Origin of the sequence: Demequina sp. TMPB413 (assembly GCF_020447105.2) — a bacterium.
Classification (GTDB): Bacteria; Actinomycetota; Actinomycetes; order Actinomycetales; family Demequinaceae; genus Demequina.
Window position 1 is genome coordinate 509,654 of the sequence record NZ_CP096184.1, and the last position, 112,082, is coordinate 621,735.

Here is a 112,082-nt window from a genome sequence, read left to right on the forward strand (position 1 = left end):
AGGTGTTCAGGTGGGATGCCAGTTCCCGAGTCGGTGACGGTGGTGACCACGTACGTGCCGGGGTCTACTTCGACATGGCCGGTCGAGTACGCCTCGTCCAACGTGACAACGTCGGTCTCGATGGTGAGTGATCCGCCGCGAGGCATCGCGTCTCGCGCATTGATCGCAAGGTTGAGGAGTGCGCTCTCGAATTGACCGGGGTCGGCCTCCGCAAAGCATGCGTCGTCGGAAGGCAGGACTTCCATCGAGATGTCTTCGCCAAGCGTGCGGTGGAGGAGGGGACCGAGCGCCTCGATCAGCTGGCTCAGATCAACCGAACGCGGCTCGAGCGGTTGGCGTCGCGCGAACGCCAGCAAGCGGTGTGTCAGTTCGGCTCCACGCTCGGCGGCCTTCGCGATCATCTCTGCCATCTCCCGCGCCTCGCCAGTCACGAGATCGTCCCCCGTCAGCGCGTCGGCGCCCCCAAGGACCACGGTGAGCAGGTTATTGAAGTCATGAGCGATGCCGCCGGTGAGCTGACCCACTGCCTCGAGCCGTTGTGCCTGGGCGAGCCGGTCACCCAGTTGGTGCACCTCAGTGATGTCGCGCAAGAACGCGGTGACGCCCTCTGTGTTGCGCGTGATCGACAGCTCCAGCCATTTGCCCAGGCTCGAACTGTGGAAACTGAGCTGCTGCGCCGTGCCCTCTTCCATCGCGAGGGTGAAGGCGCGATGCACGGGATCCTCCAACGACGTGGGGAAGACGTCCCACACCAGCGAGCCGACAAGTTCGTCGTAGCTTCTGCCGAGGATTCTCTCAGCGCTCCGGTTCACGTAGCGGACGCGCCAGTCCTCGTCGAGGGCGCACACCCCGTCCGTCATGCTGTCGAGAATCACTTTGCGCTCTGCCGCGAGTTCATCCGCATGCTGACGGAGTTGGCGAGTGGCGTCGACGTTGATCGAACTGCCCCACCAGCGCACGACTCGGCCTGCCGCATCCTTCTCTGGTTGGGCGGCCACGTGATGCCAGCGATAGCCGCCGTCAGCGCCTCGCACCCGGAACTCCACGTCGTACGGGTCTCCTGTGGCCACCGCGCGTGACCACTGAGCAGCGACATCGTCAAGGTCTGCCGGGTGGACAGCAGAAACCCACTGGTCGGCGAGGAGGTCCTCTTCTGAGGCGCCGGTGTATTCCAACAGCGCATCGTTGAAGTAGTCGATCCGGCCGTCGGCGTCGGCCGTCCACACGATGATGGGGAGCTTCGCGGTGAGTTGGGAGAAGCGGTGGCCCTGAGCGGACGCGGCGATCTCAGCGAGCTTCCACGGGGTGATGTCCTGAACCGTGCCGTGAACGCGGCGAACGGCGTCGTCGTCGCCGCGCAGCGTCTCGCCCATGGCCACGATCCATCGTTGAACGCCGTCCGGAAGCGTGATGAGCAACTCTTCCCTGAAGGGAGTGCCGTCCGCCCATGCCGCGTCGATTGCCTCGGCGAATCGCGCCGCGTCCTCGGGGCTGAGGTAGTCGAATAGCTCCTGCGACGTTGGCTGATATCCGGCGGGCCGACCATGCATCGCAGCGGCGGTGTCTGACCAGACCACCGAGTTGTCGCCGCGGTTGACCGACCAGGTGCCAATCGCTGCGACCGCGCTGGCGGCGGCCAGCATGCGTTGGTCGGCCTCCCGATCAGCCTCGGCCTGGAGCAGTTGGCTCCCCAAGCGCAGATTCTCACGGTCGCGCGCCAGCATGAGGGTCATGACGAGCGCCGACAGCGCAATCAGGACGGTTGCCACACCACGCTCAATCAGCGTCTCCGCTTGATGATGATCGTCGGTGGCGGACCAGGTAAGGAGCAAGCCGGCCCACGTGAGTGCCGTGGTGCCGATCGCAGCCCACCACACCGAGCGCGTGCGGTGCCCCAGCCCTGCGACAGCGATCACGGTCACCGCGTACAGAGTGGCCACGTTGTAGCTGGATGGGAGGCTCACATCGAGAGCGAAGTTGGCCAGGGTCGCCGCCAGGACCAGGGCGCACAGTCCAAGTCTGGCGGGGCTACGGAAACCATCTTGGGGCACTATTGACCGCCCCTCTGGTCTTCCGGCGCGAGGGGGACACCTCGGCCACGACGTGACGTCGCGGCGGCGCTGCGCGCGGTCATATCACCATCGTAGGGGCGCGCTACTTCGTGAACCTACTAAGAAGTGTGGAGAGGCCACCAAATCCCGCCTGAAAGATGGCGGATTTCACAGTGGGCGCGGCAGGCTCTGTCGTCGGACGGTTGCCTCGCAGGGTCCTTGTGCCACAATGAGGGCGATGTATACCGCAATCATCATTCCGTAGCGCGTCGGAACTCCCGACGCGCAGCCTCCCGATGCCTTTGGGGGGCTTTTTTGTTGGGATGATGGCAGCGCGGAGCACCTGTTGACCGAGGAGACGACCATGGCCGATCTCACTGTAGAGATCTACGACACGACGCTGCGCGACGGCGCCCAGCAAGAGGGCATGAACCTGTCTGTGGCGGACAAGATGGCCATCGCCGCCTTGCTCGATGAGCTCGGCGTCGGCGTCATCGAGGGCGGCTGGCCCGGTGCTGTTCCCAAGGACACCGAGTTCTTTGGCCTCGTCCACAAGGAGCTCTCCTTCACCCACGCGCAGTTTGCGGCCTTCGGCATGACGCGCCGCGGCGACGCGACGGCCAACAATGACCCACAAGTGCGCGCGTTGCTCGACTCCGAGGCGCCCATCATCACGCTGGTGGCCAAGTCGGACATCCGTCACGCCGAGCGGGCGCTGCGCGTCAGCGGCGACGAGAACCTGCGGATGATCGAGGAGACGGTCGCGTTCCTCGTGAGCGAAGGGCGCAGGGTCATTCTCGACGCCGAGCACTTCTTCGACGGCTACCGCTTCGACCCCGACTACGCCGTCAAGGCGCTCCTCGCCGGTCAGGCGGGGGGAGCGTCGGCGTTGGTGCTGTGTGACACCAACGGCGGGATGCTTCCCGACGACGTCGCAGGAATCGTGACCAGCGTGAAGTCTCACACGGAGGCCCCGCTCGGCATGCACGCGCACAACGACTCCGGCTGCGCGGTGGCCAATACGATGGCGGCGGTGGCCGCCGGCGCGACCCACGTACAGGGCTGTGTGAACGGCTACGGGGAGCGCACGGGCAATGCAGACCTCGTGGCGGTCGCAGCGAACCTCGAGATCAAGCGCGGCGCGATCGCGCTGAAGGGCGACGGCCTCGCCGAATCGACCCGTATCTCGCACGCCATCTCAGAGATCACCAACATCGCGCCGTACCCGCGTCAGCCGTACGTGGGAGCGTCTGCCTTCGCACACAAGGCGGGCCTGCACGCCTCTGCCATCAAGATCGACCCCGATCTTTACCAGCACACCGACCCCTCGCACGTGGGCAATGACATGCGGATGCTCGTCTCGGAGATGGCTGGCCGCGCGTCGATCGAACTCAAGGGCAAAGAGCTTGGCTTCGACCTGAGCGGTCAGTCTGAGTTGCTGGGGCGCGTGACCGACCGCGTGAAGGCGGCCGAGGCCGCGGGCTACACCTTCGACGCGGCCGACGCTTCCTTCGAGTTGTTGCTGCGCCACGAGTTGGGCGAGTCGCCCCGGTTCTGGGACGTGGAGACGTGGGCAGTTCACGTGGCATCCGCCCCTGGCGACCCGAGGGAGGCCGACGCGGAAGCCGTCGTCAAGCTGCGGGCGGGGGAGGGAAGGCGACTTCTCACCGTCGGCGAGGGAAACGGGCCTGTCAACGCGCTCGACCACGCGCTGAGGCAAGCGCTCGTGTCCGTGTACCCGGAGATTGCGCGCTTCGAACTGATCGACTTCAAGGTGCGCATCATGGACGCGTGTCACGGCACTGACGCCGTGACACGGGTGCTCATCACCACCGTCGACACCGACTCTGGTTACACGTGGCGCACCGTGGGCGTGGGGCCTAACGTCATCGAGGCGTCGTGGGAGGCGCTCACCGAGGCACTGTTCTACGGACTGCTCAAGGCGGGCGTCGCGCCCAACCCCTGAACTGCTTTGCCCGGACCCTGAGCAGTGCCGCGTGCTTCGGGGCTCCTGGGGGCGAGCACAATGGACGGTGTGCATGGTGAATACAAGATTCCTGGCGGCAAACTGGTGGTCGCCGATGTCGAGGTTGAGGGGTCCGGCGCAGACGCGGCGCTGAGTGAGGCCGTGATCTCGGGAGACTTCTTCCTGGAGCCTCCAGAGGCGTTACTGGCGATCAACGCCGCGCTCTTAGGGCTACCTACGTCCACGGCGGTGGCCCACATGGCGGCCGACGTTGCGAGGGCTGCCGGGCCCGATGCCCAGTTCATTGGCTTCAGTCCAGAGGCGGTCGCGATCGCGGTGCGCCGTGCGCTCGGTCATGCCACGAGCTGGCACGACCACACGTTTGAGGTCATCCACGACGTGCCGCGCGAACCGCATCTGCAGATGGCGCTCGACGATGTGATCGCTCAAGGCGTCGGCACTGGCGAGCGGGGGCCGGCACTGCGCATCTGGGAGTGGGAGCGCAATACCGTGGTGATCGGGTCGTTCCAATCGGTGCGCAATGAGATCGACGCCGACGGCGCCGCGGCTCACGACATCACCGTGACGCGCCGTGTCTCCGGTGGCGGCGCCATGTTCATCCAGCCAGGCAACACGATCACGTACTCGCTGTACGTGCCCACCTCGTTGGTGGAGGGGCTGAGCTTTGAGCAATCCTATGCCTTTCTTGATGACTGGGTGCTCGGCGCCCTGAGAGAGGTGGGGATTCAAGCGACGTATGTGCCGCTCAACGACATCGCCTCACCGGCTGGCAAGATCGCGGGTGCTGCTCAGAAGCGGTACACCTCCGGCGCCGTGCTTCACCACGTCACGATGGCCTACAACATCGACGCCGACGCGATGCTTCAGGTGCTCCGCATCGGCCGCGAGAAACTGTCGGACAAGGGCACCAAGAGCGCGAACAAGCGAGTGGACCCGCTGCGAAGCCAGACGGGCATGGCGCGCGAGGCGATCATCGAGGCGTTCCTGGTGCACTTCGCCTCGCGCTACGCCACCACGCCAGGCGCCGTCACCGAGGCCGAACTTGCGAAGGCTCAGGACCTCGTGAAAGCGAAGTTCTCCACGCCGGAGTGGATCAACGTCGTCCCCTAGATGTTGACGTTGCCGACGAGCAGGCCGATGCCGTACGTGATCGCCATGGCGGCGGCGCCACCTGTGATGTTGCGCAGCACGGCGCGAGTCGCTGGCGCGTAGCCGATGCGCGCCGACGCATAACCGGTGCCGGCGAGCGCGACCAGCACCGCCACAAAGGTCAGCGGGACTCGCAAGTGGTCCGGCAGCAGCAGGATGGTGAGCAGGGGAGCGATGCCGCCCACCGTGAAAGCGATCAGCGACGCGATCCCGGCCGCAAGCGGATTGGTCAACTCGTCGGGGTCGATGCCGAGGTGCATTTTGGCGTGAATCGTCAGCGGGTCGTGCTCATGCTGCTCCATGGCGGCTTGCCTGGCGGTCGCCTCTGACATGCCGGTCTCCATGTTGAGTCGCACCAACTGCTCGAGCTCCCACGCGGGACGCGCCTTCTGCCAAATCCGCTCTCGCGCCAACTGAGCGTCCTCCGCGTCGCGTTGGCTGGAGACGGACACGTACTCGCCCACTCCCATCGACAGGGCACCGGCGGCGATGCCAGCCATCGCGGCCGTGAAAATCACCTTCGCGTCGGTGGTTGCCGCCGCCACACCCACGAGCAGCGCGGCGATGGAGACGATGCCGTCGTTTGCTCCGAGAACTCCTGCTCGCAACCAGTTCAGGCGCGCGGAAATATCCGCCTCATCGGGGCCCCTGAAGAGGTCTGCTTTGTGCGTGGACTTGGCCATGGGGACAGGCTAGCGCCGCGCCGGTCGCGCTTCTAGGAAGGGGGACCTTGCTTGGGTTCGAGGTGCGGGCGCGGCCGACGCGTCGCCGCGCGGGCCCGCCCGGCCTCAGCGCGGGGGCCGGTCAGTCCCTGCGGACCGACACCGCGAACGCCACGGCAGCGGTGATGAGCCCTGTGAACATGATGATCGCGAGGCTTGCCTCCGGCTCGAGTCCAAAGAGCGTCGCCATCGCGCACAACACGGCCGCCGCATACATGGCAATCGCAGCGAGAGCCATGGCGTCGGTCGCAAGCCTGCGCTCGCGTTCGTCGGCGGCATCTGCCACGAGGCGTGCCTCGGCAGTCGCGAATCTGGTGCGAGCGAGCATGAGGAGAGCCACGACCGCAGCGATGCCGACCGTCCCTCCCCACACGATGCCCTTGGCGAAGGAGTCGTTTCCTGCCGCCCAAGCAATGGAAGCGAGGACGGCGGCGGCGACGGCGCCTGAGGCGGCGCCGACGGAGATGCGCAGGGCTGTGTGTTGCGCGATGGGGTTAGCTTGCTTGGTCATCGAAGACCTCCTCAATGGTGCGGTCGAAGTAGCGGGAGATGGCGAAGGCGAGCGGCAGCGACGGGTCGTACTTGCCTGTCTCGATCGAGTTGATGGTCTGGCGTGACACGCCGAGCGCGTCGCCAAGAGCGGCTTGAGATAGCCCCCTCAACTCGCGCAGGTCGCGGACGGAGTTGATCACCGATGCCTCCTTGTGGCGTCAAGGTCGCTTGACATGACAAGGATGCTTGACACCACTTGCGTTGTCAAGTCACCTTGACAACAGGCGCGGTGAGCCGGGGCCTACCTGGGCCGCTGACCCATGACTGCGGTACCCACGCGCACCATGGTCGCGCCCTCCGCGACAGCCCATTCGAGATCGCCGGACATGCCCATCGACAGTTCCCACGCCTCGCGCAACGGCAACTCCCCGCGCTCGGAGCGCACCAGGGCCTCGTCGCGCAGGGCCGTGAGCCGTGCGTAACAGGCGCGCACCTCGGCCTCTTTGCTCGAGTTGAGGCCGATCGTCATGAAGCCCGTCACCGTGAGCGCGGGCAAGCCCTGCACGGCCGACGCAAGTTCCAGGGCCTCTGCCGGGTCCACTCCGGCCTTGGTCGGCTCGCCGGAGACGTTGACTTGGATCATGACGTCCAGGTCGCGCCCCGCCTGGACGCACAGGCGAGAGAGGCGCTCTGCCAGCGCCAGGGAATCGACCGTTTGGACGCAGTCCGCCCACCGCACGGCAATGGCGGCCTTGTTGCGTTGAAGCTGGCCGATCACGTGAATCTTTGCTCCAGCGGCCTTGAGCGCCTCGCCCTTCGCATCGAGTTCCTGCATGCGTGACTCGCCCACGAGCCTTGCCCCGGCACGGACGGCGGCGGCGGCAGCGTCGGCGTCGGCCGTTTTGGTGGCCACGAGCACCCTGACACCTGAGCCAAGGCGGCCGCTCATGGCATCTGCCGCGTGAATGCGAGCCTTCACCTCGGCGAGGCGGGAGGCGTAGTCGATTGCGGCGTCGGCTGTCATTCAGGAGTCCTTGGCAATGGGGCCGATCACGGCGTGCGTGATCTGGGCGAGGTGCGCGGGGGCCAACTCGATGTCGAGACCGCGGCGGCCTCCAGAGACGTAGATGGTGTCGAACAGCTCGGCCGTCTCGTCAAGCGCGGTGGGCAGTGCCTTGCGCTGACCGATGGGGGAGATGCCTCCCACGACGTAGCCAGAGGAGCGCTCGGCGTCGGCGGGGGGAGCCATCTCTGCTCGCTTGCCGCCGAGCGAGTGCGCAAAGGCCTTGAGGTCGAGCATGGCGGTCACGGGCACGATGCCGACGCACAGGCGGCCGTCAACGTAGGCGCACAAGGTCTTGAAGACCTGGTCGGGGTCGACGCCGAGCGCGTCGGCTGCCTCGAGTCCGTAACCCACGTCGCTTGAGGGGTCGTGCTCATATGAGTGCAGCGTGTGCGGCACGTCGGCGGCGATGAGCGCCGCGACGGCGGGCGTCGCCGCATGTGCGTGCTTGGCCCCGCGATGTGACATGAGCCCATTGTGCCGCTCCCAGGCGGTCGCGTCCGTCGCCACGGGTCGATAGCCGGGGCCGGATTGATCGGCCCGTCTGCGGGTAAGGTGTCGGCGTGAACACGCAAAGCCTGCCAGCCGTCGACATGTGGACAGACGGGGCCTGCAAGGGCAATCCCGGCATCGGCGGCTGGGGAGCGTGGATGCGCTTCGGCGACCGCGAGAAGGAACTGTGCGGAGGTGCTGCCCACACCACCAACAACATCATGGAGCTCACTGCGGTCATCGAGGGCCTGAAGGCGCTCAAGGAGCCGTGCGCCGTCACCCTCCACGTGGATTCTCAGTATGTGATGAACGGCATCGGCAAGTGGATCATCGGCTGGAAGCGCAACGGTTGGCGCACCGCCGACAAGAAGCCGGTCAAGAACAAGGAGCTGTGGCAGGAACTCGACGCCCAGGTGGCGCGCCACCAGATCTCGTGGGTGTGGGTAAAGGGCCATGCGGGAGATCCCGGCAATGAGCGCGCCGACGCTCTTGCCAACAAGGGAGTCGAGCAGGCGCGCGCTCTCGCTTAGGTCGCGGGCGCGTCGGCACCCGCGGCTAGCCTGATGTCAACGCATGCCCGGATGAGTCGCTCCCGCAAGGGCGCGGCTCGGCGCGAGAACTCCGCCTGTCGCGTGGCGTAGTCGCGCTTGCCCTCAGGCGTCTCGATACGCACCGGCTCTAGCCCGAACTCGGAGACGTCGTACGGGGACGCCTGCATATCGAGATAGCGGACCTCTAGGGCCAGTTCGAAGGCATCGAGGGCCAGCTTGCTGGCCACCGCGGGCATGAGTTTTCCAGCCCACTTGTACAGGTCCATGTTCGCGTGCAGACACCCGGGCTGCTCGAAGCGTGGCTGGTCCGCGCGCGTCAGCTGCACGGCGTTGCGCGGGGAGGCCTCCGGGGTGAAAAACCGGAACGCATCCATGTGGGTGCACACGAGGTCGTGCGAATCGACCACGGCATCCGTCCCGTCCTGACCGAGCCGCAGCGGTAGCGAGTGCCGCCTGTCCTCGCCGGCCCTGTAGACCATCGCCCACTCGTGCAACCCAAAGCAGCCGCGCATGGCCGACCTGTCAGCGGTGGCTCGCAGCAGCGCCTCGACGTAGTCGACCGTCGAACCCTTGGCCTCCCAGAACGCCTCGGCATCCAGGGAGGTCGACCGGTCCCGGGTGTCGTAGAAGCGCCAGCCGGCGTGGTCCGGGGCGCCTTCAAGGCCGACGCCGACGCCGGGGTGCCAGCGCCGCAGATGGGAGGGTCTCATCGAGTAGTAGTCGAAAAGGAAATCCTCGATCGCGTGACGTTGACCGCGTCCAGCGCGCTCGCGATACCCGGCCGTGAGAGCGTCGGCCCGCGCCGCATGCGCCGCCGCGATCGGAGCCCATTCCTCCTGCGTCAAGGTGATGCGCATGGAGTCCATCTCGCCATTGTCCCAGCGCGTGCACATCCCATGCGTTCGTGCCGGTCGCCGCAGACACGAAGGCTCCCTCCCCAGGCATGTACACGCCGGGGAGGGAGCCTTCGCTACCTGCGTCTTAAGCGAGTTGCATCGTAGTGACGCACGTGGCGTCGTCGTCGTTGCTTGTCGACAAGTCCGACGTCGCCGACTTGCCGTCGTACTCGATCGTGATGCTCGCGTCGATGTCGCGCGGCAGCCACAGGCCCATGAAGCCGTTGTCGAACGTGGTCCGCGTCTCGTCGACCAGGATCTCTCCCGTTGCCTTGTCCGTCACAAGGACGTGAACGTCGACGTTCTGGAGTTCACCCTTGCACGTGGTGAGGCTGTGGAAGTAGCAGTCGTGCGTCTGGTTCACGTACGGGGCGAGCGAGACGTAGAACTCGTCGGCCGGCATGGCCAGCGCAGTCTCGCGAGCTTGGTCGTCGCTCAACAGCAACTCATTCGGTCGGATCGACGCCATGAGCGTGGTCGGACGCTGCGCCACCGGCAAGGCGTCGAGCGAGTCGATCACCTCACGGGCGTCGAGCCCGTCGAGGTCGTGCTCCGCGAGCAGCTGAGCGGCAGGGTCTGCCTGGGTCTGAGCCTGAGCGGTCGGGCTCGCCGACGGCCCGGCAGGCGTCGGCTCGTCTGAGGACGAGCACGCCGTGAGGATCAAGGCGGCCGCGGCGCCGAAGGCGACGGTGACGATCGTGCGCCCAGCGGCGCGGGCGGTGATGTGGTGAGACATGAGTAATCCTTCTGATCAATGACAGTGGGTTCGCACGGCGCTTGCGCCATGAGGCGGCGCGGCGCAAGGTCAGGCGCAACGACACGTGTCGTTGGCAGGGGCTCCGGAAGCCCGTGGAGGGACCGCGATGGCGCGGTCGCTGGGGGCGAACAGGCGCGCGCGGAGATCGAGACCGGGCGGTTTACGTCCGACTGATACAGAGAGTGTGGAGGCTAGGCGCTCGAGGCATGACCACGGCGGGCAGCAAGGGCGTTGCGGCCCAGTACCTGCGAAGCCAGGCTACGACGCGGGCGGTGCCGCGCGGCATGAGCCGCATGATGGCGATCACGAACAGGATGAGAGCGCATGCGAAGGCGGCGGGACCATCCTCGCCACCGCAGGTCGCGCACTCCGCGTCCACAGGCGCCGATGCAGGCGCAGCGTGGTCGAGGTGGCCGCCGACCATCACGTCCATCGCGGCGACAGAGTCCACCGTTCCAGCTGCCGCGAGTGACACCTGGTGAGGAGTGTGTACCAACGCGAGAGCGAGAATCACCGTCACCAGAATGGCGCCACCGAGCATGGCGAAACGCGCGCGAGCGAACCTGCGCGTGCCAATCACGGTGGGGGACATGCCGTTCATAGGGCGCCAGTGTAAGCACGTCGCGGAGCAGATAATTCGGACATAGGACCTACGGGCGGACTTCGGCGCGTGGCGCGTCCCTGTCCGCCAAGGCGCTGGCGGTCCGGGACGATGCGATCGTCATCACGCGCTCGAGCGGGCCGGGCCCCACGAGCGCTCTCCACACAGCTGCCGCCGCCATGAGCGACAGGGTCAGCACGGCGAAAGACACGTTGGACGGCTCCCAAACGATCTGGTCGCCGACGAGCGCGATCACCACCACGTGCGCGGTATAGACGGTGAGCGACATGGACCCGAACGCGAGGGCGGGGAAGAACGCGGCCGTGGGCCGAGCGAGCAACAAGCACAGACCAATCACCAACAGTGCCAGTCCAGTGTTGCCGACCATCTCAGTGGGAGAAGTGCTGTGCGGCTCGAGCGACGCCCACCACGGCCCAGCAGGTACTTTCCACGGCGGGGGCGAGCCAGCGAGCGAACCCAGCCCATAGCCGACGGCGGCGACGACCGTGCCGGCGAAAACGAGAGCGCGCGCCACATACGTGTCGCGCAAGGACAGACGCCCGACGCCCATGCCGACGAGCACGTAGCCAGCCCACGCGATCACGGGGTAGTACGCGTCGGTCACGGTGCGAATGACCGGGAGTCCATCGGCGGCCAAAGCGACGTAGTGATAGGCGAGAGTCCCGCCAATGAGCACCACGCCACCCGCAACGAAGAGGCTGCGGGCACTCCACTGCATCGCCGGAATCACCACCAGGAGCATCACTCCCAGGTGGGTGAGAATGACCGCGATGGGCGTGTCCAAGAGCCCCAGTGCGATCCCGGCACCGATCAGTATCACGCCGCGAGTGGCGACTCGGAGGGCCGCATGACTAGCGCCCACAGCGTCGGCGCGGGCAATGAGCGACACGGTGACTCCCGCCAGCACTGCGAAGAGCGCGGAAGGCCTCCCGTCCGCCACCCACAGCCAAGCCCAGCCATCGCTGTCCGACCCGCGGTGGCCGGAGTCGCCCACGTGCGCGGCGAGCATGCCGATGATCGCTGCGGCGCGTGCCAGATCGAGGCCGACGATGCGGCCGGGCCAGCGTCGCGCAGCGGAGGCGGATGCTCGGATCGTCCGTGGCGGTGGAGCGGGTGGTGTGGTCACGAATCGGCCTCGAGGCCGGCAGCCTCGAGAATCCCTACCGCCCACTCATAGTGGGCTCCAAGGCACTCGTGCGCGACGTCCCCGAGTGACTCGTCGCCAAGCCATTCTTGGGTTTCCGGCGTGGTCAACTCAATCTCGGGGATGGTGCGCACGATGTCGCACACCCTCGCATGAGACTCGACGAGGAGTTGGCGAGTGTTCTCGTGAGGACGCGCTCGGTGGAACGTATAGAGAGACTCATTGAGCGCATCGATGTCTCGCCACGAGTAGCCCTCGGCTGGGTACGCGACGCTCTCGCCTGCTCTCTCGGCCTCCACCCAGCCTTCGAACAGCAAGTGCCACGCGTGTAGGTGCGACAAGAGGTCGCTCGTGGTGCGGCCCAACCAGGCATCACCCAGCAAGGCGGCCGGATGCGCGTCGGTGATTGCCAAGACGCGCGCAAGCCCGGCGTCGGCCGCTTCAATGATGTGCTTGGGGCCCAAGGGTGTCATCGCTCCATGCTAAGCGCGGGGGAGGTTTTTAGCGGCGACTAGGCTAGAGACATGCGCATCGCCCGATTCACCACTGGAGATGAACCCAAGTACGCCGTCGTTGACGGAGAGCCAGGAAGCGAAGAACTGATTGTTCTTTCCGGTGATCCCATGTACATCGCGGGCAAGCCGACGGGGGAGCGGCTCGCACTTGACGCCGAGAACGTGCGGTTGCTGTCGCCAGTGATTCCCCGGTCAAAGGCCGTCTGCCTTGGCAAGAACTACGAGGCCCACGCGAAGGAGATCCCGCACAGGGGGCCCGCGCCTGACGTACCCATCTTGTTCCTGAAGCCCAACACCGCGGTCATCGGCCCTGACGACCCGATCGTGTTGCCGTCGTACTCGCAAGACGTCCAGGTCGAGGCCGAGCTCGCGATCGTGATCGGCAGGCTGTGCAAGGACGTGAGCCCTGAAAGCGCCGAGGACTACATCTACGGATACACGTGCGCCAACGACGTCACCGCTCGCGACCTTCAGCGCCGAGAAGACCAGTGGTTTCGGGCTAAAGGATTTGACACCTCGTTGCCGCTTGGCCCGTGGATTGAGACGGAGCTTGCACACGACGACGTTGCGGTGTCTTCGCGCATCAACGGCAAGCCCGTCCAGACGGGGCACACGTCCGACATGCTGGTCGACGTCATGAACGCCGTCGCGATGGTGTCCGAGATCGTCACGCTGCTACCAGGCGACGTCATCCTCACGGGAACGCCTTCCGGAGTGACCACTCTGCACCACGGCGATGTCGTGGAGATCGACATCGAGGGCATTGGCACGCTGCGCAACCCTGTGATTCGCCGCGACTAATCGCGAACGCCCGTAAGGAAAGAGACATCATGAGCAAGGTCCGTGTTCGATTCTGCCCATCGCCGACGGGCCTGCCGCACGTGGGCATGGTCCGCACAGCGTTGTTTAACTGGGCCTATGCGCGCCACACGGGCGGTGACCTGGTGTTCCGCATCGAGGACACCGATGCCGAGCGCGACTCTCAGGAAAGTTACGAGCAGTTGCTCGACGCCATGGCCTGGCTTGGTATCACGTACGACGAGGGTCCCGACATCGGGGGCCCCTACGGGCCCTACCGGCAGTCACAACGCCACGAGATGCACGCCGACGTGGTGCGTCAGTTGGTTGAGGGCGGATACGCCTACGAGTCCTTCTCTTCTCCAGAAGAGGTTGAGGCGAGGCATCGTGCCGCTGGTCGCGACCCCAAGCTTGGTTATGACGGATTTGATCGCGAACTGACCGATGCGGCCAAGGCGGCGTATCGCGCCGAGGGTCGCGAGCCCGTGATCCGCATGCGCATGCCGGACGAGGACATCACCGTCACCGACCTCATTCGCGGAGACGTGACGTTCCCGGCCGGCAGCGTGCCCGACTACGTCATCGTGCGAGCAAACGGCATCCCGTTGTACACGCTCGTCAACCCTGTGGACGACGCCCTCATGAAGATCACCCACGTGCTGCGTGGCGAGGACTTGCTGAGTTCCACGCCGCGCCAGGTCGTGTTGTGGCGCGCCATGGTGGACCTGGGTATCGCCGACGCCGTTCCCGAGTACGCGCACATGCCGATGGTGTTGGGTGAGGGGACAAAGAAGCTCTCCAAGCGGGACCCCGAGTCGAACCTGTTCCACCACAGGGACAGGGGCTTCTTGCCAGAGGGACTGCTGAACTACCTGGCCCTACTCGGTTGGGCAATCGGACCAGACCGCGACGTGTTCACCGTCAATGAACTGGTCGCGGCCTTCGACATCGCCGACTGCACGCCAAACCCCGCGCGGTTCGACCTCAAGAAGGCCGAGGCGATCAATGCTGAGCACATGAGAATGCTCCCGCTCGCGGACTTTGCCGCGCGCGTGGTGCCCTATCTGCACGCCGCAGGGCTGGTGTCTGGGCCGTCCGTGCGCGACCTGACGCCCCACGAGGAGGCGACGCTTGCTCTTGCGGTGCCCCTGGTCCAGACGCGGATGACGCTGCTGGGCGAGGCTCCTGGAATGCTCGGCTTCCTCTTTGTGAACGATGCCGGTTTTGAGTACGACGAGGTGGCCATCGAGAAGCTTCCCGACAACGCGAACGAGGTTCTTGATGCCGCGATCCGGGTGTTGGAAGCGCTCGAGGACTTCTCTGCCGCGGCCCAGCAGGCGGCCCTGACGGAGGTTCTGGTGGAGCAGATGGGCATCAAGCCGCGATTCGCTTTTGGTCCCTTGCGGGTAGCCGTGACCGGCAGGCTCGTGTCGCCTCCGCTGTTCGAGTCGATGGAGATCCTTGGACAGGATCACGCGCTCGCGCGCTTGCGCCGGCTGCGCGCGACTATCGGCGGATGACCGTGAAGGCCGTCGCCGGAGTCCTTCTCGACATCGACGACACTCTGGTCAACACGCGGGGTGCCTTCCGGGTTGCCCTCGCGGCCGTCGCGGACCGCTACTTGCCGCAGCCGCATGATCTTGAGGCCATGGGGATCCACTGGCGCGTCGATGCAGGCGGCTGGTACCGCGCGCATGCTCGCGGGGAGATGTCGCACCGCGAACAGCGCATGCGTCGCGCCAATGAGCTCCATGCGGCTTTTGGTGGGGCCCCTCTGGGTGAGCACGACTACGCGCAGTGGGACGAGATCTTCGAAGAGGCGTTTCGCGCTGGGTGGGCCGCTCACGACGACGCGCAGGCCTTGCTCGACACCCTCGACCGCTGCGGTATTGAGTACGGGGCCGTGTCCAATGCGGATCACGCGTACCAGGAGCGGAAGTTGGAACGCAGCGGCCTGGGGCGCGTGCCGATGCTCGTAGGCATCGACAGGTTCGGCGTAGGCAAGCCCGATCCCCGCGTGTTCCTTGAGGGTGCACGGATGCTCGGCCTCAGCCCCGGCTCTGTGGTGTACGTCGGAGACGAGAAGGACATTGACGCCGGTGCGGCTGCAGCGGCCGGACTGGCGCTGGGGATCTGGCTGGAGCGGCCCGGTATGCCGCCGCAGGTGGGGGAGATGGCCGACGGAACTGTGCGGGTGGAGTCGCTTGACGAGGTGCCTGGGGTGCTCCTTCTCAACTGCTGACGGCCTGTCGGTTTTGGACAGGGCGTTCGCTCGGGTAGAGTTGTCACTCGGTTCCGCGAGGGACCATTGGGGTATGGTGTAACTGGCAGCACGACTGATTCTGGTTCAGTTAGTTGAGGTTCGAATCCTTGTACCCCAGCTGTGACCAAAGGCCCGCGCAAGCGGGCCTTTGTCGTATCTACGGTGGATTCCTTGAGCCGAGGGAGCACCATGGGCGCGATCAACCGCGAGTGGCACGAGGCACACCGCATGCCTCAGAAGGCCACCGACGACCAGCGCGGCGAGTGGCATAGCCAGCACGTCGAGGAGTGCGGTTGCCGCACGCCAAGCGCCAAGGAGCGCGAACTCATCGAGCGCTGGCGCTCCGCCCATCGCGCCACCTCCGAGTAGTTCGCCGCACTCGGCCCCGCCCGCCCCGGACAGTACGAACCGATCTCGCGAGCGACACGCCGCGCCCCGACGTCTGGACGTGGCGGTCGCGGCGTGTCGCGACCAGAAACGGTTCGGAGTGTCCGGTGGGCGGTGCGCCCGGGGCGGTTCGGAGTGGGCGGTGCGCCCGGGGCGGCTCGGAGTGTCCGGTGGGCCCTGGGTGGTTCGGAGTGTCCGGTGGGCCCGGGCGGTTCGGAGTGTGCGGGTGTGTGGCCGCGGCGTCGTCCCTACGTGCGCTCGACCCTCAGCGCTCCGTCTTCCCAGCCGACGGTGACCGCGTCTCCCTCGCCCAAACGCCCGTCCACAATCTCCTTGGCAAGCTCGTTGAGCACCCGCGTCTGGATGAGTCGCTTGAGGGGTCGCGCCCCAAACTGAGGGTCAAAACCGTCCACCGCAAGCGACTGCCGCATGTCAGGCGTGACCGTCAGCGCGATGTGCTTGGCCTCCTCGATGCGAGCGATCGCCTTGGCGAGCTCGGTGTCGACGATGGCCTCCATCGCGGAAGGCTCGATGCGGTCGAACACTACGACCTCGTCCAGACGGTTGAGGAACTCGGGGCGGAAGGACCGCTTGAGCACCTCGATGAGGTCGGCCTCAAGTGCGTCCCTGTGAACGCCATCCCACGCGAGCATGACGTCTGACCCGAGGTTCGAAGTCATCACGATGATGGTGTTGGTGAAGTTGACCGTGCGGCCCTTGCCGTCCGTGAGACGGCCATCGTCGAGCACCTGGAGGAGCGCGTTCCAGACGTCGGGGTGGGCCTTCTCGACCTCGTCAAAGAGCACGATGCTGTACGGGCGCCGCCGCACCGCCTCGGTCAACTGGCCGCCCTGGTCATAACCCACGTAACCAGGGGGAGAGCCGATGAGTCGACTCACCGAGTGAGACTCCATGTACTCGGACATGTCGATGCGGATCATGGCGCGCTCGTCGTCAAAAAGCTGCTCCGCGAGGGCGCGCGCTAGTTCGGTCTTGCCGACGCCGGTTGGGCCGAGGAACAGGAACGAACCGATGGGCCGGTGGGCATCGGACAAGCCGGCACGAGCGCGGCGGATGGCGTCGGAGACGGCCCTGATCGCGCGATCTTGGCCGATGACGCGCTCGTGCAGCCGGTCTTCGAGGTGCCCGAGTTTCGCCGACTCCTCCGTCAGCAGTTTCTCCACGGGCACGCCGGTCCACTTCGCGACAACGCCAGCGATGTCTTCTCCCGTCACCTCTTCTCGCAGCATGCGCTCTGCCGCAGGGATGGCATCCAACTCGGCCCGAGCGTCGGCGATCTCCTTGTCCGCTGCAGGAATCTCGCCGTAGCGAATGCGCCCGGCCTTTTCGAGTTCCCCGAGGCGCTCGGCTCGCTCCAACTCGCCGCGCAGGGCCTCGAGGCGTTCGGTCGCACCGGAGACGCGCACAATCAAGTCCTTCTCCCGTGCCCACCGCATGTTGAGGGCCTCCGATTCGTGGCGCAAGTGCTCGATATCCGCGTCGATCTCTTCGCGGCGCTCTTTCGCGGCAGGAGACTTGTCCTTGGCCACCTGGGTGCGCTCGATCTCGAGCTGCATGATCTTGCGCCTAATGCGGTCCAGGTCAATCGGCATCGAGTCCAGCTGCATCTTGAGCGCACTGGTGGCCTCGTCGATCAGGTCGACAGCCTTGTCTGGCAAGAAGCGATCGGAGATGTAGCGATCCGACAGGGTTGCGGCCGAGACGATCGCCTCGTCCGTGATCTTGACGCCGTGATGTACCTCGTACTTCTCCTGAAGGCCGCGCAAGATGGCGACCGTGTCGTCGAGGGAAGGCTCGCCCACGTACACGGGCTGGAAGCGCCGCTCCAACGCCGAGTCGGTCTCGATGTGCTCCCTGTACTCGTTGAGAGTGGTGGCCCCGATCATGCGCAGCTTTCCGCGCGCGAGCATCGGCTTGAGGATGTTGCCAGCGTCGACAGAGCCGTCGGCCTTTCCGGCGCCGACGATGGTGTGGAGTTCGTCGACGAACAAGACGACGCGTCCCTCGGCTTGCTCGACCTCGGCGAGGATCGCCTTGAGTCGTTCCTCGAACTGGCCGCGGTAGGCCGCGCCGGCGACGACGGAACTCATGGCGATCTCCACGACTCGTCGATCCTTGAGCGAGGAGGGGACATCGCCAGCGACGATGCGTTGCGCGAGGCCCTCGACGATGGCGGTCTTGCCGACGCCTGGCTCGCCAATCAAGACGGCGTTGTTCTTGGTGCGGCGAGTGAGAACCTGCATGACCCGGCGGATCTCTTCGTCTCGACCGATGACGGGGTCGAGGAGGCCTGCCTCGGCCAACGCGGTGAAGTCTTGACCGAACTGCTCGAGAGCGGTCGCCTGCTCTTCCTGAGTGGCTGATGGGGGTGTGGTGGTCATGGTGGGCTCCTCGTTCTGGTGCCATCCGAAAACTTGAGTGACAGCGACTCAAGTTTACATAAGCGAGCCGATGCTTGGCAAGAGTGCCGCCGAAATTGGGTGCGCATGCGCGGATTGGCGTTTGGCCGCGCGCATCCGGTACTCTTGTCTCTCGCGCCCGCCGTCGGTGGAGCGCAGCTAGGGCCCCGTTGTGTAGCGGCCTAGCACGCCGCCCTCTCAAGGCGGTAGCGCGGGTTCGAATCCCGTCGGGGCTACAAGAAACCTCTGCCATCGGCAGAGGTTTTCTGCGTGCTGGCCCCAGAAGTGGTGATCACCGACGCGCTCGCGCCGATAGGCAGGGTAGAGGGGCTGTGCCGAGGAGGTGACGTGACACTCAAGGAGTACTTTGCGTCCACCCTTGCCGCGGCACGAACTGGCTCCGCCTGGGCGTGGGAGTCGATCTACCACGACCTTGCTGGCCCAGTAGCGGGCTATCTTCGCGGAGCCGGCGCGCCCGACGTCGAGGACCTCGTGTCAGAGACATTCCTCAGCGTCGCGAAGGACATCCATCGCTTCGAAGGGGATGAGGATTCTTTTCGCGCCTGGGTATTCACTATTGCGCATCGGCGCATGCAGGACGCATGGCGGTCAAGGGGTCGGCAGGTTCCCGTGGCAGACGGCGACGCCGCCCAGGAGCACGCCGAACGCCGCTGGCTTGGCAATGTCGAGCACGAGGCGATGACGTCGATGTCGATGGTGGAAGTACACGCGATCATCGACCACCTCACCCAGGCCCAACGGGACGTCCTCCTGCTGCGCGTCGTTGGCGACCTCTCTGTGGCTCAAGCGGCCGAGGTGCTCGACACCTCCGAAGGTGCCGTGCGAGCGCTCCAGAACCGCGCATTGCGCGACCTGAGGAAAGAGCTTTCGGACGATGCGTAACAAAAACGAGTCGCCCAGCGATGACATAGGTGACATGGACAACAACACTTCGTTCTCGGAACGCGACATCGACGCCCTGGTGGCCGGTCGCGTCCCCCGCGACCCCGCGCTTGCTCCGCTCCACGGAGTGCTGGGTTCCATGAAGGCCACACTGGTGCTGGAGCCCGATCCGGCGCACGTCTCCGCCTTTGCAGCGCAGCTCGCGTCCGTTGCCGTCGCCTCGGCGAGCGGTGCCGTCGCGCCCGAGGCGCGCTTCGCTCCACGCACGCACGCACGCGGAGCGTGGCGGAGAAGGCTCTCCGCTGCAATCGCGGTATCGGCAGTGTCAGGGCTTGGGCTAGCAGGTGCGGCCGCCGCCAACGAGGCAGCGCCAGGCGACTTGCTCTACGGCGTTGACCAGGCTCTTGAGAGCGTGGGCCTGCTCGACGGTGGCACCTCCGAGCGCCTTGACGAAGCGCAGGTCTTGCTCGACGAAGGTTCCGTTGACGAGGCTCTTGAGCACGTGGTCTCCGCGCTCGAAGACGCTGGCGACGACGATTCCGCCACCGCGCTCCACCGCGCGGCACTCTCGGTGGCCTCGCAATCCTCTGGCGATGACGTGCGCGCACAGGTGGCGACGATGCTCCAGTGGATGGCGGGGGAGGAAACGCGCGGCAAGGAGTTTGGCGCGGCCGTCAGCGAGTTCGCACGCACCATTGCGGGCAAGGCGCCTGAGGTGCCCGGCAACAACGGCACGGCGCCCGAGACGCCAGGCAACAACGGCACGGCGCCCGAGACGCCAGGCAACAACGGCACGGCGCCCGAGACGCCAGGCAACAACGGCGCGACGCCCGAGACGCCAGGCAACAACGGCGCGACGCCCGAGACGCCAGGCAACAACGGCAAGGCGCCCGAGACGCCAGGCAACAACGGCAAGGCGCCCGAGACGCCAGGCAACAACGGCAAGGCGCCCGCAACGCCGGGCGCCCAGGGCAAGGGCAAGCCCTAAGCGAGGTCCTCGAGCGTCGCGAGACGTGCCCGCCACGCGTGCACCAAGTCAGCGGGCGGCACGCCGCACGATGGGTCTTCGGCGTCCATGCGTGGTCGCCTGCTCGCGACAAAGCGATAGACCGCGTCCCGCCAGGGCGGGGGCACGATGCGCATCGCCGCGGCGGCCCTCCAGGGCCACGGCACACCGCGCGCGACGGCGATTACCGCGTCAGATTGCACGTGAGCGCGGCCATCCCACACCAGCAATGTCGACGCGGTGATCTCGGGGGCCAAGCCGGCCTTGGCGACCACGGCAGCGCCCACCTCGCCAGCCGAGCCCGCGAGGAGGAATCTTTCATGGGTGTCGTGACGCACCAACCACGCGACAAATCCGTTGCACAGCGCGCACTCGCCATCGAAGACAACGATGGCGCGGGTTGTGCTCACGCCGTCAGCGTACGGCGCCGCCAGGAAAGGCGAGTTCACGCAGGCCCTCGCCCCAGTGTTCTGCGCGTGTCAGCTCGCCCTCTTTGAGCATGCTGCCGGACGCGTGAAGCGCGCCGTAGTTGCCCACCAGGAAGCCCTCGCCGCGTGTGGCGAGTTGGCAGCCCTTCTCCACCAAGAGCCGCTCGATCGTGGTGGTGCCGCCGCGCCCCACGAATCCCGAGACGCGCGTGTCAAACGCAGCGGCCAGCAGCGTCGTCGCTGGCATAGCCGCAAGCCAGTCGCGTAGGAGGGGTTGGTCGAGGTCGGCCGGAATGTCTCCAGGGCCTAGCTGACGTCGCGCGACGCCCGTAAGGGACTGCTTCGTGGGTAGCGTCATGGCGTGCACGGGGGATCCCACCACCAGGAGGTCGAGTCCCACCACATCCTGAGGGGATGCCTCGCCGGTGTGAGCGACGCGTGTGGACGGCCCGATTCCTACGGCGATCGCGCGCGCTACCGCGGCCGTATTTCCCCACAGGGACTCGTAGAGCACCATTGCATCCACACCACAGGTCTATACCGGCGCGGGTATGTGGCGGCAGGACCATGGTCCGTTTGTGACAAGGTCGTCACGCGCCAGTCAGGCGCGGGAGGCGAGGAATCGACCCCAGTCCTTTGCGCGTTCGATCTCGCCCTCGCGCAGCATGCTGGCTGGCGCCTTCACGTTCTTCTGATTGACGATGTAGAAGCCCTGAGCCTTGTCGGCGATGCGATAGCCCCGTTGCGCGAGTGCCTTCTCGATACGGCTCGCGCCGCCATGACCGAGGGGTCCTCGCACGCGTGTGTCGAAGGCCGCGGCCACTGCCGAGCTGTGGGGGAGTCCTTCGAGCCAGGTCTTGAGAGGCGGTTGAGAGACATCGGGCGGGATGTCGCCCGGCGCGAGCGACTTTTCGGCGACTGACTTCTTGGTGGATTCGGTGGGCAGGCTGAAGGCGTGAACTGGGGCGCCAGCCACGAGCAGGGTGGCGGCGGCTGCCTCCGCCGGATCGACCTCGCCGGTGTGACGCACGAGTGTCCCCTCGCCGATGCCCTCGCCGATGGCGTGAGCGATGGCGGCGGTATTCCCCCAGAGCGATTCGTAGACAACCAGTGCAGACATATCTTCATCCCAGCGGCCAGCACAGGCGGGCACAAGGGACCAAAGCCTTCAGGCCAGCTGAATGTGCCTTAGCGCAGGCGCAGGGCCCGGGGCAGGGGAGCGTGGGACCCGAGCGGCGTGTGTTGCCCCACCGCGACCCGCACGCCACGGGCCCCGACGCCATGGCATCGGGGCCCGTGTGCCGTGCGACTACTCGCCCGCGGCCCGGCTACCCCACGGGGCAGCTCTGGCCGTTGAGCCAGAACTGTTCCGGGACTTCCTCCCTCAGCGCGCCGGGGTCACCTATGAATCCGAGCGTGGTGCGCTTACCCGGCTTGATGGTGGCGTTCCACGGATAGCTCTCCGCGGTGACGGTCGCGCCCTGTTGGTTCCACTGCGCGCTCCAGGCCTGGCTCGTCACCTCATCGTCGCCGGGATAGGCCCACGAGAGTTCCCAACCATTGATGGTGCTTTGGCCGGTGTTCTTGATCCAGATCTGCGTGTTGTAGCCCCCGGGCCAGGTGCCGTGGACGATGTAGTCCACCTCGCAGCGAGGCGCCGCGGCGGCGGCACCGGAGTCCTGATCCGCGAGGAACGACGCCGCCCATGACATCGCCGAGTTCCAGTTGACCGTGATCTCGTTGGTCGCCCACGACTGGATGTGATCGACGTAGCACAGCTGCGGTGCGCAGTCCGCGTCGGGGTAGAGATTGGCGAAAGTGGGATCCCAGGTGCCGACATCGGTGTTGGGTCCGCCTGCCACGGAACCGGCGGGCGGGTGCGGCAGGTCTGGGTTCAGCTGAGCCGCGAACCAGCGCGAGTGCTGGTTCTGGCTATACACATCTCCCCAGCCGGTGATGTAGGACCGTCCGAGCGCGTTGCGTCCGAGCAGGTAGTCCATCGACTCCACCGCTGCGTGGAGATACGTTGCTGCTCCCGTGAGGTCGTACGCGGTACCGAGGACCACGATGTTGTTCAGTACTTGCGAGTTCGAGCCCCACACGAAGGCATCGTCGGGAAGCGCGAGACCGAACTCCTGAGACTGCTGCACCGCCGCGATCGCGTCGGCGCCAGCGACCACCTGGTCGACAACGTCGTCCCTGCCAGAGAAGGCGTTGGGCACTGTCGCCAAGTTCATTTTGGCAATGGCGTCCATCGCGTCCCAGCTGAAAGCCGTCACCGGGAAGGAGTCCTGTTCCTGAACGGGGGACGCGAGCAGGAAGTCGGCATACTGCTGGTCACCCGTGGTGATGAACAGCTCCGCCGCCGCCCAATAGAACTCGTCGGAGACGTCGTCATCGTTGTAAGGGCCGCCGCCGTTGTTCCCGTCAGCTGCGGGTGCATACACCTCGGGATGAGCCAAGGCTGCGTTCCACGTCGACTTTGCCGCCGAAAGCAACTCGGCCGCGAATGCCGAGTCGTAGGGAGCAAACAACCGGGCGCCCTGCGCAGCGGTGGCCGCCAGGTTCAGCGTGGCCGCGGTGGATGGGCGGTGCAGGTAGCGCGTCTGCGCGTCGTTGACCGGCAACAGTGGCAGGCCGGTCCATCCGTAATCGTGGATCTTGTGGTGGACCATTCCGGCGTACTGCTCGCCCTGTGGTACCTGCATCGACAGCATGAACTCAAGCTCCCACCGCGCCTCGTCCAACACGTCGGGTACACCGTTGTCGTGCTCAGGCAGGTTCAGGGTGTTGTCGCCCAAGGCTCCGGCGTCCGTGCTTGCGGCGGTCTTGGTGCGCTCAAAGGTGCCCAGCAACTGTGCCGTCGCGATTCCTCCGTTCACCACGTACTTGCCGTGGTCGCCAGCGTCGTACCAGCCGCCGACAACGTCGAGCGTGTAGTCGCAGGTCCACGGCACTCCGTAGACGGCCTCAGATTCCGCGGCGGGCTGGCAGGGCACATCGAGGTCGCCTTGGTTGACCGCACCGTCGGCGGGCGAGGAGACATGGCCAGCGGCGCGCGCGTAGCTGTCGCCCACGATGCTCGCCTCGATCGGCGTGCCTGATCGTGCCAAGTAGAAGTAGTTCAGCGCGTCGAGCCGCAATTGTTCGTACAGGTCGTCTCCAATCACGAACTGTTCGCTCGTTTCGCCGTCGGCCTGCAGCGTGTAGGTGCCGGGGGCCGTCGTCGAAGAGAAGTCAATGCCGTGGACGTTTGCACCGGCGGAGCCATCGACGCCCAGGGGAGAGGTGGTTCCGGACGCGACGGTGGCGCCGGCGTCGTCAACAAGAGACCAGTCGAGTGGCTCGGTGGAGTCTGTGACGAGCGTCGCGTTCTTGGGGCCGTCCGTGAGGTAGCCCACCTGGTTGACCTTGATGGGTGATCCCACCTCGGGTGTGTAGCGGGGCAATTCTGCACCGCCCACCAGCGACACGTTGTCGACGCAGAAGTCCCACGCATCGGCAGCACCCCCTACCTGGAACGCGATCTGCAGGTTGCCCACCTCGTCGTCGAGAGTGAAACTCGATTGATAGGAATCCCCCTCACCAGGCACCGCGTTGATCTCGGTGTAGACCGTGTACGGAGCGCCATTGACGCCCACGAGGGCCCTGACGGGGCCAGCGCCGCTCGCGTCAAATGACAAGCTGTAGTCGCCAGCGGGCAGCACGAGGTCGTTGTAGACAATTCCGACGTCCCACGGGTTGGCGGTGCCTGCCGGAACCGATGCGCAGAAACTGCCGTCTGCCGTCGTCGTTGACGTGAAGCCATACTGTGCGAACGGGTCAAGTCCGTCGTCGAACGTGCCATTGGTGACGAACTCGGTGCCTGGGGCGGACACGGACACGTTGTCCACGCAGAACGTGAAGCCGCTCGACGCGCCGCCCACCTGGAAGGCCACTTGGGGATCCGTTGCGGCCTCATCGAGGGTGAATCCCACCTCGTAGTGGACCATGTCGTCCCCAGGGATAGCGTTCACCTCGGAATAGACCGTGTAGGCGCCGCCGTTCTGGGCGACGATCGCGCGCACCGGCCCGTCGCCGGACGCGTCAAAACTGAACACGTAGTCGCCGGCGGGCAAGGTCAGGTCGTTCTGACCCATGCCCACATCCCACGGATTCGTGGTGCCTCCTGGGACGTCGCCGCAGAACTGCGTGCCGTCGAACTCTGTAGAGTCGAAGCCATAGGTGAACCAGCCGGTCTCGCCGGCTTCAAAGTCACCGTTCGTCACGTCGGCCGAGGCCGGAGTAAGTGTCACAAGTCCAAGGACTGCCGCGCCGATGGCGGCCAAAGTCGTGCGTGTCAACGTCGGTGTAAACACGGGTGAACCCTTCGATCTTGGGGTGCGAAAGTGCCCATCAACAGGCGCCTTTGCCTGCCGCGACGACGCTAGCAAGAAACGATTCGATACGCCGGGTTTGTACCGGTTCATACAGAAAGACGTGCTTCTATCAGGGCCGACAATCGAGAGCGCTCTCAGGGGCGAAGCGCTTCCGTGGCTCCTATCGCTCCCGGTTGCCGAGCATTTGCGACAGTTGCTGCGCTGCGTGCTTGACCGGTCCCGCATGCGCCGCGGCTGGATGAGGGGTGAGGCGCTCAATGGGTCCCGAGATGGAGACGGCCGCGATCACGGTGCCTCCCGCACCCCACACGGGCGCTGACACCGAACTCACGCCCGGCTCTCTCTCGCCAGCGCTCTCCGCGTGGCCCTGCGCGCGCACCACGGCGAGATCCGCCGCGGTGAAACGGGCGCCCTCAAGGCCAGCGTGCATCGTCTCGGGATCCGCCCATGCCAGGAGTACTTGAGCGGCCGAACCGGCGTGCATCGTCATAGCGGTGCCCACCGGGATGGAGTCGCGCAGCCCGACGGGCCGATCTGCCGCCGCGATGCAGATGCGCTGATCGCCGTGAAGGCGATACAGCTGCGACGACTCACCCGTGCGATCCCGCAACACTGTGAGGACGGGTTGGGCGGCGGCGACTAAGCGGTCCTCGCTCACGGTGGCGGCCAGTTGGCGGAAGCGCTGCCCGAGCACGAACGCCCCAGCGGGGTTGCGGCCGACGAGGTGGTGGTGTTCTAGCGCGAGCGCAATCCTGTGGACCGTTGGTCGAGCGAGATGAGTGGTCTCGACGAGTTCGGCGAGAGTGGCAGGGCCTTGTTCAAGCGCGCCGAGTATGGCCGCAGCCTTGTCAACGACGCCCACGCCGCTATGATTGTCCATAGAGCGATACTAGCGTCTCAAATAGTGAGATGTCGAGTAGTAGGATGCAACAGAGACCGGCGAGGCAACGACCGCCCCGTCCGAAGGAGGAGCGCATGGGAACCACGCTTGCGGAGAAACTGTGGCGGGATCACCTGGTCACCAAGGGTGAGGATGGCGCGCCAGACCTCATCTACATCGACCTACACATGTGTCACGAGGTCACGAGCCCTCAGGCCTTTGAGGGCTTGCGGCTCGCCGGACGCCAGGTCCGCCGCCCCGATCTCACGATCGCGACGGAAGACCACAACACGCCGACGCTCAACATCGACTTGCCGATTGCGGACGAGACGAGCCGCATCCAGATCAACACCCTGCGCGACAACGCCAAGGAGTTCGGCGTCCGCATCCACTCGCTAGGCGACGCCGACCAGGGCGTCGTGCACGTCGTTGGCCCCCAGCTTGGCCTCACGATGCCGGGCATGACCGTCGTGTGCGGCGACTCCCACACGTCGACCCACGGCGCATTCGGCGCCCTCGCCTTCGGCATCGGCACCTCAGAGGTGGAGCACGTGCTCGCCACGCAGACGCTGCCGCTCAAGGAATTCAAGACGATGGCGATCAACGTCAACGGCACACTGCCGAAGGGCACGACGGCCAAGGACGTGATCCTGGCAGTGATCGCGAAGATCGGCACCGGCGGCGGGCAGGGCTACGTGCTCGAGTACCGCGGCGAGGCCATCAAGGCACTGTCGATGGAAGCGCGGATGACGATCTGCAACATGTCAATTGAGGCGGGGGCCCGCGCGGGCCTCATCGCGCCAGACGAGACCACCTTCGAGTACGTCAAGGGTCGCCCGCACGCGCCAGAGGGTGCGGACTGGGACGCCGCCGTCGAGTACTGGAAGACGCTCGTGACGGACGACGACGCGGTGTTCGACACCGAGGTCGACCTCGACGCGTCTGAGCTGGAGCCGTTCATCACGTGGGGCACCAACCCTGGTCAAGGATTGCCCCTCAGCGCGAGTGTGCCGAACCCAGAGGACTTTGCGGAGGAATCGGAGCGCGAGGCCGCTGCTTCGGCCCTCAAGTACATGGGACTGACCCCCGGCACCAAGTTCCGGGATGTTGCGATCGATACCGTCTTTTTGGGTTCCTGCACCAACGGCAGGATCGAGGACCTACGCGCGGCAGCGAACATCATCAAGGGTCGCGCTAAGGCCCCGAACACACGCTTCCTCGTGGTTCCAGGATCCGCTCGCGTGCGTCTCCAGGCGGAGGCCGAGGGCCTCGACAAGGTGTTCATGGACTTTGGTGCCGAGTGGCGCAATGCCGGCTGCTCGATGTGCCTTGGCATGAACCCCGACCAACTGAAGCCCCAAGAGCGCAGTGCCTCGACCTCGAATCGCAACTTCGAGGGACGCCAAGGCAAGGGTGGCCGCACCCACCTCGTGTCCCCGCTCGTGGCCGCCGCGACCGCCGTGCGTGGCACGCTGTCAAGCCCAGACGACCTGGAAGACGCCCCAGCGGCGCTCGTGTAAGGGAGAAGACTCATGGAGAAAATCACCACTCACACCGGCGTCGGCGTCCCGCTGCGTCGCTCCAACGTAGACACCGACCAGATCATCCCGGCGGTCTACCTCAAGCGCGTCACGCGCACAGGTTTTGAGGACGCGCTTTTTGCCGCTTGGCGCGGAGACGCGGACTTCATCCTCAACAAGCCCGAGTACGCCAACGGCTCAGTGCTCGTGACCGGGCCAGACTTCGGCACCGGCTCCTCGCGCGAGCACGCCGTATGGGCGCTCAAGGACTATGGCTTCAAGGTGGTCCTCGCGTCTCGCTTCGCCGACATCTTCCGCGGCAACTCCGGCAAGCAGGGCCTCGTCACCGGGGTCCTGAGCCAGGAGAACATCGAACTGCTGTGGAAGCTGCTCGAGGCGGAGCCCGGCAAGCAGATCACGGTGTCGCTCGAGGACCGCACCGTCACGTGCGGCGAGCTCACCGTCCCGTTCGAGATCGACGACTACGTGCGGTGGCGCCTCATGGAGGGACTCGACGACATCGGGCTCACTCTCAAGCACGAAGAGGACATCACGGCGTTCGAAGCGACTCGCGACGCTTGGCGACCCAAGACGCTTCCTGCGAAGACGGAGCCCAAGCAGCACGTCGTCGCGGCGCGGCCCGCTCAGTAGTTGATGGCGGTACGGGAGGAGGACGCGCGCGGCACTTTCTGGTCCGTGGCGCGTCCGCTCCCGCACCGCAAGGCCGCCGGTCTGGCCGTGCCAGCGATCGCGTCCAACATTGCGGTGCCGCTCGCGGGGCTCGTGGACACGGCGGTCCTTGGCAACTTCGCAGGCGCCGTTGACATCGGTGCCGTGGGGCTTGGCGCCGCTGTCATCGCCACGCTGTTCTGGGTGTTCTCGTTCTTGCGCGTGGGCACCACGTCTCTCGTGGGCCGCGCTTTCGGTGCTGACGACGCCATCGGCGCTGTGCGCCACGTCCAGCGCGCCATAGGGCTCGCAGGTGTGATGGCCGTCGCGTGGCTCGCGTTGCAGTGGGTCGTAGTGCCGCTCGTGCTCGCGGGTCTTGCGCCAGCGGGCCAGGAACGGGATACCGCGCTTGAGTACACCCTGATCCGAGGGCTCTCTCTGCCCGCGCTGCTTGTCACGCTCGTGATCGCTGGCTATTTCATCGGCGCGCACAACACGCGGGTGCCGCTCGCGGTAGCGACCACGACGGCCCTCGCGAACGTCGGGTTCGATTTCCTCTTCGTGGCAGGGCTCGGATGGGGAGCACGCGGTGCTGGCTGGGGCACCTTCGCATCGGAATGGATCGGCGTTGTCCTCGCCGCGTATCTCTTGTGGCGCCACCTCGACCCTGAGCAGCGCGCGACGCTTCGTGACTGGCGCGACCGCACCTTGCGCGTCGGTTGGGCGCGCCTCGCGCGCTTTAACGGCACCCTGATGGCCCGTACGGCGCTACTCATGGGTGTCATCACCTTTGTGGCGTCGGTGGGGTCCCGCTTTGACACCGAGACGCTCGCCGCCAACGCGATCATGCTGCAACTGATGCACCTGGCGTCGTACGCCCTCGACGGCTACGCCAATGCTGCCGAGGCGCTCGCGGCGCGCGCCGCTGGCCGGCGGTCGGCGCCAGAGCTGAACGCAGCGGCGCTCGCGTCCGCGATCCCCATGGCCGTGATTGCACTCGTGGCCACGGCTGCGTATCTGCTTGCGCGGGACCCTCTGCTGAGCGTCCTCACTGACCTGCCAGCGGTGAACGACACGGCGCGGGAGTACTGGCTCTACATCGCGTTGCTGCCCGCGCTGTCGTGGGCGTCGTGGTGGCTCGACGGTGTCTACCTCGGTGCAGGCAGGCCGGGGTTCATGCTGGCATCCATGTCGGCGTCGGTTGTACTTGTCTTTGTGCCAGTGCTGGTCATTGGCGCCCGCAGTGGCGGGCTGACCAACCACCATGTGTGGATCGCGTTCTTGGCGCTCAACGTGGCCAGGCAGATCACACTCGCCGCTCTCTACCCGCGGTTGGTGAAGACCTTGGCCTAGAACCGTGGAGGGGCTGCGGGAACACCAGCGGCCAAGTCTGGCTTGAACAGGACATGGCCGACACCGCGGTAGACCACGCCCACCACATCGAGGCGCCCTCGCTGAGTGCCACTGCGCGCGATGGCTTGAGGGTCAGTGCTGCAGCGCTCGTGTGCGGAGCGGCCGTGTTGTTGTTTGCGGTCCACGTGCGCCCGTGGGGCTACGTCCCCTTGCTCGCGGGAGTCGCCCTTGCGTGGATGGTCGATCGCTTCCTGGCGCGCGACCTCACGCTCATCGCCGTGGGCCAGATCATCATCTCCACCATCTCGCTCAAGGCCGACCTCTCAAACGCGGGCATAGCGAGGTTTGCAGCGGCGCTCGGGCTGGCTGTGCTCGTGCCTTACGCCCTCTCACGCTGGGTGCTGCGCGACCACGCCATTCGCTTCCCGATGCGCGGTGGCTGGCCGTGGACGCGCGCACAGTGGGCGTACATCGCCGTCGTAGTCGTCGCCGGCTACCTGATCCTGCCGTACTACTTCATTGGGTCCGGCGTGTACCAGAACTGGCCGGAGGTGACAGGCGCCCAAGAGATTGGGCGACTCTTCGTCGGCGTCAACGCAGTGGGCATTTGGGATGAGCTCTTCTTTGTGGCGACCGTGTTCACGTTGCTTCTGCGCCATTTCCCCGTGTGGTTGGCGAACGGACTGCAAGCAATCGTCTTCGTGTCGTTCTTGTGGGAGCTGGGCTACCGCGAATGGGGTCCGGTGCTTACCGTGCCGTTTGCGCTCATTCAAGGGTGGATCTTCTCGTGGGCGCGGTCGCTGCCGTACGTCGTTACGGTCCACCTGTTGTTTGACGCCGTGGTGTTCGGCGTGCTGGTGCACGCCCATCACCCCGACTTGCTCGATATCTTTGTGACGGCGCCTTAACGTTCGCCCAACCACGCGCGCGTGCCAAAGGATCCAACCGATCGTCCCGCAACCCCCGCCGCAAAGGCGAGATCCGCCTCGAAGCGCGCGGCATCCCAGCCGCGGTCCGCGATCCGCTGGGTCAGCGCACCGTGGAAGAAGTCTCCGGCACCGAGCGTGTCCTCGACGTGGACGGGGCGAACGGGGACAGTTCCACGTGACCGCGGCCCCCGGAAGACGATGCCACGAGACCCCCTCGTGACTGCGGCAAGAGTCGGCCCATTCTCGGTGACGTACTCCAGCACGCTTGACGGGTCCGAGTTCGCGCCAGGAGGAGCGAAGTCAGCTGACACCACCGCCACGTCGACGTGTGCCAGCACTTCGGGTGTGTGTGGCTTGAAGCTCCCCAGGTCGGCCACCACGGGAATGCCGCGCTGCCGTGCCGCTGCCGCAAGTGGTAGCGCCAGGTCAGGGTAGTAGCCATCGAGCTGGACGGCGCCGACGCCGTCGATCAGGGCCTCGATGTCGTTCGGGGTGAGGGCGGGCAGGGAGCCTGACGACGCCGATGAGGTGGGGGAGACAACGGCCCTGTCGCCGCTGCCGCGGGAGACGAGGATGGAGGCGACCACGGCGTCGGCGTCCGTCGGTACGGCGTGGATGGTGACCCCGCGCGCCGCCAGATCGGCGCGAATGATGTCCGCGACGGGCCCGCTCGGCAGGGCCGTCACAAGCGCGGTCCCCGCACCAAGGTGGGCGGCGGCAACGGCGGCATTCGTTGCCGGCCCCCCTGCGGCAAGCACAGAGTCGAGAGCGACCGTCTTTTCATTGGCGCCGGGCGGGTGCTCGACAAGCTGAATGACGTCAAGCGTTGCGAGGCCAACGAAGAGGCAGTTGACGCTCATCGTGCCGCGACAGCGAGCCGACCCGCCAGGCCGACGTACGCCGCGGCGAAACCTCGCCGCATCCACTGGACGACCGCCGGCCGGGTGAGTACCCGTTCTCGCAACGCTGACGCGAAGAGGCCGTATCCAGCGAAGACGAGGAAAGTCATCGCCATGAATACGACACCGAGGCCCGTCATTGCCCGCCACGCCGCTGGATCGTCGGCCGCGACAAATTGGGGCAAGAACGCGAAGAAGAACACGGTCAGCTTGGGATTGAGCAGGTTGGTCAGCACCGCTCGGCGCACAATGCGCCATGCCGGCAGGGCCTTGGTATCCGCGGCGGCCTGGAGGTCAGTGCGGTCTCGCCAGGTGAGCCACGCGAGATACACAAGGTAGGCGACGCCGGCCCACTTGAGCGTAGAGAAGGCGACTGCAGAGGCGTGCACTACGGCCGCCAGGCCCGTGATGGCCGCTACCAGGTGCGGAACGATGCCGAGCGTGCAACCCGCGGCCGCGATCACCGCTGCCCGCCTGCCTCGTCCCAGACCGGTGCTGACGGTGTAGAGCGCGCCGGTGCCTGGCGCGGCCACGACGGCGAGGGCGGTGATGAGGAACGCGACGCTCATGCGGCGAATGCTACCTGGCGAGGCGCGCGGGACGGCTGACGGCGGGCGTCGTGGCAAACATGGGGCACGATAGTGACCATGACCGACTCCCTTCGCGTCGATGGTGGTCGTCCCCTCGTGGGCGAGATCACCGTGCGCGGTGCCAAGAACTTTGTCTCCAAGGCCATGGTGGCCGCGCTCCTGGGCTCGACCCCTTCTGTCTTACGCAACGTGCCCGACATTCGCGACGTGAAGGTGGTCTCCGCGCTGCTCAGCCTGCACGGCGTCGGCGTCGATTACGACGTCGCGACAGGCGAACTGCGGATGGACACGTCGAATCTGACTTCGGCCGACGCTGCCCACATCGCCGAGCACGCAGGCTCCTCTCGCATCCCCATTTTGCTGTGCGGGCCACTGCTCCACAGGCTTGGCGAGGCGGTCATCCCCGACCTCGGCGGTTGCCGCATCGGCGACCGGCCGATCGACTTCCATCTGGAGATCCTCACCAAGTTTGGCGCGACCGTTACTCAGGGTGAAGATGGCTTGCACCTGACCGCTCCGCACGGTCTGCGAGGCATCAGGCACGAGCTCGAGTTCCCCTCCGTGGGTGCCACCGAGCAATTGCTCCTCACCGCGGTCCTGGCAGAGGGCGTCACCACGCTCCACAATGCCGCAGTGGAGCCGGAGATTAAGGACCTGATCGACACGCTGCAGAAGATGGGTGCGATCATCTCGGTCGACACTGACCGCTCCATCACCATCGAAGGAGTCAAGCACCTCAAGGGATTCGAGCACTGGTCTCTCACGGATCGCATCGAGGCGGGATCGTGGGCGGCTGCGGCGCTCGCCACGCGCGGCGACGTGTTTGTGCGTGGGGCTCAACAACGCCACATGGGCATGTTCCTCAATGTGTTCCGCAAGGTCGGCGGCGAGTTCGAGGTCTCCACTGACGGCATCCGCTTCTTCCACCCTAGGGTTGATCTCAAGCCGATTGCGTTGCAGACCGACGTACACCCTGGCTTTATGACCGATTGGCAGCAGCCTTTGGTGGTCGCACTGACTCAGGCGCAGGGGCTCAGCATCGTGCACGAGACGGTCTACGAGAACCGCTTTGGCTTCACCGACGCCCTGGTCAAGATGGGCGCCCAGGTGCAGTTGTACAAGGAGTGCCTTGGCGACAAGAAGTGTCGCTTTGGGCAGCGAAACTTTCGGCACTCCGCGGTCATCAGCGGGCCCACGCCGCTCAAAGCGGCCGACATCGAGGTGCCAGACCTGCGCGGCGGCTTCTCCCACCTGATCGCGGCGCTGGCGGCGGAAGGAACGTCGACCGTCTCTGGCATCGGGGTCATCGACCGCGGCTACGAGAACTTCCGGGCCAAGCTCGCCGCGCTCGGCGCGAGCATCGAGGCGTAGCGCCATGGTCAAGCGCATCCCTCTGCGGCAGCCCCGCGGCAAGCTCTATCGGCTCGCCGCCTGCGTGATCCGCTCGGTGCTCGCTCTCACGACTCGCAAGGACTGGCACGGCATGCACGACATGCCCGCGGAAGGCGGCTTCATTGCCGTCTCCAATCACGTCACATACGCGGACCCGTTGACCCTTGCGCACTTCCTGTACAACTCCGGCTACGCACCCCACTACCTGGCCAAGTCACCGCTGTTCGAGTTGCCCTTCATCGGGATGATCCTGCGCAAGACCGATCAGATTCCCGTGCACCGAGGCACTGTGCGGGCCAAGGACGCCGTGGACACTGGCATGAAGGTGCTCGACTCAGGGGGAGTGATCGCGATCTTCCCAGAGGGCACGCTGACACGCGATCCAGAACTGTGGCCGATGGTGGCGCGCACTGGGGCCGCGCGCATGGCCCTGCTCACCGGCGTGCCCGTGATTCCCGTGGCCCAGTGGGGTGCTCACCGCCTGCTCGGGCGCTACTCCAAGGTGCTGAAGCCCTTCCCTCGCAAGAAGGTCACGGTGATGGCTGGCCCGCCGATCCCTCTCGATGACTTGCGCGCAGGTCCCCTCGACAACGAGGCGCTGCGCGAGGCGAGCACCCGCATCATGGATACCCTCACCGCGATGGTCGAGCAGATGCGTGGCGAGCAAGCGCCTAAGGTTCGCTTCGACATGCGAAAGAAGACCACGTGATGCGGGCTGCCGTCCTCGGAGCAGGGGCGTGGGGGACCACGTTCGCCGCCGTGCTCGCCGACGCCGGTTGCGACGTCGTCTTGTGGGGCCGCGACGCGACGGTGGCGCGCGACATCACTGCAACCGGCCGCAACGAACGCTTCTTGCCAGGAATCGACTTGCCGCAGGGAGTCGCGGCGACGGACGACGCTGAGGAGGCCCTGAGCGGCGCAGAGCTTGTCGCCGTGGCGCTTCCGTCCCAACATGTGCGCAGCATTGTCGCCCCGTTCGCCTCTTACGTCTCGCGCGAAGCGATCGTGGTGTCGCTCATGAAGGGCATTGAGCGCGGCACGCTCGAGCGCATGAGCGAGCTCCTGGGCGAGGCCTGGGATGTGGAGCCATCGCGCCGCGCAGTGGTCTCAGGGCCAAACCTTGCCAAGGAGATCGCTGCCAAGCAGCCGACGGCCACGGTGATCGCCTCGGCGTCGGTCGCGACAGCCGAGACTGTAGCCAGGGCGACGGCCTCCGGCTACTTCCGGCCGTACACCAACACCGATGTGCTGGGCGTGGAGCTGAGCGGCGCCTACAAGAACATCATCGCCGTCGCGGTAGGCATCGCCGATGGCATGGGATTTGGTCACAACACCACAGCGACAGTGATGACGAGGGGACTGGCCGAGATGACCAGGCTTGGTCTCGCGCTCGACGCCAAGCCTGACACCTTCTCTGGCCTCGCAGGCATGGGCGACCTCATCGCGACGTGCGCCTCGCCGTTGTCTCGCAACCACACCCTGGGAGCCCACATCGGGTCTGGTGCAGAGCTGTCCGCGGCGATCACGCTGACGGGCGGGACGGCAGAGGGCGTGACGACCTCGCAGTCGATTCAGGAGTTCGCCAGGTCTCACGGTGTCGACGTGCCCATTTGCGACGCGGTCGTGGCGATGCTTCATGACGGCCAGCCGAAAGAGGCGGTGCTTGGCGCACTGCTGGCCCGCCCCCGCAAGGCGGAGGGCGTATGAGCCAGCGCCGTCGCACCGTCGCGATCTTGTTTGGCGGGCGCTCCTCCGAGCACGAAGTGTCGTGCACCACCGCGGGCGGCGTCCTTGGCGCGATCGACCGCGACCGCTGGGACGTCCTGGCCGTCGGCATCGGCCGCGACGGTTCCTGGACGCTTCAAAGCGATGATCCGGCCGACTGGGCGCTCACGGAAGACGGTATGCACCACGTCGTGCCCAGCCGGCGAAGCGTGCTGCTTCCCGCCACGGCCGACAGTTCCGCGTGGCGCCAGGAGGCGGACGGGGTGGTCACGGCCCTCGCCGACGTGGACGTCGCCTTCCCGCTTCTGCACGGACCGTGGGGAGAAGACGGCACGATTCAGGGCGCGATGGAGTTGGTCGACGTGCGTTACGTCGGTTCGGGCGTGCTCGCCTCGGCGATCGGCATGGACAAGCAGTTTATGAAGTCGGCGTTCCGCGCACAGGGTTTGCCGGTGGCCGATGACGTCGTGATCGTGCCAGGAACCTCACTCGCAGACGTCAAAGCGGACGTCGATGCGCTTGGGTACCCCGTGTTCGTCAAACCGGCGCGGGCAGGCTCCAGCATGGGGATTTCGCGCGTTGACGCGTGGGAGAACCTCGAGGTGGCGGTGGCCGAGGCCGTCAAGCACGATCCGAAGGTGCTCATCGAGCGGGGCATGACCGGGCGCGAGATCGAGACCGCTGTGCTGGGCGCTGCTGACGGAGTGCGCACGTCGATGCCAGGGGAGATTGTCACCGGCGGCGACCACCGCTTCTACGACTTCGAGGCGAAGTACTTCGATGCGGATCACGTGCGGCTCGAGTGCCCCGCCGATCTTCCTGCCGACGATGCTGAGCGCATCAGGGAGTTCGCCGCTCGCGCCTACGCCTCCGTCGCCGCAGAGGGCATCGCGCGCGTTGATGTGTTCTACGCCGCCGACGGCACCGTCACCGTGAACGAAATCAACACCATGCCAGGCTTCACGCCCACGAGCATGTACCCCCGCATGTGGGCAGCCGCAGGCGTGACCTACCCAGAACTGATCGAGGAACTCCTCGAAGCGGCGCTGTCGCGTCCGACGGGGCTGCGTTAGGACAAGCAGGAAGGAGCCAGGACCATGGCGACTCTCGCCATTGTGGGAGCAGGACCGGGACTCGGAGGCGCCGTGGCGCGCCGTTTTGGGCGTGAGGGCTTCAATGTCGCGCTGATCTCGCGCGATCAGGCCAAACTCGATGCGCTTGCTGAGGACCTCGGCACGGAAGGCGTGACGGCACGAGGATTTGCGGCTGACGTGCTCGACCCTGAGGCGCTCAAGGCCGCCTTGAACGCCGCCGCCGCAGAGTTTGGCGACATCTCCGTGCTGCAGTACAGCCCCTTGCCCTTCCGCACGTTCCTGAAGCCAGTGCTAGAGATGTCCACCGAGTTGGCCCTTGAGGCCCTTCAGTTCTCGCTCTTCGGCCTGATGCACGCGGTCGACGCGGTGCTGCCGGGCATGCGCAACGCGGGAGCAGGCAGCATCGTCCTCATCAACGGCGGCACCTCGGTCAAGGCGCGCGCCGACTTCGCTGGCACCTCTGTAGCGTTCCCCGCCGAGAGCGCCTACGGCGAGATGCTTCACGACGCCCTGGGTGGTGAGGGCATTCACGTCAAGCAACTCGTGATTCCGGGAGCGATCCCCAAACTCCAGTTGGACAACGGCATCGACGACGTCGCCGAACGCATCTGGGCCCTGCACGCCACGCCAGGTCGGTTCAGGGAGATGCTCATCCCGCTCGACCAGGGCCGGGAGTAGCGCCTTCCGCGTCGCACCTGCCAGCGGTCAGCGACACTCCAGGCCATTGGGATCGGCGAGCACGGCGGAAGCGCTCAGGCCAGCGAGAAGTTCCCCGACCGCCTGATCGGCGCGCACCTTCGGAATGATCACTTCCGTCGCGGGATCTCGCCCGAAGATGGTCGCACGCCACACGTCGTCCTCTTCCACCACAAGCCAATCGGCGGAGGCGGACGGCGTGTCTATCGCGAGGCACTGTTCCTCTGATGGCCCTGGAACCTCCACGCCACAGCGGACGATGATGCGCGACTCTTCGCCGTACGCCGCCGTCGCTTGAGAAGACGTTTGCTGCAGCGGCAACCCTCCCACCTCGTCGGGAATGCCAAGCATGACGCTCGCGCAACGTGGGTCGGCGGCGTAGGGTGCGGCCTCCACCACGACCGGCGACGTGCACGCCGACAGGGCAACGGCAAGGCCGGCCACGAGCAACGGAAGTGAACGGCGCATGGCCCCAGCCTAAGCCGCCGATCGGTAGTCTTTGATGAACCCTAAGGAGATCATGAACGACCAAGACCCAGCGCCATTGCTCGTCCAGCAGGACGACTCGTTCCAGACACCGTCGCTGCTCAGGCACTGGTCCGTCCCGCTGGTCATCAACCTTGCCGTGGCCGTCGCAGTCTTCATGGTGATCGAGAGCGGCTTGCGCTACGCGGTCGCGGCGGTACTGGTCGCCGGCGGATTGGTGACCGCTCGCACGTACTGGGTGTCCGGTCAGCTCGCGACGGGACGCATCGCGCTGCTCGACGGACGGGTGAGGGAGGGTGCGTGGCAGCTTGCGGGCCTGTCAAACGTGGTTTCGCTCCGCAAGTGGGTCCCGTTCACGGGTGGGGGAGAGCTCACGCTCACCCGCACGGGCCCGGAGGGTGCGCGTGCCTACATCGTCTCTGACGGGCGCAGCAGCACCGGCTTCAGATCCGCAATTGACTGGGACGAGGCCTCGGCCGCGCCGCTCATTGCGGCGGCGGCAGAGCACGGCTACACCGTCCGTTTCGAGGAGTGACGTGACGACGGTTGGCGAAGACGCGCTCCTGTCCGTCGACGCGAGTGGACGTTTCCCCTGCGCCGCGGGTGCCAACGTTGGTGGTGTCTTGAGTGCTGGGTAGTCTTTGCGTGACCCAAGGGAGATCATGATCACCGAGTCTGCAGTGCCTTTGCTCCTACCCCCGGAAGCCACGTTTTCGAAGCCGCCGTGGTGGCGCCATTGGCTTGTCCCTGTTGTTGGCTACGTGGGGCTAGCGGTGTTGGTCGCCATGGCCTGGCAGGACAGCTTCCGGTACGTGATCATCGCATCGCTGATCCCGGGAGGCTTCCTGGCTTCCCGGATCCTCTGGGTCTCTGGCGCACTCGGTTCCGGAAAGATCTCCTTGCTCGATGGAAGGGTTAGGGAAGGTAGCCTCCAGTTGGCGGGACTCGGCTCCGTGTTCGTGCCGCGGCGCTGGGTTACCTTCGACGGCGGAGGCACGCTGACGGTGCGTCGCGTCGGCGACACGGCGACAGGCGCCTACAAGGTTTCCGATGGTCGCGCTTCGACGAGTTTTCGTACCTCCGTCGATTGGGACGAGATAAACGCGACGGCATTGATTGAGGCCGCTCGCGGTCACGGCTACACCGTCCGTTTCGAGGAGTGACGTGACGACGATTGGCGAGATCGGCGAAGACGCGCTGATTGATCTGTTCGCGCCGCGGCTGCCCCAAGCAGACGCTGCGCTCCTTGGCCCTGGGGACGATGCCGCGGTGCTGTCGGTCGACGGCGACCTGGTGGTTTCTTCAGACGTCCTCATCGAGAACAGGCATTTCAGGCGTGAGTGGGGGAGTGCGGCCGACGTTGGTTGGCGGGCCGCCATGCAAAACATCGCTGATATCGACGCCATGGGCGCTGTACCGACGGCGTTGCAGGTCACGTTGGCGGCGCCCGCTGACACCGACGTTGAGTGGGTCTTGGGCTTCGCCGACGGGCTTCGCGAGGCGTGCGAACCGCACGGCATCGGCGTGGTCGGTGGGGACCTGTCCGGCGCGAGCGAGATTGCGATCTCCGTGACTGCCATCGGCGAGACGCACGGCGTCGATCCCGTGACGCGCGGCGACGCGATGCCGGGCGACCTCGTCGCAGTGTCGGCCCCGCTTGGCGCGGCGGCCGCGGGCTTCGCGTTGCTGAGTTCTGGCAAGGGAGAGGGGCTCGAGGCGATCAGCCTGTTCTTGCGCCCGCGCCCGCTCATCGGGGCAGGCCTCGAGGCCGCGCTGCGAGGAGCCACCGCGATGATGGACGTCTCCGACGGACTGCTACGCGACGCTGGGCGCATCGCCCGTGCGTCGGACGTTGGCATCTCCATCGAGGCAGCATCCGTGCCTGTTCACCCGGCGGCGACGCAGGCCGCGCGAGTGTTGGAGGTGGACGCCCTCGCGTGGGCGTTGACGGGGGGAGAGGATCACTGCCTGCTCGCCGCGTTCCCCGCAGGCGCGTTCCTTCCGGATGGCTGGACCCAAGTGGGCGTGGTGACCGACGAATACCAGGGAGTTCGAGTGGACGGCGACATCCCCGATGCGCTGGGCTGGGATCACTTCTCGGCGTGACGTGACATCGGATTGCGGTCGCGCTGGCGGGCGCCGGATAGCCTGGGGGTGTGTCAAGCAAAGCAAAGCCCCGACGGGTGGCTCTGGCCCTCGGCGCTGGGGGCGCGCGCGGCTACGCGCACATCGGCGTGATCGAACAGATCGAGGCCCGCGGCTGGGAGGTTGTGGGGGTCGCGGGTAGCTCCATGGGTTCCATCATCGGCGGGCTCTACATCGCTGGCGGCATGGAGAGTTACCGCGACTGGGTGGTTGGCCTCGGAAGGCGCGACGTGTTGCGCCTCATGGACCCCGGCGTGGGCGGCGCGGGGCTACTGAGGGCGTCGAAGGTGATGTCGAAGGTGAGCGAGCACCTGGGGAACCTCAACATCGAGGATGCGCGCATCCCCTACACCGCTGTCGCCGTCGACCTGGTGAGTGAACGCGAAGTGTGGTTCACGTCCGGACGCATGATCGACGCGATGAGGGCGTCGATGGCGGTGCCGTCAGTCTTCACCCCGCTCGTGAAGAACGGCATGGTGTTGGCGGACGGAGGCTTGCTCAATCCCGTTCCCGTGACACCGCTTGCCACCGTTCACGCCGACGCGATTATTGCCGTGAACCTGTCAGCCGCGCCGACGTCGTCAGGCAAGGTGACCCACGACACAGGGGGTGTGCTGCGATTGCCCAAGATCAAGCTGCCGTCACTGCCAAACGTGATCGAGCCGGCGATTCGATCCTTGGTGCCACAGTTTGGCCGTGGAGTTCCGGCCGAGCCAGAGGCTCCAGCCAGGCCTGCGGCGGGACTCGGCACCCTCGAGGTGGTCGACCGTTCCTTCCACCTCATGCAGACGGCCGTCATGCGCTACAGACTCGCTGCCTACCCTCCCGACATGCTCATCGACATCCCTGTCGACTCGTGCGGAACGCTCGACTTTCACCGGGCAGGTGAACTCATCGACCTTGGACGGGAACGTGCAGATGCCGTCTTTGACGCGTGGTCGTGGTGACCTACGCAAAGAGCGCAGAAAACACAACGGGCGCCTTCCCTGCGAGGGAAGACGCCCGGTATGCGGTGAGCTGACGCTCATTTAAGCGTTACGCACGACCTTGCCAGCCTTGAGGCATGAGGTGCACACGTTGAGGCGCTTGGGGCTACCTGCCACCACAGCACGCACGCGCTGGATGTTCGGGTTCCAACGGCGCTTGGTCCGACGGTGTGAGTGCGAAATGGAGTGCCCGAAGGACGGGCCCTTGCCACAAACGTCGCAATTGGCTGCCACGATGGTTCTCCTAGAGTGTTGAGCGCGCGGTACCTCATCAAGGTCGCGACACGATGAATGCCCGCGTCCGGGCAACCGCATTAGGGTATCCGAGAAGGACCCGGATTGCCAATTAGCCGTCGAGCGCTTGCGGGCGTCTCGTTACGAGTACAGGAGGACTATGCCAGCCGAGTCGCGTGAACTCCGCAACTGGCTAGCCTCAGGCGCGCTCGCGGTCAAACGCGCTCGCAGCAGACTCGACGCCATCAACGTGTTCCCTGTGCCCGATTCCGACACCGGCACCAACCTGTATCTCACGCTTCAAGAGGGAAACCGCGCCGTCGCTAAGCTTCCAGCGAGCGCCTCCCATCGGGAGGTCGTCGCGGCGTTCGCTCGCGGTGCATTGCTCGGCGCGAGAGGCAACTCAGGCGTGATCGTCTCGCAGTACCTGGCGGCGTTCCTCACGCACGTTGACAAGGCCGGAGGTCTCAGCAACGCCAAGCCGGTGTCCATCGCGACGGCGCTCCAAGAGGCTTCCGACGCGGCGTACCGGGCTGTCGGCGCACCCGTGGGCGGCACGATCCTGTCGGTCGCGGAAGCGGCATCGCGCGGTGCCGCAGATGCTGTCGCGATCAAGGCTGATCGGAACGCCGTCATCGTCGCCGCCGTGGTGTCCGCCCGCACTGCGCTGCGATCCACCAGCGACGAACTCCCTGCGGCGCGTGCTGCCGGAGTGGTCGACGCTGGCGCGGCGGGGCTTGTACTCCAACTAGAGATGCTGGCAGAGACGCTTGCGGGCGCCAGCGTCCTTGAGGGCCTCGACGATGTGGAATGGGAGTTGGCGTCGACCGGCAAGGGTGTTGTGGCGGTGCCGGTGCATCACGAGCACCGCGATGCAGGCGGCGCCTACGAGGTCATGTTTGTGACGCCAGCGCCGGAGCGCAGCGCACACGCCACCGTTGCGGCCGACCATGAGTTGACGGCCGCCCTGGCCGCGCTCGGCGATTCGGTCGCCGTGACGGCTAGCCACGGCCTGGTGCACGCTCACGTGCACACGAACGCACCCGACCAGGCCGTCGAGGAGGGCATCGCCCGTCGTGCCAGGCAAATCTTGGTCAGCACCATCGCGCTTGGCCACGCGCGCGATTCCCACGACGTCCGTGACGGCACAGGCATGGTTGCCCTGACGTCGTGCCCTGGACTGGCAGCCCCCCTTGCCGACGCTGGCGCGATCGTCTTGGTGGTTCCTGACCCGACCCGCCTCAAGCGGCGAGAATTGCGACGCGCGGTGCGGGAGGCGTCGGCGGAGGGTGTGGTCATAGCGGCAGGGAACGAACAGCTGTACGGCGCGGCTCAAGAGCTCGCCGGTCGTAAGGGCGCTGGAAGAGTCGTGGCGCTGCAGACGCAGCACGAGGCTCACGTCATCGCGGCTGTCGCGGCAGGCGCAATGGCCACCCCTGGCGAGCCGCTCGCCGAGGTGATGCGCGAAGCTGTCGAGCGTTGCGAGGTTGCCAGGTCTAGTCCCGACGCCATCGACGATGACGCCGACAGGTTGCTGAGGCCAGACACCGAAGTCGTGACCGTCATCCTTGCGCGCGGCGTCCCTGACGCCACTGCCGATGCCGTGCGACTCTCGGCCGCCGCGATCTGTCCGCAGGCCGACGTGAACGTGTATCAGGGGGGACACGTCGAGCCGGGGGTGCTGATCGGCGTGGAGAGGGGCGCGTGAAAGACGTGCTCCAGCAGCCGCTTGCGAAGGTGCTCGGCTCCCGCACGTCAGGCTCGCTGGCCAAGCTTGGCCTGCTCACCGTCGAGGACCTCTTGAGGCACTACCCACGGCGATATGGCGTGCCTGGGGAGTTGACGGACATGGGCGCGTTGGCCATGGGAGAGCACGTGACGGTGCTCGCGCAAGTGCGGTCGACGACGGTGCGGCAAATGCGGTCGCGCGGCGGTGCCATGCTCGAAGCAATCGTGACGGACGGCCGTGACACGCTCCAACTGACCTTTTTCGCCAAGCGCGCGGGCGTATTGCGGATGCACGAGGACAAGCTGCGCGCCGGTCGCACGGGCCTGTTCACGGGCACCGTGGGCGACTACCGCGGGAGACGCCAATTGGTGCATCCCGACTACCTCATCGTCGGCCTCGACGCCGCGGACGAAGAGGAGGCGACTCTTGAGGCCTCCAGACCCATCCCGCTGTATCCGGCCGCCGCCTCGGTGCCCACGTGGCGCATCGGCCGCTCGGTGCGCACCGTGCTTGACCCCCTCACCGAAGCCGATGTCCCCGACCCGATTCCGCCAGCCCTGCGCGAACTCCACGGCTTGCCGAGCCTTCTCGAGGCTCTGCGCGGCGTCCACGTGCCTGACGACCAGGAGCACATTGCACGCGCCCAGGCTCGTCTGAAGTACGAGGAGGCGCTCGTCCTCCAGACGGCACTCGCGCGCCGCCGAGCGGACAGGGAGGCTCACTCTGCCGTCCCTCGCCTCCCTGTGAAGGGAGGTCTGCTCGGTGCCTTCGACGCGAGCCTCCCCTTCGTTTTGACCGAAGGCCAAGTCGCCGTCGGCTCAGAGATTTCCGCCGACCTCGGCCGCTCGATGCCGATGCTGCGGCTGCTTCAAGGCGATGTGGGTTCGGGCAAGACCGTGGTCGCGCTGAGGGCGATGCTTGCCGTGGTCGATGCAGGCGGGCAAGCGGCGCTCTTGGCGCCGACCGAGGTGCTCGCAGCGCAGCACGAACGCACCGTCCGCGAACTGCTTGGTCCCTTGGCGCACGGCGGAATGCTTGGTGGCGCCAAGGACGCCACGCGCGTCACGTTGCTTACAGGTTCCCAGGGATCGGCGCGAAAGCGTCAGGCCCTCGCCGACGCCGCATCTGGCGCGGCTGGCATTGTCGTTGGCACTCACGCGCTGCTCAGCGAGACCGTCCAGTTTGCTGATCTGGGGCTGGTGGTGGTTGATGAACAGCACCGCTTCGGGGTGGAGCAGAGGGATCAGTTGCGAGCGCGCGGCACGAGCGTGCCACACACGCTAGTCATGACCGCAACCCCCATTCCGCGAACCGTCGCCATGACCGTCTTTGGCGACCTCGAGACGTCTGTACTCGCCGAGCGCCCCGCTGGCAGGGCAGAGACAGTGACTCACGTGGTTGCCGCCGCCAACTCCGCGTGGATGAGCCGCATCTGGCAACGAGTGCGAGAAGAGGTGGCCGCCGGCAGGCGCGCCTACGTGGTCTGCCCCCGCATTGACGGCGATCAGCCAGAAGACGACGCAACAGTCGACCCCGTCGATGAGGACGCCGCTCCTTCCCGCCCGCCTCTCGAGGCCGTCGTGGACGTCGCCGAGCGGCTGCGCGCGTTGCAAGCAACCGCCGATATCGGCATCGGCGTCATGCATGGGCGGCTATCTGGGGATCAGAAGGATGCCGTGATGGCCGCCTTCGCAGACGGGTCGACGCCCATTTTGGTGTCCACGACCGTGATCGAGGTGGGCGTCGACGTTCCGCAGGCGAGCACCATGGTGGTTCTCGACGCCGAGCACTTTGGCGTGTCGCAGCTCCATCAGTTGCGTGGCCGCGTTGGCCGAGGGAGCGAACCCGGTCTCTGCCTGCTCGTGACGCATGCGCAGGAGGGCAGCGCTGCTCTCGAACGGCTCACTGCCGTCGCCTCCACGAGTGACGGTTTTGCGCTGGCGGAGAAGGACCTCGAGTTGCGCCGTGAAGGCGATGTGTTGGGCGCGGCGCAATCTGGGGGTCGCAACTCACTCAGGCTTCTGCGCGTCGTGCGAGATGCCGAGACGCTAGCCACTGCTCGAGACGACGCGCGTGCTCTGGTGGCTGCTGACCCTGTCCTCGAAAGAGCGCCAGCGCTCGCCGAAGCGATCGGCGCGTGGCTTGGTGAACGCGAGGAGTACCTCGAACGGACGTGATGGCTTCCTGGCGTGAGCGTCGGCGTTCTCAAGAATCACGCCGATGGGACGATAGTTAGGGCACAGGAAGATTTCGAAAGCATCGGACGGAGTCCCCATGACGAGGCGTTGCATGTGGGGTGCCGCAGCGCCGGGGACCTTCCAAGGCGGGTGAGATGGCAAACCAGGCTTTCGAGGAGCAGGTGGCGCCTGCGCGGGTGGTCACCATGCGGCTGAGCATCGGCCTGTATGTGGTGGCGACGGCCGCCGTGACCCTGCTGGTCGCGTTGCTGGGAGGGGCTCCCAACACCTGGGTGCACTTGTACTATCTGCCAATCCTCTACGTCGCGGTGCGACACGGGGCTCGCGCCGCCGCCGCCGCTGGCATCGTCGCTGGATTGGCCGTTGGTCCGTGGATGCCATCGTCTGTCGCAGGCGAGACGTACCAGGCCCTTGACTCATGGATCGTGCGCCTTGCCTTCTTTGTGCTCATCGGCGTCGTCGCAGCGATCCTGGCAAAGGCCGATTCGCGTCCGCTCGACCTCGTTTTGCGCGACTTCTACGTGGCGCGTGGTCTGCGTGCGGCCCTCCGGCACGATCAGATTCGGGTCCATTACCAACCACTCATCGAACTGACTGAGGGGGAGGTGATCGGCTTCGAGGCGCTGTGCCGGTGGTACGACGCTAAGGGCAGGGTGATCCCGCCAGACCGCTTCATTCCGGAAGCCGAGCGCACAGGGGTGATCAACGCCGTCGGATCCCGCGTGCTTCGGCAGGCTGTGAACCAGGCGCAACAGTGGTCGCAGTCCGGGAGGCCTGACTTGCTCGTTACCGTCAACGTGTCGGCGGTGCAACTGAGTGAGCCGGCATTCCTCAGGGAGCTCGTCGAGCTCGTCGATCGCGGTGCCTCAGAAGGCTTCCGCTTGTGCCTTGAGATCACGGAGACCGCCATCATTGCGGACCCTGTCGGTGCGCTCGCGACGCTACGGGCGGCTCGGGAGCGGGGCGTCACGATCGCTCTTGACGACTTTGGGACTGGTCAGTCCTCGCTCGCCTATCTCTCTGACTTTCCCATCGACATCATCAAGATCGACAAGTCGTTCGTCGCTGCGGTGGGCAAGGACCCCAAGACCCACGCCTTGGTCAGGACGATGGTGCAGATGGCGCACTCACTCGGAGCGCTCACCATTGCCGAAGGCATCGAGAGGCCCGAGCAACTCAAGGCCTTGCGGGCGCTTGGATGCGCGATCGGTCAGGGCTACTACCTGGGACGGCCAGGGGACGTCGCCTCTGTCTCGTGGGCGACGCGAGACATGATTCCTGCCACGAGAGACTCGGCAGGATCCAGCGCCTAGCCCTGTGGTGCGGCGTTGCCGTCGGCGTAGTACTGCGTGACGGAGATGCCACCTGGCAAGGGCGTCGCATGATCGAGGCTGACGAACGCGCCATCCCTGTCTTGCCACAGCGCGGGTCGCAGTAGCGCGTACTTCTGCTCATCCCACGAGGACCAATCGTCGAGCAGCAACCCGCCGGTGTCTGACGAGTTGGGGTTGATGCACCAGAACGTGTGCGCGAGACGCTCCTCAACGATCAGATCCCGGAGCGCCGTCATCCACTTGTCTTGGCGAGCATCTTGTCCAAAACGGCCGCCCCATTCGCCGATCAGCAGGGGCGCGACCTCACGGTCGTGAAGGTAGAGCCAATTCGGCTCCCACACGTCCGCACGGAGCGACTGTGCGGAGAAGGCGCCCTTGAACCACGGCTGCTCGTACACGAGCGGGCCGTACTCGTGCGGGGAGTACACCAACTTGTCCGGATCATCGAGCCGGATGGGGTACGTGCCAGCCATGCGCAGGTTTCCGCCCCACCACCCGAAGTCATAGTCAGCGTTGTCGGTCGAGGATGTCTGCGAACCCGCCTTGGGCGTGGCTTCGATTCCTTCAACCAGGATGAGGGCGTCGGGGTGCACGGCATGGATTCTGGACGCCGCGACCTCCGCCGCGTGCCTCCAGTTGTTGGCGGACGTCGACCCGTCCCACACGGCGTGAGGCTGCTCGCTCGGCTGGCCATGCGGTTCGTTCTGGAGATCAAAGCCGATGATGGTGTCGTCGCTGCTGTACCTCTCGGCGACCCATTCCCAGCCAGCGTAGAAGTCCTCTGCCGTGATGTCGCCAGCAAACCACATCGGCGCGATGTGGCCGGCGTTGTCGGCCTTCGCCGAGTGAACGTCAAGGATGACCTTGAGTCCTCGGTCCTTCGCCGCGCCAAGGAACGCGTCGAAGACCTCCAGCGTCGTCTTTCCCACCAATTCCTCGTTGAGCGCTTGATTCACGCCCGGCGGTACGGCGGCGTTGCCTTCCTTCCACTCCAGGAGTAGTTCGGTCGAGATGGGCACCCTGATGACGTTGATGCCCCGGCTCGCGACCGCATCGAGAAGTTCTCCGAGGTTTGCTGCCCATAGACCGTGGAAGACGCGCTCTTCGGTGTTGAAACCAAACCAGTTGGCTCCCGTGAGCCACACGGCATCGCCGCGGGCGTCGACGATGCGGTTGCCGTCGGTGTGAAGCCAGTCGTCGTCGTTGGGGGAGTCGACATTCGAGGACGACCTGTAGACGCCTGGTGGAGTGGCGGGGACGGGATCGCCGCGGCCGTCCGCGGTGGAGCCGGCGGGGGCTGCGGTCGAACTCTCGCACACCGCGTCGAGCTCGGCAGGCGCTGTTCCCCTTGCGGTGAAGCCGAAAGTCGTGCTCGACGAGGCAGGCACGCGGCCGTTGTATTCGACACTTGATGCGGTCACCGGACCGCTGGCTCCCACGGCGAGCGCGGAGTTCCATGACCCGTCGACCACTGCACTGCCCAGATCGAAGGCGACCTTCCAATCGTCAATCGCGACTCTGAGCGATGTGACCGTGACATCGACCTGGAACCCGCCCTCCCATGCGTTCGTCACCTCCGCGAACGCTTCACACGCCGACGCCGTCGCCGGAGTAGCGGAGGGCGAGATGGTCACGCTGGGGGTGGGCGTCGCTACTTCGGGTTCGGTGGCGCTGGCCCACCACCACGACCCGGCCACGATCCACGCAAGGATGACCGTGATCGTCACCCATGCGAGCACTGGCACTCGTCGCAACCTGCTTGCCCACCGTTTCATGGTCCCACCCTAGGCGCGCAACCGTCGCCGTGCCGCCTGGAACAGAGGCGTCCCCGCTGGCGTGCGGGGGAGCGTTCCGCGTAGCGTTGGCAGCGAGCCGGCCACATGAACACGAGCGTGCGTCGCGACCCGAACACCTTCTGACACAAGGGACGAGAGCGATGAACGATGCGTGGCCGCTCCTTCCGAGCGTCGGCGCGCTCGTGGTGTCGGTGGCGGTGCTGGCTTTCGCGGGCACCCGGTTGGCGTGGGTGGCCGACGACATCGCAGAACGCACGGGAATGGGCAAGGCGACCGCTGGCGCGTTGCTGCTCGGCGGGGTCACATCTCTGACGGGAATTGTGACAACGGCAACGGGCGCGCTTGCGGGCGAGGCGGATTTTGCACTCGCCAATCCGCTGGGTGGCGTCGCCATTCAGTCCGTGTGGATTGCGATCGCCGACTTGATGTACCGGCGAGCGAACCTCGAGCACGCTGCCGCTTCGCTTCCCAATCTGTTGCAATCGATGGTGCTCGTCGCGCTGCTGTCTCTGCCGATCATCGCGTACGCGACGCCTCAAGTGGCGTGGGGCTGGTTCCACCCCCTCACCCTGGCGATTCCCGCCTTCTACTTCTACGGACTGCGGTTGCTGAAGTCGGTGGAGAAAGAACCGCAGTGGCGTCCGCGAGAGAGTAAGACCACGGGCGATGAGCAGGGCGAGCCGCCCAGCACCGCGTCGATGAAGCGGCTCTGGCTCCTCTTCGCGGGCCTAGGCGTCGTGGTTGCCGCGACGGGCTGGGTCGTGGCGCGTGCAGGGCTCGGGCTTGTCGATGCGACGGGAATGCCCTCAGGGGTGGCTGGCTTCACGATCACCACCGCGATCTCCTCGTTGCCAGAGCTCATCACCTTGATCGCTGCCGTGCGGATGGGTTCCATCACGATGGGGGTCGGCAACATCATCGGCGGCAATGTCTTTGACACGCTCATGATCGCGGTGGCCGATCTGTTCTTTGTGAAGGGATCCATCTATGCGCACGTGGGCCCCACGTCGATCGTGCTGCTCGGAGGAACGATCCTCATCTCTGCTGTGCTCGCGCTCGGCCTGGTGGTCAGGGACACGAGGGGCATCGGCTTCGAGGGCTTCGCGATACCGGCGATATACCTCGGAACGGTTGCCTTCGCCATCGCCGCATCGTAAAACGGCTGGTCGCGCCGTACGCTACGTGCATGACACGGATCATCGCTGGCGACGTCGGTGGGCGCCGAATCGCGGTGCCGAAGACGGGCACAAGGCCCACCTCTGATCGAGTGCGCGAAGCGATCTTCTCGCGCCTCGACCACGCCGACGCTCTGCGCGGGGCCCACGTTGTCGACCTCTTTGCGGGTTCAGGAGCGCTTGGTATCGAGGCATTGAGCAGGGGCGCCGCGCATGCGACTTTCGTGGAATCGGCGACGCCTGCGGTGCGGGTCATCGAGTCGAACATCAAACAGGTCGGACTGGGGACTCGCGCCACCATCGTGCGCGAGAAGGCCTTGCCATACCTGGCACGGGCATCGGCCGAGTGGACGATCGCATTCCTCGACCCGCCCTACGACATCGCCCACGGTGACTTGGTGCCTGTTTTGGAAGCCTTGGTGCCGCGCCTCGCAAGCCACGCAACCGTCGTCCTCGAAATGTCGACAAGAAGGACGGCCCCCGCCTGGCCGCACGGCCTCGACCTCATTCAGAGCAAGGCGTACGGCGAGACGACCGTCTACTTTGCCGAGCACGTGCGCTAAGTTGCCGATTATGGCCACCGTCGTCTTTCCAGGATCCTTCGACCCGATCACGTTGGGGCACGTCGATATCGCCGTGCGTGCCCGCCAACTGTTCGACCGCGTCGTCATCGCCGTCGCCCACAACTCCACCAAGTCGCCGCTGTTGGACGTCGACGTACGTGTGCAGGTGGCCCAGTTGGCCGTGTCGCACGTCGATGGTGTTGAGGTGGCCGCGACGGACGGGCTGCTCGTCGACTTTTGTGAGGCCCAGGGTGCCGTCGCCATCGTCAAGGGCCTACGCGGAGGCGCTGACTACGACGTGGAACGCCCCATGGCGCTCATGAACCGCTCGCTCACAGGGATCGAGACGGTCCTTCTCACGGGCGACAGTGCCTTGTCGCACGTCGCCTCGTCGCTCGTCAGAGACGTGGCGAGGCATGGGGGAGACATCTCGGCATATGTTCCGCCGGGCGTCGAGGCGGCAGTTCTCGAGGCGCTGCGAGACGGTCGCTGAGTCTGCAGTTTGAGTTCAGGTGCTGCCATCCCGTAAGATCGTCTGCTGGCCCGCCGGTCACTACCGGGCCGAGGTCCAAAGGGACCGTTAGGACATGGAGGAGCGTGTGAAACACTCTCCAGAAGCCGACACCAATTTCCGCATTCACGTGCGTGACCTGGTGCGCAGGCCGGGTACTCATCGCGAGTATTCCCGTGAACTGACTATCCCAGAGGCTCTTGGCACAGAAGTGATTGGGGTTCCGCAGGGATCCGCAGCGACACTGAACGTTCAGTGCGAGGTGGTGACCGATGGAATCTGGGTGAGCGGCACCTTCGCAGCGCGAGCGACGGGGGAGTGCAGTCGCTGTCTGGAAGAGGTGCGTGTTGACCTTGAGGTTCCAGTGCAGGGGTTGTTTCTCTATCCCGACGCGCCGCGCGAACAGGGTGACGACGCTGATGATGTGTTCGAGTTCGACGGCGAAAGCCTTGACCTTGAGGGCGTTGTCAGGGATGCGGTAGTCACCAGTTTGCCGTTTACCCCGCTGTGTGAGCCGGATTGTCCGGGGCTGTGCGACCAATGTGGCGCGCCGCTCGCGAACGATCCGGACCATGCTCATGAGATACTCGACCCTCGATGGTCGGCACTAGAAAGTGTGAAAGACAGCCTCGGGCTGTCTGACAAGGAAGAGAGTTAGCCGTGGCTGTTCCCAAGCGCAAGATGTCGCGCAGCAACACCCGCTCGCGTCGTTCGCAGTGGAAGACGACTGCTGCCAACCTCACGACGTGTCCTTCGTGCAAGGCTGACCGCCTGTCGCACGCGGCCTGCCCGGCCTGCGGCGCGTACAACGGTCGCCAGTACGCTGAGGCTCTGCGTACCGAGCACGAGGCGTAAAGCCTCTTCTCGGCTTTCCGTGAGTACACATGGTCCCCAAGCGGCGGCCATTCTCACTGAACGGCTCGGCGTCTCTGTTGACCCCGAGTTGTTGGTGCTTTCGCTCACCCATCGTTCTTTCGCGTACGAAAACGGTGGGCTGCCCACGAACGAGCGCCTCGAGTTTCTTGGTGACTCCGTGCTTGGCATCGTCGTCACCGACCGTCTGTATCGCGATCACCCAGAGCTTGCCGAGGGAGACCTCGCCAAGATCAGGGCTTCTTGCGTCTCGCAACGCGCCCTCGCGGCGGTTGCGAGGGGTATCGACCTCGGTTCGTTTGTGCTGCTTGGCAAGGGCGAACTCTCTACGGGCGGGCCCGACAAGGACTCAATCCTGTGCGACAGCCTTGAGGCCGTCTTCGGCGCCGTGTATTTGACGCACGGAATTGAGGTGGCGCGCGACGTCATCTTGAGGCTCGTCGGCCCCTCGCTGGTGAAGGCGGCCACCGCTGGTGACGCCCTCGACTGGAAGACGGCACTTCAAGAGGCCTGCTCCGCCTACGGTCTTCCTGGGCCCGTCTACGACGTCACCGGCGTCGGGCCTGATCACGCACGCACTTTCACGGCGACGGTGCTCGTTGACGGGATTCCGCGAGGGACCGGCACGGGATCCTCGAAGAAGGTGGCCGAACAGCAGGCGGCCGAGGTCGCTCATGGCGAGCTGTCTAGCGCCTAGTGCCTGAACTGCCAGAGGTCGAGACCGTACGTGCGGGGCTTGAGGGCCTCGTGGTGGGGTCTCGTATCGACGGGGTCAGCGTCTATCGCGACTCTTGCGTTCGGCTCCAGCCCGGTGGACCTGGCGAGTTCGAGATGGCCCTTCAGGGCATGGTGTTGGGCGCCGCCGTGAGACGCGGCAAGTTCTTGTGGCTCCCGCTTCTCGAGGAGGAAGAGGTGAGCCGCCGTCTCGCGGCCGCATCGTCAGGCGGCGCGCTGAGTGCTCACCTCGGCATGTCAGGTCAATTCCGTGTGTTCCCAGGTGACGCGCCCGATCCGCACCCTCATTGCCGGGTCCGGCTCCACCTCAAGACGCCGCGCGGCACGGGCACTCTCGATTTTCTCGATCAACGGACGTTTGGGTACCTACTAGCCGAACCAACGTTGGCCACTCCAGACGGGCGGCCAGGCGGCCACGGAAGCGATGCCGCTGCCGTCCCGCTGACCGTCGCCCATATCGCTCGCGACGTGCTCGATCCGGCGGTGGACGAGCGTGCGGTATTGGAGCGCATGAGGCGCGGCTCGCGGGGCATCAAACAAGTCTTGCTTGACCAGACCGTGATGAGCGGGATTGGCAACATCTACGCTGACGAGGCCCTGTGGGCAGCCAGAGTGCATCCGGAGCGGCCGGCCAATGCCCTTTCGCTTGCGCAGGCTCGCGCGTTGTTGGCCGCCGCCCGCGAGGTGATGGCCAAAGCGCTGGACCAGGGAGGTACAAGCTTCGACGCGCTCTACGTCAACGTCAACGGCGAGTCGGGCTACTTCTCTCGTAGCCTGCAGGCATATGGCCGGACGGGAGAGGACTGCACGCGGTGCGGCGGCCGGATCGTCCAGGAGCGCATCGGCGGTCGCTCAACCCACTGGTGCCCACGGTGTCAGCGGCGATTCGTGACCAGGACCGCTAAGGACTAGGACTCCCCGGACGTCGGACCCAACGACGCGCCGGGACACTCACAGTAACTCCGTGTGGCGAGTCATGGGACCCAGGACCTTCGCCCCGAACAAACGTAGGACCAAGGGTTAGCCTGTCGATATGAACAACGTCAGGGTACTTGTCTTGGACGACCACGAGGTCGTACGTCGCGGCATTTGTGACATTCTCGACCGTGCAGACGGCATCGAGGTTGTGGCGGAGGCCGGAACGGTCGCGCAAGCGGTCCGTCGCGCCGATGCGGTGCGTCCCGACGTGGTCCTTTCGGACCTACGTCTTCCCGACGGTACCGGCCTTGAGCTCATCGCTCACGTGCGGCGTACCCTGCCCGATTGCCACATCATCGTGCTCACGTCGTACGACGATGACGAGGCCCGCAGCGCGGCCCGTACGGCTGGTGCCGACATGTTCCTGCCCAAGACCGCAGGCTCTCAGCAAGTGGTCGAGGCCGTTCGCCTCGCTGCAACCGGCAAGGAGCACGGCCAGCACATTCGCGTGCGAGACGACGAAGTGCTGGGGCGTTTGACCCCGATGGAGCGTCGCGTCGTGGAACTCGTGGGTCAGGGCCTTGCCAACCGCGAGATCGGCGACGAACTCGGCATTGCGGAAAAGACCGTCAAGAACCACGTCACGAGCGTGTTGTCGAAGATGGGCTTGCAGCGCCGTACGCAGGTGGTGGCCTGGGCGACGCGTCGCCACGCCGCGTCGTTTAGGGGATAGACCAGCGACGAAGAGTTCCTAGCTGGCGAGGACGTTCCACACGGCGCGGGTGCCGGGCCGTTCGGCGTCCTCGTTGATGGGGTCGAGAGAGAAGCTGCCGCGGCGGCGTAGCGCCCTGTTCGCCAGGTTTGATGTGCCCGAGTGGCGCGAGAAGGCGCCGGAAGGGCCCACGCCGTCGTCTTCGATAATGACGCTCAGCCTGCCGTCCTTCGCTGAAATGGTGACGGAGGACGACGTCGCGTGAGCGTGCCGTGCCGTGTTCGAGAGCAACTCGCGAATCACGGCGATGATGTCATCCGACAGGGTCGGATCGCTGTCGACAGCTCGCGAAGCTGCGCCCCAGTCATCTACTGACAGGAACGGCACGAATCCCAACGAGTCCTGAGCGAGGATGAGTTCCCGCCTGACACGCTCGGCGAGGGGTTCCGACGTGCGATCGCCCTGCAACTGGCTCATCACGCCACGCACCTCGTGCTGGGCGCGCTTGACGTGCTCGAGCGTCGACGCGAGGCGGTCGCGTGCCTCGGGAGCGACGTCGTCCGTCAAAGCCTCCAACTGCATGGCCGTAGCGAAGAGTTCCTGAGACACGAAGTCATGGAGGTCGTCGGCGATGCGCTCCCGCTCCTCAAGCAGGTTCGACACGTTGCGCACGTGCGCGAGTTCGGCGAACTGGAGAGCAAGCGCGGCCTGGTTGGAAAAGCGCTGAGCGGTCGCCAGGTCGTGGTCGTCGAAGGTGTTGTAGTTCTTCTCTCGCCACAGCATGAGCAGGCCAAGAGTGCGTGCGCCTGCCAAGAGCGGTGCGTACAGCGTGGGGCCGAAGCCGCGCACGGGGTCAAGGATCGTCGGCCCAGGAGGCTCTTGAGCGATCGTTCCCTGGCCTGCCCTGATGACGGACATCGCGAATCCGTCAGACGGCAGGATCAGCCCTAGTAGTTCATCGGCCTTCTCACCGTGGGTAAACTCCATCACCCATTCGTCGTCGATACCAGGCAAGACGAGTGCGGCGGCCGCCGCCCCAGAGAGCTCCTTTGCCGACGCCACGATGCGGGCGATGGCCGTCTCGTCTCCTGGGTTGGCGAGAAGGGCGGTCGTGATGGCTTGCGATGCCGCGAGCCAGTTCTCGCGCTCAAGCGACTCTTCGAAGAGTTGGGCGTTGTCGATCGCGACGGAGGCGGCCGACGCGAGCGCCTGCACCGTTGCCTCGTCAGTCTTGGTGAAGCCGCCCTTTTTTGAGGCGAGGTAGAGGTAGCCGAAGACGGAACCGCGCGCCTTAAGGGCGCAGCCAAGGAACGAGCCAAGCGGCGGGTGACCTTTCGGCAGACCCTTGAAGGAGGGGTGTTCGGTGATTTCGGCGATCACCAGGGTTCCCTCGCTGGGGATCTCGGCGAGCGTGCCGACGCTATTGGGGGCGCGCGGAATCATCTGCCAGATGGATGCGTCCATGCCCTGATAGTGAAAGTCGACTGAGATGCCGTTCTCGTCCAGCACGTTGATGGCCGCGAGCGGAGCGCCCGTGGTCTTCATGGCCGCCTCAAGCATCTTGTTGAGCACTGAGGGCAGGTCGAGTTGGCGATTGAGCGACAGGATCGCGTCCGTCACCGCGTCCGACATGGGTCGATCCTCTCCGCCGAGGGGGTTAACTGCCATCGAGCGTCACCACCTTATCGACCACATCAAGAATTCCGAGATCGTGCGTGACGATCACCACCGACCTTCCGCGGGCTCTCATCGCCCCGACAAGAGCGCGCAAGGCCTCGATTCCGTCGGTGTCGAGATGCTCGGCCGGCTCATCGATCAAGTGGATGGGTGCTTCGCTCACCAGCGCGCGTGCTAGCAGCAGCCGGCGGCGCTCACCGCCAGACACGGTGTTGCCTCCCGCTCCTAGCGGCGTGTCGAGACCCTCTGGTAGGCCGTCGAGCCAGTCGCCCAACTGGACGGCCTCGAGGGCGGCACGGGCCTGGTCCTCGGTGATGGCGCCATTCGCGACGCGCAGGTTCTCCAGCAAGGTGGTGCCAAAGAGGTGAGCGTCTTCAGGGGTCATCGCAATCGTGCGACCGAGCGTGGTGGGGCCTACTGGTTGCCCTTCCACGAGCGCGGCGCCGGTGGCGGGCTCCAGTGCTCCGGCCATCGTCAGGAGCAGCGTGGTCTTGCCGATGCCTGAGCGGCCGACGATGCCAAGAGCGCCTCCAGGTTCAATGGTCGCCGTGACGGGCACGGTCGGTGTCATTCCTGGCCAGGCCGCGCTGAGTTGGTCGAGATGCAGGGTGGGGGATTCTGGGGCGGCCGTGTCCGCTGCGGGGCCCACCCCCTCAGGAGCGATGTGCGCTGGGTCAGCCGCCCCGCCGGGCGCCTCTGAGGGCCCTTCCTCCACCATCGCTTGCACTCGTCGCGCAGCTGTAGAAGATCTGAACGCCTGCTGAATCGCTGCGGGCACCGCCGTCACGGCCTCGAAAGCCGCGAGCGGCAGGAGCGCCACCACCGCGGTGTCAGTGGGGGGAAGTCCAGCGTGCCTGGCCGCAGAGACGGCGAGCCACAGTGCGAGCACCAGCGCAGCGCCCTGGGCTCCCTGGAGAGCTGCGGCAGCCCAGGCGGCAGGCTTCGCGGAGAGTTCGGCGGCATGCTCGGCATCGAGGTCGGCCGCGCGCAGTTCCTCCGCGGCGTCTTCCGACGTGCCCCACACGCGATGCTCGGCCGCTCCCTCGATGGCCTCAAGAGTTGCGGTGGAGACGCGTGCCGCCGCCGCCGTGCCGGCGATGGCTGCCGCACGAGCGGCACGCCACGTCATGAGCCCGGACCCCACGGCTGCTGCTAGCAGGCAAGCAGCCAGTGCCGCTCCCGCAACAGGCAGATACGCCGTGGTAATCGCGATCGAGATGAGGCTGACGGTGCCAGCCACGCCCAACGGGATGAGGGAGCGCACCACGGCGTCGCCCATCGCGTCGATGTCGCCGCCCATGCGAGCCACGATGTCGCCGCGGCGAAGCGCAAGCACGCGCGAGGCGCCGGTGCTCGCGACAGACTCGTAGGTTCTGGTGCGCAGCGCCACCACGCCGCCGAGCGCAGTCTGGTGGCTTGCAAGCCTCTCAAGGTAACGAAACAGGCCGCGCGAGATGCCAAAGAACCGGACAGTGACGGCGGCGAGGCCGAGTTCTGCAGGGGAGGGCATTCCTGCCGCCTTCGCGATCATCCACGCGGCGACGGCAGCGAGGCCCACGGCCGCGCCGAGCGCCATGGTGCCCGCCGCAACCGACAAGAGCACCTGTCCAGGTCGGACTTCCGCATTGCGGAGCAATGCCCGCCAGTCCAGTCGGCGCTGGGAGGCGGACGCCCCGAAACGAGTCGACTGCTGAGCGGCAGTCATGGTGCGATCCCGACGACGGCTGCGCGCACCTCGACCACAGCGTCGGCCGCCTCGATCACCAAAGGGTCATGAGTGGCAACGACGACTGTCGCGCCATCGCGGGCGAGGGCGGCGATGCGTCGCACCAGGCCGGCCCGAGCCTCGCCGTCGAGGTGGGCGGTGGGCTCGTCGAAGAGCAGCACGGGCCTGCCGGAGGTCAGCGCCCGCTCGTACGCTGCGAGTTGGCGCTGGCCGAGGCTCAGCTCGCGACCCGCGGGGCCCAGTTCGGGCCGCTGTGGCACCCACGCGCATTGGCTGGTCCATGCGTCAGGGTCGCTGTCGGCCAATGCGGCGGCACGCCCCGCGACGGTTGCGGTCACGGAACCGCCGTCAGGTGAGAGCAGCCCCGCGAGCGCCAGCAGTGCCGTGGACTTACCTTCGCCGTTGGGGCCGCGCAGCACGGTCATCTGCCCAGGGAGCGCGCGCATGGTGAGGCGGGCAGGCGCGTTCCTGGTGCCGTCGGGGGTGGCGACCGAGACGTCGTCGAACAGAAGCGTTGCTCCGGTGAAGTCCATCACCGCTCCGCCAGGGGTGCCCACCACCGGCGTCGGCTGTTCCAGGATCGCAAACGCAGCGTCGGCTGCGGCCATGCCATCGGCTGAGGCGTGGAAGTGGGTGCCGACATTGCGGACGGGGAGGTAGACCTCTGGCGCCAGAATGAGCACCGCAAGAGCCGTCTCGATCGACACGTTGCCATCGATCAGGCGGAATCCAAGGGTCACGGCGACGATCGCGACGGACAGCGTCGTCAAGAGCTCCAACACGAAGCCAGACAAGAACGCGATGCGAAGGGAGCCCATCGTCGCGTTCTTGGAGGCGGTGCCCAACTCTCGCACTCGCGCCGCAGGCCCCCGCTCACGGCCGAGGGCGCGCAAGGTGGGCACGCCGGCGATGAGGTCAAGGGTGCGGGCGCCGAGCCTCTCCATGGCTTCCAGGTGGCTGCGGGAGCGCTCGCGGGTCAAGAGGCCGACCAGAATCATGAAGAGCGGCACCAACGGAAGCGTGAGGGCAACGATCAGCGCGGAGAGCCAGTCGAGGCCGAGGACAACCACCAGCATGAGCGGCGTGACCGTCGACGCCAGCATCAGCTGCGGGACGTAGCGCACAAAGTAGGGGAGAAGGCCGTCGAGCCCGCGAGTGACGGTGGTGACGACCTCGGCGCCCTTGCCGGAGGCGATCCAGCGAGGGCCCATCCTGGCGGCATGGGCAACGACGGCCTCGCGCAACTGCGAGACCACTTTGGTGCCAGCCCTGTGCGCCAATCGTTCCTGAACCCACACAAGCGCGACCCTGACAACGACCACCAGCACCAACAGCGGCAGGCCGGTTTCGAGCACTCGGGCGCCCAGGGGCACAAGAGAGCCGAGCGGGCCGAGGCCATCCTCCGTGAGCGGCGCAGGAGCGAGAACAGGAGCGAGCATGCGCGACACCAGCAGCGCCTGGAACAGGATGGTCAACGCGGTCAGAAAACCAAGCGCCGCCGTCACGATCACGTAACGGCGGGCTGGCCCGATCCGCGCGATGAGGCGCGGGTCGATTGGTTTCATCGAGTCCCTAGTTCTTGGTAAACGTCAACTCGTTGTGCTCGGGCATGTGGTCTTCTGACAGCCGACGCCTGAACACCCAGTACGACCACGCCTGGTAGGCCAGGACCAGCGGGGTGAAGATTCCGGCCACCCATGTCATCACCACGAGCGTAGTGTGCGAGGAGCGGGCGTTGTCGACGGTGAGGCTGAAGGCCGCGTCCGTGGTGGAGGGCATCACGTCGGGGTAGAGCGAGCCGAAGATGAGCACCACCGCGCCGACGATCGCCAACGCGTTGAAGGTGAAGGCGAGGCCGAAACGGTCCGCGCGGCTGTACCACGCCGCACCGATGAGGCCGATAGCGGCGACCAGGAGGGCACCCCACGTCCAGGCATTCTCGGAGTAGGCCAGTTGCAGCCACACCGCCCACACCGCTCCGACCACGACGGCGGCGAGGGAGGCGGGCTTGGCGAACGCCTTGGCGCGGTCGAACACGGCGCCCGAGGTCTTGAGCGACAGGAAGATCGCGCCGTGGCTGAGGAAGATCGCGAGTGTCACCAGGCCGCCCAGCAAGGCGAAGGGGTTGAGCAGGTTGAAGAACCCGCCCGTGTAGGTGAAGGTCTCGTCGATCGGCACACCGCGCACGATGTTCGCGAACGCGACGCCCCACAGGATCGATGGCACCCACGATGAGACCACGATGGCGAGGGTCCACCGATTGCGCCAGTTCTCGTCGTTGATCTTTGCCCGGTATTCGATCGCGACGGCGCGAACAATGAGCGCCAGCAGGATCAGCAGGAGCGGCAGGTAAAAGCCGGAAAAGAGCGTGGCATACCACTCGGGGAAGGCAGCGAAGGTGGCGCCACCGGCAGTGAGAAGCCACACCTCGTTGCCGTCCCACACGGGGCCGATGGTGTTGATGAGCACGCGCTTGCCCTTGGCGGTCTTGCCGACGATGGGCATCAGCATGCCGACACCGAAGTCGAAACCCTCAAGCACGAGGTAACCGGTCCACAGGACCGCGATCAGGATGAACCAGAAGTCTGCGAGATTCATGAGTTAAGTTCCTTCCGGCCTAGTACGCGAACGACAGCGGTCGGTCGTCATCGTCACTGGGGTTTGGTTCCTCGAAAGCGGGCGCGCCCTCTTGGGCATACCGGCTGGTGAGGCGGTACCAGAAGACACCGAGAATGGCGTAGACGATGGTGAAGATGATCATGGACGTCGCCACTTCAAACGTGCTGGCGGCTTTCGACACGCCATGCTCGGTGAGGAGGGCGACCATGCCGGTGCCGTCGTAGGTGGGGTTGGGCGCGACCACAAACGGCTGGCGACCCATCTCCGTGAAGATCCAGCCGAACGACGCCGCGAGGTAGGGCATCGGTAGCGAGACCAGGGCGAGCGTACGCATCCACGGCTTGGTGACGGTGCCGCCCTTGCGAGTGAACCACAGCACCGTGAGCGCGAGCGCTGCGGAGAATGCTGCGAGGCCAATCATGAGACGGAACGACCAGTACGTCACGGCCAGGTTGGGGCGCGTGTCCTTGTCGACGGTGTAGCCGTCCACGGCGGGGACGACGGTCTCCTCCGTGCCTTGGCCCGCGTACTGACGCTGCAACTCGTTGAGGCCCGTGACCTTGGCGTCGAAACTGCCCTCGGCCAGGTAGGAAGTGAGGCCGGGGATCGACAGCACGTGGGTGACCGAGCCGGGATCGTCGCCCGCGAGGTTGCCGAACGCCAGGAGCGAGAAGGGCGCGCTGGTCTCGGACTCGATGATGCCCTCGGCGGCGGCCATCTTCATGGGTTGCTGCTCGAACATCAGCTTGGCCTGGACGTCGCCCGTCACGATGACCGCGAGGCCAGCAATGATCATGGTGACAGCACCAAGCCGTGATGCGGTGCGGTACAGCGAGACGTCGGGGGAGTCCGCGGCTTCACCCTGGCGATGCTTCTTGACCATCCAGTAGACGGCAATACCCGCGACGAACGTGCCCGCCACAAGGAAGGCGGTGGCGATGACGTGCGGGAACGCGGCAAGGGTGGTGCTGTTGGTGAGCACCTGCCAGATGTTCGTCATCTCCGCACGGCCGGTCTCGGGGTTGAACTCAGTACCCACCGGGTGCTGCATCCAAGAGTTGGCGGCGATGATGAAGTACGCAGAGATGTTGGAGCCGATGGCGAAGAGCCACACCACCGCGAGGTGGACCTTCTTGGACAGGCGGTCCCACCCGAAGATCCAGACGCCAAGGAAGGTCGACTCAAGGAAGAACGCGATCAGCGCCTCCATCGCGAGCGGAGCACCAAAGATGTCGCCGACGTAGCGTGAGTACTCGGACCAGTTCATGCCGAACTGGAACTCCTGGACGATGCCGGTAGCGACGCCGAGCGCGAAGTTGATGAGCAGCAGTTTGCCGTAGAACTTGGTGAGACGCAGCCACTTTTCTTTGCCGGTCCGCACCCACATGGTCTGCATGATCGCTACCAGGATCGACAGCCCGAGTGTCAGCGGAACGAGGATAAAGTGATAGACAGTCGTGATGCCGAACTGCCAGCGCGCGAGTTCCAGCGCTTCCATCGGGTGTCCTCCCTTGACGTGTAGGCACAACTTACTCGGGGGGGTATTGCACGGGACTGGGACTCAGGTCCCGGGTTTCGCACCTCCGCGGACAGGTCCCAGAGGTGGCGTCCCGGAAAGATCCCGGTTCTGACGCGGGACGGCGCGCGGTTCAGCAGTCTATCAGACCTGGTCCGTGTGTGTATGCGGTCCTCGAAGCGGGATCGTCGAGCGAGCCGGTCCCGGGTGGCACACGGGACCTCGGTGCCGCATCGACACGGGTCGCGCCCGTGAGCGCAGCCCGCCTGCTTTCGTCGGCGCGCCACGACAAAAGCCCCGTTTCAGGTGGGGTATGCCACAATGGCCACAGGTCAGCGCTTCTCCACACGAAGTGCCCACCACGCGACAGACACACCGGCCTTGGCTGACAGCGGAGCAATCCGCCAGGCGCCGCCCCGGAATGGTCCGCCGCGACCATGAGACTTCCGTCACCGAGAGTGGCGACCGACGAAGACGCCGGGGCCGAGTGTGGTCGGCCTTGACGCTGTGAGGTACCCGCTGTGAGCGAGGACAACACCACTACCACCCCCAACGCCGTGATCTTCCAAGCACCGCAGATGGCCCCGGAGAGCCCGCCAAAGCGCGCGCCCCGCAGGGCATCGGCGCCCGCGGGACCGCCGTCGGCCGCAGACAAGCCGAGCCAGGCGCCTAAGGCGACCGCCTCGTCCAGGAGGGGCAAGGCCGCCAGCGGCGACGACGCCCAGAAGGCTTCCGGCTCCGACAACGGCGACGCCGGCGAGGCAAAGCCCAAGCGCACTCGTGCCAAGAAGGCAGCCCCGACGGCGAGCGAAGGCGATCAGCCGAAGGACCAGCAGGACGGCGACGTCCAAGCGTCGGGCAGCAAGGGCCAGGACGCTTCCGGTGACAGCGACAGCGACGGCGACGACGCTGCTAAGCGCCGACGCAGGCGTGGCGGCCGCGGTCGCGGCAAGAAGCGCACCGACGGCGAGGGCGACGACAACGCCGCGGAACCGTCGAGCGCGGACGACTCCGGTTCAGAAGACTCGAACGACTCCGGTTCAGGCGACGACGCGAGTGACGACGGCGACGGCTCCGGCACTTCGCGCAGGCGCAGGCGCCGCAGCAGGGGCTCGCGCTCGTCCTCATCTAATGCGTCGTCATCCTCCAGCAGCAACGACGACCAACTCCAAGGCTCCACGCGACTGCAGGCCAAGCGTCAGCGTCGGCGTGATTCCAGGGATGGCCAACGTCGTCGCCCCGTGATCTCCGAGGCCGAGTTCTTGGCCAGGCGTGAGTCCGTCAAGCGCGACATGGTGGTGCGCGAGAAGGACGGCCGCGTGCAGATCGCCGTGCTTGAGGACGACGTGCTGGTCGAGCACTACGTGAGCCACCAGGCCGAGGCCTCGATGGCAGGCAACGTCTACCTTGGCCGCGTGCAGAACGTGCTGCCAGGCATGGAGGCCGCGTTCGTTGACGTGGGTCGCGGTCGCAATGCCGTGCTGTACGCAGGCGAGGTCAACTGGGACGCCGCAGGGCTCGACGGCAAGCCAAAGCGCATCGAGCTTGCTCTCAAGCCAGGCGACACCGTCATGGTGCAGGTCACCAAGGACCCGATCGGCCACAAGGGCGCTCGCGTCACCTCACAGATTTCGCTCGCAGGGCGCTTCCTCGTGTATGTGCCAGGCGGGGGAGTGACCGGCATCAGCCGCAAGCTTCCCGACACCGAGCGCAACCGCCTCAAGAAGTTGCTGCGCGAAGTGATCCCTGCCGACGCTGGGGTCATCGTCCGTACGGCAGCCGAGGGCGCCTCCGAGGAGGAGTTGCGTGCAGACGTCGAGCGACTCAAGCGCCAGTGGGAGTCGATTGAGGCCGAGGCTCAAGGCGGCAAGGCGCCGCAATTGCTGCGCGCCGAGCCCGACATGGCCATTCGCGTGGTCCGTGACATCTTCAACGAAGACTTCGAGTCCCTCACCATTCAGGGCGAGGACACCTGGAACTCCCTGAGCGCCTACGTGGGCCAGGTCGCCACCGACCTCGCTCCGCGCCTGCACCGCTTTGTGGGCGACGGAGACGTGTTCGCGGCCCACCGGATCGACGAGCAGCTCACCAAGGGGATGGACCGCAAGGTGTGGCTGCCCTCCGGCGGCTCGCTCGTGATCGACCGCACCGAGGCCATGACGGTGGTGGACGTCAACACCGGCAAGTTTGTGGGCAAGGGCGGCACTCTCGAAGAGACGATGACGCTCAACAACCTCGAGGCTGCTGAAGAAATCGTGCGACAGCTGAGGCTGCGCGACATCGGCGGCATCATCGTGATCGACTTTGTCGACATGCTGCTCGAGGCGAACCGCGACCGCGTGCTGCGCCGCCTGATCGAGTGCCTGTCTCGCGACCGCACCAAGCACCAGGTGGCAGAGGTCACCTCTCTTGGCCTGGTCCAGATGACCCGCAAGCGCGTGGGCCAGGGTCTGGTCGAGGCGTTCTCAGAGACGTGCGAGCACTGCAAGGGCCGCGGCTTCTTGGTGCACGGTGAGCCCGTGGGCGAGGCGACCGAGAAGCAGCCAGAGCAGCCGCGCAGGCGAAACTCGCGCGGAGGCTCCGGAAAGGCCAAGGCAGACGAGCCGAAGCCTGCGGCGGAGGTGCCAGCACTCGACCAGCGCGACGAGTCGCGCGAGATGGTCAAGGCGACCTTGGCGTCCATCGCCGCGGCCGCCGAGAAGGCGCACCACGCTCACGAAGAAGCAGACACGGAGACGGTTGCGGAGGCAACCGAGGACGCGCCGACGTCCGATTGACCTGAGCGCCGTCTGACACGTATAGTTGTCCGTCGGCGCGCAAGCGCCCAGCCCTGCCTGCGCCCTCCTTGGGAGCGGCTGCGGCGGGACCCCCCTGGCCCATAAGGGCCGCGAGTAAACGAGCTTCAAGAGGAAGTCATCATGGTGTACGCGATTGTCAAGGCCGGCGGCCGTCAGGAGAAGGTGTCCGTAGGCGACGTCGTCGTCGTGGACCGTCTTCGGTCGAAGACCGGCGAGTCCGTTGAGCTTCCCGCTCTGCTGCTGGTTGACGGTGACAAGGTCACCTCGGCCGCCAAGGACCTCGCCAAGGTCAAGGTCACTGCAGAGGTGGTGCGCGACGAGCGTGGACCCAAGATCCACATCCTCAAGTTTAAGAACAAGACCGGCTACCGCAAGCGCCAGGGCCACCGTCAGGATCTGACGCGGCTCAAGGTCACAGGCATCAAGTAAGCGAGGACTGAACCATGGCACACAAAAAGGGCGCGAGCTCCTCGCGCAACGGTCGCGATTCCAACGCTCAGTACCTCGGCGTGAAGCGCTTTGGCGGCCAGGTCGTCAACGCAGGCGAGATCCTGATCCGTCAGCGCGGCACCCACTTCCACCCCGGCCTCAATGTAGGCCGTGGCAAGGACGACACCCTGTTCGCCCTCGAGGCAGGCGCGGTTGAGTTCACGAAGCGTCGTGGCCGCAAGGTCATCGACGTGGTCGCCAGCTAGATCCCCAAGTCTTTTCCAACAGGGGCGTCACCAGTGGTGGCGCCCCTGTTGCTTTCTCTCGTAACGTCGATCCCAAGGAGGAGCCATGGCCACGTTCGTTGACCGCGTGACGCTGCACGTGACCGCGGGCTCCGGGGGTCACGGCGTGGCCTCCGTGCACCGCGAAAAGTTCAAGCCCCTCGGCGGCCCAGACGGCGGCAACGGCGGGCGCGGCGGTTCCGTCATCGTCGTCGTTGATGCCCAGATGACCACCCTGCTCGACTACCACCACGCCCCTCACCGCAAGGCAAGCAACGGCAAGCAAGGCGCCGGCGACATGCGTCACGGAGCGAACGCCGACGACCTTCGACTGTCGGTGCCTAACGGCACCATGGTCGTGAGCCCAGAGGGCGAAGTCCTGGCTGACCTGGTGGGAGACGGCGCCGAGTACATCGTCGCCCAAGGTGGTCGCGGTGGGCTTGGCAACGCTGCCCTCGCCACTCAGAAGCGCAAGGCGCCAGGCTTCGCGTTGTTGGGCGAGCCTGGCGAAGAGGCCACTGTTGTCCTGGAGCTCAAGTCGATCGCCGACGTCGCGCTGGTGGGCTATCCCAGCGCTGGCAAGTCGTCCCTCATTGCGGCCATGAGCGCGGTGCGACCCAAAATCGCCGACTATCCCTTCACCACGCTGGTGCCCAACCTCGGCGTCGTGGAAACTGGCGGCGGGCGCTTCACGATGGCCGACGTCCCTGGACTGATTCCCGGCGCGTCAGAGGGCAAGGGCCTTGGCCACGACTTCTTGAGGCACATCGAGCGCTGCTCAGTGATCGCCCACGTGCTTGACACGGCCACGCTGGAATCTGACAGGGATCCGGTTAGGGACCTCGAGGCGATTTCCGACGAACTGCGCGCCTACTCCGGCGACGCTCACATCGCTGGGGTGCCGCTCGCCGAACGCCCGCAGGTGATCGTGCTCAACAAGATCGACATCCCCGACGGCCGTGAGCTCGCGGCGATGGTGCGCGGCGAACTCGATGCTCTCGGCATGCCGGTGTTTGAGGTCAGTGCCGTCAGCCACGAGGGGCTTCGCGAGTTTGGCTTCGCGCTGGCCGACATGGTGGCGCACGAGCGCGCCAAAGCGCCCGTCTTGGAGCGGGCGCCCATCGTGGTGCGCCCTCGCGCCGTCAACGAGACAGGCTTCACCGTCACCCACGTGCGGGACGGTGCCGAGGACTACTTCCAGGTGCTCGGCCCCAAGCCAGAGCGCTGGGTCAAGCAAACCAACTTCGCCAATGACGAGGCCGTCGGCTACCTCGCGGACCGTCTTGCGCGCATCGGCGTGGAGACGGAGCTCTTTGCTGCGGGAGCCGTTCCAGGTGCCCAGGTGGTGATCGGCGATCGCGAGACCGGCGTCGTCTTCGATTGGGAGCCCACCATGGTGGCTGGTGCAGAGCTGCTCGGCCGACGCGGCACCGACTTGCGCGTCGAAGAGATGGAGCGCAACGCTCGCGCGACCCGTGCGGAGAAGCGCGCCGAACACAAGGAGCGCATGGACGCAAAGTCTGCGGCGCGTGAGGAACTGTGGAACGAGCGCAATGCGGGACACTGGACCGACCCAGCAGAGGACGAGCAGAAGTAGACGGAGGAATCGTGGGCGAGCTGCGCGGCGTCATCGCTGGTGCGAGGCGGGTCGTGGTGAAGATCGGCTCCTCGTCGCTGACGGGTGCCGACGGCCACCTGTCGCGTGACGCCGTCACCGCCCTGGCCGACGTGCTGGCAGCCGAGCGCCTTGCCGGCAGGCAGATCATCCTGGTGACGTCGGGAGCGATCGCGGCGGGCATCGGGCCCATGGGGCTCCCCGCGCGTCCGCGCGACCTTGAGATGCAGCAGGCGGCGGCGTCGGTGGGGCAGGGCCTGCTCGTTGCCGCGTACACGGAGGCCTTCGCCCGGCACGGCCTGACCACGGGCCAGGTGCTCCTCACGAGCGATGACATGGTGCGCCGCACCCACTACGGCAACGCCCAACGTGCGCTCAACCGCCTGCTTGACCTGGGCGTCGTCCCGATCGTGAATGAGAACGACACTGTCGCCACGGATGAGATCCGTTTTGGCGACAACGACCGCCTGGCGGCGCTGGTGGCGACTGTGGCGCACGCTGACGCTCTGGTGCTGCTCACGGACGTCGATGGGCTCTACACGGCCGCCCCCGACACGCCGGGCGCCGAGCGCATCGTGGAGGTCACTGATCCTCAAGACGTGGCGGGCATCGACATTTCGCGGCGCGGCTCTGCCCTGGGCACCGGCGGCATGATTACCAAGCTTGAGGCGGCCTCGCTCGCGACCACATCGGGAGTGGTGGTGGTGCTGACGTCCGCAGGGAACGCGGCCGACGCTTTGGCAGGGCATCCTGTGGGCACCCTTTTTCATGTGACAGGTAAGCGCGACACGACGCGGCTGCAGTGGCTGGCTCACGCCGCGAAGGTGCGCGGGGCGTTTGTATTGGACGACGGCGCGGTTCGGGCGGTTTCCGGACGGCGTGCGTCGCTGCTTGCGGCAGGCGTAGTCGAGGTGCGCGGCGCCTTCGAGGCGGGGGAGCCGGTGGAGCTCCTGACGCGCGCGGGCATGGTGGTGGCGCGTGGCTTCGCGGGATTCTCCGCAGAGGAGGCCGACCGCATGAAGGGGCTCTCAACCGGAGCCCTTCGAGAGTCTCTGGGCGAGGTCTTCGCGCGCGAGCTCATCCACATCGACGACCTCGTGGTGCTGTAGGCGCCGCTCGCACCAGGTTGCCCCGGCTGCCGCAACCGCGGGCCAGCACCGCGCGCCCCGCGCGCTGCGCGCATGGGGCCGCGGTGCAGGCACGCCCGTAGCGGGTGGACAGTTTGAACCGTCCGGGCGCGCGACACGCCGGTCTTGAGGCTCGTGAGGCGGCGAGTCGCGGCGTGTCGCGGTCAGAACGGTTCGCAGTGTCGGAGGGCGGGGCGGGCGCCGTGGCCGAGCTCGGTCCGGCCGATGGGTTGCGACGAGGCCGCCGGGGATGCGAGTCAGGGCCGCGTGAGGTGCGCCTTCACGTCGGCGAGTTCCTGATCGTGCACCGAGTGCGCCAACCCTGGGTACACCTTCTCTGTCAGGGTCGTCTGCGTCTTAAGCCACGCCGAAGCTGCAGTGACCAGCGTTTCCGGGACCACAGCGTCGGCCGTGCCCCTGCCCCAGAAAACGGGAGGTAGCGTTTCGGCGAGGCGAGCGTCGGCCGGTTGCGGCTCGGCAAGGACGAAGCCGCTCAGAATGACGGTGTCCTTGATCCGCTCTGGACGGGTCCGCAAGAGCTGACTGGCCATCATGCCGCCCTGCGAAAAGCCCACGGTGACAAGCCGGGCAGTAGCAGGCACGTTGTCGTCAATCCACTCCCACAGCGCATCCGTCGCGGATTCGATGGGCGCCGGATCGAGCCAACGGCTGGCGTCGCCCGCCAGAGGGAACCAGGCCGCCCCTCCGTATCCCATCTCCAACGGCGCGCGCACCGACGCCCACGGCGCATCCACACCTAGATAGGGAGCGATGCCGGGCAGGTCGCGCTCGTTGGAGCCGTAGCCGTGCAGGAGCAGGACGACGGTCTCGGGCGCGGGGTGGTCCGCCCAATCGGGGCTGTATAGCGCTTCGAGGGTCATGACTCCAGTAAACCGCGAACCATGGCGGTGCCACCGCCACCCTGACCGGCCCGCATGCCCGCGCCTACACTGGTCGGCATGACTGACACTGTGATCTCCCCCGACGTCGAAGCCGCCGTCCTCGAGGCATGCCAGCGCGCCAAGGTTGCCTCGCGGGCGCTCGCGACAGCCACCAGGATCACCAAGGACGCCGCGCTGCATGCCATGGCAGACGGTTTGGTGGCCGACGCCGCCCGCATCGTCGCGGCGAACGCGAAGGACGTTGACCGCGAGCGGGACGGCGGCATGAGCCCAGGCCTCCTGGACAGGCTGACGCTCACGGAGGAGCGCATCACGACGATCGCAGAGGCGCTGCGCTTCCTCGCGTCCCTGCCGGACCCCGTGGGGGAGATCAGGCGCGGTTCCACGCTGCCCAACGGCTTGCGGCTCACCCAGAAGGCCGTGCCGATGGGCGTGGTCGGCATGATCTACGAGGCACGACCCAACGTCACCGTGGATGCGGCGGGCTTGGCGCTCAAGTCAGGAAACGCAGCGGTGTTGCGCGGGGGGTCGGCGGCGGCCGAGTCCAACGAGGTGATCGTGGCGGTGCTGCAGGACGCGCTCGAGTCCGTCGGCTTGCCGCGCGATTGCGTGCAGTCCATCGATGCGTACGGGCGCGAGGGCGCGAGGGTGCTCATGCACGCGCGCGGCCTGGTGGACGTGCTGGTGCCGCGCGGCGGGCGGGGGCTCATCCAGACGGTGGTCAAGGAATCGACCGTGCCAGCGATCGAGACGGGGGAGGGCAACTGTCACGTCTACCTCGACGCCTCTGCGCCGCTCGAGCGGTCCATCAACATCGTCATCAACTCGAAGACTCACCGCGTGGGTGTGTGCAACGCGGCCGAGACGCTGCTGGTGCACAAAGACGCAGAGGACAAGTTGCCTGCCGTGCTGGCGGCTCTCCACGCATCAGGAGTGACGCTCCACGTCGACGACGCTGCTGCGAGCCTTGCCCCTGACAACGTCCCGACGGTGCCTGCCATGGAGGAGGACTGGGAGACGGAGTACTTGTCGATGGACCTCGCGGTCAAGGTGGTGGACGACATTGACGAGGCAATCGCGCACATCCGGCGCTACTCGACGGGCCACACTGAGGCGATCGTCACGGACGACATCAACGCCGCAGAGCACTTCGTATCCCACTTGGACAGCGCCGCAGTGATGGTCAACGCGTCGACCCGCTTCACCGATGGCGGCGAGTTTGGCTTGGGGGCCGAGATCGGGATCTCCACGCAGAAGTTGCACGCGCGCGGCCCCATGGGCCTCGCGGAACTCACCACGACCACGTGGGTGGTCTACGGCGACGGGCACGTCCGCGGCTAGCGAGTCGTTCCTTTCGTGAGGCGCCTCATGAAATACTGGGCGCTAAGCGAAACGTAGAAGGAGTCACTGTGAGCATGATCCTCATGGCCGCCGTCCAAGAGACGCACGCGGAGTCCTCGATTCCGCCGGCCGCGGTTGGGCTACTCGCTTTCGCGGGCCTGATGTCGCTGCTCTTTGTCACTTATGCGTTCCGGAGTGTGGGTACCCGTCACCAGGGTGAGTAGCCTCCGCATCGGCGTCCTTGGCGGGACGTTCGATCCGATTCACGTTGGCCACCTCGTTGTGGCCAGTGAGGTGTGCCATTCCCTCGGTCTCGATCGCGTGTTGCTGGTCCCCGCCGTGCGTCAGCCCTTCAAGGAGTCTGACGGCCACGCCACCCCGGCGCAGCGTCTCGACATGTGTCGGCTCGCGGCGACCGGCGATCCGCGGTTGGAGGCGTCCGACGTTGACGTGGTCAGGGGCAGCACGACCTACACGGTCGATACCCTCACCGACCTCGCGGCGGTCTACCCAGACGCAGACTTCTTCTTCATTGGAGGGGCGGACTCGATCGCCCGGTTGTCCGAATGGCGCGATCCTGACCGCTTGGTGACCCTTGCCACCTTTGTCGCAGTCGGCAGACCTGGCTACGAGCAGCCAGCGCCGGGTGCGTCACACCTTGTGGTCGAGGCCCCCCAGATGGGGGTATCCTCGACCGAAGTTCGGCGCCGACTGCGGACCGGAGCGCCTGTGCGCTATCTGGTCCCTGACTCGGTGGCCGATTACATCACTCAGCACTCGCTGTATCTCGGAGGATCGGATGCCTGACGCGCCCTTGTCGCGCCGTGCACGCCGCGCCATGGAGGCTCAGGCCGCAGAGCGCGCCGCGGCTCATGACGACCCCACCCTGCCCGCTGGGCAAGGTGCCGACACACGCGAAAATGAAGCCGCCGCCGAAGCTGAACGACAGCTCTCGCGTAGGGATCGCCGACGCCTAGAGCGCCTCGCGCGGCCCATGGAGAGTTGGACGGCGGAAGAGGAGATGATCGCTACCGGTCAGATCCCCGCCATGACTCCCGAGCGCATCGCGGAACAAGAGCGGCTCGCGCGCGAGGCCGCCGAGAAGGCCGCCGCCGATGCGCAGACGGCGTCAGCCGAATTGCGCATTCTGGCACAGCGAGACCTGGAGGGCTTTCAGCCAGGCGAAGCCGACGCCGCCCCGGTGACCGAACCCGTCGCCGACGCAGCGCCGACGCCGGTTGAGCCAACGGCCGACGAGCGGGCTGGCGCCTTCGAGCCGGTGGCCAAGGCTGAGCCCAGCGATTTCGAGCCCGCCGGCGAGACGGCCCCCACGACCGAACCGGGGACGTTCGAGCCCGTCGAAGAGGCGAAGCCAGCAGAGCCCGCCGCTGTGACCGAGGAGTACTCGCCTCGCTTCGAGCTCGACGGCGAGGGCCTGGCTCCGGTGGCACCCGGGCAGCAGGCTCCTGAAGCCCCTGAAGAGGAGCCCGCCGCAGAAGCGACGGTCGAGGACCGGCCAGACACGACCGAGTCGGCGCGCACATCAGACGATCTCAACGAGGCCGCGGCCGCGGCCGCTCGCGCCAAGGTGTTCGAAGAACTATTTCCGCCGGGCTCCTCCCAAGCGGCCTTGCTTGAGCAAGATCGACTCGCGCGCGAGGCCCAGGCGTCGCCAGCGGAGAACGCGCCGGAAGACGACGAGGCAGAAGAGCGTCGGCGCGGCATCGAGGAGTTGCGCAGGCTCACCGAAGCCGCGATGAGCGGCATCGAGAAGAGCGCGCGTCAAGAACCAGCACCAGGGCCGGCGCCAGAGCAGAGCGCGGACGCGCAGCAGGAGCCACCAGTCGCCAGCCGCTTCGAGATGCCAGCTGACCCCGAGGGTGAGCAGCAGTTCTCGACGCTGGGCGCACCTGCACCTGCACCTGCACCCGCTCCGTGGGAGCCGCTGGCGAACGCGCCTTTCCCCGTACCAGGATCGCTCGCGCCTCCTAGCGGCCAGTTCCCCGTCATGCCGCCTCCCCAGGCTCCCGTGCCAGAGGGACCGACTCCCGTCGCTCCGGTGACACCGCCTGGAGGCCTCGCTCCTCACCACGCGACCTTTGACGAGACTCTCCGTGCGTCGTCCGGCGAGGTGCCGATGCCGCCAGCCTCCGCAACCGATGCAGGCTTTGGCAACGACCCCGCCCCGTGGGGGACTCACCCGCTCGACGCGGCCGCCCCGTCGTCGCCGCCGGAGGTTGACGACTTCGAGCCTGTCAATGACGTGCCTCGGCCGGACTTCTCGCAGTTGTACAACCAGCCGCGCCAACAGGGCCCCGCGACGACGGGTCAGAACCCGACGGCAGCGCAGTTCCCTTCGAGCGGCCAGTTCCCGACAACGGGTCAGTTCCCGGCCAGCGGTCAGTTCCCTGTGACTGGCGAGTTCCCCGTCACAGGTCAGATCCGTCGCGTTCCCGACTTGCCGCCAGTGGGCGGCGCGAAGCACTTCAAGTGGCTGCACCTGGCCGTGATTGGGGCATTGATGTTCTTGCTGGGCGTGGTCATCTACAACGTGGCGTTCGGCCAGTGACGGCCACCGAGAGGGCCGTTGACCTCACGCTCAAGGCCGCACTCGCCGCGTCGGACAAGAAGGCAGAAGACATCCTGGCGCTCGACGTGAGCGCGCAGATGCCTCTGGCCGACGTGTTCCTGCTGGCGACCGGCTCGAACGAACGTCAGGTCGCCGCCATCGCGGAGGGTATCGAGGAGGCGTTGCTGGCCTCCGGCGTCAAGGCGATCCGCCGCGAGGGCATGCGCGAGGGCCGGTGGGCGCTCATGGACTTCAACGACGTCATTGTGCACGTCATGCACCAAGAGGACAGGGCGTACTACTCGCTCGAGCGTTTGTGGAAGGACTGTCCCGTCGTTCCGTTGCCAGACGAGCTGTGAGGCGGCTGATCCTTGTCCGTCACGGTGAGACGGACTGGAACGCCGCGTTCCGACTTCAAGGCGCCTCTGACATCCCGCTGAACGACAGGGGCAGGGCCCAAGCTCGCGCCGCGGCCCCGCTGCTGGCGCAACTCGCGCCCGTCGAGCGGATCGTCTCCTCTGACTTGTCTCGCGCTCACGAGACGGCGCGGATCATCGCCGAAGAGACCGGTGCCGAGGTGCTGACCGACGCGCGCCTGCGCGAGCGCTGCTACGGCGTGTGGGAGGGTCTCGAGCTGGCCGTGAGGCGTGCCGACCACGCGGAGGAGCACGCACGCTGGGAGAAGGGCCTGGAGCCGCGGATCGAGGGCTACGAAGGTCACGCCTTGGTGGCCGAACGCGCGCTCGCGACCGTAGCGGACCACGCCACGGGCGACGGCACCTTCATGTTCGTGGCCCACGGCTCCACGCTGCGGGTGCTCATGTGTGCCCTGCTGGGCCTCGAACTGGGTTCGCGAGCCGTCGGCACACTAGGCAATGCGCGCTGGGCGGAGCTCGAACTCGCAGGTGACGACGCCGATGGGCACTGGGTCCTGCGCGAACTCAACGCGGTGGGCGATACGGTCTTGGCGTGATCTGTCTGGTTCTTGTGCGCCACGCCCGCACCGGCTACAACACGGAGGGGCGGCTGCAGGGCTCGCTCGACGTGCCGTTGGGCGCGGATGGCCTGGCGCAGGCGGAGCAGGTCGCACAGCGAGTGGTAGCTGAGTACGGGGCGGAGGTGGCCGTAGCGTCGTCCCCTTTGGTGCGCGCCGCTCACACGGCCGACGCCGTGGCCGAGTTGATTGGCGCAGGTCCGGCCGAGCGCGACGCCAGATTCACACAGCGCCCCTATGGCGTGTGGGAGGGCCACACCTGGGACCAGGTGCGCGAGCAGTGGCCAGAGGAGTACCGGCGGCGCCACGACGGGCTCGATCCCGCCATCCCCGGTTGGGGACACTCAGGCGAGGTGGGCGACCGTGTTGCCGCTGGCCTGAGGGACCGCGCGGCCGGCGCCGCGCAAGCGGGCGTGAAGACCGTGGTGATCGTGAGCCACGGCAGCGCGATCATGCTGGGCGTGGCCCGCATCCTGGGCCTGCCCCTGACGCCGTCTCGGTTGGGTCACCTGCCGCACGGGGCATGGAACGAGCTGTGCTGGCACGGGGGCGACGATTGGCCGCTCGAGAGGTACTGCGTGGGGCGCTAGGCGCTGGTACTCGGGCGCTGCCCACGCGGTGATACGGCTCGCGCCGCGGCCCGTGTCGCTCCCGCAACCTTGCCATATCGCTCCCGCAACCCTGCCATGTGGTTCCCGCAACCCTGCCATATGGCTTCCGCCACTCTGCGACGCGACCCACCGCCACCTTGCCATATGGTTGTGGTGGTCGTTTTGGCACGCCAAACGACCACCACAACCATATGCCGGGCATGGTGGGGCGGGGAGTGCGAGGCGCTGGGCCCCGGCTCGTGGGGTGCGAGCACGCCGGGAGCCGATTGGATATTCGGACCCGTTCTGGGCTACGATGACGGTCGCTCTTATGAGCGCGTGATCGCAAGATCGCGGGGCTGTGGCGCAGCTGGTAGCGCACCTGCATGGCATGCAGGGGGTCAGGGGTTCGAGTCCCCTCAGCTCCACTGAGTTGTTGGAGACAGCTCTTCGGGAAGCCGACCTTCGGGTCGGCTTTCTGCATTACCGGGCGTCTGACCCGAGCGCAGACATCGTCGAGGCTCCAGCGGCGACCTCCGCGAGTTCACGACCAAAGCGGACAGCGTCCCACTCGGCTCGCTGCTTCAACTCGGCAGCCGTCTCGGTGAAGGCGTCGAGCGCAGGGTTGACGCCCACGAGGGTGAGGGGACGTCTCACCACGCGCAAGTCGAGGCCCCACACATCTTCGAGGATGCGACTCAGCCATGCGGTCGAGTGATCCCAGTCCTCTCGTGGCGAGCCGGGAGTGTAGTTTCCGCCGAGCACGGTGACGAGCGTGGCCGGCTTGCCTCGCAGAGCCGTGCCCTGGGGATCGATACGGGGATCCGTGTAGGCAAGGTCGAACCAGGTCTTGAAGTGCTGCGAGACCCCGTAGTTGTACAGGGGAACTGCGAACACGAGTGCGTCGGCCGCGATCATCTCGTCGGCGATCTCGGTCGCCATGGCCCGCGCCGCACGCTGGCGGTCCGTCCGCTGAGCGTCCTCGATGAAGCCGGAGGTGACCGCGTCGGCCCACGCGGTGGCTGGCACGGGATCGGCGGCGAGGTCGCGACGGACGACGCTCGACGCGGGGTGGGCAGCGAGCCACTCGGCCTCGACGAGGTCGGCGAGCGATCGACTCGCCGAGGTCATGGGCATGATGCTGGCATCGAGTCGGAACAGTTTCATGATCTCTCCAGTTCGTGAATACGGAGTCACTATGAAAAAGCAAGTGACTAGCACGAATGTAGCACGATAGAATCTGAACATGACGCCGACCGACGACGAGGCAGAGCACGCGAACTGCGACTCAGCGGTGACTCTCGCGTTCACGGTGCTGGGCAAGCGCTGGAACGGCATGATCATTTCGGCGCTCGGTAACGGCGCCTCCACCTTTGGTGGCCTCCGGCGTGCGGTAGGCGGCATCAGCGACGCCGTGTTGTCCGAACGGCTCGCGGAGCTTGCCGAGGCTCAACTCGTCGTTCGCGCCGTCAGCCCCGGACCGCCCGTCGGCGTTTCATACCGCCTGACCGACAGCGGCGAGCGCCTCTTGCCGATCCTTACCCAGCTCGGGCAGTGGGCGGCAGGCAATCTGTCCGACCTCGCGAATCCTTAGCGCCGCAGGAGTTCGCGCGTCGCTGGGGGCGTTCAGCCCTTGAGCCACCTCAACGCGCCCCGCGCCGCGACCACACCCGTGCTGAACGAGGCCTGGAGCAGGTAGCCGCCCGTTGGCGCCTCCCAGTCGAGCATCTCGCCCGCCACGAACGTGCCGGGCATGCGGCGCAGCATGAGGTGCTCGTCCACCTCGGACCACGCGATGCCGCCCGCTGTCGAAATCGCCCGGTCGATCGGCATCGTCCCTGTCACGGTCAGCGGCACGGCCTTGATCAGTCGCGCCACGGCGTCGGCGTCGCTAGGCAGCGTGCCACCGCTGGCCTCCCGTAGCAGCCCGATGGCTGCGGGGTCCAGGCCGATGGAGCGACGCAGCCAATTTGATGTCGAGTCCTTGGGGCGGCGGTGCCGCAAGCGCTCAGCGACGTGGCCGACGCTGTGGTCCGGCCGGAGGTCGACCTCCAGGATGCATCGCGCGGCCTTGTTGGTAGACGCGGCGCGGGGCGCCGTGGCGTCGAGCGCGTCGCGGATGGCGGCACCGCTCGCATAGACGGGCCCGCCCTCGATCCCGGAGCGGGTCAGCATGGCGTCGCCTCGGCGCGGCTCACCGGACTGGCCCGGCACGGATAGGGACACGTTCTTGAGAGGCGTTCCTGCGAAGCGCTCGGCAAAGACCTCCGACCAGTCCACACGGACGCCCACGTTGGCCGCTCGCAGAGGAGTCACCTCGACATCACGCTCGGCGAACAGGTCCACCCACGTTCCGTCAGCGCCCAGGTGTGGCCACGATGCGCCTCCCAGGGCGAAGATCACCACATCGGCGGCGGCCGGCGTGACCCGACCGTCGGCGTCGGTGATGAGAAGAGCGCCGGCGGAGGCGTCGGCCCGGGTGGTTTCGGCGTCGTCCGCGGCTGCGGGGGTGTGCGCCCAACCCGACCACAGCGTCCGTCGCTCGATCCGCACGCCTAACTCCTCAAGCCGCGCCAACCACGCCCGGAACAGGGGAGTCGCCCTGAACGCCTGCGGGAACACGCGCCCGCTCGACCCCACAAACGTCGGCTCGCCCAACTCGGCACACCACGCGCGGAGGTGCTCGGGTCCAAACACTTCGAGCATCGGCGAGATCCTGTCGGCCGACGTGCCGTACCGCGTGACAAAGCGTTCGCGATCCTCCGAGTGCGTGAGGTTGAGCCCGCCGTGGCCCGCCAGCAGGAACTTGCGGCCGGGGGAGGGCATGCGCTCGTGCACGGTGACGGACACGCCCGCGCGGGCCAGCACCTCCGCGGCCATCAGGCCCGCAGGGCCCCCACCGATGACGCGCGCTGTATGCATGGGGTCAACGTAGCCCACGCGACCGCGCAGCCTACGCGCGCACCCAGTCGCGCACCAGGAGTTGAAGCGCCTGCTCGTTCGCCTTCACCGCCGAAGCGTCGGCCAACACGACCTGACCGCGTTCGGGCGTGATCATGGATAGCAGGCCGGAGGGGTCATCAAAGTGAAACGGCACGTCATCCTCCACTGGCTTCGCGCCACGGTGAAAGATGAGGTGGATGCCGTCGGTCGGCCTCAGGTTGAAGGTCACGCGGTCAGTGCCTGCCATGCAGAAGCTCGGGGCGTTCCACTTGATGTGTTCGGTGAGTTCCGGCACTGCGCTCAGGAATCCCAGGCGGATCTGCTGGACGAGTTCGGCCATGGGATGCTCGAGTGTCTCCATGAAGGCGTCCACTTCCGCGGAGCAGTTCTGCATGGGGCGTTCCTTCCGTGATCACGCGACGCGGTTGGGCAGAGACTACCTCTGAACCTCGTAGTGCAGCACGGCGTTGCCGGAGCCGAAGCTCTTGGCGGTCAGCAGCGTCAGGGGCTGGGCGTGCCCTTCCGCAAACATCCGCTTGCCCGAGCCTGCGATCACGGGAGTCTCGATGAGCACGTACTCGTCAATGAGATCGTGCGCGGCGAGTTGCTGCACGATGCTGCCGCTACCCAAGACGAGGAGGTCGGCCCCGTCCGCCTCGCGCAATCGCCCGGCAGTGGCCTCAAGCCCATCGCTGTGAAACTCCGTGTTGTCCCAGTCGGTCGACGTGAGTTCACGCGAGAACACCACTTTGGTCATGTCGGTGAGCTCTTGGGCGACGACCTTCATCGGTTCCGGAGCGTTGGGGTCCCTGAGCAGCGGCACCCACATCCTTTCGAAGCCGCGAAATGTCTGACCGCCAAGCAGGAGGGTGTCCGAGTGGATGCGCTCGTGCGCAAAGGCCTCGACGTCCGGATCCTGGACGAACCAGGACATGCCCCAGGTTGCTTGGTCGTTGCTGGCGAAGTAGCCGTCGAGTGAGACGCGGTTGAGTACGACGATCTTGCTCATGGGGAGCTCCTGTCCTTGAGTGGGTACACCGAGGACGCTACGGGGGCGGCGCGGCCACGAATTGTGAAAAACCGCCCTCCTCGTACGAGGCCCCACCCGCGTCGTGATGAAACTCGGTGACGCGCTGAGCCAGGCTGCGCGGGGTCGCCCACGAGAGCTCGCGCAGATCGCGGATGAAGTGCGACTGGTCGAAGTAGTTGAGTGCGTGCGCGACGTCCGCGAGAGTGCCGTAGTTGCCGCTCCTGATGAGGCGCAGCGCCTCATTGACGCGCTTGACGCGGATGTACTGCTTGGGTGTTCCGCCCACGACCTTGGCGAACCTGCGTTGCAGCTGCCGCTCCGACGTGTGGATCACGTCCAGGAGGTCCCGCACCGTCACAGTGCTGGGATGCGCCTCGATGTGTGCAATGACGTTCTCGATGCCTTCGTCGCGCGGTGGGCCGGCCGCGAGCCGTCGTTCCAAGAACTCTTGGAGCAAGGCGATGCGTGCTCCCACGTCACGTGCTTGTCTGAGTTGCTCGTCAAGCTCTGTCGCGTCGAAAGCGGCAGGCTCCAGCAGGCCAAACACCAGGCGAGTCGCGTCAATCCCGAAGATCGTGTGCAGCCCGAACGCGCGGAACGCCACCTGTATCGACGTGTATGGCCGCGGCACAAAGCGCATGACGCTCGGCTGGGACCCCTGTCCGTGCAGAAACAGTGGCGGCACGTTGTCGAGGCTTGCGGATCGGGTTCTGAGGCTCTCGATGGCTCCGGCGTCGCCGGCCCAACTGAAGACCAGTCCTGGCAGGCCGTTGGGGCACACCGTCACCGCGAGCGAAGTGTCCCCCTCGTAACGCGCGAACCTTATTGTCTCGACATCGCGCGACAGCGCGGGCGACGCTGGGAAAAGGGTGAACGACACCTCGGGCCCTTCACGATGATATGGGCAGGTTACGGCCCGACGTAGGCGACCCCATCGATCTGCACCAGGCACCGCGCATCAAAGAAGTCGGTGGTGGCGGTCATGCGGGCCGGAGGCGCGTCGCCGCAGAACTCCGCGAAGACGTCCCAGGCCTCCCTCATCTCAGCGCCCATCTAGCGCACCCACATGGTGACCTGAACCAGAGCCGACGTGTCAGCGCCAGCCCGCACCAGCGTCGTCCGTAGGGACTCAAGGCTCGCGCGGGTCTGCCCTGCGAGCGTCGGATCGTCCAAAGCGCCAGCGTGGTGGGCCAGGTAAAGGTGGTTGCCGGCGCGCACAGCGCTGGCACAGGTGGCGTCCCCAAAGTGAGGAGCGAAGCGAGTGATCATGAACCGAACGCTAGACCCGCCGGGTGACAAGGCGGCCAGCTCCCGTCCAGCGCGGGACCAACGGCCCTCGCAATGCGCCGGGACGCGTGTGAACCTACGCTCGCGGACATCATGCCTGGTTCACAGGGCCCCGCACCGACGGGAGCGCCCATGACCATCACCATCCAGGATGCCTCGGCCCGTGAGACCGAGCAGTTGGGCGCCTTCGTCCAGGAGGCCTTCGCCACTGCGCGAGTGTCAGACGGTCACGAGCGGGAGTTGCTGGAGCAGATTCGCGGCGACGAGCGCTACGTGCCCGACCTGGAGGTTGTCGCCGTCGAGGACGGCCGGGTCGTTGGGTACGCCATGGCGAGCGCCACCACCATCGCGGAAGGCGATCGCACCTGGCCGGCCCTGTACTTGGGACCCATCTGCACGCGCGAAGACCGGCGTGATGCGGGCCTCGGTTCCATGCTGGTGCACGAGTTGCTGACGCGCGCCGAGCGGCTCGGCCATGGATCGATGTTTCTGGCGGGGGACACCGCCTACTACCCTCGGTTCGGCTTCAAGCCCGCCTCCGCATGGGGCATTCGGTGCCAGTACGACATCCCGCCGGAACTGCTCGACAACATCATGGGGATCGAGATCACCCCTGGTGCGCTTGATGGCGTGACCGGCGTGGTGACGTTCTAGGCGGCGCTCTCCGTGGGGTCCGCCAAGCGGGTGCTTAGGCTTTCAGCGCGCTCTCGATGTCCGGCGCGAGGCCAGCGGGCTCCGTGCGCGAACCGTAGCGAGCGATCACGCGACCGTTGCGGTCCACCAAGTACTTGGTGAAGTTCCACTTGATGGCAGAGCCAAACCGGCCGCCCCTTTGCGACTTGAGCCAGACGAAGAGCGGATGCGCGTTGCGGCCGTTCACGTCGACCTTGGCGAACATCGGAAACGTCACGCCGTAGTTGGCTTGGCAGAAGTCGCCAATCTGCGCCCCGTCGCCCGGCTCTTGCGCCCCGAACTGGTTGCACGGGAAGCCCAAGACCGTGAAGCCCTTGTCAGAGAAGCGAGTGTGGAGATCCTGGAGTCCCGCGAACTGCGGCGTAAACCCGCAGTTGCTCGCCGTGTTGACCACCAGCACCACCTGACCGTCAAACTCCGACAGCGAAACGTCACGGCCATCGAGCGTGGTCGCGGTGAAATCTGCAAGGGTCGCCATATCCCCATCGTCTCACCGCGGCGCCGCCCAGCGAGCGACAACGGCATCGTCGCACGTAAACTGGCATGCGTGACCATCCGTATTGTCTCCATCGGCGACAGCTTCACCGAGGGAATGAACGACTACCTGCCCGACGGCACGCAGCTGGGATGGGCCGACAGGGTGGCGGCAGGCCTGGCCGCAGCCCATCCCGATGAGGATGTCTGGTACGCCAACCTGGCGATTCGAGGTCGCAAGATCGAGTCGATCGTCACCGAGCAGCTCGACGCCGCGCTCGCGCTCGACCCGCCTCCCACGCATCTGACCTTCAACGGCGGCGGCAACGACATGCTGCGGCCAGGGTTTTCCGAGGACCGCATGAGGGCGCTCACCTCGCGCGTCATCGACAGGTGCGCCGCCCTGGGTGTTGAGGTCGTCATTCTCACCGGCGCCGACCCCTCCGATCGGCTCCCTGCTGGCAAGCGAATGCGCAGGCTGGGCGCTCGGCTGACCGAGATCGTCGAAGACCTGATCGACGGCCGTGATGGCGTGACGTTCGTGGACAACTTCAGGGTTCCCGAGGGCCGCAACCAGGCGTGGTGGTCGGAGGACCGGCTGCACCTCAGCAGCCTTGGCCACCAGTGGATCGCCAGCCGGGTTCTCACCGCGATGGGCGTTCCCACACAGTCGCCGACGGCGGCCGACGCCGACGCTGTGCGCGGTGGAATCGGCGCCGAGGCGCGCTACTGGTGGACCTACGTCGTTCCGTGGATGGGGCGCCGTTTGGTGGGGCGGTCGTCAGGCGACGGGCGCCAGCCCAAGTTCCCCACCTGGACGAGGGTGCCCGCCGCATAGGCTGGCGCACATGGAACAGTACGTGCGGCCAGCGATCGCGCCGCAGGAGTTTCGCGATGCCGACGGCCGCGTGATTCCCTACGGCGAGCGGTGGGGAATGGGCTCGCCCCCGGATGACACGTACTCGGTGCTGAGCCATCCGGAGCGGTTCCAGCCTCTTCACGACGTCGCACGCGCCCTCATCGCCTACCTGGAGCGCAACTACAACGTGGGGGTGAGCGAGAATCCCGGCCACCTGGCAGCCTTGCCGGAGGACTACGTGACCGGCACCACCGCGGTGCGCCTCACACCAACCAACTCTGATGCGACCCCCATCACGATCGCGTTCACCAGCCATCCCGGGATCGTGGTTGTCTCCGGAGTCGTGCGAGTAGAGCCCTTCCCTGTGTGCGGCTGCGATGCATGCGACGCCACGTGGGAGTCCGAGTCCGACCGGCTCGAAAGCGAGGTCTTCGCCATCGTGGCTGGCGGGCTCGCCGAGCACCCGCCCACCATGAGGCATCGATCATTCCGCCAGACGCTCACGCGCGCCGATGGCTGGTCCTCGGGAGAGGTCAACACCAACGGGTTCTCGCGGGAGCGGCAAGTCGCCGCGCGCGAACGCCTGAAGGAACTCGGTGGCGCCTGGGCCGCATGGAGTCCCCGCGAGGCCTAACCCGGCCGGACGTCGCGCCGCGAGAATCGGTCGACGCCGGTCCAGATCAGTGCCGCGGCGACGGCGGTCATGATGACCAGCGGAGTCCACGACATCGCCTCGAGTGGCATGTACGGAACCGCCGAGAACGGCAACGCGTCCAGCAGCCAAGTGGGCAAGCCGAAAACCTCGCCGAGCATCGTGGCGAACCACATCGAGGCCATCGCGCCCCACGTGACGGGAATGGCCACGCTTGGCGCCCAACCGAAAAGCGCCACTGCGATGCCTACGAGGATCATGACGGCCGGCCAGTACGCCAGCGCGGCGCCCGCCATCGCGGCCACTTGCGAAGAGTCACCCGTGGTCGAGCCATACACGGCTCCGAGTCCTGCACCCCCAAGAAGCAGCAGCACGGCCGAACCGACCGTGGGAATGACGAGCCGCTTCAGCGCCCACGCGGTGCGCGACAGCGCGCCAGCGAGCTGGGTTTCGACGATGCCGTTTGCCTCGTCGGTCCGTAGCGAGACCGCCGACTGCGTGGCGAACACTGCGGAGACGAGCGCGATCATTCCGGCAAGCATCGCGAGAAGCGCGTCGACTCCTATGCCGCGAGTGAAGTCCGTCATGGCGCCGCCAGCGTCGGCCATGAAGGTGTTCATGGTGTCGACGATCGAGCCAAACAGCAGAGCGGTCACGACGACCGCGATGGTCCAGCCGATGATGGGTCCACGCTGGAGACGCAGTCCAAGCCCGAGCGGCGAGACCATCCGGCGCGGAGCCTCACTGGGGCCGGCACGCTCGACGAGCAGGCCAGAACCATGGTCGCGCCTGGACTCGATCCGCATCGCCACAGCCAAGAGCGCCGCCGACAGCACGATGAGCGGTACGAGCGGCCACCACCGGTTGCCGGCATAGGGCTGCATGTGCTGGCCCCAGCCGATGGGCGAGAACCACGTGAGCACGCCGTTGCCGAGGTCGCCCATCATGCGCAAGACGTACGCCACGATGATCACCGTCGACGCGAGAGCGTTAGCCCCACGCGACGTGGAGGCGATCTGACCGGCTACTGCGCCAACGCCAAGGCCGACAAGGCCGACGCCGGTGACGGAGGCGCCGAAGACGAGCGATCCGGCGATGCCGGTGCCTTCAGGATCAAGGCCGTTGGCGGCGGACGCCACAGCAATGCCCGCGCCGACCGCGAGGCACAGGAGTCCGTTGACCAGCCAGGATGCACTGGAGTAGGCGTGAATTCCGAGCATGCGCGAGCGCAACAGTTCGGTGCGTCCCACCTCTTCGTCGGCTCTGCCGGAGCGGGTTACGAGGAAGGCCACACCGATGGCCAGACTCAACGCGATGGTCATCCAACCCTTGGTCCAGACGGCGCCGCCCAAGGTGTCGGCTGCGGGCGACAGCCCCGTGAGGGCCTTGATGCCAGGGGTGTTGGACACGGCAGCGAAGTCGTCCAGTGCCGCCTGCGTGGGGAAGAGGGTCTGGTAGTACGAGGCGATGTAGGCAAACATGCCGACGAGTACGACCGTCCACACGGCCAGGCGCACTCGGTTGCGCCGTACGGTGAGCCGCGCCATGACGGGAAGTCCCGCGAGGGCGCTGGCCTGTCCGACCGTGTTCCGAGTCTCGTCCACCGTGGTGACGGACAGCGTGGCGGTCATGAGCGGTCGCCCTGGGACAGCGCCGCCAGTTCCGTGCCGTAGTGGCGAAGGAACAAAGCCTCGAGCGACGGTGGGTTGGCCACGAGGGAACGGGGGTTGAGCTTCGCGACGGCGGCAAGCACCGCTGGCAGCGCCGACTCATCCACCGCAAACGTCACCTGACCGTCGAGGTCGATGAGATCGTGGACGCCCGGGAGCGACGCCAGTCCGGAGGCGCCGCTGTCGACCACCGTGGTCACTTGGGTCCGTGTGAGGTGGCGCAACTCGGCGATCGTCCCGGATTCGACGGTTGCTCCGTCACGAATGATCGTGACCCTGTCAGCGAGCCTCTCCACCTCGGCAAAGATGTGACTCGATAGCAGCACGGACTTTCCTGCGGCCTTTGCCTCGCGGATCGACTCCGTGAACGCGGCCTCCATCAGTGGGTCAAGCCCGCTGGTCGGCTCGTCAAGCAACAGCAGTTCTGCGTCAGATGCGAGCGCTGCGACGAGTGCCACCTTCTGGCGATTGCCCTTGGAGTAGGTCCTGGCCTTCTTGGTGGGATCCAGCTCGAAGCGCTCAAGCATGAGCGCCTTTCGCTTGGGATCCACCGTGCCGGACAGGCCGACCAAGATGTCGATGGCCTCACCCCCCGTGAGGTTGGGCCACAGGGTGACGTCGCCGGGCACGTAGGCGATGCGTCGGTGGAGAGCCACCGCCTCAGCCCAGGGGTTGCCGCCCAAAAGCGACACGCGACCGCCGTCGGCCTTCAGGAGGCCAAGCAAGATGCGGATGGTGGTGGTCTTGCCGGAACCGTTCGGGCCGAGGAAGCCGGTCACTTGACCCTTGGGCACCGTGAGATCGAGGCCGCGTAGGGCCTGAACGGAGCCGAAGTTCTTGGTGAGGCCCTCGATTTCGATGGCCATGGTGCTTTCTGTTGCGTTGTTGGACATGGTGTTCTTTCTGGAAGCGAGGAGTGGGTGGATGGAACGTCGACGTCACGCGGTGGCGTTGTCGGCTTCGGCATCCGTGCCCGGAGGGTCTCCCACGTAGTCCAGGTAGTCGTCAAGCATCTGGCGAGTGGTGAACAGGCCTTCAGTGAAGAGTTCCAGTATCGGAAGCGCCTGGGCGCGTTGACTGGCAAGAGCCGTGGCGAAGAACTCGTCGGGGCTCGAATCCGGCGTTGTCAGTAGCTCGACGAGAAGGGCGCCAATGGCCTGGGTGATGAGGTACCGCAACCGGGCCTCTTCGTTGAGCGAAGGGCGCACGATGCCAGCGTCGACGCTGGCTTTCATGACGACTCGCGCGGCGTCGACCAGGTGCTCCAGGAACTCCTGGGCGCTGCGGCCTCCTGCGTGGATCGCGCGCAGGATGTAGACCAGCAGCGGCGCCATGAGGTTTGGGTCCCCCATGGTGTCCACCAGGAAGCCTGTCGGGTTGGCGACACCGCCGGTCTTGAGCGCCTGGTAGCGGCGAAGTACCTCTGCGTCGCATTCCTCGCGCAGCGCCGCCTTGGAACGGAAGTGGTGGGTAATCAAGCCAGGGGAGACGCCCGCACGCTTCGCGATGGTGGTGAAGGAGGCGCCAAAACCATCCGTGGTGAAGCACGTGATCGCTGCCTCGCGAATCCGCGCGCGCGCCGTGAGGTCCGCCTCGCGGTGAGGCGCATCCTGCTGAGGCACGTCCGACGCTATATGCACAACCAGCAGATTATATGCGCAACTAGTCCCGGGGCAAGGGGAGCGGCGCGGTTGCTACATTTTCGAGCGCCGAGCGGGTGTGGCAGACGCGAAGATCGCGTCTGCCTGCCGGTTCCATGCCTCGACGAGGTCTACTGACTCGGGGAACCGCAGCCATTGCAACTGGGCACCGTCCATCGCGGCGATGACATCGTGAGCCAGGGCCTCGGCGTTGGCGTAGTGCGCGGAGAGTAGTGCACTCAGCCGCTCGAACGCATCCTGGTAGCGGCGGGTGAAGTACGCGTGAGCGGGGTGATCGGGATTGAGCGACTCGGCATTCAGCACGGTGTAGAGGCGCACGATCTCGCGCTGGCCGGCGTTGTGCGCGACCAAGGCATCCAGCATGGCGCGCGGGGACACGTCCCCACGCGGAGGAGAGTCCAGTCCGGTCACCGCCAGATCCACCTGATCGCGATGGGCCAGCACGGCGACCAGCAGGCCGTCCTTACTGCCCGCGTAGTGGAGCAGTCCCGGCACCGACATCCCGCATGCGGTGGCGACGGCCTGCAGCGTGAGCCCGTTGTAGCCGCGCTCGGCGACCAGGCGAGTGGCCGCCGCGATGACCTCCGCCAGGCGCTGCTCAGGGCTCAGGCGTCGCCGTCGCGTCGGGGCAGGGGAGGGGATGGGCTCCATCGTGACGCTCGCCTTCTGGTCGCGGTACGCTCACCTTATCTACAAGGTAGTAGATAGCGTATGAGCGCGAGCGAGGAACGGGTGACATTCATGGGTACAGAAACCGGCACAGCCTTCTACGAGGCAGTAGAGAACCTCCGCTCCGGCGCAGACCTTGCGGACATCGCCGCGGCCTTGTACGCCCAACTCACCGCCGACGAACGCCTCGCGCTCCTTGACGGAGACACCCCGTTCTGGGACGGCATGGCGGAGATGATGAGCACCGGCTACAACGTCACGCCGTACTCCATGGGCCGCATCGACAGGCTCGGCATCCCCGGCATCCAGTTTGCGGATGGGCCGCGGGGCGTGGTGCTGGGGCACTCCACCGCGTTCCCTGTGCCCACCGCGCGCGCCGCCACCTTTGACCCTCAACTCGAGCAGAGCATCGGCGAGGCAATCGGTCTTGAGGCCCGCGCTCAAGGCGCCAACTACTTTGGCGGCGTCTGCATCAACCTGCCCCGCCACCCCGCGTGGGGTCGCTCGCAGGAGAGCTACGGCGAAGAGCCGGCTCTGCTGGGCGAGATGGGCGCGGCCCTCGCGCGCGGCACCCGCCCACACGTGATGCCTTGCGTCAAGCACTTCGCGCTCAATTCGATGGAGAACGCCCGCTTCAGCGTGGACGTCACCATCGCCGACGCCGACCTCCACGAGTACTTCCTGCCGCACTTCAAGCGCGCGGTGCAGGACGGCGCCGACTCGGTCATGTCCGCCTACAACTCCGTCAACGGCGAGTGGGCCGGGCAGAGCCCCGCGCTGCTCACCGACGTGCTGCGGAACCAGTGGGGCTTCGACGGCTTCGTCCTCTCCGACTTCCTGTGGGGTTCCCGCACGGCTGGCCTGTCGCTCAAGGCGGGTCTGGACGTCGAGGCGCCCTTCGCCCAAATCCGCGTCCGCGACCTGCGAGACGACCTCGCCAAAGGCATTGCAGCGGACGCCGACGTTGAACGGGCGGGCCTGCGCATCCTCGCCAGGGAGCTCGACCTTTATGCCCGCCGCTCTGACACAGAACCCGACCCATCCGTCGTCGTCAGCGACGCCCACCGTGCCCTCGCGCGCGAGGCCGCCACCCGCTCGATCACGTTGGTACGCAACGAGGCCGTGGAGGGTGCGCCGCTGCTCCCGCTCGCGCCCGACGCGACTGTTGCCGTCGTCGGCCGTCTCGCCGACCTTCCCAACACGGGCGACCACGGCTCGTCCGACGTGCGCGCACCGGGCGTCGTCACAGCGGCAGAAGGTCTCATGGCCGCGATGCCGGGCACCCGCGTCGACGCCAGCGGTGATCTGGAGTCCTCGGCTGCGCTCGCGGCGGGGAGCGACATCGCCGTGGTGGTGGTGGGCTACACCGCCGCCGACGAGGGCGAGTTTGTGGGCGGCGACATCTTCTGGCGTCCCGAGCTGGCGGCGCTGTATCCCGAGCCGGTGGGCGCGGCGCAGCAGAACGCCGCCGAGGGCATGCGCGGCCGTCCGGAAGACGACAGTTCCATGGTGGGCGGCCAAGACGCTGGTGGAGACAGGCGGTCGGTGCGCCTGCTGCCCAGCGACGTCGAACTGATCCGCGCCGTCGTCACAGCCAACCCGCGCACCGTCGTCGCGATCGTGGCGGGCGGCACCGTCATCGTCGACGAATGGATCGACGACGTCCCCGCCGCGCTGTTCCTCTGGTACCCGGGCATGGAGGGCGGCCACGCGCTCGCCGATGTGCTCTCAGGTGCGCGCGACGCGACCGGACGGCTCCCGTTTGCCGTGCCGACGGACGAGTCCCACCTGCCAGATTTCGACATTGACGCCACCGCGATCACCTACGACGGGTCTTTTGGCCAGCGCCGACTCGATGCGCTGGGCGTGGCGCCGCGGTTCCCGTTTGGCTTTGGGCTCGGCTACGTGCAGGCGCGGGTGCTGTCAGCGACGGCGGCACGGGACGGCGACCTTGCCACGGTGACGGTCACGGTGGCGAACGACTCTGCGCTCGACACGCGCCACGTGGTCCAGCTGTACGCGCGGCGCGACGACGGGCAGCAATTCCTGGTGGGCTTCGCATCCATTCCGTTGGAGGCGGGCAAGCGGACTACTGCCGAAGTGGTCGCCCGCCTCGAGTACGCGGGCAGGTGGGACGCCGCCCGACGCGCTGTGGTGCCGCCGGAAGGCCGCGTCGACATCTCGGTGGCCAGGCATTGGGGCGACCCTCAGGCCGTCACGGTGAGCGTCTAGCGGGCAGGGCTGTCGGAAGGAGACGCGCTGAGGCGGACGTGCGCCTAGGAGGAAGCGTCCGCCTCGATCAACGCCATGCCCCACGCCAGGGTGTGGCGCTCCCCGTGCTCCAAGACCACGAGGTCGTCGCCAGTGCGGAAGGCGTCGGCGATGCAGGACATCGGCTCAATCGCCACGCCGCTGCGCCGCGCCGATTCTGGGCTGATGTGGTTGCCCGTGCACACCTGCCACGCCTTGGCGGCCCCGTCCATCCAGATCGCCACCGTTGATCCGTCGCCGCGCACGAGGCGCGCCCACGAGCGGCCGTCGTCGTCGCGCGTCGGGTCGACAAAGGCGTCATCAAGATCGGCGTCGGCGAGCGTGCGCGCGTGACGGAAGTCCATGTCGCCGTCGACGGGAGTGGTGCCTGTCGGCAGCAGGCGGTCATCGACCGTCACGAGGCTGTCTGCGCCCAACTCAAGCGTGCAGTCGTCGAGCGAGCCGGCACCAGGGGAGATCCACGGGTGGAAGCCGACGCCGTACGGCAGGGGCGCCGTCCCCGTGTTGAGGGCGGTCGTGGTGACGGTCAGGCCGTCGTCGCTCAGCGCGTAGGTGACGCTCACGCGCAGCGAGAAGGGGTAACCGGGGCTCGCAGGCAAGTTGAGCGCGAGTGTGACAGCGTCGGACGTTGCCTGGACCACCGCCCAGTCGTCCCAGCACGCGAGGCCGTGCAGCGCGGTGTTGCGGGCAGGCTCGCTGATGGCCACCTGGAGGTCGCGGCCGCCAAAGGAGTACTGGCCGTCCGCAAGCCTGTTGGGCCACGGCGCCAGCACCATGCCGTGGAAGGCGGGCGCGACCTCGTCCTCGCGGAAACGCACCACCACATCGCTGCCGCCGACGCTATAGACGCGCAGTGCCGCGCCGACGCTGGCGATGGTGGCGCTCTGGTTGCCGCGGGAGAGGTGGACCTGGGTACCGGAGAGGTGGCTCATGCCCCCAATTTAGCGGTCGAGGGGCGATTCCGTTGTGCCGTCGAGACGCGCCGGCGTGGCGTAGCGTAGAGGTCAGTAAACCGCCCGGTTACCTCGCACGATTCGAAGGATGGCAGCAACCGTGAAGGCCGTGTACATGTTTGGCGCTGGAGACGTCCGCGTCGTTGATGCTCCCGACGCTTCCCTCGTGGAGCCGACCGACGCGGTGGTGCGCGTCACCAGGGCGTGCGTTTGCGGATCCGATCTCCACCCGTTCCACGCCATGCCAGCGAGCGAGCACGGCCGCGCGATGGGTCACGAGTTCATCGGAGTGGTCGAGGAGGTGGGCGCGGACGTCCGCACCCTCGCCAAGGGCGACTTCGTGATCTCGCCGTTTGTGTATTCGTGCGGCACGTGCGACTTCTGTCGCGAAGGCCTCCACACGTCGTGCCGGCGCGGAGGCTATTGGGGAGACCCTGAGTTAGGCGCCTGCCAAGCGGAAGCGGTGCGCGTGCCGCTCGCCGACGGCACCCTGGTCAAGGTGCCCGCCACCGACGACCCGGGCATGCTCGCGTCGTACCTCACGCTGTCCGATGTGTACGGAACGGGGTACCACGCAGCGCTTTACGGCGGCGTGTCAGAGGAGACCAGCGTCACGGTGATCGGCGATGGCGCGGTCGGTTTGCTCTCGGTCCTGTCGGCCAAGCAATTGGGCGCGAAGCTGATCATCTTGATGGGCAGGCACGCCGCGCGCACCGACCTTGGCCGCGAGTTTGGTGCCACTGACGTGGTCGAGGAGCGAGGCGCCGAAGGAATCGCGAAGGTGCGCGAACTTGCGGGAGGCGATGGCACGCACGTGGTCCTCGAAGCCGTCGGCCACCTTCCCGCCTACACCCAGGCAACGGGCGTGGTGCGACCAGGTGGGACCATCAGCCGCGTGGGGGTGCCCCAGTACGTGGAGGCGCCCGTGGCGTGGGATGCGCTCTTTGGGAACAACATCACGCTGACAGGCGGTGTGGCACCCGTGCGCTCTTACATCGACGTCTTGCTCCCGGCGGTGCTCGATGGCACCGTCAACCCTGGCCGCGTGTTCGACGTCTCGATGAGTCTGGACGACGCTCCCGCGGGCTACGCGGCGATGGACGGGCGGTCAGCGCTCAAGGTGATGCTCGCGCCGTAGGTGAGACGGTTCGCTTTCCCTGGTCGCGGCGGCGCCGAGGAGTGAGCCTCACGGCCGGCATCGGTGGCGCTGGAATGCGCACGTCTCCGTGGCCAGCGACGTCGCCAAAGCGCGCCGAGCGACCTTGCCAGTCGTGCCACGCCTGAGCGATCTCCTCGTGGCTGCGGCCCACGAAGTTCCACCACATCACGAGTTCATCGGTGAGTGGCTCGCCGCCTAGTAGGAAGAGCAAGGCGCCGTCTGGCGAGGAGACCTCGATGCCGTCGCGGCCGGTGCCTAGATAGAGCAAGTCGTTGTGCCCTGGGCGGGTGGCTTCGCCTTCCGGCGTGGACGACGCGTGCACGTCAAGTTCGCCCTCCAGCACCACCACCGCGTGTTCCCACGCGGCGTCGAGGGGAACGCCGACGCGGGAGCCGGGGGCGACGCGAATCTGGGCGCCGACCAGAGGAGTGTGGGTGGTAGCAGGGGAAGTGACGCCCGCGAGGCTTCCCATGACGACCGTGGCCACGGCGTCGGCGCCTTCCCTCGCGGGGAGGGTGACGGTGGGCAGCGTCTCGTGGCGCTCAAAGCCTCGGTCGCCGTGCCGGGATTGTTCTGGCAAGGCGATCCAGAGTTGTAGGGCGTCCAACTCCGTGTCTCCGTCGCCGAGCGAGTATTCAGAGTGGGCAACGCCAGCGCCAGCCGTCATGAGATTGAGCTGGCCAGCGCGCAGCACCACGTCCGAGCCGAGCGAGTCGCGATGGCGCACCTCTCCCGTGAGCGGCCAGGTGACAGTCTGCAGACCCATGTGCGGGTGCGGCTCGACGCGCATGGTGACGCGCTGCGGGCCGAAGCGATCAAGAAAGCACCAGGCGCCCACGGTGGGCAGTGCGCGTTGCGGTAGGGCGCGCTGAACGTTCATGTCGCGCAGCCCGCCAAGAGGGACCTCGCGCGCAGGCATCACGTCCGCACGCGGGCCGTCGGTCATGACGCGCCGTCTTGGTCCGGCCATTCGATCTTGGCGCCCTCGACCTCGTGGCGCTTCAGGTAGCGGGCCATGTAGGCGCACACAGGAATGATGGTGAGATCCCTGGAGACGGCGTCTTCGAGAGCTTCCCTTGCGAGGTGGGAAGCGACGCCCTGGCCCTGGAAGGCGTCGAAGACCTCCGTGTGGACAAACGCGATGCGGGTGTCCGTCTGCTCAAACTGGGCGAAGCCCGCCTCGTCGCCGTCCACCGTCATGAGGTAGCGACCCTGGGCGTCGTTGCGGGAAATGGAGATGTTCCTGTGGTCGTTCATGGTGCTCCCTTCGAGCGCTAGGTGGTCTTCTTGGGGACAGTGCCGCCGGTGGCGAGGCGCATCAGGTCCGACTCGAGGTCGATGCCCGTCTCCGTGCCGCCAGCGGAACCGAAGGCATGCTGGTAGTTCTGCCACGACTCGTCGCGCACCGCCTTCGCGAAGCCGGACTCCATCAGCAGCACCAGTTCGAGCGCTGCCCTGTCGATGCGACCGGTCAGGGCCTTGTCTTGCCAGTCCTCCGTAGCCGCGAACAGGCTGGTGGGCACGGTGAGCGTGCGCAAGTAGGCGAACAGCGAGCGCATCTCTTCATCCACCACGAGCGCGTGACGCGCTGTACCTGCCGTCGCGGCCAGGACGACCGGCTTGCCGATCAGTAGGTCGTTGTCGAGCACCTGGAAGAACGAGGTGAAAAGCCCCGAAGCGCCCGCCTTGTAGACGGGAGCGGCGGCGATGATGCCGTCGGCGTCCACCAGGGCGGCAATGGCGCGCTTGAAGCGCTCCCCAAAGTGCTGCGAAGCGAGGGCCGCGGGCAGTTCTGGGAGGAGTTCGCGCAAGTCGATCACGGTGGTGGTGACCTCGCGACCGCGGGCCTGGCCAAGGGCCCTGACTCGCGCGGCGGCACGGTCCGCGAGGAGTTTGGTGGACGACGGGTCGGACACGCCAGCATTGACGACGACGAGGTTGAGGGGTGAGGTCATGACAGTTCCTCTTCCGTACGGTTCAGGAGTGCGGCGAGCGCCGCGAGAGTGGACATCTGGTCGGGGGTGAGACGGGAGGCCATGGCGTCGGCGACGGAGCGGGCGTGTGCCCTTCCGACGCGCTGCTGAACTGCTCGGCCCTCCTCGGTGAGCGAGAGCAAGGTGGCCCGAGCGTCGGCCGGGTCTGGCTGGCGCGCAAGGAGCCCTCGCGCGACGAGGCGCTCTACCAGGCGCGATAGTCCCGGCTGGCTGAGCATCAGGTGACGGCCGAGCTCGCCAAGGCGTTGGGCGCTGGGGCATGTGGACAGCGTGTAGAGCACGTCGTATTCGTGCAGGGACACCTCGCACCACATGTCTTCTGCCGCAAAGCGCCGCATCAATGTCGCGTACGCACCCATGAGAGCCTCCCAAGCCTCATTGGCTTGGCGGACAGTGGTGGTCGCTTGGCTGGCTTCGTTGCGCGCGGCGGCCTCGACCGTGGTCATCACAGCGCCGGGTACGACGCGGTGACCTCCGCGTCGGTGTCCTGATAGGGGGAGGAGCCGGTGACGTTGTCGCCCCTGTTGGCGTTGGGGCGAGGTTGGCGGGGCTCGGCGTCTCCGTACTTGGCCTTGACGAGGCTTGCGTGCGTGGGGGCCTCGGCGGCGTCTGGGTCGCGGCGGCTCTCGAGTTCCTTGCGCAGCACGGGGACCACCTCTCCGCCCAGCAACTCGAGCTGGTCGAGGACCATCTCGACGGGCATTCCGGCATGGTCGACGAGGAACATCTGGCGCTGGTAGTCGCCGAATGTCTCCTGGAAGGTCAGCGTCTTGTCGATGACTTCCTGAACGGAGCCGACGCTGAGGGGGGTCTGGTCGGAGAACTCCTCCATCGTCGGCCCGTGTCCGTAGACAGGGGCCTCGTCAAAGTAGGGCCTGAAGGCGGCCTTGGCCTCTTGAGAGGTCTTGCCGATGAAGGCCTGGCCGCCGAGGCCGACGATCGCCTGCTTGGCGGTGCCGTGGCCGTAGTGCTCGAAGCGCTGACGGTAGAAGTCGATGAGCCGCTTGTAGTGCTCCTTCGGCCAGAAGATGTTGTTGGCGAAGTAGCCGTTGCCATAGAAGGCCGCCTGCTCCGCGATCTCTGGAGTGCGAATGGAGCCGTGCCAGACGAACGGCGGGACGTCGTCGAGCGGGCGCGGAGTCGAGGTGAAGCCCTGAAGCGGCGTGCGGAAGCTGCCTTCCCAATCCACGACGTCCTCGCGCCACAAGCGGTGCAACAGGTTGTAGTTCTCGAGCGCGAGCGGCAGGCCCTGCCGGATGTCTTGGCCGAACCACGGGTAGACGGGCGCGGTGTTGCCGCGGCCCAGCATCAGGTCCATGCGGCCCTTACTGAGGTGCTGGAGCATCGCGTACTCCTCGGCGATGCGCACAGGGTCGTTGGTGGTGATCAGCGTGGTCGACGTGGTGACGATGATGCGCTCGGTGAGCGCGGCGATGTGCGCAAGCAGGGTGGTGGGGGAGGACGAGAAGAAGGGCGGGTTGTGGTGCTCGCCGATCGCGAAGGCGTCGAGGCCGACCTCTTCTGCCTTGACCGCGATCTTGACGATGTTGGCGATGCGCTCCGCTTCTGTGGGTGTGACTCCTGTGAGCGGGTCGCGGGTGATGTCGCTGACGGACATGATGCCGAACTGCATGGGGGACTCCTTGTGGGGATACGGTCGCTGGTTATATGCGTCTGCATGTAATAACGCGCTGGGCTTTGAGGTATTCCCCTTGTGGTGCCGGTTCGCGCGGCGCCGCGAGTCCCGCGTGCGCCTATTGGTTTGCGAGTGCGAGGGTCGCGCGGGCGGCTCTCGTGAGTTCGACCCCATACGCGCGGCCGTGTCCCGCCGCGTGCACGGCGAGCGGGTGGAGCTGGTGGAGGGGGACGCGCTCTTGCCACCCTGTGAGTAGCGGGGCGACTGACTCGTAACCCCCGATGATGTTGTGGAGGTGCGGCACACCGAAGAGCGCCAGCATCGCGAGGTCCGTCTCTGCGTGACCGCCGTGCGCCGCGGGGTCGATGATGACGACGCCGCGCGGGCTGAACAACACGTTGCCGCCCCACAGGTCGCCGTGAATGCGGGAGGGAGGGGCGTCGTCGTCGAACTCGCCTTCCGCTACCGCCTCGCACGCTTGCTCGACGACGCGCAACTCGGACTCCGTGAGATTGCCCGCTTGGACCGCTGCCTGCGCGAAGGGGTGCACGCGACCCTCCGCGTAGAACTCTCCCCACGACTTGGACTGGATGCTCGGCATCTCGCGCCTGCCAATGAAGAGCGGGCCATCCCAACCTTCAGGTGGTGAGCCGAAGGTGGGCGCGCCCGCTTGGTGGGTCTTGGCGAGCCCGCGCCCGAACTCATGGGCGGCCTGCTGTGTCGGCGCTGCGTGCTCGACGCGTTCGAGTTCAATGCGACCAGGGGAGACGTCCACGACTGCGGCGACTCGCGCCCCGCCCGCCTGCTCGAGCCAACGAATGCCGGCCGCCTCCGCCTCGAAGAACCCAGGCGGGGCGTCTGCGCGTTGCTTGACGATGGTGTCCATCACCACCATGGTGCCATCCAGTAGGCGTCGGGCGAGTGGGGCGGTGTGGTTGGCGCGCGCCTCCCGACATCCGACACTCCGAACCGTTTCAGCCGCCGACGCGCGGTCAAGGGCCGCCTTGGTAGCTCGTGGATCGGCGTGTCGTGCTCAGATTGGTTCGTACCGTCGGGAGGGGCGCCCGGACTTTGATGCGCCCTGCCGACCGCGGGTGTCGGTTGGTGCGCCGCCTAGTGAGCAGGCGTGATGACCGCGGGAGGCGAGACGTCGCGGTGTCCGCGCCCCGTGAGCGAACCGGCCAGCAACACGACGGCGACGCCGGCAACCGGCACCAGCAGCAGGCCAACGCGCAGGCTCGTCGCGTCGGCGACGACGCCCACCAGAGGCGGCCCCACCAGGAACGACAACCGCAGCGCCCAGCTCACCATCGTGATACCCGTGCCAGGCTTGATCCCGGGGATCTCGTCCGACGCCGCGAAGGCCGCGGGGATCGTTGTCGCCACGCCAAGACCGGCCGCCGCGAAGCCCACCAAGGTGCCCGCCACCGTCGGCCAGGCCAACGCTACGCCCATGCCTACGGCGGTCAGCGCGCCGCCAGCCCTGGCCACGGCCTGATTGCCCCAACGGTCAACCAACTTGTCGCCGGCGAGGCGGCCCACAAAGTGCAGCGCCATCAGACTCACAAGCGCGTATCCGGCGAGCCGTTCGTCAACGCCAAGGTCCTCAGCCATATAGATCGACGACCAGGTGATCGCGGCATCCTCGGCAACTGCGCCAGCAATGGCCACCAACCCGAGCATGACCAAGGTGATCGCCGCCGCGCGCGGGATCCGGAAGCGGCGCCGAGGTGCATCGTCCGCCTCCTCGATCTCTTCGCGATCAACGCCCGTGGCGGGCCCAAGCATGAGGACCCGCGCCACCGCGGCCATCCCCAAGAAGAGCACGGCCGACAAACCGAGGTGGGCGCCCACGCTGAGCCCCAGCGCAATCGCGGCGCCACCAAGCAAACCGCCCAACGCGGCCCCGAGGGACCACATCGCGTGCAGCCCGTTGATGATCGAGCGGCCCAACTGCCGCTGCACGCCCATACCTTGAGCATTTTGCGCGACGTCGGTGTTGGCGTCGAGCGCACCATTGACAAACAAGAGCGCCGCAAACAGCAGCACGGCGGGGGAGACGCCGGCGCCCCAAATCACGAATGCCTGAACGGCAAGAGTCAGCGTCGCGAGCCTGGCAGAACCAAACCGTCGCAGCATCGCTCCCGACAGCAGACCTAGAGTGATGCCGCCAAGCGAACCGAACGCCCACGCCACACCAAAGCCCGTGTAGCTCAGTTCGAGCTGATCCTTGATCTCCGGCAGGCGTGGCACCAAGTTGGCCAACATGCCGCCGTTCGCGAGGAACAGCAGGCTGACGCCGATGCGCGCCTTCCGCAGGCGAGCCGGCTCAATGACCCGTTCGGTGGCCGTCATGAGGCGCTCACTTCGAACGGTCCCACCAGCAGGTCATCGAGCCGCGAGGATGGACCCACGAGCAGTTCGAAGGCGCCAGGCTCGACCACGCGGGAGCCGTCCGCCGCCACGATGGTGCAAGCCGAGGTGGGCACGGCGAGATCGACCACAGCCGACTCGCCAGGCGCGATCTCCACGTGCGCGAAAGACTTGAGCTCACGATCGGCCCAGGTAGCGGAGGTATTCACATCCCGAACATAGACTTGCACGGTCTCCATCGCAGTGCGACTGCCCGTGTTGGTGACCGTGACTCGCGCGCGCACCGCCTCGCTCGCAGTGAGTGAAGGTGTCAGCACCTCGAGGTCGCCGTACTCGACAGTCGAGTAGCTGAGACCCTCACCGAAAACCCACGCGGGCTCTTGAGTGAGGTCCGCGTAGCGATAGCCGTGCTGCGCATCGATCTGGTTGTAGTAGATGGGCTGCTGGCCTACGTGGCGCGGCCAGGAGATGGGCAGGCGTCCGCTCGGCTCGATCTCGCCGAACAGCAGTTCCGCGATGGCCTGGCCGCCGAGCATGCCTGGATTGGCGGCCCAGACGACGGCGGCGGCGCGATCGGCCGACGGGGGCAACACGTGCGGCTTCGAGGCCAGTACCACCAAGACGACGGGCGTGCCCGTCTCGACGAGCGCGTCCAGCAGCGTCACCTGACCGCCCAGCAGTTCGAGCGTGGCTGTCGAACGACCCTCGCCCACCAACTCGATGCGATCGCCCAAGACGGCCACCACGGCGTCGGCGCCTTGCGCGGCTGCGACGGCCTCGGCGATCATTGCCGGGTCTGGCTCGATCGGGAAGGCGATGTCGGGTCGGGGCTGGCCGTCGGGGAAGAACTCGCCGATGGGGTCCGGGCCGGTCGTGAGGATCTCGGCGCCCTTGGCATAGACCACCTCGCAGCCCTCTGGCGCGATGTCCCGCAGTCCGTCCAGCACGGTGGTGATCTGCTTGCGCGGCTGCCCGTTTGGCAGCCAGTGCGCCTGGCCGGAGTTGCCTGCCCAGTCGCCCAGCTGGGTGTCGGGGTCGTCGGCATTGGGCCCGACGACGGCGATCTTGGCGATGGGCTTGGCGGGGGCGGCGACGGCAGGGGCGGCGCCGGGAGAGGCGCCAAACGGGAGCACGCCGTCGTTGCGCAGCAGCACGAGCGAGCGGCGAGCGGCCTCAAGGTTGAGGGCCGTATGCGACGGCTGAGCAATGACGGTGCGCTGGCGCTCCACGTCGGGCAAGCGCGGGTTCTCGAACAGGCCGAGCTCGAACTTAAGCGTGAGGATGCGGCTCACGGCCTCGTCGATGCGGCGCTCGTCCAGGAGTCCCTGAGCCACGGCCGCCTGGGCGCCCTCGAAGAACGCTGGCGTGGTCATGATCATGTCGTTGCCGGCGTTCACGGCGGCCGCGGCCGCGTGGGCGTAGTCGGGGAAGAGCCGCTGTTCGCGCACCAGGTTGCCCACGTTGTCCCAGTCGGTGATGAGCATGCCTTTGTAGCCCCACTGGTCGCGCAACACATCGCCGAGCAGCCACTTATTGATCGTGATGGGCACGCCGTCGATCGCTTGGTAGCCGAGCATGAACGTCGCGCACCCTTCGCGCGCCGCCTTCTCGAACGGCGGCAGGAACCACGACTGCAGCTTGCGGCGCGAGATGTCCGCCTCGGAAGCGTCGCGCCCGCCTTGGGTCTCTGAGTATCCGGCGAAGTGCTTGGCGGTGGCAAGGATTGCGGTCGGATCGCCGAGGCCTGCGCCTTGGTAGCCGCGGATCATCGCTGCGGCCAGTTCGCCGATCAGGTGCGGGTCCTCACCGAAGGTCTCGCTCACGCGCCCCCAGCGAAGGTCGCGAGTGATGCACAGCACGGGGGAGAAGGTCCAGTGGATTCCCGTCGTCGCCACCTCGACAGCCGTCACGCGGCCGACGCGCTCAAGCAGTTCCTGATCGAAGCTCGCCGCGAGCCCCAGTTGGGTGGGGAAGATGGTGGCGCCCTCGAAGAAGGAGTGGCCGTGAATGCAGTCCTCTCCTACGAGCACGGGGATGCGCAGGCGCGTCTCCTCAATGAGCGCGGTGGCCGTCTCAAGCCCCTCTGGCGAGACGTGCAGGAGCGATCCCGCATGGAAGTCGCGGATCGGCGACTCCACTCCATGCTTGCCGTGGAGTTGCATCATCTGGCCCACCTTTTCGGCAAGCGTCATGCGCGATACAAGGTCGGCGACGCGCGCAGGCGTGGGCAGGGCAGGGTCGAGGTAGGGCGCAGTGTTCACATTGCTTTTTCTACCATGTGGTAGAAAAGATGGCAAGGAGGCCGATATGACGATCGACGGACGCGCAGTCAGGGGCGATGCCACGCGCCAAGTGGTGCTCGACGCCGCGCTCGAGCTGTTCGCCAAACAGGGCTTCCGCGCGACGTCTGTACGCGATGTCGCGGCGCGGGCGGGCATTACGCATCCTGGGCTTCTCTACCACTTTCCCACCAAAGAGGCGCTGCTGCTGGCCGCGCTGGAGCGGCGCGACGAAGTGGACTGCGTTGAACCGAGTGACGGGCTGATCGAGTTCCACGATCTGGATGGTCGCGCGCTGCTCGCCCACCTCGTCGCCGGTGCTGCGAAGAACGCGACCAAGCGGGGCCTCGTCGAGCTCTTTGCCAACCTGTCCGTGGAGTCGACGGCGCCTGATCACCCAGCTCGCCCCTACTTTGTTGACCGCTACGCCTCCCTGCGCGCCACGCTCGTCAGGGGCCTTGAGGAACTGGCCGACGAGCACGCGCTGCGGCCAGGGGTGGTGCCTGCCATCGCGGCCGCCCACCTGATTGCCCTCATGGACGGGCTACAGATCCAATGGCTGCTCGATGACCAGACCGACATGGCCGGTGCACTCAAGCACTACGTCGACGGCTTGCTGGTCGATCCGCTCGGCGCATTCTGAGGGCTGTCTAGTAGGCGAGGCGCCCTTTCTCGACCTGCACTGAGGCGCGAAACGTGCAAGTATCAGGAGTGTTGCACGAGTCGGTCTCTCTAGCGGATCACCCAGGGACACAGGTCCTGGGTCCCGGGACCGGGACCGTCCTACAGTCAGGGGTAAGCGCTGCCAAGCGTGCAGGTCCCCCACGACCTCGGATAGGAGAAAATCATGGCAACGAATTCACACGACAACGGCGTCACCACCGCCAAGGAATCCAAGTTGGGCTGGATCGTCCTGAGCCTCACCCGTATTTCCCTCGGGTTTGTGTTCCTCTGGGCATTCTTGGACAAGCTGCTGGCCCTCGGCTACTCGACCGGTAGGGACGCCGAAACCGGCGTCGTCGACTACTTCGGTCCCAAGGCCTGGATCAGCGGAGGTCACGTCACCGAGGGTTACCTCGTGTACGGCGGCAACCCCGACAGCCCCTTCAACGAATTCTTCGTCGAGCTCGGCACACAGCGCTGGACCGACTGGCCCTTCATGATCGGCCTGCTCGGCATCGGCCTGGCACTCATGCTCGGCATCGGTACCAAGATCGGTGCCTGGGCCGCGGCCGCGATGCTGATCTTCATGTACCTCACGCAGATGCTGCCCGCCAACAACCCCATCCTCGATGACCACATCGTCTACGCGCTTGCCGCGGTCGGCATTGTGTACGTCGAGCTCAAGTACCAGGCCATCGGCCTTGGTCGCTGGTGGCGCAACCTCGGCATCGTTCAGAAGAACGGCTGGCTCGTCTAGCATTTCTCAGGCGAAGGGCCGGTGCGCATCAAGCGCCCGGCCCTTTGTCATGCCCCCGGCCGACGCTGGCACGGGTCAGGCGGGCACCGCTGGCTGGGCCTTCGCTCGTCGCTCCTCGAGCAGCTCGTGGGTGACTACCCTCGCCACTTGCGGCACCAAGTCGCGGGAGCGCTTGGCCACCCACGGCACGCCGTTGTGGGTCATCCACCAGGCGCGCGAGATCAGCGAAGGTCCCGGCCCAGAAGGCACCACGGCGGCGGTTTGCGCGTAGCAGTGCGATACCTGACGTAGCGCTTCGAGGGCCAACGCACGGTGACCTCCAGGCGAAGGGTGAATCCTGTCGACGTGCCATGCGGAGGTGCCCAGCCGGGCGAACACCTCAGCGCCGTCGACCATGCGCACCCCGGTGCCGGCAATGGCGGCGCTAATCGCGGCATTGGCGAGACCAATCCGCCTGCCCATCACCGTAGACACGCGCCGCCCCAAGACCGAGAACGCGGCAATGCGATCCAGGCTGATCATCACGATCTGCCTCCCGGGCCGTTCGAAACGGCTGAGCGCATCGCGCAGGTGTTCCGTGATCTCTGCCGGGCTGAAGTCCCCTCGCAGCACGTCGTTGCCGCCGACTGTCATGAGGACGACGTCCGGTCGCGCCATGAGAGCCGTGGGTACTTGGGTGAGAGCGAGATCGCGAGCGCGCGTCCCGTTCGCGGCCAGGTTGGTGAACTCTGAAGCACCAATCGCGTAGGCGAGATGCGCAGCCCAGCCAGCGCCGATGCCGGGCAACGCGGAGTCGCCGACGCCAAGAGTGATGGAATCACCGAGTGCCACAACGCGTGGGCCCTGAGTTGGGCGCATGGTGGCGTCGGCTGTCATCACTGTCTCCTGTGGTCCCGTTCCTTCTCGACAGCGGCCAGTGCCGCTTCGTGGAGCGCGAGCATCTTGTCGATGGTCGCCGACCACGGCATCGTCTCGGCGCGGGCCCTCGCGGCAGCCCTGCGCGCGTCGGCGTCCCTGGCAAGAACCGTCTCGATCGCGTCGGCAAAAGCCTCGGCAGTGCCGTCGGCGGCCACGCCAGCGTCGTCCACTACTTCGGGCAAGGCCGACGCCGCGTTGACCACGGCGGGGGTACCGGATGCGAGCGCCTCGAGGGCGGCCAAACCGAAGGTCTCGATAGGGCCAGGGGCGACCACGACGTCGGCGCTAGCCAGCAGCCCCGCGAAGAGTTCGCGGTCCGTGACGAAGCCGAGGAACGTCACGGGCAGTCCCTGCGCCAGTTCCTGCATCTTGGCCGCGATGTTGCCCGTACCAGCGCTGACCAAGCGCACGGATCGACCGCGCGCCTCGAGAATCCGGATCGCCTCGATCGCAAGCTCGGGACGCTTCTCCGTCGAGAGCCGTGAGGCCATCAGTACGAGTGACTCGGCCCCTGCCGCGAAGCGATCGTGCACCTCGGTGCTCGCGTTACGGGGGTGATAGCGCTCAAGGTCGACGCCGAGCGGCACCTTCACCGAGTGCAGACCCGCCCGCGTGAACTCTGCCCGCGCATACTCCGTGGTGCACACCACCGTGGTGAACAGCCGGTGCGTGCCCCTGTTGTGCCAGTCGGCCATGCCCTCGACCGGCAGCCGCTCATCGAGCCATGACGGCAGGTTGGCGTGGAGGATGCCGTCCGCACGCTCGTGGGCGAAAAACGCCGACGGGATGCCGTGCGAGGACGCCCAGCCACCCAACGCGCGCAGGGTGGTGCGGTCGGAGACCTCGAGCACGTCGGGCGCAAAGCCGGTCAGGATCCCACGCACCTCCCGAGTGCGAGTGATGACCCGGTAGCCGCCGGAGAAGGGCACGATGGGCGCGCGCACCGTGATGCGCCGACCATATGGCGTCTGCTCGTCCGCGTCAGCCGGGCCAGGCACCACGAGCAACATCTCGTGACCGCGTTCCAGGTAGCCGGCGCCGAGCGCATGCATGGCCGTCCGCAGCCCGCCAGACGTGGGCCCATAGAAGTTCGCGATGTGGGCGATCTTCATGAGGGCGCCCCGTCCTTGCGGGAGTTGCGCGCCCTCGCCGACGCCACCTCGCCCGGCCGCCACGGCAAGCCGCGAAAGGCCTTGTCGTCCTCGGCGGCGAGCGCCGGCCGGTCGCCGCGAATCCTGGTCGCCTCGGCGTAATAGTCCATCAGCGCGTCGCACACCTTCTCCCAGGTGCGACCCTCAACCGACATGCGGCAGTGGGCGGAGAAGCGAGCGCGCAACTCTGCGTCGTCCACTAGCGTCGTCACGTAGCCGACCAGTTCGTCGAGTTGGCCGGGTGTGTAGAGGAAGCCTGTCTCGCCGTGGTCAACGAGGTCGATCGGGCCGCCCCTGCGCGGAGCGACCACCGGCACGCCGGAGGCGAGCGCCTCTTGGATGGTCTGGCAGAACGTCTCGACCTCACCGCAGTGCACAAAGATGTCGAAGCTCGCGACGGTTTCCGCGAGGTCGTCTCCCGTGAGGAAGCCGGTGAACCGGGCATCGGGCAGTAGCGCTCGCAGCTTCTCGTGGGACGGCCCCTCGCCCACAATGACGACGCTGATGCCGTCCACGTTCGCAAGCCTCGCCAGGTCCTCCACGCGCTTTTCGGCGGCGAGCCGCCCGACGTAGCCCACGACTACCTCACCATTTGGCGCCCACTCCTTTCGCAGGTCGGCAGAACGCTTGGAGGGGTGGAAGCGCGCCGCGTCGACGCCGCGCGGCCAGAGGCGCAGGCGTGGGACGCCCAATTGCTCCAACTGCCGCATCGCATACGTGGACGGCGCGAGCGTCAGGTCGGCGCGACCGTGAATATTGAGCACCCGGTTCCACAGGATGCCCTCGCCCCACGCCAAGTGGTAGCGGTCCGCGTAGCTAGGAATCTCGGTCTGATAGACGGCGACGCACGGCAGGTCGAGTTCGTTCGCCGCCCGTACCGCCGTCCACCCAAGAGTGAAGGGAGAGGCCAGGTGGACGATGTCGGGCTCGTACTCCTCGAGCACTCGCGAGATCTTACCCACGCCGCTGAGGGCGACCCTCACGTCCCTGTACCCGGGCCAGCCCATCGCGGGCAGCCGCGTGATGGACGCAATGCCATAGCGCACCGGCCCCTCGCTGCCCTTCGACTCCGGCGCGATCACCATCGCCTCGTCGCCGCGGGCGGTGAGGTGGTCGATCACGCGCAGCAGCGAGTTCGTCACGCCGTTCGAATGCGGCAGGAACGACTCGGCAACCAGAGCGACCTTCACGCCCTCATTGTGACCTACGTGAGGCTTTGGTGCCCGAACCGAGCATGCTCGGAAGGTGAAAGTTGGGTGACGAGCGAGTGACAATGGCCCCATGAAGTCTCGCGTTCTTGCCGCCCTGACCGCCGTGGCGAGTGCCGCCGTCGTGATGGTGGCCGCAGTCCCTGCCGCCGCTCACACGTCGCTCATCGACGTGCAGCCAGCCGAGGGTGAGACCGTCGCCGAGGGCACCACGGTCGCGTTGACGTTCTCCGAAGCGCTGCTCGAGCTTGGCACCGAGATGATCGTCACCGACGCTACTGGTGAGAGTTTCTCGTTGGTGGTCGAGCGGCCGCAGCCGGAGGTGGTTGCCGCGGAACTTCCGGCGCTTGCAGCCGGACCTGTGACCGTCTCTTGGCGGGTGGTGGCAGGAGACGGCCACCCGATCGAAGGCTCGCTTGCGTACGACTTCGCGGCCGACGCTGGTGCGGGGGACGACGCCGGCGCGGACGACGCAGAGGCGTCGGGCCAAGCGACCCAGGACGCTGGCGACCAGGCCGCGCCACCGTCGGCAAGCCCGACGCCCACCGCTTCCACGGACGTGGGTACGGAAGACGACTCGGACGGCGCCGACGGCGGTCTCAGTTGGCTTGTCTGGCTCGCCATTGCGGCCGCGGTTTTCGCCGCGACGGCTGCAGGGACCCTGATCACACGTCGCCGCTGAGGCGCGAGGAGAGGCCGTACGCCCGTGGGAACATGGGGGTATGGACTTGAAGCTCGGCACGCGCGGGAGCACGCTGGCCACCGCTCAATCGCGCACCCTGGCGGATGCGCTTACCCGCGTCGCTCGAGACCGCGGCGTTGAACTCAACATTGAGCTGCACATCGTCACCACGAGTGGCGACCAGTCCACCGAGCCTCTCGTGGGCTTGTCCCAGACGGGCGTGTTTGTGGCGGCAGTCAGGCAAGCGCTGCTCGACGGCGAGTGCGATCTGATCGTCCACTCGCTCAAGGACATGCCAGTCGCGCCTCAAGAGGGCATCACCCTCGCGGCGCTGCCGTTGCGCGAGGACTCCCGCGATGCACTGTGCTCAGGGGGCGTGGCGCTCGCCGACCTGCCTCAGGGAGCGAAGGTGGGCACGGGCTCACCGCGCCGCGCCGCGCAACTTCTCTCGCTGAGGCCGGACCTCGAGGTGGGGCCGCTCAGGGGAAACGTCGACACCCGCCTGGGCACGGTGGGCGATCGCAACGATGCGGTGGTGCTCGCGGTGGCGGGGCTCAAGCGCGTGGGGCGTGCCGACGCGATCAGTCACGTGTTCTCTTACGAGGAGATGCTGCCCGCTCCAGGCCAGGGCGCGCTCGCGATCGAGACCCTCGACAGCTTGAACCCGCAACTCGCGGACCTCATCTCGTCGCTTGACCACGCCAAGACCCGGGCGGCCGTCACAGCCGAACGCGCGGCGCTCGGAGTGCTGGATGCTGGCTGTGCCGCTCCCGTGGGCGCCCATGCCTCTGTCGACGGCGACACGCTCTCGCTGCACGTGCGCGCGATCGACGTGCGCGGAGGGTTGCAGCTCAACGAGATGGCGCGCGGGCCGGTTGCCCACGCCGCCTCGATCGGCCGTTCCGCAGCACATGCGCTCTTGGGGCGCGGGGCTGCGCGGCTTGTGGCCGCAACGTGAGTGATGCGCTCGCTGGCGTGCACGTGGTGGTGCCGGTCACGGAGGGCAGGCGCGAGCTTGCGCTGACGCTGAGGGGCCTGGGCGCGCGGGTGACGGAGGGCGAGTTCATCGTGATCGCGCCCACCGCCGACGCACACGCGCTTGCCGATGCGGCCGCCATGTGGTGCCGTGGCGACTACGACTGGTTGGCGGTGACGAGCCGCAATGCCCTGAGCGCGCTTGCTGTCGCCGCAGGGAGCGCGGGCGGCGATCTGTCGGCGCCCATGCCTCCCGCGAGGCTCGCCGTGGTGGGCAAGGCGACCGCACGCGCGGCAGCCGAGCTGGGTCTTGAGGTGGCCTTGCGCCCCGCACGCCAGCAGTCAGCCGCAGGCCTGGTGGCAGAGTTCCCCGACGGCCCCGGTCGCGTCTTGGCGCCGCTGGGCAACCTGGCAGGCGACGTACTCGAGCGCGGCCTCGCCCGCAAGGGGTGGGACGTGGACGCCGTCGAGGCGTACCGGACCATTGACGGACCAGGCTTGGACGACGCAGCGGTGACTGCCGTCCGCAACGGCGAGGTGGACGCGGTCGTTCTCACCTCGGGCTCCATGGCGCGGCGCTTCGCGACGCAATGCGGCCAGGTGCCCGCCCGCGTGGCCATCGTCGCGATCGGGGCGACCACGGCGTCGGTCGCGCGCGAGGCAGGACTGAACGTGGCGACGGTGGCAGGCACGCCAGACTATGAAGGAGTGGTGATGGCCTTGCGCCGCGCCATGGAAGGAGACGGCGCATGATGGGTGACATCGCATGACGGGCCACATGGAACGCCCAAGGCGCTTGCGCTCAACGCCAGCGATGCGCCGGATGGTGCGCGAGACCAGGCCGCACGCTGCGCAGCTGGTGCTGCCGGTCTTCGCCAAGGAAGGCCTCGAGCAGTCCAAGCCCATCGCGTCGTTGCCTGGTGTCTCCCAACTTCCGCTCGGCGACGTGCGCGGCGTGGTCGAGCAGGCGGTCGCCGCTGGCATCAGCGGGATCATGCTCTTTGCGATTCCCGAGGTGCGGGACGAGGAGGGGAGCGCAGCGTGCGCCTCCGACGGGATCCTCAACGCCGCGATCCGCGAGGCGGCCGACGCCGCCAACGGGCGCATCGTGATCATGGCCGACCTCTGCCTCGACGAGTTCACCTCCCACGGCCACTGCGGCGTGCTCGACGTGAACGGCACGGTGGACAACGACGCCACGCTCGCGGTGTACGAGCGCATGGCGGTGGCGCAGGCCGACGCTGGTGCCGACGTGCTGGGCCTGAGCGGCATGATGGACGGCCAGGTCGCCGCAGTACGAGGCGCGCTCGAGCGGGCCGGTCACCAGGACGTCGTGGTGCTTGCCTACTCGGCCAAGTACGCGTCGGCGTTCTACGGGCCCTTCAGGGACGCGGTGGAATCGAGCCTCGAAGGCGACCGCCGCACCTACCAAATGGACCCAGGTAACGCTCGTGAGGGTGTGCGCGAGGCGCAACTCGACCTCGCGCAGGGCGCCGACGTCATCATGATCAAGCCCGCCCTGCCGTACCTGGACGTGATGGCGGCCGTCGCCGCCGTCTCGGACGTGCCTGTTGCGGCGTACCACGTCTCCGGCGAGTACGCCCAGATCGAGGCGGCCGCCGCGAACGGCTGGATCGACCGCAAGGCCGCCCACCTCGAGGCGCTCACCTCGATGGTGCGAGCGGGCGCCGACATCGTGCTGACATACGCCGCGCTGGACTTGGCCGCGTGGCTGGGGGAGGAATCATGAGACTCAATCGCCACGCCTTTGCGCGCGCCATGAAGGTGGCTGCGCTGCGCACCGACAAGGGAGCGCGCGGCTGGAACGCGCGGGCAGAGGACGTGCTGCCCGGCGGCGTCAACAGCCCGGTGCGCGCCTGGAACGGAGTGGGCGGGCACCCACTGCCCATTACCTCCGCGCGCGGCGCCACCATTACCGACGCTGCGGGTCACACACGGATCGACCTGGTGGGTTCATGGGGAGCGGCCATCGCAGGCCACGCTCACCCTCACGTGGTGGCCGCCGTCACTAAGGCGGCCAAGCGTGGCCTCAGCTTTGGCGCGACCGCCGAGGCGGAGGTGGAACTCGCCGAGGTCATTCGCAGCCGCATCGCCCCCGCCGCCAAGGTGCGCCTGGTCTCGACCGGCACCGAGGCCACGATGACGGCCCTCCGGATTGCGCGCGCCGCCACCGGCCGCGACAAGGTGGTCAAGTTCTCCGGTTGCTACCACGGCCACGCCGATCCGTTCCTGGTCGCGGCTGGCTCGGGCCTCGCGACCGCGGGAGTGCCAGACAGCGCAGGGGTCACGGCCACCACGGCAGCCGACACCATCGTCATTCCTTATGGCGACGCCGACGCGCTCACGGCTGCCTTCGCCGAGCACGGCCAGAGCATCGCCGCGATTATCGCCGAGGCGGCTCCAGCCAACATGGGAGTGGTGCGCCCGCCCGACGGCTTCAACGCGCTCATCGCCTCGCTTGCCCGCAACGAGGGCGCCGTGTTCATCCTCGACGAGGTGCTGACCGGCTTCCGGGCGGGCCCGCGCGGTTGGTGGGGAGTCGAGCACGACGAGGCAGTCGAGCGCGGCGAACAACCATGGGAGCCGGACCTCATCACCTATGGCAAGGTCATCGGCGGGGGACTGCCGGTCGCCGCGATCGCGGGACGCGCGGACCTGATGGACATGCTCGCTCCCGTCGGCCCCGTCTACCAGGCGGGCACCCTGTCGGGAAACCCCGTCGCGGTGGCCGCAGGGCTTGCGACCTTCGAGGTCATGGACGCCGACGCCTACGCCAGGCTCGCGCTCGCGGCCGACGCCGTACGCGAGGGGGTCGGCGAGGCGCTCACGGCCTCGGGAGTGACGCACGCGGTGGGTCAGGCGGGCACCTTGTTCTCGTTCTTCTTGGGGCTCGAGGCGTCGCCAACCTCGTTCGAGCAGGTGGCCGCGCAGGACGCCGCTTCCTACTCCTCGCTGTTCCATCACATGCGCGCCGCGGGGGTCGCTTTGCCGCCCAGCGCGTTCGAATCATGGTTTGTTTCGGCCGCTCATGAGGAGCGCGTAACACGCCGGATCGTGGACGCGGCGGGCTCTTGGCGCCCTTAGTCACATAAAACGCCTGGTAAATAGCCGACCTCATAACCGGGACGAAAGTCCCGCCATTCTTCTCACGCGCGCACGCTCGGCGCCGTGAGACAGAAGTAGCGCACGATTCACACGCGCCGCCTCCCGGCGAAACATCACCTCCCTAGCGTGGACAACGTCCGGTCCCCATGAGGTGCCGTCAGTCCCGACGGCCCCATCGGACAGTCCTGGGAGGGGCAATCATGACCACTTACGACAAGCCAGACGCGAGGGTCGTCGATGTCGAACCCGGCGTCGTCGGCCCCGGCCGTTGGATCGAGCACTGGACTCCAGAAAACGAGCTGTTCTGGGAGGCCAAGGGCAAGGCAATCGCCTTCCGCAACCTCGTGTTCTCGATCGTTGCAGAACACATCGGCTTCTCCGTATGGCTGCTGTGGTCCATCGTGGTCGTCAAGCTGTACGGCACCTTCGACGAGTCGGGCGCCTTGGTCGCGGCGGGCTCTGGCGGTTGGGCGCTGACCCCAAGCCAAGGCTTCACGTTGCTGGCCGTGGCCTCCGGTGTGGGCGCGTTCCTGCGCGTTCCCTACACCTTCGCCGTGCCGCTCTTTGGCGGCCGCAACTGGACGGTCATCTCGGCCCTGCTGCTGCTCGTCCCGACGCTAGGCCTCGCGTGGGTGGTCGGCCGCCCAGAGACCTCCTTCGCCGTGTTGCTGCTGATCGCGGCGACGGCAGGCTTCGGCGGCGGCAACTTCGCCTCCTCGATGGCCAACATCTCGTTCTTCTACCCCGACAAGGAGAAGGGCTGGGCGCTCGGCCTCAACGCGGCTGGCGGCAACATCGGGGTTGCGGTGGCTCAGAAGCTCGTGCCCGTCGCGATCGGCCTTGGCGGACTCGGCCTGGCCAACGCCGGACTCATCTATGTACCTCTCGCGGTGGCAGCCGCGGTGCTCGCGTTCCTCTTCATGGACAACCTGCGCGAGGCCAAGGCCGACCCCAAGCCCACCGCCGCCTCGCTCAAGCACGGCCACACGTGGCTCATGGCGTTCCTGTACATCGGCACGTTCGGCTCGTTCATCGGCTACTCCGCGGCCTTCCCGACGCTGCTCAAGGTGGTCTTCGAGCGCGGCGACATCGCCCTGGCGTGGGGGTTCCTGGGTGCCCTCGTGGGTTCGATTTCCCGGCCGATCGGCGGGCGCCTTGCCGACCGCATCGGCGGCTCGGTGGTCACCGCCGTCACGTTCGTGCTCATGGCCGTCGCGGGGTACTCGGCCGTGCTGGGAGTCCAGCAGGAGTCGCTCGGGCTGTTCTTTGTGAGCTTCATGGCGCTGTTCGCCCTCACCGGCATCGGCAACGGCTCGACCTACCGGATGATCCCGTCGATCTTCAATCGCATTCACCAGGACGGTGGCGAGGACACTGACGCGTCGAGGCTTGACTCCAAGCGCCAGGCGGCAGGCGCGGTGGGCATCATCTCGGCCGTCGGCGCCTTTGGCGGCTTCGCGATCCCGTTCGTCTACAAGTGGGCGAACGAGACCACAGGGACCATCGTGCCCGCCCTGCAGATTTACATCGGGGTGTTCCTGTTCATGGCGGCATTGACGGCGGTGTTCTACCTCCGCAAGGGCGCCCGGATGCAGCACGTCTGACATGGCGGACACGATTGCAGTGACGGCGTCGCTGGGGGCTCACGCTCCCGGCGGCGCCGTCGCGACCCATTGCCCCTATTGCGCGTTGCAGTGCGCGCAGACGCTCACGCCGACGTCGGGGTCGCGTCTTCCCGTGGCGGTCGAGGGGCGTGAGTTCCCCACCAATAAGGGCGGGATGTGCCAGAAGGGGTGGACCTCGCCCGAGGTGTTGCGCGCCTCCGACAGGCTCACCGCGCCGCTGATTCGCGACGAGCGCGGGGGAGCGTTGCGCGAGGCGACGTGGGACGAGGCGCTCGACCTGATCGCCACGCGGCTGACTCGGATCCAGGCGGATCACGGCCGCGACGCCGTCGCCGTGTTCGGGGGCGGCGGCCTCACCAACGAGAAGGCCTACGCGCTGGGCAAGTTCGCGCGGGTCGCGCTCGGCACGCCGTACATCGACTACAACGGCCGCTTCTGCATGTCCTCCGCCGCGGCCGCCGCAAATCGGACCTTCGGGATGGATCGCGGGCTCGGCTTCCCGCTGGCTGACCTTGGCGGCGCCGACGCGGTGCTCATCATGGGCTCCAACGTCGCGGTGACCATGCCTCCCCTGGTGCAGCACTTGGCGGGCGTGCGCGAGCGCGGCGGACTGATCTACGTGGACCCTCGCGTGACCGCGACGTCGCGACTGGCTGAGGACGGCCGCGGGCTCCACCTGCAGATCGTGCCTGGCACCGATATGGCCGTGCTGCTGACCCTGCTGCACGTGCTGATCGATGAGGGACTCACCGACGAGTCGTACCTCGCAGAGCGCACGAGCGGTTGGGAGGCGGTGCGCGCCTCCGTCAGCCAGTGGTGGCCCGAGCGCGCCGAGGCGGTCACCGGCGTTCCCGCCGAGAAGCTCCGCGCCACGGCGCGCCTGCTCGCGGCGGCCTCGCCCTCTCGCGGCGGCAAGGGTGCCTACATCCTCACCGGTCGAGGGCTCGAGCAGATGGCGTCGGGCACCGACGCTGTCTCTGCGGCGATCAACCTCGCACTCGCACTCGGCCTGCCGGGACGCGTCGGCTCCGGCTACGCGCCCGTGACCGGTCAGGGCAACGGTCAGGGGGGTCGCGAGCACGGCTTGAAGGCCGACCAACTGCCCGGCTACTCGTTGATTTCCGACCCGGCGCGGCGCGACCACGTGGCCGGAGTGTGGGGAGTGGACCCTGACACGCTCCCTGGCCCTGGCGTCCCAGCGGTCCAGTTGCTGGCGAGTCTTGGCACTCCCGCTGCTCCAGGCACCCCCGGCACGTCGGGCAAGCCGGGCATCCCAGGGACCCCTGCCGGGCCCAAGGCGCTGCTGGTGCACGGCTCCAACGTGGTGGTCTCCGCGCCCAATGCCGACGAAGTGACGCGCTCGCTCCAGAGCCTCGACTTCCTGGTGGTGGCCGACGTGGTTCACTCCGAGACGGCGTCCTACGCCGACGTGGTGCTGCCCGTCACCCAATGGGCTGAAGAGGAGGGCACCATGACCAACCTTGAGGGTCGAGTCCTTCGCCGCCGCAAGGCGGTCGACGCCCCCGGTCAGGCCAAGAGCGAGCTGTGGGTGCTGGCGGAACTTGCGCGACGCCTGGGATGCGCCGCGGCGTTTCCCACGGAGGCGTCGGACGTGTTCGACGAACTCGCGAAGGCGTCGGCCGGGGGCGTGGCCGACTACTCCGGCATCACCTACTCCCGGCTCGACGCCGGCGAGCAGCTCCACTGGCCGTGCCCGGCGTCGGACGGAGCCGACCACCCTGGCACCGAGCGGGTGTTCCTCGACCGCTTCGCCAAGCCAGACGGCCTGGCCCACATGGTGGCCGTGCGCTACCAGGGACCGCGCGACGACGTCCGCGCCTCCGCGACGCTCTACCTGGTCACCGGCAGGGTCTTGGCGCACTACCAATCAGGAGCGCAGACGAGGAGGGTCGCGGAGCTGGCCGCCGCCGAGCCGGAGGCGTACGTGCAGATTCACCTCGCAGCCGCCGCAGACCTCGGCGTCGAGGAGGGGGATTTGGTGACCGTGACGTCGACGCGAGGGAGCGTCGTGGTGCCCGCCAGATTGTCCGCGGACGTGCGTCCAGACACCGTGTTCATGCCCTTCCACTGGGCCGGCAGTGCCAACGTGCTCACGAATGACGCCGTGGACCCGGTGTCAGGAATGCCCGAGTTCAAGGTGTGCGCCGTCTCGGTCGAGCGCTTTGCCCAGGAGGCCGCGGCATGAGGCGCATCGTGGTGATCGGTCACGGCATGGTGGGCAGCCGCTTTGTCGAGGACCTGGTGGCGGCCGACGAAGACGTGCACGTCACGATCCTGGGCAAGGAGGACGTGCCCGCCTACAACAGGGTGCTGCTGTCCTCCGTGGTCGCCGGTTCCAAGAATCCCGAGGTGCTCGACATTGCCGCGCCAGCGCACTCGCGCGTGTGGGTGCTGACGGGAGTGCACGCCGCGAGCATCGATCGCGAGCTGATGATCGTGACCGACTCGACGGGCCGCAAGCACCCGTACTCGAGCCTGGTGATCGCGGCGGGTTCCGTTGCGCGCGTCCCACCCATTCACGGCGTGGCAGATCAAGACGGACTGATACCAGGGGTGTTCGTGCTCAAGGACATGGCGGACGCGCAGGGGATCGTGGCAGCGGCTGCGACGGCCCGACGCGCGGTCGTGTTGGGCGCAGGAGTGTTGGGCCTCGAGGTCGCCACGGGGCTGGCATCGCGCGGGCTCTCCGTGCGACTGGTGCACATCGCCGACCGCCTGATGGAGCGCCACTTGGGCTGGGAGGCGTCGGCGGTCGCTCAATCTAGCCTTCTGAAGCTCGGCATCGAGTCCCACACCGGCGCCTCACTGTCCCGCGTGGTGACAGCCAAGGGGCGGGTCACCGCCGTGCGGCTCGAGGACGGCTCCGAGGTGGCGACCGACATGGTCGTGATGTGTGCCGGCACCATCCCCGAGACCTCGCTGGCACGCGCAGCCGGGCTCGAGTGCGACAGGGGAGTCGTGGTCGACGCGGACCTCCGCACGAGTGACCCCCACATCTT

113 protein-coding genes and 3 tRNA genes (2 of these 116 running past the window's edge) are annotated in these 112,082 nt (G+C 66.8%); 64 read left to right on the forward strand and 52 right to left on the reverse strand.

The window, feature by feature from the left end; genetic code table 11:
- Window positions 1-1,964, reverse strand: partial view of a PAS domain-containing sensor histidine kinase gene (locus LGT36_RS02380; RefSeq protein WP_226097468.1) — the 5' portion only. The gene continues 604 nt to the left of window position 1, outside the view; the window shows 1,964 of its 2,568 coding nt (coding positions 1-1,964); its start codon is at window positions 1,962-1,964; the stop codon falls past the left edge of the window.
- Between the two features lie 451 nt (window positions 1,965-2,415).
- Between LGT36_RS02380 and cimA the strand changes: the two genes are divergently transcribed.
- Both cimA and LGT36_RS02390 read left to right on the forward strand, forming a co-directional pair.
- Window positions 2,416-4,017, forward strand: a complete 1,602-nt coding sequence (gene cimA, locus LGT36_RS02385) for a citramalate synthase (RefSeq protein ID WP_226097467.1) — start codon at window positions 2,416-2,418, stop codon at window positions 4,015-4,017.
- Between the two features lie 69 nt (window positions 4,018-4,086).
- On the forward strand, window positions 4,087-5,148 hold the full coding sequence (locus LGT36_RS02390; RefSeq protein WP_226097466.1) for a biotin/lipoate A/B protein ligase family protein: 1,062 nt from the start codon (window positions 4,087-4,089) through the stop codon (window positions 5,146-5,148).
- Here the strand turns inward: LGT36_RS02390 and LGT36_RS02395 are convergent.
- The 5 genes from LGT36_RS02395 to ybaK all read right to left on the reverse strand — a co-directional run bounded on the left by LGT36_RS02395 (window position 5,145) and on the right by ybaK (window position 7,932).
- Window positions 5,145-5,870: a VIT family protein gene (locus LGT36_RS02395; protein WP_226097465.1), complete on the reverse strand. Its 726-nt coding sequence runs from the start codon at window positions 5,868-5,870 to the stop codon at window positions 5,145-5,147. The two genes, LGT36_RS02390 and LGT36_RS02395, sit on opposite strands and share 4 nt — an antisense overlap.
- A gap of 121 nt (window positions 5,871-5,991) precedes the next feature.
- Entirely contained in the window at window positions 5,992-6,420 is a 429-nt protein-coding gene (locus LGT36_RS02400) for a hypothetical protein (RefSeq protein WP_226097464.1), read from the reverse strand.
- Window positions 6,404-6,601, reverse strand: coding sequence for a helix-turn-helix transcriptional regulator (locus LGT36_RS02405; RefSeq protein WP_226097463.1), 198 nt, complete (start codon window positions 6,599-6,601; stop codon window positions 6,404-6,406). Before LGT36_RS02405 ends, LGT36_RS02400 begins: the two co-directional genes overlap by 17 nt.
- Window positions 6,602-6,702: 101 nt before the next feature.
- Window positions 6,703-7,425: a YggS family pyridoxal phosphate-dependent enzyme gene (locus LGT36_RS02410; RefSeq protein ID WP_226097462.1), complete on the reverse strand. Its 723-nt coding sequence runs from the start codon at window positions 7,423-7,425 to the stop codon at window positions 6,703-6,705.
- The gene (ybaK, locus tag LGT36_RS02415) at window positions 7,426-7,932 is read right to left on the reverse strand and encodes a Cys-tRNA(Pro) deacylase (RefSeq protein ID WP_226097461.1); all 507 of its coding nucleotides are present in this window, start codon (window positions 7,930-7,932) and stop codon (window positions 7,426-7,428) included.
- Between the two features lie 125 nt (window positions 7,933-8,057).
- Here ybaK and rnhA point away from each other — a divergent pair, with 125 nt between their 5' ends.
- Entirely contained in the window at window positions 8,058-8,486 is a 429-nt protein-coding gene (rnhA, locus tag LGT36_RS02420) for a ribonuclease HI (protein ID WP_226097508.1), read from the forward strand.
- On the opposite strand, the gene LGT36_RS02425 is transcribed toward rnhA, so the two are convergent.
- From LGT36_RS02425 to LGT36_RS02445, 5 genes are all read right to left on the reverse strand, one after another.
- Window positions 8,483-9,373 carry a 3-methyladenine DNA glycosylase gene (locus tag LGT36_RS02425; RefSeq protein ID WP_370634285.1) on the reverse strand — a complete coding sequence of 297 codons (891 nt, stop codon included), beginning with the start codon at window positions 9,371-9,373 and terminating at the stop codon, window positions 8,483-8,485. The genes rnhA and LGT36_RS02425 overlap by 4 nt on opposite strands.
- A 115-nt stretch (window positions 9,374-9,488) precedes the next feature.
- The gene (locus LGT36_RS02430; RefSeq protein WP_226094595.1) at window positions 9,489-10,139 is read right to left on the reverse strand and encodes a CueP family metal-binding protein; all 651 of its coding nucleotides are present in this window, start codon (window positions 10,137-10,139) and stop codon (window positions 9,489-9,491) included.
- Between the two features lie 181 nt (window positions 10,140-10,320).
- Window positions 10,321-10,761 carry a hypothetical protein gene (locus LGT36_RS02435; RefSeq protein WP_226095448.1) on the reverse strand — a complete coding sequence of 147 codons (441 nt, stop codon included), beginning with the start codon at window positions 10,759-10,761 and terminating at the stop codon, window positions 10,321-10,323.
- A gap of 49 nt (window positions 10,762-10,810) precedes the next feature.
- The gene (locus LGT36_RS02440) at window positions 10,811-11,908 is read right to left on the reverse strand and encodes a heparan-alpha-glucosaminide N-acetyltransferase domain-containing protein (protein ID WP_226095449.1); all 1,098 of its coding nucleotides are present in this window, start codon (window positions 11,906-11,908) and stop codon (window positions 10,811-10,813) included.
- On the reverse strand, window positions 11,905-12,399 hold the full coding sequence (locus LGT36_RS02445) for a ClbS/DfsB family four-helix bundle protein (RefSeq protein WP_226095450.1): 495 nt from the start codon (window positions 12,397-12,399) through the stop codon (window positions 11,905-11,907). Before LGT36_RS02445 ends, LGT36_RS02440 begins: the two co-directional genes overlap by 4 nt.
- 51 nt (window positions 12,400-12,450) lie before the next feature.
- Between LGT36_RS02445 and LGT36_RS02450 the strand changes: the two genes are divergently transcribed.
- From LGT36_RS02450 to LGT36_RS02470, 5 genes are all read left to right on the forward strand, one after another.
- Entirely contained in the window at window positions 12,451-13,242 is a 792-nt protein-coding gene (locus LGT36_RS02450; RefSeq protein ID WP_226095451.1) for a fumarylacetoacetate hydrolase family protein, read from the forward strand.
- A gap of 29 nt (window positions 13,243-13,271) precedes the next feature.
- Window positions 13,272-14,759: a glutamate--tRNA ligase gene (gene gltX / locus LGT36_RS02455; RefSeq protein WP_226095452.1), complete on the forward strand. Its 1,488-nt coding sequence runs from the start codon at window positions 13,272-13,274 to the stop codon at window positions 14,757-14,759.
- The gene (locus LGT36_RS02460; protein WP_226095453.1) at window positions 14,756-15,481 is read left to right on the forward strand and encodes an HAD family hydrolase; all 726 of its coding nucleotides are present in this window, start codon (window positions 14,756-14,758) and stop codon (window positions 15,479-15,481) included. Before gltX ends, LGT36_RS02460 begins: the two co-directional genes overlap by 4 nt.
- Window positions 15,482-15,548: 67 nt before the next feature.
- Window positions 15,549-15,620: transfer RNA gene (locus tag LGT36_RS02465), tRNA-Gln, on the forward strand.
- Between the two features lie 71 nt (window positions 15,621-15,691).
- Window positions 15,692-15,871, forward strand: a complete 180-nt coding sequence (locus LGT36_RS02470) for a hypothetical protein (RefSeq protein ID WP_226095454.1) — start codon at window positions 15,692-15,694, stop codon at window positions 15,869-15,871.
- A 266-nt stretch (window positions 15,872-16,137) separates the two neighbouring features.
- On the opposite strand, the gene LGT36_RS02475 is transcribed toward LGT36_RS02470, so the two are convergent.
- Window positions 16,138-18,291: an ATP-dependent Clp protease ATP-binding subunit gene (locus LGT36_RS02475; RefSeq protein WP_226095455.1), complete on the reverse strand. Its 2,154-nt coding sequence runs from the start codon at window positions 18,289-18,291 to the stop codon at window positions 16,138-16,140.
- 181 nt (window positions 18,292-18,472) lie between these two features.
- Between LGT36_RS02475 and LGT36_RS02480 the strand changes: the two genes are divergently transcribed.
- From LGT36_RS02480 to LGT36_RS02490, 3 genes are all read left to right on the forward strand, one after another.
- Window positions 18,473-18,545: transfer RNA gene (locus LGT36_RS02480), tRNA-Glu, on the forward strand.
- A 112-nt stretch (window positions 18,546-18,657) separates the two neighbouring features.
- Entirely contained in the window at window positions 18,658-19,212 is a 555-nt protein-coding gene (locus LGT36_RS02485; RefSeq protein WP_226095456.1) for an RNA polymerase sigma factor, read from the forward strand.
- A 34-nt stretch (window positions 19,213-19,246) separates the two neighbouring features.
- Window positions 19,247-20,200, forward strand: coding sequence for a hypothetical protein (locus tag LGT36_RS02490; RefSeq protein WP_248642150.1), 954 nt, complete (start codon window positions 19,247-19,249; stop codon window positions 20,198-20,200).
- On the opposite strand, the gene LGT36_RS02495 is transcribed toward LGT36_RS02490, so the two are convergent.
- From LGT36_RS02495 to LGT36_RS02515, 5 genes are all read right to left on the reverse strand, one after another.
- A complete protein-coding gene (locus tag LGT36_RS02495) occupies window positions 20,197-20,628 on the reverse strand; it encodes a thiol-disulfide oxidoreductase DCC family protein (RefSeq protein ID WP_226094646.1) in 432 nt (143 codons plus the stop codon). The two genes, LGT36_RS02490 and LGT36_RS02495, sit on opposite strands and share 4 nt — an antisense overlap.
- 4 nt (window positions 20,629-20,632) lie before the next feature.
- Window positions 20,633-21,172: a hypothetical protein gene (locus LGT36_RS02500; protein ID WP_226094645.1), complete on the reverse strand. Its 540-nt coding sequence runs from the start codon at window positions 21,170-21,172 to the stop codon at window positions 20,633-20,635.
- Window positions 21,173-21,247: 75 nt separating this feature from the next.
- Complete coding sequence (locus tag LGT36_RS02505) at window positions 21,248-21,766, reverse strand: flavodoxin family protein (RefSeq protein ID WP_226094644.1); 519 nt, start codon at window positions 21,764-21,766, stop codon at window positions 21,248-21,250.
- Between the two features lie 208 nt (window positions 21,767-21,974).
- Complete coding sequence (locus tag LGT36_RS02510) at window positions 21,975-25,004, reverse strand: glycoside hydrolase family 9 protein (RefSeq protein ID WP_248642152.1); 3,030 nt, start codon at window positions 25,002-25,004, stop codon at window positions 21,975-21,977.
- A gap of 181 nt (window positions 25,005-25,185) precedes the next feature.
- On the reverse strand, window positions 25,186-25,905 hold the full coding sequence (locus tag LGT36_RS02515) for an IclR family transcriptional regulator (RefSeq protein WP_226094908.1): 720 nt from the start codon (window positions 25,903-25,905) through the stop codon (window positions 25,186-25,188).
- Between the two features lie 95 nt (window positions 25,906-26,000).
- Here LGT36_RS02515 and leuC point away from each other — a divergent pair, with 95 nt between their 5' ends.
- Genes leuC through LGT36_RS02535 form a run of 4 tightly spaced genes read left to right on the forward strand, consistent with a single transcriptional unit; the run spans window position 26,001 to window position 30,355 of the window.
- Entirely contained in the window at window positions 26,001-27,425 is a 1,425-nt protein-coding gene (gene leuC, locus LGT36_RS02520; RefSeq protein WP_226264500.1) for a 3-isopropylmalate dehydratase large subunit, read from the forward strand.
- 12 nt (window positions 27,426-27,437) lie between these two features.
- Window positions 27,438-28,076, forward strand: coding sequence for a 3-isopropylmalate dehydratase small subunit (gene leuD / locus LGT36_RS02525; RefSeq protein ID WP_226095517.1), 639 nt, complete (start codon window positions 27,438-27,440; stop codon window positions 28,074-28,076).
- Window positions 28,077-28,121: 45 nt separating this feature from the next.
- Complete coding sequence (locus LGT36_RS02530) at window positions 28,122-29,447, forward strand: MATE family efflux transporter (protein ID WP_226095518.1); 1,326 nt, start codon at window positions 28,122-28,124, stop codon at window positions 29,445-29,447.
- A 53-nt stretch (window positions 29,448-29,500) separates the two neighbouring features.
- The gene (locus LGT36_RS02535) at window positions 29,501-30,355 is read left to right on the forward strand and encodes a CPBP family intramembrane glutamic endopeptidase (protein WP_226095519.1); all 855 of its coding nucleotides are present in this window, start codon (window positions 29,501-29,503) and stop codon (window positions 30,353-30,355) included.
- Here the strand turns inward: LGT36_RS02535 and LGT36_RS02540 are convergent.
- On the reverse strand, window positions 30,352-31,236 hold the full coding sequence (locus LGT36_RS02540; protein WP_226095520.1) for a PfkB family carbohydrate kinase: 885 nt from the start codon (window positions 31,234-31,236) through the stop codon (window positions 30,352-30,354). The two genes, LGT36_RS02535 and LGT36_RS02540, sit on opposite strands and share 4 nt — an antisense overlap.
- A complete protein-coding gene (locus LGT36_RS02545; protein ID WP_226095521.1) occupies window positions 31,233-31,844 on the reverse strand; it encodes a LysE family translocator in 612 nt (203 codons plus the stop codon). Before LGT36_RS02545 ends, LGT36_RS02540 begins: the two co-directional genes overlap by 4 nt.
- 78 nt (window positions 31,845-31,922) lie before the next feature.
- On the opposite strand from LGT36_RS02545, the gene murA reads away from it, so the two are divergent.
- From murA to LGT36_RS02570, 5 genes are read left to right on the forward strand one after another with little or no spacing between them, the layout of a single operon-like run.
- A complete protein-coding gene (gene murA, locus LGT36_RS02550; RefSeq protein ID WP_226095522.1) occupies window positions 31,923-33,236 on the forward strand; it encodes a UDP-N-acetylglucosamine 1-carboxyvinyltransferase in 1,314 nt (437 codons plus the stop codon).
- 4 nt (window positions 33,237-33,240) lie between these two features.
- Complete coding sequence (locus LGT36_RS02555) at window positions 33,241-33,966, forward strand: 1-acyl-sn-glycerol-3-phosphate acyltransferase (protein ID WP_226095523.1); 726 nt, start codon at window positions 33,241-33,243, stop codon at window positions 33,964-33,966.
- Window positions 33,966-34,964: an NAD(P)H-dependent glycerol-3-phosphate dehydrogenase gene (locus tag LGT36_RS02560; protein ID WP_226095527.1), complete on the forward strand. Its 999-nt coding sequence runs from the start codon at window positions 33,966-33,968 to the stop codon at window positions 34,962-34,964. Before LGT36_RS02555 ends, LGT36_RS02560 begins: the two co-directional genes overlap by 1 nt.
- A complete protein-coding gene (locus tag LGT36_RS02565) occupies window positions 34,961-36,055 on the forward strand; it encodes a D-alanine--D-alanine ligase family protein (RefSeq protein WP_226095524.1) in 1,095 nt (364 codons plus the stop codon). Before LGT36_RS02560 ends, LGT36_RS02565 begins: the two co-directional genes overlap by 4 nt.
- Window positions 36,056-36,079: 24 nt before the next feature.
- Window positions 36,080-36,754: an SDR family oxidoreductase gene (locus LGT36_RS02570; protein WP_226095525.1), complete on the forward strand. Its 675-nt coding sequence runs from the start codon at window positions 36,080-36,082 to the stop codon at window positions 36,752-36,754.
- 27 nt (window positions 36,755-36,781) lie between these two features.
- Here the strand turns inward: LGT36_RS02570 and LGT36_RS02575 are convergent, their stop codons facing one another.
- The gene (locus tag LGT36_RS02575; RefSeq protein ID WP_226095526.1) at window positions 36,782-37,240 is read right to left on the reverse strand and encodes a DUF3515 family protein; all 459 of its coding nucleotides are present in this window, start codon (window positions 37,238-37,240) and stop codon (window positions 36,782-36,784) included.
- A gap of 52 nt (window positions 37,241-37,292) precedes the next feature.
- Here LGT36_RS02575 and LGT36_RS02580 point away from each other — a divergent pair, with 52 nt between their 5' ends.
- From LGT36_RS02580 to LGT36_RS02595, 4 genes are all read left to right on the forward strand, one after another.
- Entirely contained in the window at window positions 37,293-37,793 is a 501-nt protein-coding gene (locus LGT36_RS02580) for a hypothetical protein (RefSeq protein WP_226264406.1), read from the forward strand.
- A 127-nt stretch (window positions 37,794-37,920) separates the two neighbouring features.
- Window positions 37,921-38,421, forward strand: a complete 501-nt coding sequence (locus tag LGT36_RS02585; protein WP_226094519.1) for a hypothetical protein — start codon at window positions 37,921-37,923, stop codon at window positions 38,419-38,421.
- A gap of 1 nt (window position 38,422) precedes the next feature.
- Complete coding sequence (locus tag LGT36_RS02590; RefSeq protein WP_226094659.1) at window positions 38,423-39,364, forward strand: thiamine-phosphate kinase; 942 nt, start codon at window positions 38,423-38,425, stop codon at window positions 39,362-39,364.
- 50 nt (window positions 39,365-39,414) lie between these two features.
- The gene (locus LGT36_RS02595) at window positions 39,415-40,350 is read left to right on the forward strand and encodes a patatin-like phospholipase family protein (RefSeq protein WP_226094660.1); all 936 of its coding nucleotides are present in this window, start codon (window positions 39,415-39,417) and stop codon (window positions 40,348-40,350) included.
- Between the two features lie 81 nt (window positions 40,351-40,431).
- On the opposite strand, the gene rpmB is transcribed toward LGT36_RS02595, so the two are convergent.
- Window positions 40,432-40,623 (reverse strand): 50S ribosomal protein L28, encoded by a 192-nt coding sequence (rpmB, locus tag LGT36_RS02600; RefSeq protein ID WP_226094661.1) that lies wholly within the window; start codon window positions 40,621-40,623, stop codon window positions 40,432-40,434.
- Between the two features lie 160 nt (window positions 40,624-40,783).
- On the opposite strand from rpmB, the gene LGT36_RS02605 reads away from it, so the two are divergent.
- From LGT36_RS02605 to LGT36_RS02615, 3 genes are all read left to right on the forward strand, one after another.
- Window positions 40,784-42,331 (forward strand): DAK2 domain-containing protein, encoded by a 1,548-nt coding sequence (locus LGT36_RS02605; RefSeq protein ID WP_248642154.1) that lies wholly within the window; start codon window positions 40,784-40,786, stop codon window positions 42,329-42,331.
- Window positions 42,328-44,529, forward strand: coding sequence for an ATP-dependent DNA helicase RecG (locus LGT36_RS02610; protein WP_370634270.1), 2,202 nt, complete (start codon window positions 42,328-42,330; stop codon window positions 44,527-44,529). Before LGT36_RS02605 ends, LGT36_RS02610 begins: the two co-directional genes overlap by 4 nt.
- Before the next feature lie 155 nt (window positions 44,530-44,684).
- Window positions 44,685-45,863: an EAL domain-containing protein gene (locus LGT36_RS02615; protein WP_226096922.1), complete on the forward strand. Its 1,179-nt coding sequence runs from the start codon at window positions 44,685-44,687 to the stop codon at window positions 45,861-45,863.
- Here the strand turns inward: LGT36_RS02615 and LGT36_RS02620 are convergent.
- Entirely contained in the window at window positions 45,860-47,659 is a 1,800-nt protein-coding gene (locus LGT36_RS02620; RefSeq protein WP_226096921.1) for a cellulase family glycosylhydrolase, read from the reverse strand. The genes LGT36_RS02615 and LGT36_RS02620 overlap by 4 nt on opposite strands.
- 161 nt (window positions 47,660-47,820) lie before the next feature.
- On the opposite strand from LGT36_RS02620, the gene LGT36_RS02625 reads away from it, so the two are divergent.
- From LGT36_RS02625 to LGT36_RS02660, 8 genes are all read left to right on the forward strand, one after another.
- Window positions 47,821-48,837, forward strand: coding sequence for a sodium:calcium antiporter (locus LGT36_RS02625; RefSeq protein ID WP_226096920.1), 1,017 nt, complete (start codon window positions 47,821-47,823; stop codon window positions 48,835-48,837).
- A 29-nt stretch (window positions 48,838-48,866) separates the two neighbouring features.
- Entirely contained in the window at window positions 48,867-49,418 is a 552-nt protein-coding gene (rsmD, locus tag LGT36_RS02630) for a 16S rRNA (guanine(966)-N(2))-methyltransferase RsmD (protein WP_226096919.1), read from the forward strand.
- A 10-nt stretch (window positions 49,419-49,428) separates the two neighbouring features.
- Window positions 49,429-49,911 (forward strand): pantetheine-phosphate adenylyltransferase, encoded by a 483-nt coding sequence (gene coaD, locus LGT36_RS02635; protein ID WP_226096918.1) that lies wholly within the window; start codon window positions 49,429-49,431, stop codon window positions 49,909-49,911.
- Between the two features lie 106 nt (window positions 49,912-50,017).
- Entirely contained in the window at window positions 50,018-50,587 is a 570-nt protein-coding gene (locus tag LGT36_RS02640; RefSeq protein WP_226096917.1) for a DUF177 domain-containing protein, read from the forward strand.
- A 2-nt stretch (window positions 50,588-50,589) separates the two neighbouring features.
- Entirely contained in the window at window positions 50,590-50,784 is a 195-nt protein-coding gene (gene rpmF / locus LGT36_RS02645; protein ID WP_226096916.1) for a 50S ribosomal protein L32, read from the forward strand.
- A gap of 19 nt (window positions 50,785-50,803) precedes the next feature.
- Complete coding sequence (gene rnc, locus LGT36_RS02650; RefSeq protein WP_226096915.1) at window positions 50,804-51,499, forward strand: ribonuclease III; 696 nt, start codon at window positions 50,804-50,806, stop codon at window positions 51,497-51,499.
- On the forward strand, window positions 51,499-52,449 hold the full coding sequence (mutM, locus tag LGT36_RS02655; protein ID WP_226096914.1) for a bifunctional DNA-formamidopyrimidine glycosylase/DNA-(apurinic or apyrimidinic site) lyase: 951 nt from the start codon (window positions 51,499-51,501) through the stop codon (window positions 52,447-52,449). The genes rnc and mutM overlap by 1 nt, the downstream gene beginning before the upstream one ends.
- Before the next feature lie 121 nt (window positions 52,450-52,570).
- Window positions 52,571-53,188, forward strand: a complete 618-nt coding sequence (locus LGT36_RS02660; RefSeq protein ID WP_226096913.1) for a response regulator transcription factor — start codon at window positions 52,571-52,573, stop codon at window positions 53,186-53,188.
- A gap of 18 nt (window positions 53,189-53,206) precedes the next feature.
- On the opposite strand, the gene LGT36_RS02665 is transcribed toward LGT36_RS02660, so the two are convergent.
- From LGT36_RS02665 to LGT36_RS02685, 5 genes are read right to left on the reverse strand one after another with little or no spacing between them, the layout of a single operon-like run.
- Window positions 53,207-54,799, reverse strand: a complete 1,593-nt coding sequence (locus tag LGT36_RS02665; RefSeq protein WP_226096912.1) for a GAF domain-containing sensor histidine kinase — start codon at window positions 54,797-54,799, stop codon at window positions 53,207-53,209.
- Window positions 54,800-54,824: 25 nt separating this feature from the next.
- A complete protein-coding gene (gene cydC, locus LGT36_RS02670) occupies window positions 54,825-56,549 on the reverse strand; it encodes a thiol reductant ABC exporter subunit CydC (protein WP_226096911.1) in 1,725 nt (574 codons plus the stop codon).
- Window positions 56,546-58,135 carry an ABC transporter ATP-binding protein/permease gene (locus LGT36_RS02675; RefSeq protein WP_226096910.1) on the reverse strand — a complete coding sequence of 530 codons (1,590 nt, stop codon included), beginning with the start codon at window positions 58,133-58,135 and terminating at the stop codon, window positions 56,546-56,548. The genes cydC and LGT36_RS02675 overlap by 4 nt, the downstream gene beginning before the upstream one ends.
- Window positions 58,136-58,142: 7 nt before the next feature.
- Complete coding sequence (gene cydB, locus LGT36_RS02680; protein WP_226096909.1) at window positions 58,143-59,168, reverse strand: cytochrome d ubiquinol oxidase subunit II; 1,026 nt, start codon at window positions 59,166-59,168, stop codon at window positions 58,143-58,145.
- A gap of 19 nt (window positions 59,169-59,187) precedes the next feature.
- Window positions 59,188-60,687, reverse strand: coding sequence for a cytochrome ubiquinol oxidase subunit I (locus LGT36_RS02685; protein ID WP_226096908.1), 1,500 nt, complete (start codon window positions 60,685-60,687; stop codon window positions 59,188-59,190).
- Between the two features lie 539 nt (window positions 60,688-61,226).
- Between LGT36_RS02685 and LGT36_RS02690 the strand changes: the two genes are divergently transcribed.
- From LGT36_RS02690 to proB, 5 genes are all read left to right on the forward strand, one after another.
- Window positions 61,227-63,482 carry an Rne/Rng family ribonuclease gene (locus LGT36_RS02690; protein ID WP_226096907.1) on the forward strand — a complete coding sequence of 752 codons (2,256 nt, stop codon included), beginning with the start codon at window positions 61,227-61,229 and terminating at the stop codon, window positions 63,480-63,482.
- A gap of 141 nt (window positions 63,483-63,623) precedes the next feature.
- On the forward strand, window positions 63,624-63,932 hold the full coding sequence (gene rplU / locus LGT36_RS02695) for a 50S ribosomal protein L21 (RefSeq protein ID WP_226096906.1): 309 nt from the start codon (window positions 63,624-63,626) through the stop codon (window positions 63,930-63,932).
- 14 nt (window positions 63,933-63,946) lie between these two features.
- Window positions 63,947-64,198, forward strand: a complete 252-nt coding sequence (gene rpmA / locus LGT36_RS02700) for a 50S ribosomal protein L27 (RefSeq protein WP_226096902.1) — start codon at window positions 63,947-63,949, stop codon at window positions 64,196-64,198.
- Window positions 64,199-64,283: 85 nt separating this feature from the next.
- Complete coding sequence (obgE, locus tag LGT36_RS02705) at window positions 64,284-65,813, forward strand: GTPase ObgE (RefSeq protein ID WP_226096901.1); 1,530 nt, start codon at window positions 64,284-64,286, stop codon at window positions 65,811-65,813.
- Between the two features lie 11 nt (window positions 65,814-65,824).
- A complete protein-coding gene (proB, locus tag LGT36_RS02710) occupies window positions 65,825-66,940 on the forward strand; it encodes a glutamate 5-kinase (protein WP_226096900.1) in 1,116 nt (371 codons plus the stop codon).
- Between the two features lie 275 nt (window positions 66,941-67,215).
- Here the strand turns inward: proB and LGT36_RS02715 are convergent, their stop codons facing one another.
- On the reverse strand, window positions 67,216-67,839 hold the full coding sequence (locus LGT36_RS02715; protein WP_226264502.1) for an alpha/beta hydrolase: 624 nt from the start codon (window positions 67,837-67,839) through the stop codon (window positions 67,216-67,218).
- Between the two features lie 78 nt (window positions 67,840-67,917).
- On the opposite strand from LGT36_RS02715, the gene LGT36_RS02720 reads away from it, so the two are divergent.
- The 8 genes from LGT36_RS02720 (at window position 67,918) to LGT36_RS02755 (ending at window position 73,782) form a co-directional block, all read left to right on the forward strand.
- Window positions 67,918-69,201: a glutamate-5-semialdehyde dehydrogenase gene (locus tag LGT36_RS02720; RefSeq protein ID WP_226095091.1), complete on the forward strand. Its 1,284-nt coding sequence runs from the start codon at window positions 67,918-67,920 to the stop codon at window positions 69,199-69,201.
- A gap of 68 nt (window positions 69,202-69,269) precedes the next feature.
- Complete coding sequence (locus tag LGT36_RS02725) at window positions 69,270-69,425, forward strand: hypothetical protein (RefSeq protein WP_226095097.1); 156 nt, start codon at window positions 69,270-69,272, stop codon at window positions 69,423-69,425.
- Window positions 69,418-70,008: a nicotinate-nucleotide adenylyltransferase gene (gene nadD / locus LGT36_RS02730; RefSeq protein ID WP_226095092.1), complete on the forward strand. Its 591-nt coding sequence runs from the start codon at window positions 69,418-69,420 to the stop codon at window positions 70,006-70,008. The genes LGT36_RS02725 and nadD overlap by 8 nt, the downstream gene beginning before the upstream one ends.
- A complete protein-coding gene (locus LGT36_RS02735; protein ID WP_226095093.1) occupies window positions 70,001-71,770 on the forward strand; it encodes a hypothetical protein in 1,770 nt (589 codons plus the stop codon). The genes nadD and LGT36_RS02735 overlap by 8 nt, the downstream gene beginning before the upstream one ends.
- Window positions 71,767-72,129 (forward strand): ribosome silencing factor, encoded by a 363-nt coding sequence (rsfS, locus tag LGT36_RS02740; RefSeq protein WP_226095094.1) that lies wholly within the window; start codon window positions 71,767-71,769, stop codon window positions 72,127-72,129. Before LGT36_RS02735 ends, rsfS begins: the two co-directional genes overlap by 4 nt.
- Window positions 72,126-72,743 carry a histidine phosphatase family protein gene (locus LGT36_RS02745; protein WP_226095095.1) on the forward strand — a complete coding sequence of 206 codons (618 nt, stop codon included), beginning with the start codon at window positions 72,126-72,128 and terminating at the stop codon, window positions 72,741-72,743. Before rsfS ends, LGT36_RS02745 begins: the two co-directional genes overlap by 4 nt.
- A complete protein-coding gene (locus LGT36_RS02750; protein ID WP_226095096.1) occupies window positions 72,740-73,354 on the forward strand; it encodes a histidine phosphatase family protein in 615 nt (204 codons plus the stop codon). Before LGT36_RS02745 ends, LGT36_RS02750 begins: the two co-directional genes overlap by 4 nt.
- 355 nt (window positions 73,355-73,709) lie before the next feature.
- Window positions 73,710-73,782 (forward strand) — tRNA-Ala (locus LGT36_RS02755).
- A 55-nt stretch (window positions 73,783-73,837) separates the two neighbouring features.
- On the opposite strand, the gene LGT36_RS02760 is transcribed toward LGT36_RS02755, so the two are convergent.
- Window positions 73,838-74,521, reverse strand: a complete 684-nt coding sequence (locus tag LGT36_RS02760; protein WP_226095427.1) for an FMN-dependent NADH-azoreductase — start codon at window positions 74,519-74,521, stop codon at window positions 73,838-73,840.
- A 79-nt stretch (window positions 74,522-74,600) separates the two neighbouring features.
- Between LGT36_RS02760 and LGT36_RS02765 the strand changes: the two genes are divergently transcribed.
- Entirely contained in the window at window positions 74,601-74,948 is a 348-nt protein-coding gene (locus tag LGT36_RS02765) for a helix-turn-helix domain-containing protein (RefSeq protein WP_226095426.1), read from the forward strand.
- Between the two features lie 32 nt (window positions 74,949-74,980).
- Here LGT36_RS02765 and LGT36_RS02770 read toward each other — a convergent pair whose 3' ends face one another.
- From LGT36_RS02770 to LGT36_RS02795, 6 genes are read right to left on the reverse strand one after another with little or no spacing between them, the layout of a single operon-like run.
- The gene (locus LGT36_RS02770) at window positions 74,981-76,276 is read right to left on the reverse strand and encodes a TIGR03862 family flavoprotein (RefSeq protein ID WP_226095425.1); all 1,296 of its coding nucleotides are present in this window, start codon (window positions 76,274-76,276) and stop codon (window positions 74,981-74,983) included.
- A 31-nt stretch (window positions 76,277-76,307) separates the two neighbouring features.
- Window positions 76,308-76,691 carry a DUF1801 domain-containing protein gene (locus LGT36_RS02775; protein ID WP_226095424.1) on the reverse strand — a complete coding sequence of 128 codons (384 nt, stop codon included), beginning with the start codon at window positions 76,689-76,691 and terminating at the stop codon, window positions 76,308-76,310.
- 42 nt (window positions 76,692-76,733) lie between these two features.
- A complete protein-coding gene (locus tag LGT36_RS02780; protein ID WP_226095423.1) occupies window positions 76,734-77,306 on the reverse strand; it encodes a dihydrofolate reductase family protein in 573 nt (190 codons plus the stop codon).
- A 37-nt stretch (window positions 77,307-77,343) separates the two neighbouring features.
- Window positions 77,344-78,207: an AraC family transcriptional regulator gene (locus tag LGT36_RS02785; RefSeq protein WP_226095422.1), complete on the reverse strand. Its 864-nt coding sequence runs from the start codon at window positions 78,205-78,207 to the stop codon at window positions 77,344-77,346.
- A gap of 29 nt (window positions 78,208-78,236) precedes the next feature.
- Window positions 78,237-78,380, reverse strand: coding sequence for a hypothetical protein (locus tag LGT36_RS02790; protein ID WP_226095421.1), 144 nt, complete (start codon window positions 78,378-78,380; stop codon window positions 78,237-78,239).
- A complete protein-coding gene (locus LGT36_RS02795) occupies window positions 78,381-78,596 on the reverse strand; it encodes a hypothetical protein (RefSeq protein WP_226095420.1) in 216 nt (71 codons plus the stop codon).
- 150 nt (window positions 78,597-78,746) lie between these two features.
- On the opposite strand from LGT36_RS02795, the gene LGT36_RS02800 reads away from it, so the two are divergent.
- On the forward strand, window positions 78,747-79,268 hold the full coding sequence (locus tag LGT36_RS02800) for a GNAT family N-acetyltransferase (RefSeq protein WP_226095419.1): 522 nt from the start codon (window positions 78,747-78,749) through the stop codon (window positions 79,266-79,268).
- A gap of 34 nt (window positions 79,269-79,302) precedes the next feature.
- Here LGT36_RS02800 and LGT36_RS02805 read toward each other — a convergent pair whose 3' ends face one another.
- Complete coding sequence (locus LGT36_RS02805; RefSeq protein ID WP_226095418.1) at window positions 79,303-79,785, reverse strand: glutathione peroxidase; 483 nt, start codon at window positions 79,783-79,785, stop codon at window positions 79,303-79,305.
- Between the two features lie 69 nt (window positions 79,786-79,854).
- Here LGT36_RS02805 and LGT36_RS02810 point away from each other — a divergent pair, with 69 nt between their 5' ends.
- Complete coding sequence (locus tag LGT36_RS02810) at window positions 79,855-80,619, forward strand: SGNH/GDSL hydrolase family protein (RefSeq protein WP_226095417.1); 765 nt, start codon at window positions 79,855-79,857, stop codon at window positions 80,617-80,619.
- A gap of 10 nt (window positions 80,620-80,629) precedes the next feature.
- A complete protein-coding gene (locus LGT36_RS02815) occupies window positions 80,630-81,274 on the forward strand; it encodes a DUF6226 family protein (RefSeq protein WP_226095416.1) in 645 nt (214 codons plus the stop codon).
- Here the strand turns inward: LGT36_RS02815 and LGT36_RS02820 are convergent.
- From LGT36_RS02820 to LGT36_RS02835, 4 genes are all read right to left on the reverse strand, one after another.
- A complete protein-coding gene (locus LGT36_RS02820) occupies window positions 81,271-82,923 on the reverse strand; it encodes an ABC transporter permease (protein WP_226095415.1) in 1,653 nt (550 codons plus the stop codon). The genes LGT36_RS02815 and LGT36_RS02820 overlap by 4 nt on opposite strands.
- A complete protein-coding gene (locus LGT36_RS02825; protein WP_226264583.1) occupies window positions 82,920-83,855 on the reverse strand; it encodes an ABC transporter ATP-binding protein in 936 nt (311 codons plus the stop codon). Before LGT36_RS02825 ends, LGT36_RS02820 begins: the two co-directional genes overlap by 4 nt.
- Before the next feature lie 45 nt (window positions 83,856-83,900).
- A complete protein-coding gene (locus LGT36_RS02830) occupies window positions 83,901-84,584 on the reverse strand; it encodes a TetR/AcrR family transcriptional regulator (RefSeq protein WP_226095324.1) in 684 nt (227 codons plus the stop codon).
- A 72-nt stretch (window positions 84,585-84,656) separates the two neighbouring features.
- Window positions 84,657-85,274 carry a TetR/AcrR family transcriptional regulator gene (locus tag LGT36_RS02835; RefSeq protein ID WP_226095323.1) on the reverse strand — a complete coding sequence of 206 codons (618 nt, stop codon included), beginning with the start codon at window positions 85,272-85,274 and terminating at the stop codon, window positions 84,657-84,659.
- Between the two features lie 90 nt (window positions 85,275-85,364).
- Between LGT36_RS02835 and LGT36_RS02840 the strand changes: the two genes are divergently transcribed.
- Window positions 85,365-87,524, forward strand: a complete 2,160-nt coding sequence (locus LGT36_RS02840) for a glycoside hydrolase family 3 C-terminal domain-containing protein (RefSeq protein WP_226095322.1) — start codon at window positions 85,365-85,367, stop codon at window positions 87,522-87,524.
- Between the two features lie 44 nt (window positions 87,525-87,568).
- On the opposite strand, the gene LGT36_RS02845 is transcribed toward LGT36_RS02840, so the two are convergent.
- On the reverse strand, window positions 87,569-88,495 hold the full coding sequence (locus LGT36_RS02845; protein WP_226095321.1) for an aldose 1-epimerase family protein: 927 nt from the start codon (window positions 88,493-88,495) through the stop codon (window positions 87,569-87,571).
- Between the two features lie 136 nt (window positions 88,496-88,631).
- Here LGT36_RS02845 and LGT36_RS02850 point away from each other — a divergent pair, with 136 nt between their 5' ends.
- Window positions 88,632-89,654, forward strand: a complete 1,023-nt coding sequence (locus LGT36_RS02850) for an alcohol dehydrogenase catalytic domain-containing protein (protein ID WP_226095326.1) — start codon at window positions 88,632-88,634, stop codon at window positions 89,652-89,654.
- Here the strand turns inward: LGT36_RS02850 and LGT36_RS02855 are convergent.
- The 8 genes from LGT36_RS02855 to LGT36_RS02890 form a co-directional block, all read right to left on the reverse strand.
- Window positions 89,632-90,621 (reverse strand): pirin family protein, encoded by a 990-nt coding sequence (locus LGT36_RS02855; protein ID WP_226095320.1) that lies wholly within the window; start codon window positions 90,619-90,621, stop codon window positions 89,632-89,634. The genes LGT36_RS02850 and LGT36_RS02855 overlap by 23 nt on opposite strands.
- On the reverse strand, window positions 90,618-90,932 hold the full coding sequence (locus LGT36_RS02860) for a GNAT family N-acetyltransferase (protein ID WP_226095319.1): 315 nt from the start codon (window positions 90,930-90,932) through the stop codon (window positions 90,618-90,620). Before LGT36_RS02860 ends, LGT36_RS02855 begins: the two co-directional genes overlap by 4 nt.
- Before the next feature lie 17 nt (window positions 90,933-90,949).
- Window positions 90,950-91,630, reverse strand: coding sequence for a CE1759 family FMN reductase (locus LGT36_RS02865; RefSeq protein ID WP_226264582.1), 681 nt, complete (start codon window positions 91,628-91,630; stop codon window positions 90,950-90,952).
- On the reverse strand, window positions 91,627-92,115 hold the full coding sequence (locus LGT36_RS02870; RefSeq protein WP_226096897.1) for a MarR family winged helix-turn-helix transcriptional regulator: 489 nt from the start codon (window positions 92,113-92,115) through the stop codon (window positions 91,627-91,629). The genes LGT36_RS02865 and LGT36_RS02870 overlap by 4 nt, the downstream gene beginning before the upstream one ends.
- A complete protein-coding gene (locus tag LGT36_RS02875) occupies window positions 92,115-93,302 on the reverse strand; it encodes an LLM class flavin-dependent oxidoreductase (protein WP_226096896.1) in 1,188 nt (395 codons plus the stop codon). Before LGT36_RS02875 ends, LGT36_RS02870 begins: the two co-directional genes overlap by 1 nt.
- A gap of 121 nt (window positions 93,303-93,423) precedes the next feature.
- Entirely contained in the window at window positions 93,424-94,191 is a 768-nt protein-coding gene (locus tag LGT36_RS02880) for a fructosamine kinase family protein (RefSeq protein ID WP_226096895.1), read from the reverse strand.
- 227 nt (window positions 94,192-94,418) lie between these two features.
- A complete protein-coding gene (locus LGT36_RS02885; RefSeq protein ID WP_226096894.1) occupies window positions 94,419-95,660 on the reverse strand; it encodes an MFS transporter in 1,242 nt (413 codons plus the stop codon).
- Window positions 95,657-97,939 carry a glycoside hydrolase family 3 N-terminal domain-containing protein gene (locus tag LGT36_RS02890; protein WP_226096893.1) on the reverse strand — a complete coding sequence of 761 codons (2,283 nt, stop codon included), beginning with the start codon at window positions 97,937-97,939 and terminating at the stop codon, window positions 95,657-95,659. Before LGT36_RS02890 ends, LGT36_RS02885 begins: the two co-directional genes overlap by 4 nt.
- Window positions 97,940-97,985: 46 nt before the next feature.
- Between LGT36_RS02890 and LGT36_RS02895 the strand changes: the two genes are divergently transcribed.
- Window positions 97,986-98,600 carry a TetR/AcrR family transcriptional regulator gene (locus LGT36_RS02895; protein WP_226096892.1) on the forward strand — a complete coding sequence of 205 codons (615 nt, stop codon included), beginning with the start codon at window positions 97,986-97,988 and terminating at the stop codon, window positions 98,598-98,600.
- A 204-nt stretch (window positions 98,601-98,804) separates the two neighbouring features.
- Window positions 98,805-99,377, forward strand: a complete 573-nt coding sequence (locus LGT36_RS02900; RefSeq protein ID WP_226096891.1) for a hypothetical protein — start codon at window positions 98,805-98,807, stop codon at window positions 99,375-99,377.
- 75 nt (window positions 99,378-99,452) lie between these two features.
- Here the strand turns inward: LGT36_RS02900 and LGT36_RS02905 are convergent, their stop codons facing one another.
- Genes LGT36_RS02905 through LGT36_RS02915 form a run of 3 tightly spaced genes read right to left on the reverse strand, consistent with a single transcriptional unit; the run spans window position 99,453 to window position 102,636 of the window.
- Window positions 99,453-100,253: an SGNH/GDSL hydrolase family protein gene (locus LGT36_RS02905; protein WP_226096890.1), complete on the reverse strand. Its 801-nt coding sequence runs from the start codon at window positions 100,251-100,253 to the stop codon at window positions 99,453-99,455.
- Complete coding sequence (locus LGT36_RS02910; RefSeq protein WP_226096889.1) at window positions 100,253-101,407, reverse strand: glycosyltransferase; 1,155 nt, start codon at window positions 101,405-101,407, stop codon at window positions 100,253-100,255. Before LGT36_RS02910 ends, LGT36_RS02905 begins: the two co-directional genes overlap by 1 nt.
- Window positions 101,404-102,636 carry a glycosyltransferase family 1 protein gene (locus LGT36_RS02915; protein ID WP_226096887.1) on the reverse strand — a complete coding sequence of 411 codons (1,233 nt, stop codon included), beginning with the start codon at window positions 102,634-102,636 and terminating at the stop codon, window positions 101,404-101,406. The genes LGT36_RS02910 and LGT36_RS02915 overlap by 4 nt, the downstream gene beginning before the upstream one ends.
- Window positions 102,637-102,727: 91 nt before the next feature.
- On the opposite strand from LGT36_RS02915, the gene LGT36_RS02920 reads away from it, so the two are divergent.
- From LGT36_RS02920 to LGT36_RS02955, 8 genes are all read left to right on the forward strand, one after another.
- Entirely contained in the window at window positions 102,728-103,336 is a 609-nt protein-coding gene (locus tag LGT36_RS02920; RefSeq protein ID WP_226096886.1) for a copper resistance CopC family protein, read from the forward strand.
- 40 nt (window positions 103,337-103,376) lie between these two features.
- Window positions 103,377-104,294 (forward strand): hydroxymethylbilane synthase, encoded by a 918-nt coding sequence (gene hemC, locus LGT36_RS02925; RefSeq protein WP_226096885.1) that lies wholly within the window; start codon window positions 103,377-103,379, stop codon window positions 104,292-104,294.
- Window positions 104,291-105,064: a uroporphyrinogen-III synthase gene (locus LGT36_RS02930; RefSeq protein WP_226096884.1), complete on the forward strand. Its 774-nt coding sequence runs from the start codon at window positions 104,291-104,293 to the stop codon at window positions 105,062-105,064. The genes hemC and LGT36_RS02930 overlap by 4 nt, the downstream gene beginning before the upstream one ends.
- A gap of 25 nt (window positions 105,065-105,089) precedes the next feature.
- Window positions 105,090-106,061, forward strand: coding sequence for a porphobilinogen synthase (gene hemB / locus LGT36_RS02935; RefSeq protein ID WP_370634258.1), 972 nt, complete (start codon window positions 105,090-105,092; stop codon window positions 106,059-106,061).
- Window positions 106,058-107,416: a glutamate-1-semialdehyde 2,1-aminomutase gene (locus tag LGT36_RS02940; protein WP_370634257.1), complete on the forward strand. Its 1,359-nt coding sequence runs from the start codon at window positions 106,058-106,060 to the stop codon at window positions 107,414-107,416. Before hemB ends, LGT36_RS02940 begins: the two co-directional genes overlap by 4 nt.
- A 221-nt stretch (window positions 107,417-107,637) precedes the next feature.
- Window positions 107,638-109,041: an MFS transporter gene (locus tag LGT36_RS02945; RefSeq protein WP_226096882.1), complete on the forward strand. Its 1,404-nt coding sequence runs from the start codon at window positions 107,638-107,640 to the stop codon at window positions 109,039-109,041.
- 1 nt (window position 109,042) lies between these two features.
- Window positions 109,043-111,268: a molybdopterin oxidoreductase family protein gene (locus tag LGT36_RS02950; protein ID WP_226096881.1), complete on the forward strand. Its 2,226-nt coding sequence runs from the start codon at window positions 109,043-109,045 to the stop codon at window positions 111,266-111,268.
- Window positions 111,265-112,082 carry the 5' portion of an FAD-dependent oxidoreductase gene (locus LGT36_RS02955; RefSeq protein ID WP_226096880.1) on the forward strand. It continues 649 nt past the right edge of the window, so 818 of the gene's 1,467 nt are visible here — the first part of the coding sequence; the start codon lies at window positions 111,265-111,267; the stop codon falls past the right edge of the window. Before LGT36_RS02950 ends, LGT36_RS02955 begins: the two co-directional genes overlap by 4 nt.

Coding starts and splice junctions, on each gene's coding strand:
- LGT36_RS02410 (WP_226097462.1), bottom strand. CDS start 7,425: ATGACAGCCGACGCCGCAATCGACTACGCCTCCCGCCTCGCCGAGGTG.
- LGT36_RS02580 (WP_226264406.1), top strand. CDS start 37,293: ATGAACGACCAAGACCCAGCGCCATTGCTCGTCCAGCAGGACGACTCG.
- LGT36_RS02895 (WP_226096892.1), top strand. CDS start 97,986: ATGACGATCGACGGACGCGCAGTCAGGGGCGATGCCACGCGCCAAGTG.
- LGT36_RS02855 (WP_226095320.1), bottom strand. CDS start 90,621: ATGACCGACGGCCCGCGTGCGGACGTGATGCCTGCGCGCGAGGTCCCT.
- LGT36_RS02945 (WP_226096882.1), top strand. CDS start 107,638: ATGACCACTTACGACAAGCCAGACGCGAGGGTCGTCGATGTCGAACCC.
- LGT36_RS02430 (WP_226094595.1), bottom strand. CDS start 10,139: ATGTCTCACCACATCACCGCCCGCGCCGCTGGGCGCACGATCGTCACC.
- LGT36_RS02715 (WP_226264502.1), bottom strand. CDS start 67,839: ATGACCCTCGAAGCGCTATACAGCCCCGATTGGGCGGACCACCCCGCG.
- LGT36_RS02885 (WP_226096894.1), bottom strand. CDS start 95,660: ATGACGGCCACCGAACGGGTCATTGAGCCGGCTCGCCTGCGGAAGGCG.
- LGT36_RS02435 (WP_226095448.1), bottom strand. CDS start 10,761: ATGAACGGCATGTCCCCCACCGTGATTGGCACGCGCAGGTTCGCTCGC.
- hemB (WP_370634258.1), top strand. CDS start 105,090: ATGGAACGCCCAAGGCGCTTGCGCTCAACGCCAGCGATGCGCCGGATG.
- cydC (WP_226096911.1), bottom strand. CDS start 56,549: ATGACTGCCGCTCAGCAGTCGACTCGTTTCGGGGCGTCCGCCTCCCAG.
- LGT36_RS02585 (WP_226094519.1), top strand. CDS start 37,921: ATGATCACCGAGTCTGCAGTGCCTTTGCTCCTACCCCCGGAAGCCACG.
- LGT36_RS02555 (WP_226095523.1), top strand. CDS start 33,241: ATGGTCAAGCGCATCCCTCTGCGGCAGCCCCGCGGCAAGCTCTATCGG.
- LGT36_RS02865 (WP_226264582.1), bottom strand. CDS start 91,630: ATGACCTCACCCCTCAACCTCGTCGTCGTCAATGCTGGCGTGTCCGAC.
- LGT36_RS02860 (WP_226095319.1), bottom strand. CDS start 90,932: ATGAACGACCACAGGAACATCTCCATTTCCCGCAACGACGCCCAGGGT.
- LGT36_RS02905 (WP_226096890.1), bottom strand. CDS start 100,253: ATGACAGCCGACGCCACCATGCGCCCAACTCAGGGCCCACGCGTTGTG.
- LGT36_RS02575 (WP_226095526.1), bottom strand. CDS start 37,240: ATGCGCCGTTCACTTCCGTTGCTCGTGGCCGGCCTTGCCGTTGCCCTG.
- LGT36_RS02570 (WP_226095525.1), top strand. CDS start 36,080: ATGGCGACTCTCGCCATTGTGGGAGCAGGACCGGGACTCGGAGGCGCC.
- LGT36_RS02505 (WP_226094644.1), bottom strand. CDS start 21,766: ATGTCTGCACTGGTTGTCTACGAATCGCTCTGGGGGAATACCGCCGCC.
- LGT36_RS02820 (WP_226095415.1), bottom strand. CDS start 82,923: ATGACCGCCACGCTGTCCGTCACCACGGTGGACGAGACTCGGAACACG.
- LGT36_RS02660 (WP_226096913.1), top strand. CDS start 52,571: ATGAACAACGTCAGGGTACTTGTCTTGGACGACCACGAGGTCGTACGT.
- LGT36_RS02720 (WP_226095091.1), top strand. CDS start 67,918: ATGACTGACACTGTGATCTCCCCCGACGTCGAAGCCGCCGTCCTCGAG.
- LGT36_RS02615 (WP_226096922.1), top strand. CDS start 44,685: ATGGCAAACCAGGCTTTCGAGGAGCAGGTGGCGCCTGCGCGGGTGGTC.
- LGT36_RS02780 (WP_226095423.1), bottom strand. CDS start 77,306: ATGAGCAAGATCGTCGTACTCAACCGCGTCTCACTCGACGGCTACTTC.
- LGT36_RS02565 (WP_226095524.1), top strand. CDS start 34,961: ATGAGCCAGCGCCGTCGCACCGTCGCGATCTTGTTTGGCGGGCGCTCC.
- LGT36_RS02815 (WP_226095416.1), top strand. CDS start 80,630: ATGGAACAGTACGTGCGGCCAGCGATCGCGCCGCAGGAGTTTCGCGAT.
- rpmA (WP_226096902.1), top strand. CDS start 63,947: ATGGCACACAAAAAGGGCGCGAGCTCCTCGCGCAACGGTCGCGATTCC.
- LGT36_RS02685 (WP_226096908.1), bottom strand. CDS start 60,687: ATGGAAGCGCTGGAACTCGCGCGCTGGCAGTTCGGCATCACGACTGTC.
- LGT36_RS02625 (WP_226096920.1), top strand. CDS start 47,821: ATGAACGATGCGTGGCCGCTCCTTCCGAGCGTCGGCGCGCTCGTGGTG.
- LGT36_RS02875 (WP_226096896.1), bottom strand. CDS start 93,302: ATGCAGTTCGGCATCATGTCCGTCAGCGACATCACCCGCGACCCGCTC.
- LGT36_RS02760 (WP_226095427.1), bottom strand. CDS start 74,521: ATGAAACTGTTCCGACTCGATGCCAGCATCATGCCCATGACCTCGGCG.
- LGT36_RS02450 (WP_226095451.1), top strand. CDS start 12,451: ATGCGCATCGCCCGATTCACCACTGGAGATGAACCCAAGTACGCCGTC.
- LGT36_RS02545 (WP_226095521.1), bottom strand. CDS start 31,844: ATGAGCGTCGCGTTCCTCATCACCGCCCTCGCCGTCGTGGCCGCGCCA.
- LGT36_RS02400 (WP_226097464.1), bottom strand. CDS start 6,420: ATGACCAAGCAAGCTAACCCCATCGCGCAACACACAGCCCTGCGCATC.
- LGT36_RS02395 (WP_226097465.1), bottom strand. CDS start 5,870: ATGGCCAAGTCCACGCACAAAGCAGACCTCTTCAGGGGCCCCGATGAG.
- LGT36_RS02920 (WP_226096886.1), top strand. CDS start 102,728: ATGAAGTCTCGCGTTCTTGCCGCCCTGACCGCCGTGGCGAGTGCCGCC.
- LGT36_RS02735 (WP_226095093.1), top strand. CDS start 70,001: ATGCCTGACGCGCCCTTGTCGCGCCGTGCACGCCGCGCCATGGAGGCT.
- rsmD (WP_226096919.1), top strand. CDS start 48,867: ATGACACGGATCATCGCTGGCGACGTCGGTGGGCGCCGAATCGCGGTG.
- leuC (WP_226264500.1), top strand. CDS start 26,001: ATGGGAACCACGCTTGCGGAGAAACTGTGGCGGGATCACCTGGTCACC.
- LGT36_RS02950 (WP_226096881.1), top strand. CDS start 109,043: ATGGCGGACACGATTGCAGTGACGGCGTCGCTGGGGGCTCACGCTCCC.
- LGT36_RS02840 (WP_226095322.1), top strand. CDS start 85,365: ATGGGTACAGAAACCGGCACAGCCTTCTACGAGGCAGTAGAGAACCTC.
- rplU (WP_226096906.1), top strand. CDS start 63,624: ATGGTGTACGCGATTGTCAAGGCCGGCGGCCGTCAGGAGAAGGTGTCC.
- LGT36_RS02795 (WP_226095420.1), bottom strand. CDS start 78,596: ATGATCACTCGCTTCGCTCCTCACTTTGGGGACGCCACCTGTGCCAGC.
- coaD (WP_226096918.1), top strand. CDS start 49,429: ATGGCCACCGTCGTCTTTCCAGGATCCTTCGACCCGATCACGTTGGGG.
- LGT36_RS02910 (WP_226096889.1), bottom strand. CDS start 101,407: ATGAAGATCGCCCACATCGCGAACTTCTATGGGCCCACGTCTGGCGGG.
- LGT36_RS02845 (WP_226095321.1), bottom strand. CDS start 88,495: ATGAGCCACCTCTCCGGTACCCAGGTCCACCTCTCCCGCGGCAACCAG.
- LGT36_RS02880 (WP_226096895.1), bottom strand. CDS start 94,191: ATGGACACCATCGTCAAGCAACGCGCAGACGCCCCGCCTGGGTTCTTC.
- cimA (WP_226097467.1), top strand. CDS start 2,416: ATGGCCGATCTCACTGTAGAGATCTACGACACGACGCTGCGCGACGGC.
- gltX (WP_226095452.1), top strand. CDS start 13,272: ATGAGCAAGGTCCGTGTTCGATTCTGCCCATCGCCGACGGGCCTGCCG.
- LGT36_RS02790 (WP_226095421.1), bottom strand. CDS start 78,380: ATGGGCGCTGAGATGAGGGAGGCCTGGGACGTCTTCGCGGAGTTCTGC.
- LGT36_RS02490 (WP_248642150.1), top strand. CDS start 19,247: ATGGACAACAACACTTCGTTCTCGGAACGCGACATCGACGCCCTGGTG.
- LGT36_RS02605 (WP_248642154.1), top strand. CDS start 40,784: ATGCCAGCCGAGTCGCGTGAACTCCGCAACTGGCTAGCCTCAGGCGCG.
- hemC (WP_226096885.1), top strand. CDS start 103,377: ATGGACTTGAAGCTCGGCACGCGCGGGAGCACGCTGGCCACCGCTCAA.
- LGT36_RS02665 (WP_226096912.1), bottom strand. CDS start 54,799: ATGTCGGACGCGGTGACGGACGCGATCCTGTCGCTCAATCGCCAACTC.
- LGT36_RS02535 (WP_226095519.1), top strand. CDS start 29,501: ATGGCCGACACCGCGGTAGACCACGCCCACCACATCGAGGCGCCCTCG.
- LGT36_RS02620 (WP_226096921.1), bottom strand. CDS start 47,659: ATGAAACGGTGGGCAAGCAGGTTGCGACGAGTGCCAGTGCTCGCATGG.
- LGT36_RS02800 (WP_226095419.1), top strand. CDS start 78,747: ATGACCATCACCATCCAGGATGCCTCGGCCCGTGAGACCGAGCAGTTG.
- LGT36_RS02775 (WP_226095424.1), bottom strand. CDS start 76,691: ATGCAGAACTGCTCCGCGGAAGTGGACGCCTTCATGGAGACACTCGAG.
- rnhA (WP_226097508.1), top strand. CDS start 8,058: ATGTGGACAGACGGGGCCTGCAAGGGCAATCCCGGCATCGGCGGCTGG.
- LGT36_RS02540 (WP_226095520.1), bottom strand. CDS start 31,236: ATGAGCGTCAACTGCCTCTTCGTTGGCCTCGCAACGCTTGACGTCATT.
- LGT36_RS02770 (WP_226095425.1), bottom strand. CDS start 76,276: ATGCATACAGCGCGCGTCATCGGTGGGGGCCCTGCGGGCCTGATGGCC.
- LGT36_RS02835 (WP_226095323.1), bottom strand. CDS start 85,274: ATGGAGCCCATCCCCTCCCCTGCCCCGACGCGACGGCGACGCCTGAGC.
- LGT36_RS02765 (WP_226095426.1), top strand. CDS start 74,601: ATGACGCCGACCGACGACGAGGCAGAGCACGCGAACTGCGACTCAGCG.
- leuD (WP_226095517.1), top strand. CDS start 27,438: ATGGAGAAAATCACCACTCACACCGGCGTCGGCGTCCCGCTGCGTCGC.
- LGT36_RS02675 (WP_226096910.1), bottom strand. CDS start 58,135: ATGAAACCAATCGACCCGCGCCTCATCGCGCGGATCGGGCCAGCCCGC.
- obgE (WP_226096901.1), top strand. CDS start 64,284: ATGGCCACGTTCGTTGACCGCGTGACGCTGCACGTGACCGCGGGCTCC.
- LGT36_RS02460 (WP_226095453.1), top strand. CDS start 14,756: ATGACCGTGAAGGCCGTCGCCGGAGTCCTTCTCGACATCGACGACACT.
- cydB (WP_226096909.1), bottom strand. CDS start 59,168: ATGAATCTCGCAGACTTCTGGTTCATCCTGATCGCGGTCCTGTGGACC.
- murA (WP_226095522.1), top strand. CDS start 31,923: ATGACCGACTCCCTTCGCGTCGATGGTGGTCGTCCCCTCGTGGGCGAG.
- LGT36_RS02515 (WP_226094908.1), bottom strand. CDS start 25,905: ATGGACAATCATAGCGGCGTGGGCGTCGTTGACAAGGCTGCGGCCATA.
- LGT36_RS02940 (WP_370634257.1), top strand. CDS start 106,058: ATGAGACTCAATCGCCACGCCTTTGCGCGCGCCATGAAGGTGGCTGCG.
- LGT36_RS02560 (WP_226095527.1), top strand. CDS start 33,966: ATGCGGGCTGCCGTCCTCGGAGCAGGGGCGTGGGGGACCACGTTCGCC.
- ybaK (WP_226097461.1), bottom strand. CDS start 7,932: ATGTCACATCGCGGGGCCAAGCACGCACATGCGGCGACGCCCGCCGTC.
- LGT36_RS02445 (WP_226095450.1), bottom strand. CDS start 12,399: ATGACACCCTTGGGCCCCAAGCACATCATTGAAGCGGCCGACGCCGGG.
- LGT36_RS02900 (WP_226096891.1), top strand. CDS start 98,805: ATGGCAACGAATTCACACGACAACGGCGTCACCACCGCCAAGGAATCC.
- LGT36_RS02825 (WP_226264583.1), bottom strand. CDS start 83,855: ATGTCCAACAACGCAACAGAAAGCACCATGGCCATCGAAATCGAGGGC.
- LGT36_RS02470 (WP_226095454.1), top strand. CDS start 15,692: ATGGGCGCGATCAACCGCGAGTGGCACGAGGCACACCGCATGCCTCAG.
- LGT36_RS02805 (WP_226095418.1), bottom strand. CDS start 79,785: ATGGCGACCCTTGCAGATTTCACCGCGACCACGCTCGATGGCCGTGAC.
- LGT36_RS02850 (WP_226095326.1), top strand. CDS start 88,632: ATGTTTGGCGCTGGAGACGTCCGCGTCGTTGATGCTCCCGACGCTTCC.
- LGT36_RS02870 (WP_226096897.1), bottom strand. CDS start 92,115: ATGACCACGGTCGAGGCCGCCGCGCGCAACGAAGCCAGCCAAGCGACC.
- LGT36_RS02475 (WP_226095455.1), bottom strand. CDS start 18,291: ATGACCACCACACCCCCATCAGCCACTCAGGAAGAGCAGGCGACCGCT.
- LGT36_RS02425 (WP_370634285.1), bottom strand. CDS start 9,373: ATGGACTCCATGCGCATCACCTTGACGCAGGAGGAATGGGCTCCGATC.